The following is a 115,343-nucleotide window of genomic DNA, read 5'->3' on the forward strand; positions in this document are numbered from 1 at the left end:
GGCCGTCAGTTCGACGGACAGTGCTGCGAGGTTGTCCTCGAATTGTTCGATGCGCCGCGCGCCCACCAGGGTGCTGGCCACGCCCGGGTTGCGCAGCGTCCACGCCAGCGCCACTTGCGCGGCGGAGTAGCCGCATTCCGCTGCGATGGCGACGACGACATCCGCAATGTCGAGCGTGCGCGCGTTGAGCGACCCGTAACCGGCCGCGATCGACCTCCGCGTGCCGACCACGCTCGCCGCATCGACGGGGGCCTCCAGGTCCTCGCGCCTGTACTTGCCGGCCAGCACGCCGTTCGCGAGCGGCGACCACGGCACGACACCGAGGCCCATCTCGCGCGCCATCGGGAACAGCTCGCGTTCGGGCGTCCGTTCGGCCAGGTTGTATTCGCTCTGCAACGCGATGAAGGGCGCGCTTCCGCGCAGGTCGGCGATGGCCTGCATGCGCGCGGCCTGCCATGCCGGAATGTCGGAGACGCCGAGGTATAGCACCTTGCCTTGGCGCACGAGATCATCCATGCCGCGCAGGACCTCTTCGACCGGCGTGGTGTCGTCCCACATGTGTAGGTACAGCAGGTCGATGTAGTCGGTGCGCAGGCGCTGCAGGCTTTGTTCGACCGATCGCAGCATGCTCTTGCGGTGGTTGCCGCCCGCATTCGGATCCGCCGGATCCATGGACATCGTGAATTTGGTGGAGATCACGAGGCGATCGCGCTTGCCCTCCGCGAACTGCCCGAGCAGGCGTTCGGACGAACCGTTGGTGTAGGCGTTCGCGGTGTCTATGAAATTCCCGCCGCGGTCGACGTATGCGTCGAAGATGCGGCGGGCCTCGTCGTCCGCGGCGCCCCATCCCCAATCGCCGCCGAACGTCATCGTGCCGAGGGCGAGTGGGGAGATGCGCAGGCCGGAACGGCCGAGCAGGCGATAGGAATCGAGTTGAAGACGTGGGTGGGCCATGGGTGGCGCCTCGGTGTTGGGGGAGTCGACACGCTATCGTCCCGCCCCGCCCTTGATTAGCCACGCCACGGGGGAATAATTGTCCCCGCCCCGGACCTAATCCCCTGCCGGGCAACGGGAGTCCGGACATGGCTCGCGATCTGAATGACACGCTGATGTTCGTCCGCGTCGTCGAGCACGGGAGCTTCATCGCCGCGGCGCGTGCGCTCCAACTGCCTAAGACCAACGTCAGTCGCAAGGTGCAGGATCTCGAGGAACGCCTCGGTGCCCAACTCCTGCATCGCACGACGCGCAAACTGGGGCTGACCGAAGCCGGCAAGGTGTACTTCGAGCTCTGCCAGCGCATCGCCCAGGATCTCGATGAAGCCGAAAGCGCCGTCGGCCAGTTGCAAGGTGGACCGCGCGGATGGTTGCGCGTCACCGCTTCGTACGAAGTGGGGATCGAGTGGATCGCGCCGTTGCTGGACGACCTGCAGACGCGCCATCCCGACATGCGCATGGAGCTCGTCCTCGAAGCGTTCAACAGCGATCCGCTCGACCTGATCGACAAGGAGATCGACGTCGCGGTGCGCGCGGGCAAGTTACCCGACTCGACGCTCGCTGCGCGCAGGCTCGCCGTGTTGCACACGCACTTGTATGCGACGCACCACTACCTGGAACGCCATGGCGAGCCCGAGCATCCCGAAGACCTGCGGCACCACCGCACGCTCGCGATGGCGAAACATTTTCGCAAGGGCGTCGGATATGCCTGGCCGCTTCATGCCGACAAAGATCACCGCGATGTCTCCATCGATCCTGCGTTTGTCGCGAACGACCCGGCCGGGCTGCGCGTGGCATTGCTCGCCGACCAGGGGATCATGATGGCCGGCGACATCATGGTCCGACGCTATGCCGATGCGGGGACGTTGCGTCGCGTCCTTCCTGCGTGGAGCGGGCCCGAGTTCGAGCTCAATGCCGTGTTCCCCCGCGGGCGCGTGCAGTCCCCCAAAGTCCGTGCTTTCGTGGATTTCTTGGTCGAACGCTTGGTTCTCGACGCTCGAGGGGAGGCATTCGATTCGACGATGCCCGTTCGGAAGCGCCGGACTAAGCGGTGATGCCCATCGTGCTGGCATGCTTCCAGTGACCGCTTCCGACCCAAAGCGGACATTCCATCCCCGCTGAACCGAATGTCACACGCGCGTTATGCCCGGATGCTTCATGCGCTCAAGCTTCCACGCCTGGTACATGGGAACGCGCGACTGCTCCCACGGCGGATATCCCTTCATTTCCCGCCACAAGCTTTGCAGAATCGACTCCAGTTGTCCCCACGGCATTGTCGATAAAGCAGCAGCACTTTTTCCCATTGCCGTGGCGTAATCCCAGTCCTTGCTGGAGAAATCCGCACCATGGTTTGGATCAAACCACGGGGGATCAACAATCTCGGTTTCGTCGCTCATGTCTGCTCCGCAATAACTTGGGCCAGAGTGGTAGCCACGGTGGAGTGTCCGGCACCGGGAGGTCCCGCGGCGTGATCATCGGCGTCGATCGGCGATGTTTCGGCGCGGTTGCGCGCTATGCGCGGTGTGACAGCGAAACCTGACTCATTCATGCGCTCGTAGATTTGATCATCGCCCGCTCATCGAGTGGGTACGAACATTGTGTCGTGAACGAGCTTGATACAGGTTTGGTCGATGTGCATTTCGTGGGCGGCCCACTCCATGGAAAGCATGCCCGCCTTGACAGCCCTCCCTTCAAGATGACGGTCGAGCCCTATCCTGGCCAGCGAATCGAATACTGCCGACGCATGGTGGAGACGGTTAGGGAAGGCACGACTCCAATCGCAACCTACGCGCCTACAGGGATAAGCGACACGGAGTTCACCACGCTGGTGGTGGATGCAGCCAAGCCGCAACCGTCATGTGCGTGGCAATACAGACGAGTTCGCAGACTTGCACTTCGTGGGAGTCAGTAGCGAGTAGAGCTCCAATTTAAGGACTTGGCTGACGTCCGCTTCTGGCCGAAAGCTGACATCCAATATGGTCAAGTCAACTTAGCCTCAGCCCTAGCGCGGCGTTTGAGCAAGTGGCTCCGCGCAAACCGGCGAAGCGGCAACAATGTGCGGCGGTAAACTGCGGACATTGCGCGGCGGCGCTCAGAGACGCGCCAACCGAAGCCCTGCTCGATTGCGTACAGGCACGGGTTGCAGATGCCGCAGGGATTCCCATCGCGCGTCGGGCGATGGCAGAACCAGGTAAGGCCCAGAATGTCGAGCCAGCCATGGCGGCGCGCCACGTCGGCTGTGTCTTCCTTCGTCATGTCGAACAACGGCATGGAGAAGGCGCCAAAGAGTGCAAGCGCATCGGCGTCCTCGTATTCGGGCGGGACCCGGAACGTTTCCAGGCCGTGCGCATCGGTCACCCGGATCGCGCGGCCGTGCAGCACGCCATGCGGGCCGTGAAAGGTGCGTTCCACTGAAAGCTCGACACCATCGAGTCCGCGTTGCTTGCAATAGCGCGCGAGCCAGTCGTATTGGTCCCCGAGATGGTGGACCACGGCGAGCCGCCGAAATGCGCGCGTCAATCCGGGATCGGGAGCGATATCCCCGAGCGGCACTTCATTCACGGGCAGCAACAGTTCGCGTGTGTGCGGATGCTGTTCGAAGAGCGCCTCGCGGATCCGCGCCATCGCCTGGCGCTCCGCGCCGGCCGAGCCGCGCGTGGGGTCCACGACATACGTCGGCGCCACAGGCAGGCGGTGTTCGAGCAGTAGGAATAAGAGGCGAAAAGTGGAATCCCACCCGCTGGTCCAGAAAACACTTACCGGCGCCTTGTCCATGTGCCCTCCGGGCAACGCGCTGTGCGCCCGTTTGGTTCGTGACGCCAAGGGCGCCGCAAGGCGGCCATCGACGGATGCAAAGCATCGCCTCTCAAGGTGAAGCCGACGTTGGTGGCGGACGAGGAATCATTCATCAACCTGATCCTTCAGTCATTGGAAGATCACAATGATGAGGTGAGCATTACCCTATGGACGCAGATACCCAGCGCGCCTTGGTCGATGTTCGCTTCGTCGGCGGGCCCCTGCACGGGACGCGAGCTTTCTTGGATCGCCCGCCCTTCAAGATGCTGATTGAATCGGACACTGGGGCGCGCGTGGAGTATTGCCGCCGAATGGTTGAGACGATTCGAGCTGACGAACCCCAAGTAGCAACTTACGCCCCGACTGGTCTAACCGAGGCCGAGTTCTCGCGATTGTTCCTATGCGGCACGACATCAAAGCCGACTTGAGGGCTGCATCCTAGGAAGTGCCGACTGTCCGCTTTTGGCCGAAAGCGGACACCGACCGACGTTGCGGAGAGAGCGAATGGCGATGCTTGCGCCCGGCACAGGGCGTAACGGCCTGCTAGCCATGGTCACGTGGAGAGTATTGGGACCGAGATCCATCCCTCGGCCCAGTCCTTGACCAGCCCCCAACCGGAAGCGTAAATCCGAGTCCGGACTTTTCGAGGAGAGTGGCGATGGTCAAGCTCCGCATGCTCTTGGCCGTTGGAGTCGCGGCGTCCATCTTGGGAGCTGGGGCAATAGCGTTAGCCCATTCGGCATCGCCATCGCCAGACAGCAGCCGATTTGTCCATTGCGCAGTTCAGCCGGGACAAATCGATATCGAATTGGGGGCGACGCAGCGCACGGCTTTTGTTGCCGTGGTGACACCCTCGCAAAAGCTTCTGCACTTGGTCAACCCTGTGTTGCACGTCAACCAATTGGGCGACCGTTACAAAGGACAAAAGTTCGATCTGAGCATCGCTACGCAAGTGGGGACTATGTCGGATGGAACGCAACGTCGGGTCTTCAGCGAGCCCGGGGAGTACTCGATCGTTTTCCGAGATGCGAACACGACCGCGGGCGAAGACCTCCGTACCTTTTCATGCGAGGTCACTCTGCCTGCTGGCGCTGTGGCTGTGCCCTCGGCCGACGCGAATGCGGTGGCCCTTGATGCACAAGGGAAGATTGCGCGCTTTCCCGCGGGTTGCAATTACGTGGGTGGCGGATGTGCAGGCAAGCCTTGCTGTCATTCCGCCTCGAACGGCGGACCGTGCTATTGCAGTACGTGCTGCATCACCCGTACCGGAATCGCTGGATCCTGCGCACGCGCTCCCAACAAGAATGGTCTAGCCCGCGGCACCGGCTCTTGACTGCTTCGGGCATCAAGCCACTGCAACCTAGCAATTCATTTCAAACCGTGGCCGCAGCGCGGCTTGATTCGTGTTGTCTCGTTGAGTGTCCGCTCCTGGCCGATAGCGGACATCTCGAAATTGATACTCTGACCCTGTTGTCAGGGACTAGGAGAACTCAATGCGCTGGCTGTGGATCGTCGTTGCGGTTGGCGTGCTGGCGATGTTTGGCGACTTCACGTATCGGACATTCCTCCGTCCCATCGATCCGCCGACCGAGGGCATGCGCGCCCTGGCATCGCATTTCCACAGCGAAGGGATTGGTGGTCGCCTGTACCCGGTTCGCCACGGTTTTCGTCACTCGCGCGTTATCGCGGCCGGGGCGTTCGAAGTCGAAAACTTTCCGTTACCCATCGGGTTGATCGAGTGCGCGACGGATGCGGAGGCTTCGCGCCTCTCCGCACGTCGCCCTGATCTGCCGGAGAGCCTGCAACCCGTCCGAAATGGTCGATTGGTAATGGACTTTCCGGGATGGGGCGATGACGGGGGCGGCATGGCAGGGCGGCTTGCGCGCGCCTTCACTTCGTACCGGCGAATGTAAAAAGGCGAATGTCCGCTTTTGGCCGAAAGCGGACACTGGTTCACGCGCTTGCTGGCGATGCGGCGCCGCGTGACTGATTTCGAGCGATCGCCTGCGCGCGCACAAACATGAAGGTCCATGATCACGCCGCAGCGAGCGCGACGTGCGCCTCGTAGGCCGCCACCAGGTCCGCCAGCAACGCTTTCACGGGTGCCATACCCGACGCGTAGCGACGCCAGCCGCCGACATTGCGCGTGTGGATGGGCTGGCGCACCTGCAGCGTACTGGCGGTCGTGGTGACCTTCTTGTTCGCAAGGATGTCGGTGACGCCTTCGATTTCCGACAGGCCGAGATACGCCTGCACGCGACGCGCTTCCACGTCGGGTTTCGCGACTAGGTCTTCGTAGCGCACGTCGAGGATGCGGCCCGGCGCGATCGCATGCCAATGCCGCATCAGGCGCGAATAGTTGCGGTAGTGCGTGGCCAGTTCGGCCAACTGGTAGCTGTACGGGTAGTACTTGTGCGCGAACAGTTCCTTGAGGTTCGAGAAGCAGCTGTCGAGCGGATGGCGCCGCAGGTGGATGATCTTCGCGTGCGGCATCGCCTTGAGGATCGGGCCGCACCACTGGAAATTCATCGGGTGCTTGTCGACGTACATGCCGTTGCGCTCGGCAGCCCATTGGGTCTTGAGCAGGTAACGATTTCCGACGACATTGGCATCCATGCGCGCGATGAAGTCGCCGATGCCCGGGTCCAGCGTCAGCGACAGCCGCTGGTTGTTGGCCCACTGCATCTGCTGGCGGAAATCGTTGAGTTCGCCGCAGGTCTTGATCTGCGGATGGTTGCCTAGGATGCGCTCCAGCAGCGTGGTGCCCGTGCGCGGCATGCCGACCACGAAGATCGGCGTTGAATCCCGCGGCACGTCCCCGCACAGATCGAAGAAACAGTCTGACGTCGCCTCGATGAGCGCGTCGTACGCAGCGGTTTCCAGCGAGGCGTCGTGTTCGGTGACGCTGCGACGCACCCGTGCACCGTCCATGAGCGCGTTCCAGGCCTCGTCCGTCTCACCGAGCGTGTCGAACTCCTTGAACAGGCCGTAGTGCAAGTATGTGATGTCGTCCACATCGACATGGGGGTCCTGCAAAGCCTCACGCATGCGGGCGATGCGCGCAGGCGCACCGTCCTTGCGGCCGTACTGTGCGCACGACCAGTGCGCATGTCCGTACGCAGGCGCCTTCGCCACGCTTTCTTCGCAGGCGGCGATCGATTCGTCGATGGGGCCGAGGAAGCTCAGCACGATGCCTTCCATGTGCGCAATGAACGCGCCGTCCCGGCCCGCCGCGCGCGCCGCGCGGATGCAGCGCAGGGCGTTTACCTGGTCTTCCAGCACGCTGTAGAGGCGGCCCAGGTCGAGCAGGCTGTCGGCGTTGGCCGGATGGTCGGTGTCGATGTACCCCAGCACCGAGTGGGCCAGTTGCTGCTCGTTGACCTCCAGCAGCGTCATGGCGACGACGAGGATGTCCGCCGCGGTCTCGCCTGCGCAGTATCGGCTCGCCTGGTACGCGTTGAACGTCGCTTCGCGCACCAGCCCCACGGCGTGGCAGATGCGCGAGAGCATCGTGTAGGCGAGCGGCCGTTCCGGCGCCTGCTTGATCAACTGGATGCACAGAGATTCCGCTTCCGGCAGTTCCTCGCGCTCGAAGTGGGCGACGGCCTGCAGCCAGAGAGCCTGGAGATCGGGGTGTGACATGGAAGGGTTCCGGTGCGGGGGATCGCGCGCGTGCGCGGAAAGGCAGTGGATCACCCGCGCCGGCGCGGCTCACCCCCCGCGTTGGGGGGTGCGGACGGACCCGCATGCGCCCGAGGCTTCCGAGGTCGCGCAACGTCCGCGCGTTCGAATCCATTTGGGGGAAAAACAAATGTCGTCGCTTGCCAAGGCCCTGTCCGTGGCCATTCTCATGGGGACCGCCGGCCAGGCCGCGGCGGTGGATAACGGGGGTCCGATCGATCGCGCCCTGTCGGCCATTCGCGCCAATCCGGTCGCCACGCGCTGGTCGACCTACGACGGCTTCGCCACGCGCGGCGTGACGATTGACCGCAACGGCACCGAGCACGTGCGCTTCGCGCGCAGTTACAAGGGCCTGCCGGTGATCGGCGGCGACCTGGTGGTGCATTCGCGCGCCGGTACGTTCAAGAGCGCGAGCCTGATGCAGGCCGCGCCGCTCAACCTGGCGACCACGCCGACGATCACCGCCGACAAGGCGATCACCAACGCCGGCGCGCAGTTCGGCACGTCCTTCGACAGCGTGCCCTCCGCGCGCCTGGTCGTGTTCGCTCGCAAGACGCCGACCCTGGCCTACGACGTGCTCTACACGGGCTCGGCGAAGGACGGCACGCCCATCCGCATGCACTACTACGTCAATGCCACCAGCGGCGCCATCATCACGAAGGAAGACGCGGTGCAGACCGGCACGCCGCCGGGCACCGGCTACGGGACCGGCAATCCGCCGGCTGATCCGGTCCTCACGCCCGCCATCGGCACCGGCCGCTCGCTCTACGCCGGCGTCGTGCCGATCGACACGGCGTGGAACGCCACGCGTCGCTACTACGAGATGAAGGATCCGACCCGCGGCAACACCAACATCACCGACATGGGCAACGGGTTCCGCGGCGGCGGTGGCCTGCTTGGCCTCGGCACGCTGATGGTGGACGGCGACAACAAGTGGGGCAGCGGCGCCAACACCGACCGCGCGAGCGCGGCCGTCGACGCGGCCTACGGTTTCGCCAAGACCTGGGACTTCTACAAGAACGAGTTCGGTCGCCTCGGCATTGCCGGTGACGGCAAGGGTGCCACGGGTGCCGTGCACTACCTGACCAGCTACAACAACGCGTTCTGGAGCAACGACTGCTTCTGCATGGCCTTCGGCGACGGCGACGGCAAGAAGACGCGCGCATTCGTGGCCATCGACGTCATGGGCCACGAGATGACCCACGGCGTGACGGCTGCGACGGCGGGCTTAATCTACCAGGGCGAGTCCGGCGGCCTCAACGAAGCCACGTCCGACATCCTGGGCACGATGGTCGAACACTTCGCCAACAACCCGTCGCAGCCGCCGAACTACCTGATCGGCGAAGCGCTCTTCCTGCCGGTCGCGGGCAACCCGCCGGCACTGCGTTACATGTTCAAGCCGAGCATCGATACGATCTCCGACGACTGCTTCCCGGATGGTTCGGATCCGACGTACCTCGAGTTCTTCACGGGCACCGGCACGTATGCGGGCGGTGGCAAGGATCCTCATTACACCTCGGGCGTGGCCAACCACTTCTTCTACCTGCTCGCCGAAGGTGCGGTGGTGCCGACCGGATTCGGTGCCGGCTCGCAGTGGAACCTGACGCCGAACGACCTGGTCTGCAACGGCAACGTCTCGCTCGCCGGCGTCGGCCGCGAAGCCGCCACGCAGATCTGGTATCGCGCGCTGACGGTGTACATGACCTCTGCCACCACCTACGCCAATGCGCGCGCCGCCACGATGAGTGCGGCGGCCGATCTGTACGGCGTCGGTTCGGCGCAGCAGAACGCGGTGGCCGCGACGTGGGATGCGGTGCGCGTCCACTGACGCAAAGCGCGGAACACGTGCGTCGAGGAACCCGCCGGCAACGGCGGGTTTCTTTTTGTCACCCGAACAAAAAACCCGCCTCGAGGGCGGGTCTCTTGTCGCATCCGGCGGTGAGGCTCAGGCCGCGTTGCGGCTCGACCAGTGGATGCCGCTGATCTTCCAACCCGATGCGGTTTTCTTGAGCAGGATCGTTTCGATCACCACCATCGCGCGGAACTGGCCCGCACCTTCGCCGACCATGCGCTTTTCGCTCACCACCCAGGCGAGTTGCGCTCCGACCTCCGAATCACGATGCAGGAGGTCGCGCGAACGAACGCTCTTCATCGCGACGGCGTCGCCCTTCGCGGCACCGTCGATATAGCCATCGCGCGTGCCCAGGACCGTGCCGTTGGCGATGACCACCGCCTCGGGCGTCATCGCCTGGCGCGCGGCTTCGAGTCGACCGTCGGAGAGCGCGGCCATGAAGGCGTCGACGGCGCGCGTGGCGTCGTTCTCGCTGGACTGCATCGCCGCTGCGGGCGCGACCGGCGTGGCCTGCGCGAACACAGGACCGGCGGCCAACGTGGAGACGAACAAGGAAGTGGCAAGAACGAGAGAACGCACGCGCGTGGACCATTTTGGAGGGGAGTGCCATTGGGGGCCCTCCTGCCTCGCCATGCCCCCCCCGCCACGGGGGGGAGGCAATGAGGGCGGCGAGCGTCAATGTCGGCGGGTTGGTGCATTGACCCAACCCACGTTCGGCCATGCGCCGATCCACTTCTCCAGGGGAAATCGTTTCGTGAACACCGCTCGTCGTCATGCTCGTAACAGGACGCCCGTCCGCGCGTCCCTCACCGCTGCCGTGCTGATGGCCATGGCCGCTCCCGCCGCGTTCGCGCAGGACTGCGCGGGCGGTCTGGCCGGCCAGGTGCAGTGCTTCGGTGCCACTGCCACCGGCGTCTTCGCTTCCGCGTTCGGCGACAGCGCCATCGCGAGCGGTAACAACGCGTCGTCCTTCGGCCATCTGTCCACCGCGTCCGGCACTAACGGCACGGCGATGGGCGACGGTTCGTTGGCGTCGAACACCAACACGACCGCCGTCGGCCAGGGCGCGCAAGCCACCGGCTCGAATGCGACCGCGATCGGCCAGAACGCGCGTGCGACCGCCAACAACACGACCGCCGTCGGCCAGGGCACGCAGGCGACGTTCGTCGGCGCCTCGGCGTTCGGCTCCGGGTCGCAGGCCACCGGTGCTTACGCGTCGGCGTTCGGCATCAATTCGCGCGCCAAGAACACCAACTCGACGGCCCTCGGCAAGAATACGACCGCCGGCTCCACCGGCGCGTTGGGCACGATGCTCGCCGGCGACACCGCCGTCGGTGCCTATGCCTCGGCGACCGATCCGAACGTTGACAACTATCTCAACATCACGACCGGCCAGTCGTGCGGCAGCACCGCAGGCTGCGGCCCTAGCATGAAGCGTGGCGCGTCCACCGCGATTGGTCAGTTCGCCAACGCCAGGGACGCCAGCGTCGCGGTCGGCGACGGCTCCCGCGCATGGACCTTCTCCACCGCGGTCGGCGTGAAGACCCGCGCCACCGGTGCCTACAGCAACGCGTTCGGCTTCCAGGCCAAGGCTTACGGCATGATGTCGCAGGCGATCGGCGCCTACGCCAAGGTCGCCTCCAGCGGCAAGTTCTCCACCGCAGTCGGCGTGGTCGCCAATGCCAGCGGCTACGCGAGCAACGCGTTCGGTGGCAATGCGTGGGCCGTGGGTAGCCGTACGACCGCGATCGGCGGCGGCGCCTACGCCTATGGCGCCGGATGTACGGCCGTTGGCATCGATACGCAGTGCCTCGGCGACAAGTCGATCGGTTTTGGCGTGTATGCGAACTCCATCGGCAAGGGTTCGCAGGCGATCGGCAGCTACAGCCTCTCCCTCGGCGATTACAGCGTCGCCTCGGGCTGGCTGTCCTCCGCGCGCGGCGGTTACTCGGTCGCCGAAGGTACGCTGGCGATCTCGCAGGGCTTCGCGTCCAACGCCATCGGCACCTACAGCCACGCGGTCGGCGATTTCAGCACGTCGATGGGTGCGTATGCGCAGAGCACCGGCAACCACAGCCAGGCACTCGGTGCCTACAGCATCGCGCTCGGCGCCATGGCGACCACCAACGGTGCCTACAGCGAAGCGCGCGGCAATTACAGCGCCGCCACCGGTGCGTACAGCATCGCGGCCGGTGACTTCTCCGCGGCCATGGGCTCGATGTCGGCGGCTACGGGCCTGTCGAGTGTCGCGATCGGCGACACGAGCTCGGCCTCGGCCGATTACAGCTCGGCCCTCGGCGCGTACAGCACGGCGATCGGCATGGGTAGCACCGCGATCGGTTACGGCTCGCTCGCCGACCGCGACAACACCATCTCCGTCGGCAGCATGGGTGCCGAACGCCAGATCACGAACGTCGCCGCCGGTACGCAGGGCACGGACGCGGTGAACGTGGACCAGCTCAACAACGCGCTCGTGGGGATTGGTGCGACGAACGTCGCGCAGCTCGACACCGTCGCGGCCGCGCTCGGCGGCGGCAGCACACTCGACTACAACGGCCTGCTGCTGAACCCGACGTACAATCTGCAGGGCAGCGACTACTACAACGTGGGCGATGCCTTTGGCGCGCTCGATGGTTCGATCACCGACCTGTACTCGCGCGTGTTCTCGCTCGAAGCCACGCCGGGCATCGGCCTGCCGGTCGGCACCGGCAACGGTCTCGCGCTCGGCAGCGGCAGCAACGCCACCGACACCACCGACACCGCGTACGGTGCGGGTGCGAACGTCGGCGCCGACAGCGGCACCGCGGTGGGCGCGGGCGCAAGCATCGCGACGGTGGCGACGAACGCCGTTGCCGTCGGTGCAGGCGCCAGCGTGACCGCGGCCTCCGGCACGGCGATCGGCGCAGGCGCGTCGGCGACGGCGAACGGTGCGGTCGCGATCGGCCAAGGCTCGGTCGCGGACCAGGCGAACACCGTGTCGGTCGGCAGCAACGGCAACGAACGCCGCGTCACGCATGTCGCCGCCGGCACGGCCGCGACCGACGCTGCGAATGTCGCGCAGGTGCAGTCGGGCGACGCCGCGACGCTGACCTCGGCCAATGCGTACACCAACGCCAGCAGCGCGCAGACGCTCAATTCCGCGAACGCCTACACCGATGGCCGCATGCAGGCCGTCATGCAGTCCTTCGAAGACATCGACTCGCGCCTTCACCAGCAGGACCAGCGCATCAATCGCGAAGGCGCGATGCAGTCGGCGATGTCGATGATGACGGCGAGCGCCGCGGGCATCGACACCACCAATCGCCTCGCCACCGGTACCGGTTTTCAGGGTGGCGAAGCTGCGATCTCGATTGGCTACCAGCGTCTTGTCAGCCCGAACTCGGTGCTCACCATCGGTGCGTCGGCGACCAGCAGTGAAAGCACGTGGGGCGTGGGTTACGGCATCGGTTGGTAACCGTTCGCGCAAGCCTTGGAGGCATGCGATCTGGTTCCCCTGGAGCGCATGTCGTTTAAGTGAAAAACCCGTCGGAAACGGCGGGTTTTTTTTGGGGTGAGTCGCTTCGCTTCGGGCTGGCGGACCGTCCTGAGCTACGCAGTTTCAAGGGCGGCCTCTAAGAAAGCTGAGATCGTTGCTCTGGAGTCGTTGTTGCCAAGGGAAATCTCAGGGTAACCGGCTGAGATGCGACTTTGGCTTGCTTCCTCAATGAGTACAGGACCTGCCCTGTTGATGTCCGCTTTTGGCCGAAAGCGGACATTCTCGCTGCAATCGGCAGGCAAGGCGGTGCATATCCAGTTGCGCGCCTCGCATCAGAAAAATTCTTGGTTGCTCAGTGGTGCGCGCGCACGTGCGCAGTGCAACGCAGCGATAAGATCACCACGCTAGTTGCCTTGGGGGAGCGCGATGTCGGGAAAGCTGCGGGCGCCTGGTCGAGCGCACACGTTTGTGAGGACGGGCTGGGCGGACGCATCTCCCCGGGGAGGAGTGCGTGACGTTCTAGATCCGGGTGAGTTGCAATTCTCAGTGCGCCCCGATGTGCGACGCATCCGGTCGGCGTCCTCCAAGGTGCCATGGACTTGGCTTACGCTTGCCGCGATCGCGCTGGCGGGCTTTGCGTTGGTTATGAACGCGATACTTGAACGATCGGACGATACCGCGGGGCGTTCCGCGACGTCGCACCGCGCGCCCGCAACAGAATCGCAACTGGCGTACAACGAACGGGCGCCGGACACGGACGTGTCCGTCTCCGATCAATTCACAACGGACTCGAGGGACGACATTGGGCCACTGATCTACAAGTGCGCCAGCCCCAGCGGCGCCATTGCCTACCAGAGCGACCCGTGCGAAGACGCGCAAACCCTTCGTAAAACCATCATTGCTGTTCCGGATGATCCGGACGTGGTGGCGAGAGGGCAGGCTCAGCAAGCGCGTACGGCAGAAGCGGCCCGAACCTTGTCGCGGATGGCGGGCACCGACCAGACCGGGTACGCATCCCCCTACAACGGCACGGATGGTGTCGACCGCCAGCGGGCCAAGTGCAATGCCGCCAAGTCCGCTAGAGAGTCGACGCTACGGGCGGTCGGCCTCTCACGAACCTACGACCTTCTCCAGAAACTGGACGAACAGGTCCGCGAGGCGTGCAAGGGGACATAGCGGCGCCCTTTGCGCACCGGGCGGACGCATCTGTTTCAGGCAAGTGTCAGGCGCTGATCTAGAGCCGACGTCACAGACCTCCAAACCCCAAGTCGCTCTTGTAGCGCATAACTCTGGGCGAATCGAAATGGGTCCGCTTGAGCATAGGTGAGTGACCGATTCTGGCCGAAAGCGGACATTCGCACCCGCGCGATCACCGCAAAGTGGCGCAAGTGGCGCAAGACAGGCCAATCCGGGTTAATCCCTGACGCTCCTCTCTTACATCGACATTCGGGAAAAGGCGTCACTTCCGCCACTTCTGCCACGTGGCTGAGAGTCGAGGCGGAAACCGAGACCTACAGACCCAAGCGTATGGAGGCGGGAAGAAGTCCGCCGGAACCGTTGGGCCCCCTGTGAGTTAGCGGCGAACCACCATTCGCAATGGAATAGGCAGCGCCGCGTTTGGCGATTCCACTCTCGATCCGTCGATACGCGCGAAGCCTGGGCTCTCAACGGTCAGGGCTTCACTCCTAAGTCGACTGCTCCCAAAAGCCTCGTTGCCTTTAGCGTTTCACCGCTAGGCGTTGACAGGAAGACTTCTACGACTGCGGTTCGGCGGGCCGCCTCCTTCGGAAGAGCGACTGTCAAGACCTCAGTAGTCGAATCACCCGGCAGCAATAGCTTGTCGTTCACATGCCGCTTCTCATAAGCGATTCCGTCCTGGGGTGCCGCTGCCGTAATGCCAAGGTCAATCGTTAGCGGCATCGACGAATTGTTCTCGATTATGAAAGGGATGTCGGCTGAATCCCTTCTGACAGTCGAGATATTCGTTCCAATTCGAAGCTTGCCGTCAGCAAACGCAGCGAAGATCGCGTTGTCGCGATCTGCGTAAACAGGCAATACGGTCCATCCCTGCGTTTTCTTAGACTCGTCCGTGCCCCTTGCCGTTCCGAACTCCTTTTCAACGTAGTAATCAATGCCTTTGATGGCGCCAAACGCGAATAGCAGTCCAGCCCCGATGAACAAGATCACGCCCACTCGCTGTTGCGCCGTCACCGGGACTTCTTCAAGCTTCGTGGCGACAACCGCCTTCGTCTCTTTCGACAGGCAACTGACGATGTCGTCTTTCGAGAATCTCCCGTTCTCGACCTGTAACAGCACCGAACAGTCATCGGCGCTTCCAATCCGTGGAATCGAAAGTTTCGCACGTGAGAGTGTGGCGTCGGGATTGTTGCTGCCGACAAGTTCGAAATGAAGCAGCGGATTAAGCGAAAGCTCGACGTTCTCTTCAGTCTTGAATCCGCGATTCATTACTGAAATTTCAGCAATTTGCCCCTTGTCGGATATTGAAGAATGGGAAAAAAGGCGCGGCACGAACACAACCAACCTCGGTCGCCTAATCCAACCCAGAATACCGGCGAGTACCAGTCCCGCGATCAAGGCGAACACAATAGACAACGGTTGAACGTTCATTCCGCCCCCATGGGTCACGTGGCTTTGAAAGTGCTACTCACCCGGCTTTGGCCACGTGGATTCGTCGTCCAGCGACACCATGTACCCGAACTCGGCCGCATGCGCGGCAATAGGCTTCACTCTTCGTCGTTCCGCTGCAAGGAAGAAGAGCATCCATGAAACCGCTTCGATGAATTGCTCGCGCACCGTCGGGTATCCCCAGCGTTGAATTCGACCGGGGCTTCGCTCAAATATTCCATGGGACTTAGACAGGGCCGCAATTCGATCTTTAACGCTGGAATCGCTGAAGTCGCATCCCGCCGGCCTGTGCGCGACATCATTCCGCACCTTCCGAATTAGGTGGAGGTCACGCGCAAAGCGGTCGCTTATTAACCCAACGCGATAAGACACATCGACCTTTGAACTGAAGGAGCTCAAGGGACCATTCGCCCCATCCAACAAGGCATCAGCGGACGAAAAGTTGGGCGCCAGAAAGACGATCAAAAGCTCTCGCAGTGCCTCCTCTAGCATCGCCGACGAAACGAGGATGACTCCCCGATCGGATTCGGCGTCCAATTCCTTGTGGAGCCGTTTCACCGCGTCAAAATCTGGCCCGGGCGCCGAGACTGCAGATGTCATTCTTCCCTCCCTTCCCATTGCGTTCCATCAGTGAGTGAGCGCCGACGATCTGCTTCCTCTTGGCGACCCTCCGTCCCTGAACGAAGCTGCCGCATCTTGCCTCGCAGACAATTCGTAGGGTGTTCGATTAAACGGCAGAATTTTTCTAAGGCGGACGGATATAAGAAATATTCTGATGCGCCGGGCACCCCGGAGGGGGGGGATCCCCATGCCCGGGGCGTCGGATGCTTTGTACTACCGCCCCACCCGCGTGGCGGGGCGACGAGTGGACCAATGCAGTCCGCGCCGCCAGGAATCGTTGAATTCGACGCGGTCGACACCGTGCGCCTGTCGAAGCGCCATCTCCGTGTCCGCAACCCACTTCTTTACCCATTCCATGCCTTGGGCGCTGCCCCTTCGATGGTGGGCGGCGCGGGCAACCTTGTAACGGGCGCCGCGATCCTCGATCGCGAAGCAGACAAACGAGAAGTCGTTTTCGAGGAACTGGCGAACCGCTGCTACTGCTTGCCGCGATCCGCCAATTGCACTCCCGGTGCGGGCAAGCACGGCCGCGAATGCCTTCATCTCTTTCGGCTTCTCGACCAGAAGCAAGGCTGCTTCAGCACGTTGGTAAGCTCCGATAACCTCAGCTAGCGCGATCGACGGCATAGCAATCGTCTCGGGGAGGCATGCGCGCACCGACCGAAGAGATCCCAGTACGATCGGACGGGTTTGGCGGTCTCTCACGACTTCGTCGCCTTCGCGTTTCGCGTTGATCACGCCGGTAACGCGGACCCTCGCATCGTCCGCCCGTGCCATGCCTTCCAGCACAGTCCATGCAACGGGACCGAGGTCATCCCTCAACGCGACTAGTTCTGCCTTGACATTAGCGAGTTCTGCTCGCGCGATCAGCAGCTCGCCGAGCTTGCCCTTGCCTTCGGCAACCCGCTGCTGGATGGCCGCCCTCGTGCGCTCAACGTCGAGCGCGTTTGAAACCAAAGTCATATCGCGCCGGAGTTCATCCGAGCGAATACCAAAGTGCTCCAGGGCGCAGTCCCCGCCGATCATCGCTTTGCCACCATCCTTGGATCGCAAGACCCACCCATGCTTGTGCGGTTCGCCGCACGGCCTGCCGTTGTTCTTGCGAAGCCGGCACTTCACCTCGAATTCGAAGTGATACGGGCCTTCAACGCCGGCATACTGTTCTGGCACAACCAAGTTGTCGGCGTTGTAGCCGTCCAGCGCCTCAACCTCTTCCAGCGACTTAAACTCTCGAGTCATCGTCGTTACCTCGTCGCGCCTCACGGCGCTACAGGGCCCCACGTGGGGCGATCGGAATGGTCCGGTCATGGAACTCGCCGTTCGTCTCACGACGTGCGGCAGGCCGCGATCTCCAAAGCGGCAGGGCGATAGTATTTCTACTAACTGAGCTTTGAAAGGGTTAACTGGATAATGGGCCGCTTCTGACACCGGCATTCAGGGGTGACGGTCAGGGTGATTCTCTTAGAACTCGTCACTGCAATCTCATATCTGTTTGTTTTATAAGGCTTTTTTTAAGCAGATGCTCAAGATCGACACCCACGCCCATTTCCTGCCCCGCGACTGGCCCGACCTCGCGGCCAAGTACGGCGACGTGCGCTTCCCCGTGATCCACCACGGCGACGACGGCCGCCACCGCATCTACAAGGACGGCAAGTTCTTCCGCGAGATCTGGCCCAAGACCTGGGACCCCAAGATCCGCCTGGACGACTACGCCCGCTTCGGCGTGCAGGTGCAGGTGATCAGCACCGTGCCCGTGATGTTCAGCTACTGGGCCAAGCCGCACCACGCGCTGGAGCTGCACCAGGCGCTCAACGACCACACCGCGGAAGCCTGCCGCGCGTATCCCAAGCATTACGCGGGCATCGGCACGGTGCCGCTGCAGTCGCCCTCGCTCGCCATTCGCGAGCTGGAACGCTGCATGGATGAGCTCGACCTGCAGGGCGTGCAGATCGGCAGCCACGTCAACGATTGGAACCTCGACGCGCCCGAGCTGTTCGAGTTCTTCGAGGCGGCGAGCGAACTCGGCGCGGCGTTGCTGGTGCATCCGTGGGACATGATGGGCAGCGAGTCCATGCCGAAGTATTGGCTGCCGTGGCTCGTCGGCATGCCGGCCGAGCAATCGCGCGCGGCGTGCTGCCTCGTCTTTGGCGGTGTGCTCGAACGCCTGCCGAAGCTGAAGGTCTGCCTCGCACATGGCGGCGGCAGCTTCCCCTACACGATCGGCCGCATCGAACACGGCTTCAACATGCGGCCGGACCTGGTGGCCACCGACAACTTCCGCAATCCGCGCGAGTACATGTCGCGGCTGTATTTCGATTCGTGGGTCGCCGATCCGCGCGCGCTGCAGTATCTGCTCGACACCTGCGGTGCGGAGCGCGTGATGCTCGGCACCGACTATCCCTTCCCGCTCGGCGAGCAGGAACCCGGTGCCGGCATCGCCGCGCTGGACCTCTCGGAAGCCGACCAGGCCCGCCTCTACCACGGCACCGCGCTGGAATGGCTCGGGCTGCACGCTGCACGCTTTGCATGAACGAACAACTTTTCGATCCCGCCTGGGCGAACGCACAGGACGCAGCGGACCCGCTGCGCGACTTCCGCAACCAGTTCCACATCCCGCTCCACGACGGTGCGCCGCAGGCGTACTTCTGCGGCAACTCGCTCGGGCTGCAGCCGAAGGGTGCGCGCGCGATGGTCGAGGAAGTGCTCGACAAGTGGGCGCGCGATGCGGTGGAAGGCCACTTTCTCGAACCCGCGCCGTGGATGCCTTACCACGCGCTCGTGCGTGAAGCGCTGGCCGGCGTGGTCGGTGCGCAGCCGCTGGAAGTCGTCGCGATGAATTCGCTGACGGCGAACCTGCACTTCATGCTCGTCAGCTTCTATCGCCCCACGCGCGAGCGGCCGGCGATCCTGATGGAAGCCGGCGCGTTCCCGTCGGATCGGCAGGCGCTGGAATCGCAGGTGCGCTTCCATGGTTTCGATCCCGCCACCGACCTGATCGAACTCGCACCCGACGAAGCGGACGGCACGTTCTCGATGGCCGCGATCGAACGCGCCATCGCCGAACATGGCCCGCGTCTTGCCGCTGTCGTTTGGCCCGGCGTGCAGTACCGCACGGGCCAGGCTTTCGATCTGAAGGAAATCGCGCGCCTCGGCCATGCGGCCGGCGCAGTCGTCGGTTTCGACCTCGCGCATGCCGTGGGCAACCTGCCGCTGCAACTGCACGACAGCGACGCCGACTTCGCCGTGTGGTGCCACTACAAGTACATGAACTCCGGTCCGGGCGCCGTTGCGGGCTGTTTCGTGCACCAGCGCCACGCGAAGACGAACCGCCCGCGCTTCGCCGGTTGGTGGGGCCACGACCAGGCCTCGCGTTTCCGCATGGAAGGGAATTTCGTGCCGACGCCGGGGGCCGATGGCTGGCAGTTGAGCAATCCGCCGATCCTCGGGCTTGCGCCGTTGCGTGCGTCGCTCGATCTGTTCGCCGGCGCGGGCATGGACAAGCTGCGCGCGCGTTCGCTGGAACTCACCGGCTATCTCGAACAACTGATCCGCGCGCGCTTGTCCGACACGCTGCAGATCGTGACGCCGCGCGAACCCGAACGTCGCGGTGCGCAGTTGTCGCTCCGCGTGCTGCAAGGGCGTGGCCTGATGGGTCGCGCCGCCGGCCGCGCCTTGTTCGAATTCCTCGCCACGCGCGGCGTGCTCGGCGACTGGCGCGAACCCGACGTCATCCGCATCTCCCCCGCCCCGCTGTACAACACGCGCGCGGACATCCTGCGCTTCGCGAGCGAAGTCGCCGCGTGGCGGGACGGCGCATGAGCGCGCGCCACCTCACCATCGTCGGCGCGGGTCTCGCCGGCGGCTTGCTCGCCACCTTGCTCGCACAGCGCGGTTGGTCGGTCGATGTCTTCGAACGCCGCGGCGATCCGCGCGTGCGCGGCTATGCCGGCGGCCGTTCGATCAACCTCGCGCTCGCCGAGCGCGGCCTGCATGCCTTGCGTGCCGCGGGCGCGGACGGCGCGGTGCTGGACAAGGCCGTGATGATGCGCGGCCGCATGGTGCACGGCGCGGACGGCCAGCAGCAGTTGCTGCGCTACGGACGCGACGACTCCGAAGTCATCTGGTCGGTCAGTCGCGGCGAGCTCAACATCACCTTGCTCGATGCGGCGGAACGCGCGGGTGCGCGACTGCATTTCGATCGTCGCCTGGACTACGTGGACTTCGACGCGCGCCGCGCGGGCTTCGTGGACGACAGCAGTGGCGCACGCACCGAGCACGACTTCACCGCCCTGCTCGGCGCCGACGGCGCGGGTTCGGCCTTGCGCACGGCGATGGCCGCGCACTCCGACCTGGGCGAGCGCACCGAACCGCTCGGCCACGGCTACAAGGAACTCGAGATTCCGCCCGCACCCGATGGTGGCTTTCGCATCGAGCCCAATGCGCTGCACATCTGGCCGCGCGGCCACTACATGTGCATCGCGCTGCCGAACGACGAGCGCACGTTCACCGTCACGCTCTTCCTGCCGACGGCGGGCGACCCGAGCTTCGAAACGATTCGCACCGGCGAGGACGCGCATACGTTCTTCACGCGCGACTTCACCGACGCGGTGCCGCTGATCCCTGACCTCGAACAGGATTTCGAACGCAACCCGATCGGCACGCTGTCCACCCTCTACCTCGAACGCTGGCACCTGGACGATCGCGCCGTGCTGCTCGGTGACGCCGCGCACGCGATGGTGCCCTTCCACGGCCAGGGCATGAACTGCGCCTTCGAAGATTGCGTGGCGCTCGCCGATCATCTCGATCGCACGGAGGATCGCGCGTCGGCCTTCGCTGCCTTCGAACGCGAACGCCTGCCGAACGCGCGCGCCATCCAGGCGATGGCGCTGGAAAACTACCTGGAGATGCGTGCGCGCGTGGACGAGGAAGACTTCCTCCTGCAACGCGCGCTCGAGCGCGAGCTGGCCGAGCGCCATCCGGACCGCTTCGTCCCGCGCTACGCGATGGTCACCTTCCGCCGCCTGCCCTACGCCACCGCCTTCGAGCGCGGCCAGGTGCAACGCGCGCTGCTGGTGGAGGCCACGCGCGGGCGAGGTTCGCTCGACGGCATCGATCGCGCGTGGCTGGACGCCGAGGTCGCGCGCCGCCTCACCCCGCTCCCCGCGGGCCCCTGAGGCGCGCCCGCGTCCATGCCGGCCAGCTTCCTCTTCTACGACCTGGAAACCTTCGGCGCGGATCCGCGCAGGACACGCATCGCGCAGTTCGCCGCGATGCGCACGGACGCCGACCTCAACGTGCTCGACGAGGCGATCAGTGTCTTCGTCAAGCCCGCCGACGACCTGCTGCCCTCGCCCGGCGCCACGCTGGTCACCGGCATCACGCCGCAGCACGCGCTGCGCGAAGGCATGAACGAAGCCAAGGCCTTCTCGCGCATCTTCGAGGAGATGGCGCGGCCGGAGACCTGCACGCTTGGCTACAACTCGCTGCGCTTCGACGACGAGTTCATGCGCTGCGGTTTCTTCCGCAATTTCCACGATCCCTACGAGCGCGAGTGGAAGAACGGCAACTCGCGCTGGGACCTGCTGGACGTGCTGCGCCTGGCGCACGCGCTGCGGCCGGAGGGGATCGAATGGCCGCTGCGCGATGACGGTGTCGCGTCCTTCCGCCTCGAACACCTCGCCGCCGCAAACGGCGTGCGCGAAGGCGATGCGCATGAAGCGCTCTCCGACGTGCGTGCCTTGCTCGGTTTGGCGCGCAAGCTGCGCGCTGCGCAACCGCGCCTGTGGGACTACGCGCTGCGCCTGCGCGACAAGCGTTTCGTTGCGCAGATGCTCGACCCGGTGCGCATGATCCCGGTGCTGCACGTCTCGCAGCGCTATCCCGCGAGCCGCCTGTGCAGCGCGCCCGCGTTGCCGATCGCGCGGCATCCCCGCATCGACAGCCGCATGCTCGTCTTCGACCTGGAGCAGGATCCCGAAGCGCTGCTGACCTTGTCGCCCGAAGCGATCGCCGATCATCTCTACACGCCGACCGCCGACCTGCCCGAAGGCGCGGTGCGCGTCGCGCTGAAGGAGATCCACACCAATCGCTGTCCGTCGATCGTCGCCTGGGATCATCTGCGCGAACCGGACTTCGCACGCCTGGGCATCGATCGCGCCCGCGCCGAAGGCCATGCGCAACGCCTGCGCGATGCGGGCCCTGCACTCGCGGAGAAAGTGCGGCAGGTGTTCGCCGCAACCTCGCGCGACCACGCGCCGAGCGATCCGGATGGTGCCATCTACGACGGCTTCCTCGACGAGGGCGACAAGCGCAAGTTCTCCACCGTGCGTTCGCTCCCCCCGTCGATGCTGGGGACGCACGATTTCGCGTTCCGCGACGCGCGCCTGCCCGAACTGCTGTTCCGCTACCGCGCCCGCAACTGGCCGGACTCGCTCGACGCCGGGGAACGCGCCCGCTGGGACGACTACCGCCGCAGCCGCCTGGCGCGCGATGCCGGCCTGTCGGAATACAGCTTCGACACCTACTTCGCCGAAATCGACGCCCTGCGCGCCGTGCACACAGAGCATGGTGCGAAACTCGCCCTCCTCGATGCGCTGGAGGACTGGGGCCGGCAACGCGCGGCCGAACTGGAATGAGCATGCTGCGATGAGCACGTACTTCACCGACAAGAGCTTCAAGTTCATGCGCAGCCTGGCGCGCCACAACGAGCGCACGTGGTTCAACGACCACAAGGCCGAGTACGACGAACACGTGCGCGCGCCCTTCCAGCGCCTGCTCACCGATCTGCAGCCGATCGTCGCGGAGATCAGCGAGCACTACCGCTCCGATCCGAAGCCCGTCGGCGGTTCGCTGTTCCGCATCCACCGCGACACGCGCTTCGCCAACGACAAGACGCCGTACAAGACCTGGCAGGGCGCGCGCCTGCTGCATGCGCGCGGGCGGCAGCTGGAAGCGCCGTTGTTCTACGTGCAGCTGCAGCCGGGCAACTGCTTCATCGCCGCGGGCCTGTGGCATTCGCCGCCCGAGGTGCAGCGCCGCGTGCGCCAGTTCATCGTCGACAACCCGAGTGGCTGGAAGGCGGCGGCGCATGCGCCGGCGTTCCGCAAGCGTTTCGAACTCGACGACAGCGAGATGCTGGTGCGCGTGCCGAAGGGCTATCCGGACGACTTCCCTTACCTCGACGACCTGCGCCGCCGCAACTTCGTCGCCGAGCGCGCGATCGACGATGCGACCATGACCGGCCCGCGCCTGCGCCAGACCCTCGCCACCGACCTCGCCGCACTCGCGCCCTTCGTCGATTACCTGTGCGCCGCCCTCGACCTGGAGTTCTGACGATGCAGCCGCGCCAGTGGAAGACTTGGATCGCCCTCGTCGTCGTGCTGCTCCTGGCGCTCGGCGCCTACGTCGCCGCCGGTCCCTACATGACCATCCGCGCGATCCGCCATGCCGTGCAGGCGCAGGACACGGGCGAACTCGCCGAACAGGTCGACTTCCCTGCCCTGCGCGCGAGCCTGAAAGCGCAGCTGATCGACGAAATCGTGCGCAACGCGGGGCCCGACGTGCAGGCCAATGCCTTCGGTGCGGTGGCGCTGACGATGGCCACCGGTGTGGTGAACGGCGTCGTCGACGGCATGGTGAACCCGACGGGCTTGTCCGCGGTGATGGAAGGCCGTCGCTTGTGGCGCAACGCGGGCGAGAGCTTCTCGCGCCCACCGGTCGACGCGCAGGGCAATCCGACCCCGCAGGCCACGCCGCCCGAACCGCTGCACGATGCCGTGATGCGTTACGAATCCGCTTCGCGCTTCACCGCGACCATCCATGACGAGCATGGCAAGCCGATCGTGTTCGTGCTGCGTCGTACCGGATTGCGCTGGCGCCTGGCCGACATCCGCCTGCCGCTGCACGACGAACCCGCGCCGCGCTAGAAGTACCAGCGCACTGCCACCTGCACCTGCGTGTCGATCTGCTTCGACGGGAGCCCTGCGAACACGCGCTGCTCCGAGGAACTGTCGATGCGCAGCACCTCACCGATCACGCGCACGTGGTCGCGGGGCCGCCAATTGAGTGCCGCGGTCAGCGCGTTGCCGTGTTCCCTGAGGGAATCGGCGGTCTGGAACAGGTCGATGCGCAGCACGGGCTGCCACGCTTCGAAGGTGCGTGCGAGCAACACGTAGCCCGCGTTGAACTCGGTATCGAATTCCATCCCGCCCGGCGCAATGGTCGTCGTGCCGGACATGGCCTGCGCCGCGACTTCCCATTCGTCGAAGCGATGCGTCAGGCCGCCGCTCCAGAAGCGGGTGTGCCAGCCATATACGTCGCGCCCCGCGTAGTCGGTGTCGAGGCTGGCATCGGTGCGATTGTCGTAATACAGCAGGCGGGCGCGCCCCGCGCTCGATTCGCGCCCGACCGCGACATAGACCCCGAGCGCGTCGTCGATTTCCACGAAGGGCTTGAACAGCATCGGCACCGGCGCGCCCAACATCGCAGCGTAGGCATCGGGCTCGCGCAGCGAGGTCTCCAGGCCCGAGGTGAGATCGCCCATCGCCCAGCCGCGCGAGGAGAGCAACTCGCCCGCCGGATCGTTGCGCGTGAACAACGCCGCCCGGACGTCCCACGTCGCGTTGTCGCCGCGATGTTCGATACGCGCTTCGCCGCCGAACGTGCGCAGCTCCTCGCCGACCCAGCTGTCGATGGCCGAGGGCGTGATCGTCCATGCACTCGTCCAGCCGACGCCGTCGTTTTCCATCGAGATCGGTGCGAAGAACATGCCGGCGGTGAAGGAGGCGCGCCACGGCGTCGTCGACACGGGCCGGTAGCGCACCCAGGCATCGAGCAGATCCACGTTCTGGCGTTGGTCGGGGACGGCCTGCGCGGACGCGGACAGCAGCAGCGTCGGCGTCGCCTGCCAGTCGACGGCGATCGCGGCATTGCCGCCGAGGTCGGAATCGCCATCGCCGAAGCGCGTTTTGCCGAGGCCGCCCTCGCGCCACGCCGTTTCGTCCGCACCGGATGCCGCACGCGCTTCGAGGAATCCACGCACTTCGAACGACTGTGCCTGCGCAGCCACGCTGGCCAGCAGGAGGCAGGCACACGCGAGCGGCGTGCGCATCAAGCGTCCACCCCCGCGGCCACGCGGTGGCTTGTCGCGAAGGCGAGGAAGGCATCGGCCGAGAGCGGACGCGCCACGTGGTACCCCTGCGCGTGGTCGCAGCCCAGTTCGTGCAGGATCTCCATCGCACGCGCATCCTCCACGCCTTCGGCCGTCACGCGATAGCCGAGGTGGTGGCCGAGGTCGATGAGCGAACGCACGATCGCGCGGTCTTCGCGCGAGTCGGCCAGGTGCGCGATGAACGTGCGGTCGATCTTGAGTTCGCGCACCGGCAGGCGCCGCAGGTAGGCGAACGAGGACTGGCCCACGCCGAAGTCGTCGATCGCCAGTTCGATGCCCTGCTCCGCCAGGCGGCGCAGCACCGAGATCGCGGTGTCGGGCTTGCCCATGATCGCGCTCTCGGTGATCTCCAGCACGATGCGCTTGGGCGACACACCATGCGCCGCGAGTTCCCCGGCGACGCGGCGGGGCAGCTCCACGTCGTCGAGGTCGCGCGCGGAGACGTTCATTGCAATGCGCAGGTCCTGCCCCATCGCCTGCCAGCGCGCGGCCTGTTCGATGCCGGCACCGAGCACCCAGCGCGTGAGGCGGCGGATGTTGCCGGTTTCCTCGGCCAGCGCGATGAAGGCTTCGGGCGCGAGCGGGCCGGCGACGGGATGGCGCCAGCGCAGCAGGCCTTCCGCGCCGTCGATGCGACCGCTGGGGAGATGCAGCTTGGGTTGGTAGACGAGTTCCAGGCCACTCGCGTCCGCACCCTTCTCCAGCGCGTGGCGCAGGTCGCCCATCAAGGACAGGCGTTCGGGTCGGTGCGGGTCGGTGGCGGCGTCGTAGACGGCCACCGGTTCTTCGGTGCCGATCGCGCCGATCAACGCGACCTCCGCGCGACGCAACAGCGCACTCGCTTCCGCGCCATGCATCGGCGACAGCGCGATGCCGACGGCGGGTGCGAGGTCGAGCGTGAACTCCGCTTCGCGATACGGCTCCGACAAGGCTTCCACGAAACGCAGCGCCATGCGCACCGCTTCGCTGCGCGTGGCCGAAGGCAGGAACACGGAGAACTCGTCGTCGGTGGCGCGCGCGATGAACCCGTCGCCCGCGATCGGCGCCAGCCGCGCGGCGGCATCGCGCATCAGCCGATCGCTGACCACGTGGCCCATCGTGTTGATGATCTCCGGCAGCCGCGCCAGGCCGATCATCAGCAGCGCGGCGCGCGCGGACGCGTCGACTTCCAATGCCTGCTGCAGCGAGGCCTCGGCCGCCATGCGGTTCGGCAAGCCGGTGACGAGGTCGTGCCCGGCCTGGTGGCGGATGCGCGCTTCGCGTTCGCGCAGCGCATGCACCATGTGGGAGAACGCGCCGGCCAGTTGTCCGATTTCGTCGCGCCGTTCGCGCATCGGGGGCACTGCGTCGTCGCCCTCGGCGATGCGGCGGGCCGCATCGGCGAGCGCTTCCACCGGGCGCGAAACGCTGCGCGCGATGAACCATGCGCCGAACAGGCCCGCGAGCAGGCCGAGTCCGAGCAACGCGGCCCACGCTGCGCCGACGGCGCGATACGGCTGCAAGGCCGCATCCACCGAGTATCCGAGCACCGCCGCGACCGGCGCGCTCTGGCGCGAACGCGAGAGATCGACCGCCTGCGCCACGTATTCGCGACCGTCGACTTCAAGCAACGCGGGTTCCGCGGGCAAGCGCGTGCCGTGTCCCACCGCCAGCGCCGGCGCGAGCTGCACGCGATCGTCCGTCAGCGCCTCGCTCGCGCCCTGCGCGAGGATGCGCCACTGGCCGTCGGCCGACAGCGTGGCAAGTTCGATGCGCTTGGGCAGCGCGGACTGTTCCTGCAAGCGCGTGAGCAGGCGATCGTCGACGGGGATCGCCGCGGCGATGAAGCCGACCAGGTCCGGTGCCGACACCGGCACCACGACCACCCAGAATGCACGGCCATCCCAGGCCGCGATCGCGGAGGCGGGTTGTTCGTAGGCGCGCGCGACCAGGTCGTCGAACGGGAAGGCCGCGCCCGCACGGAAGCGCCCGGCCGTGTCGGCTTCCACCCGCCCGTCGACGTCCACCAGCAACATGCGCGTGGCCCCGACACGGCGGCCGTGGTTGCGAAGCGCGGACAACAAGGTGGCCTGGTCGTGTTGCGCGATGGCCGAACGCAACGCGTAGTCGAGCGCCAGCACCTGCACGCTTCCGGCCACGCGCGTGGACAAATCGTCGAGCTGGCGCGCGAACCCGCGCACCGCCACGTCCAGTTGCCGTTGCCCTTCGCCGATCAGTGCATGCCGCGTCACGCGATACACCATCACCGCCGTCAGCCCCTGCACCAGCACCAGGGCGGCGACGAAGAAGGAGGCGAGGCGGAGGCGGAAATTCATGCGGGCATCAGTAGTGCGTGTGCTCGCGATCGAACTGCTGGCGCGGATCGGGCCGCAGTGTGATCGGGAAGGCGAGCGTCTTCGACTCGCCCGCTGCAATCACCAGGGCCCGTTCGCGCAGGTCGGGCCGACCGGGCGGCAAGCGCGGTTGCCACACGCGCACGTCGTAACGGCCCGGCGGCAGCGCATCGAAGGACACGCGGCCGCGCGCATCGGTGCGCGCGTAGTACGGCGCATCGGTGATGTAGAGATAACTGATCATGCCGTCGTGGATGTTGCAGCCCACCGCGACGACGCCGGTCTTGTCGAGCACCAGCGGCGCCGCGCTTTCGCCGGGCGCGACGACGAACTCGAAGGCCTTCGCCGGCGAGAACGAATACACGTGGTGGCGCGTGCTGTCGCTATTGCGGAACACGACGCTGTCGCCGGGGCGGAACACCTCGACGTAGGGCATGAAGGTGAGTTGCTTCTGGTCGATCGTGCGCGACGTACTGCGCAGGTTCGCTGCACCGCTCCACGGCGCAGGCGGCACGACGGTGACGACCGCGTCGGCGACCGGTTGCCCGTTCTGGTCGGTGACTTGCACCAGCAGGCTCGCGCCCGCCGCGAAGGACGGGAGCGACAGCAGGCAAGCCACGACCACCCCCCAGCCCAAGTGCCGCATGCCTCTCCCCCGATTGGCGTGCAGTGGGTATCCCGCGCCGAGCGTAGCACCCCCGCAGGCCGGCGGCGCAAGGCCCCGGGCCGACCCGGCAACGCGGGGCCCGGCCTCAGGCTTCGTTGGACACGCCGTGCGGCACGTGCCCGGCGGCGACGTGGCGGCGGGCGGAATCGATGTTGCGCGAGGAGTCGTCGAAGAAGATGTCGGCGCCGAAGGTTTCCAGGAACGGGCCCTTGTCGCGGCCGCCGAGGAAGAGCGCCTCGTCCAGGCGCACGTCCCATTCGCGCAGCGTGCGGATGACGCGCTCGTGCGCCGGCGCGCTGCGCGCGGTGACCAGCGCGGTGCGGATCGGCGCGTTCTCGCCCACGGGGAACGCGGCCTGCAGGCGATGCAAGGCATCGAGGAAACCGCGGAACGGGCCGCCCGAGAGCGGTTCGCGCGCGCGCGTGGTCTCGTGGTCGTGGAAGGCAGCCAGGCCCTGCTCCTGCGACACGCGCTCGGATTCGTCGCCGAAGATCACGGCGTCGCCGTCGAAGGCGATGCGCAACTGATCGTGCGAGGTCTGCGCGGCACGCGCAGGCAGGATCGTCGCCGCAGCCACGCCGTGTTCGAGCGCGCGCCGCACCGATTCGGGGTTCGCCGACAGGAACAGGTGCGCGCCGAAGGGCCGGATGTAGGGCCAGGTCGGCGCGCCCGAGGTGAAGGTCGCGCGCGAGATCGCCAGCTGGTGGTGGTGGATCGAGTTGAAGATGCGCAGCCCGGTGTCGGACGAATTGCGCGACAGCAGGATGACTTCCACGCGCGGCGCATCGGCCGGCGTGCCCACGTTCAATGCGAGCAGCTTGCGTACCAGCGGGAAGGCGATGCCCGGCGCGAGCGGCGCATCTTCGTGCGCGCGCTGGTGCGCCTGGTAGGCCTCCACGCCTTCGCGTTCGTACAGCGCGTGGCTGTGCTCGAGGTCGAACAGCGCACGCGAGGTGATCGCGACGGTCAGCGGCGGTGCGGGAGCGTCGGCTTCGTCCATGTCACACCATGAACTGTTCGCTGAGCATGCGCTCTTCGAGGTTGTGTTCCGGATCGAACAGCAAGGTCACGGTGCGTTCGCTCGACTCGCGGATGGTCACTTCGACGACATCGCGCACTTCATGCGAATCGGCGGTCACGCTCACCGGTCGCTTGTAGGGATCGAGCACGCGCACGCGCACCTCGGTGTCCGCCCTGAGCAGCGCGCCGCGCCAGCGCCGCGGACGGAAGGGAGCCAGCGGGGTGAGCGCGATGATGCGCGAGCCGAGCGGCAGGATCGGCCCGTGCGCGGAATAGTTGTAGGCGGTGCTGCCCGCGGGCGTGGCGACCAGGACGCCGTCGCAGATCAATTCGTCCAGGCGCGGCTTGCCGTTGAGCTCGATGGCCAGGTGCGCGGCCTGGCGCGTTTGTCGCAGCAGCGAAACCTCGTTGTAGGCGAGCGAGCCCACGCTTGCGCCGCTCTCGGTCTGCGCCACCATTTCGAGCGGTCGCAGCACGGCGGGTTCGGCCGCGGCGATGCGCGCGAAGATCGAATCGAAGCTGGCCGGATCGTCGCGGTGGTGGTTCATCAGGAAACCGACCGTGCCGAGCTTCATACCGAACACGGGCTTGCCGAGGCCGCCGTGCCGATGCAGCGTCTGCAGCATGAAGCCGTCCCCGCCGAGGGCGACGAGGACATCGGCCTCCTGCGGTTCGTGTTGGCCGTGCAGCGCAACGAGCGCCGCGAGTGCGCGCTGCGCTTCGTCGGCGGGGCTGGCCAGGAAGGCGAGACGGGGCGTGTCGGTCATGCGGGCGAGGATAACCCGCCCAGCGCACGTTCGATGTCGGCCAGCAACGCGGCCACGCGCGCGCCCGCGCGGTCGGCCGTGGCGCCGAAGGCGGCGTCGGCGACGGAGGGGTCGGTCACCTCGTGTTCGATGGCATCCAGCAGTTGCGCGGCCTCGTCGGCGCCCAGGGTCAGGCAGGCCGAGCGCAGGCGATGGGCGAGCATCCCGAGCGTCGCGCGGTCCAGGGGCGCGCGCGCCAGGCGCCAGCGTTCGAGGTCCTGGCGCGTGTCGGTGGCGAAGGCGGCGAGGATGCGGCGCAGCTTGTCGCGGTCGTCGTGGACGATGCGCGAGAGCGCGTCGAAGCCCTGGATCGGCGGCAGCGCACGCGCGATGGCGTCGCGCAGCGGCTCCAGTTGCACGGGCTTGGCGAGGAAGGCATCCATGCCCGCGGCGAGGCAGCGCTCGCCATCGCCCGACGTCGCGCCCGCGGTGATGGCCACGATGGACAGCGGCGGCAGGTGCGCGGTGCGTTCGTGTTCACGGATGCGCGCGGCCAGGGCGAGGCCATCGAGCTTCGGCATCTGCACGTCGGTGAGCAGCAATGCGTAGCGCGTGCGTTGTTCAACGATGCGCGTCCATGCCGCTTCACCGTCCTCCACCGCTTCGCAGGCGTAACCGAGGCGTTCGAGTTGCTGGGTGATGACTTCGCGATTGGTCGCGTTGTCGTCGGCGAGCAACACGAGGCGGCCGGAGCGCGCCGCGTCTTCGATCGACAAGGCCGGATGCGTGCCCGCCACGTGCGCGATGCGCGGTGCCTGCGCACGCGCGCGTTCGGCCACGATGGCATCGGCGGACGCACGCACGAACGGTAGCGACACGCGGAAGCGCGAGCCCTCCCCTTCGCGGCTTTCGCATTCCAGCGTGCCGTCCATGAGATCGACGAGGTGGCGCACGATGCTCAGGCCCAGGCCCGTTCCGCCGAAGCGGCGCGTCGTGGAGGCATCGGCCTGGCGGAAAGGTTCGAACAACGTGGCCAGCGCCTGCGGCGGTATGCCGATGCCGGTGTCGGCCACGTCGAAGCGCAAACGCACGCGCGGGTCCGCGGGATCCTGGCGATCCGGCGACACGGACAGCGTCACGCGCCCGCGTTCGGTGAACTTCACCGCGTTGCCGCCGAGGTTCGCGAGGATCTGGCGCAGGCGCACGCGGTCGCCTTCGACCAGCGCAGGCACGGCCTCGTCGACCTCCACGTCCACGTCGATGCCCCGCTCCATCGCCTGCGCGCGGAGCACCACGCCCAGGTCTTCGACCATGCGACCGGGCGACAGCGGCAGCGTTTCGAGTTCGACCTTGCCCGCTTCGATCTTGGAGAAATCGAGCACGTCGTTGAGCAGCGCCAGCAGCACTTGCGCAGAGTCGCGGCAGGTGTCGAGCATGCGGCGTTGCTTGTCGTCGAGCGCCGTGTGCGAAAGGAGTTCGACCATGCCGATCACGCCGTTCATCGGCGTGCGGATCTCATGGCTCATGGTGGCGAGGAAACGGGCCTTCTCTTCCGCCGCCGCGCGTGCCGCTTCCTCGGAACGACGCAGCGCTTCTTCCTGGTCGCGGCGATCGGTGTCGTCGTAACACACGCCCACCATCCACGGCAGGTCGCCTTCGCCGAAGCGCGTGGCCTCGCCCACCCACCAGCGCCAGCCGCCGCGTCCGTCGGGGAGGCGGAATTCGATCGGCACGTCGTGTTCGCCGCGACGCGTGCGTTCGACGCGCTCCATCGAAGGGGCCACGTCGTCCGGATGCATCATCGCGAAGGTCTGCGCCGCCAGCGTGTGGTCGGGCGCAAGGCCGACGTAGGCACGGTCGGCCTCGCTCATTTCGAACTCGTCCGTGGCCATGTCCCAGGTCCACACGACGAGTTTCGCCGCCTGCAGGGCGAGGTCGAGCCGCACGCGATCCAGGCTGGCGCGCAACCCGACGTCCGCACTTTGCGTGCGGACGCTTCCAGAGCGTCGCGGCCCGTCTTCCACGGGCCGGACTCTACTCCCGTCAGCCGCGCGAGGCGAGCTGCGACAAGCGCTGCACCGCGACGGAGGCCGTCGGATAGTCCAGCGACTTCTGCGCGGAGAGCTCGTTGAGCATCGCGAGCGTGAAGCGCAGCGACGCATCGTCGCGCTCCAGCCAATGCTTCACCTTCGCGTCGGCGTTCGCCCCCGGCTTCGCCAGCACCTGCGCGACCAGGATGCGCTGCTGCGCGCCGAGTTCTTCACGCAGGGCACCGCGAGCGACCGCATGCCAGCGGCCTTCCACCGCCAGCGCGTCGATCTGCTGCAGCAACCACGGCACGCGCAGGGCATCGCCGAGGCGGAAGTGCACCTTGGCCACGTCGGTCGGACGCAGCTTGCGCTCCTTCGCCAGCTCGATGATGTCCGGGCACGGTTCCAGGTACGGCAGCGCGGCGAGCTGGTCGGCGAGCGCGGGCGGCAGGCCCTTCGCGTTCCAGTCGCGGATGCTCGCTTCGTACGCGGGGCGCTGCGTGTCGGGCAGGATGCGCTCGCCCGCGCGAATGTCGCGGAAGCCGTTGTGGAAGTGGTCCACAGCCGTCGCGATGTCGGGGATCACGCCCGGGCGCGAGAGCAGCCAGCGCGTGAACTGGCGCTGCAGCGTCCAGATCACCTGCAAGGCATCGATCTGCACCGCTTCGGCCACCTTGCCGTCGAGCGCGTCGATCTGCGCCCACAACTCGCGGATGTCCAGCGTTTCGCGCGTGATGGTGAAGGCCTTGGCCACTTCGCTCGGCGAGCGGCCGCTGTCTTCCTGCATGCGCATGGTGAAGGTCGCACCCATGCGGTTGACCATCGAATTGGTCACCGCGGTGGCGATGATCTCGCGCTTCAGGCGGTGCTGTTCCATCGCCTTCGCATACTTCTGCTGCAGGGGCTGCGGGAAATAGCGCACCAGTTCCTTCGACAGGTACGGATCTTCCGGAACGTCGGAGTTGAGCAGCTGCTGGAACAGCACGATCTTCGAGTACGACAGCAGCACCGAGAGTTCCGGACGCGTCAGGCCCTGGCCGCGCACCTTGCGCTCGGCGATTTCCTTGTCGCTCGGCAGGTATTCGATGCCGCGATCGAGCAGGCCCTGCGATTCCAGCGTGCGGATGAAGTGCTGCTTGGAGCCCATGCGCGACAGGCTCATGCGCTCCATCAGGCTGATCGCCTGGTTCTGGCGGTAGTTGTCGTTGAGCACCAGGTGGCCGACTTCGTCGGTCATCTCCGCCAGCAACTTGTTGCGACCGTCCAGCGTCAGCTTCTTCTTCTGCACTTCGCCATTGAGCAGGATCTTGATGTTCACCTCATGGTCCGAGGTGTCCACGCCCGCCGAGTTGTCGATGAAGTCGGTGTTGAGCAGCACGCCGTGCTGCGCCGCTTCCACGCGGCCCAGCTGGGTGAGGCCCAGGTTGCCGCCCTCGCCCACCATGCGGCAACGCAGGTCGGCGCCGTTCACGCGCAGGCCGTTGTTGGCGCGGTCGCCCACGTCGGCATGCGTTTCGCGCGAAGACTTGACGTAGGTGCCGATGCCGCCGTTCCACAGCAGGTCGACCGGCGATTTGAGGATGGCCGACATCAGTTCGGTCGGGCTCAGCGACGCGGCATCGGATTCGATGCCGAGCGCGGCGCGCACTTCCGGCGAGACCGGGATCGACTTGGCGCTGCGCGGATACACGCCGCCACCCTTGCTGATCAGCGCCTTGTCGTAGTCGTCCCAGCTCGAACGCGGGAGCTTGAACATGCGCTCGCGTTCCTTGAACGTCTTCGCGGCATCCGGATTCGGGTCCAGGAAGATGTGGCGATGGTCGAAGGCCGCCAGCAGGCGGATCTTCTTCGACAACAGCATGCCGTTGCCGAACACGTCGCCCGACATGTCGCCGATGCCCACGCAGGTGAAGTCCTGCGTCTGGCAATCGCGGCCGAGCGCGCGGAAGTGGCGCTTGACCGATTCCCACGCACCACGCGCGGTGATGCCCATGCCCTTGTGGTCGTAACCGACCGAACCGCCGGAGGCGAAGGCGTCGTCGAGCCAGAAGCCGTGCGCACGCGCGATGCCGTTGGCGATGTCGGAGAACGTCGCCGTGCCCTTGTCCGCGGCGACGACCAGGTACGGATCGTCCGCATCGTGGCGCACCACGTTGGGCGGATACAGGATCTTGCCGTCGGGCGAGAGGTTGTCGGTGATGTCCAGCAGGCCGTTGATGAAGCGCTGGTAGCAGGCCACGCCCTCGGCGAACCACGCGTCGCGGTTCGTCGCCGGGTCCGGCAACTGCTTGCAGTAGAAGCCGCCCTTCGAGCCGACCGGCACGATGACGGTGTTCTTCACCATCTGCGCCTTCACCAGGCCGAGGACTTCCGTGCGGAAGTCTTCGCGGCGATCCGACCAGCGCAGGCCGCCACGCGCGACCGGGCCGAAGCGCAGGTGCACGCCTTCCACGCGCGGGCCGTACACGAAGATTTCGCGATACGGGCGCGGCTTGGGCAGGTCGGGGACCTTCGCCGAATCGAACTTGAAGGCCACGTAGTCGGCGGGGCCGCCGTCCTTGCGCTTGCCGCCTTCGTACTGGATGTAATAGCTGGTGCGCAGCGTGGCGTCGATGACGCCGATGAAGCTGCGCAGGATGCGGTCGTCGTCCAGGCTGGACACGCGGTCCATCAGGCCGAGCAGCGTCGAACGCGTGATCTCGATCTGCTGCTCGCGCGTGCCCGCGCGGGCTTCGATCACCGGCGTCACGGCGGCCAGCGCCGCGGCATCGCCTTCCAGCAGCGCCTGCAGCTGGGCGCCGAAGCGTTCCATGCCCTGCTTGATCGCCGCCTTGGACTCGCTGCCGGTGCACGGATCGAAGCGCGCTTCGAACAGTTCGACCAGCAGGCGGACCAGCAACGGATAACGCGAGAACGTGGCTTCCACGTAGCTCTGCGAGAACGGCACGCCGGTCTGCAGCAGGTACTTGCAGTAGCCACGCAGCATCGCGACCTGGCGCCAGGACAGGCCGGCCATCAGCACGAGGCGGTTGAAGCCGTCGTTCTCCGCTTCGCCGCGCCAGATGCGGGCGAAGGCGGCTTCGAAGTTCTCGTCGATGCGGCCGATGTCGATCTCGCCCTGCGTCGCTTCCACTTCGAAGTCCTGGATGTAGGCGACGTCGCCGTTGGACTCGATGCGGTACGGATGCTCGGAGATCACGCGCAGCCCCATGTTCTCCATCATCGGGAGCGCATCGGACAGCGGGATGTCGTCGTGCAGGCGGTAGAACTTGAAGCGCAGGCCGCCGTCGCGGTGCGAACGGTACAGCGACAGGCGCAGGTCGTCGGCGCCGGACAGCGCGGCGAGGTGTTCGACGTCGGCGGCGGCCACCTGCGGGCCCACCTGTTCGATGTAGCCCATCGGCAGCGCACGGCCGTAGCGCGACGCGAGCTTCAGGCCCACTTCTTCACCGTGGCGCCGGGCGAGCTGTTCGGACAGTTCGTCCTGCCAGTCGCGCACGATCTGCGCCAGGCGCGTTTCGAGTTCGGCCTCGTTGATGTCCACCTTGGCGCCCGCGCGCGGACGCACGATCAGGTGCAGCTGCGCCAGCGGCGACTCGCCGATGTGCACGGTGGAGTCGACGTACTCGCCCTGCAGCGCGTCCTTGAGCATCGCTTCGATGCGATGGCGCATCAGCGTGTCGTGGCGATCGCGCGGCACGTAGACCAGCACCGAGAAGAAGCGCCCGTAGCGGTCGCGGCGCAGGAACAGCTTGCTGCGCACGCGTTCCTGCAGGCCGAGGATGCCCGAGGCGGTGTCGAACAGTTCCGCTTCGCTGGACTGGAACAACTCGTCGCGCGGCAGCGTTTCCATGATGTGGCGCAGCGCCTTGCCGCTGTGGCTGGCCGGGCGCAGGCCCGATTCGCGCATCACGTGCTCATAGCGCTCGCGCACCAGCGGGATGTCCCACGGGCGGCGGTTGTAGGCGCTGGAGGTGTACAGGCCGAGGAAGCGCTGTTCGCGCACCGGCTTGCCCTTCGCGTCGAAGGTGAGCACGCCGATGTAGTCCATGTAGCCGCGGCGGTGCACGGTGGCGCGCGAGTTGGTCTTGGTCAGGATCAGCGCATCGACCGCACCGGACTGCGGCATGTAATGCGCGGCCAGCGAGGTCAGCGGGCGCGGCGGGCCCGCTTCCTTGTTGCGCAGCAGGCCGAGGCCCGATTCCGGGTGCGCGATCAGGAATTCTTCCTTGCCACGCTTCTCGACCGTGTATTCGCGGTAACCGAAGAACGTGAAATGGTTGTCGGCGGCCCAACGCAGGAATTCCTGCGCTTCGGCGCGGCCCGCGTCGGACACCGGGATGTTGTGCGAAGGCAGTTCTTCGGCGACCTCGAGCATGCGCTCTCGCATCTGCTCCCAGTCGACGACGATCGCGCGCACGTCGGACAGCACGGCGCGCATGCGCGCTTCGATCTTCGCCAGCGCGGGCTGCGGCTGGCGGTCGATCTCGACGTGCAGGTAGGACTCGTTGGTGCCCTCGCCCACGCCGGTGAGCTTGCCGGCCTTGTCGCGCGCCAGCGGCACGACCGGATGGCCGAGCACGTGCACGCCGATGCCCATGTCGGCCAGCGCCATGGTCACCGAGTCGACGAGGAAGGGCATGTCGTCGTTGAGGATCTGCAGCACGGTGTGCGGCGATTCCCAACCGTGTTCCTTCATCGTAGTGTTGAACAGGCGCACGTTCGCCTTGCCGGGCTTGCGCGTCTCGGAGAACTCCAGCATGCCGGCGGCCAGCGCGGCCCAGGCATCGGCCGGATGTTCGGCGAATTCATCGCGCGTCATGCGGTGGTAGAAGCCGCGCGCGAAGGCCTCGGCCTCCGCGGCGCGCGACTTCGGCACGCGCTTGCGCAGGGCCTCGAGGACCGGGGTGAGGTCGAACCGCGCCGGGGTCGGCGCGACAGGATGGGTCATGGCTTTCGTCGAAGATTTCGCGGGGGGAGCGGCCTTCTTCGGGGCCGCCTTGATCGATTTCGGACGGGTGCTCATTTCAGTGTGTGTGCTCAGCGAAGACCGGTTTCGTGGCGGGCGATCACGAGGCGTTGGATCTCGCTCGTGCCTTCGTAGATTTCGGTGATCTTCGCGTCGCGGAAGTAACGCTCGATCGGCATTTCCTTCGAATACCCCATGCCGGCGTGGATCTGCACGGCCTGGTGGGCGATCCACATCGCCGCTTCCGACGCGGTGAGCTTGGCGATCGCCGCTTCGTTGGTGAAACGCTCGCCCTGGCCCTTGAGCCAGGCCGCGCGCAGCGTGAGCAGCGTGGCGGCCTCGAGCTTGCATTTCATGTCGGCGATCTTGGCCTGCGTCATCTGGAACGTGCCGATCGGCTGGCCGAAGGCCTTGCGTTCGCGCACGTAGGCCAGCGTGGCTTCGTACGCGGCGCGGCCGATGCCGATGGCCTGCGAGGCAATGCCGATGCGGCCGGCGTCGAGCACGCCCATCGCGATCTTGAAACCGTGGCCTTCCTGGCCGAGCACTTCGTCGGCTTCGGCGACGTAGTCGGTGAATTCGATTTCGCACGTGGCAGAAGCGCGGATGCCGAGCTTGGGCTCGGTCTTGCCGCGGTGGAAGCCGGCCTTGTCGGTGTCGATCACGAAGGCGGTGATGCCGCGCGCGCCCTTGTCCGGTTCGCTCATGGCGAACAGCACGATGTACTTGGCGACCGGGCCGGAGGTGATCCAGCTCTTCTTGCCGTTGATGATGTAGCGGCCATCGGCCTGCTTCACCGCGCGGCAGCGCATGGCGGTGGCGTCGGAGCCGGACTGCGGTTCGGTCAGCGCGAAGGCGCCGATGGCCTTGCCCTCGGCGATCGCGCGCACGTACGTCTGCTTCTGCGCTTCGGTGCCGTGGGTGAGGATGCCGTTGCAGAACAGCGAATTGTTGACCGACATGATGGTGGAGTGCGCGGCGTCGGCTGCGGCGATCTCGACCATCGCCAGCACGTAGCTGACCGGGTCCATGCCCGCGCCGCCGTATTCGCCCGGCACCTCGATGCCCATCAGGCCGTTTTCGCCCAGGGTGCGGATGTTCTCGAGGGGGAATTCGCCGCTGCGGTCGAAGTGCTCGGCGCTGGGGGCGATCTTTTCGCGCGCGATGCGTCGCGCGACGTCCTGGATCATCAACTGCTCTTCGGTGAAGCGGAAATCCACGAGACGCACTCCGGGTACGGATGAAGAAGCGGAATTGTAGCCGCCACGACGCGCCGCTTGACCCCCGTGAGCGGCGGGAACAGACTTATCTCTGTATCGCGATAGGCAGATGAACGCATGTCGCCCCACCCGGAGCCCCGCACCCGATGGACCTCGAAGGCTGGTCGACCCGCTTGAAGGTGTTCGCCGACGCCACGCGCGTGCGGCTGCTCGCCCTGCTGGAGCGTGAAGAGCTCACCGTGGCCGAGCTCTCCTCCATCACGCGCCTGGCCCAGCCGCGCGTGTCCACGCACCTGGCCAAGCTCAAGGAAGCCGGGCTCGTCCGCGACCGCCGCGCCGGCGTGAGCGCCTATTACCGCTTCGACGAAGACACCCTGGACGCGGCGCAGCGCGCCCTGTGGCAGACCCTGCGCAGCGGCAGCGACGACGCCCTGCTCCGCCAGGACGCCGAACGCGTCCCCGGCGTGCTGGCCATGCGCGCGGCCGACCAGAACTGGGCCGACTCGGTGGCCGGCGACATGGAGCGCCATTACTCGCCGGGCCGCACCTGGGAAGCGCTGGCGCGCACGGCGCTGCCGCTGCTGAGTCCGGGCGACGTGCTGGACATCGCCTCGGGCGATGGCGTCCTCGCCGAACTGCTCGCGCCGCATGCCAACCGCTACATCTGCATCGACGCGAGCGCCCGCGTGGTCGCCGCGGCGAGCGAGCGCCTGAAACCCTTCCCGAACGTCGAAGTCCGCCAGGGCGACATGCATGCGCTGCCGTTTCCCAACGGCAGCTTCGACCTGGTTGTGCTGATGCACGCGCTGACCTACGCGACCAAGCCCGCGCAGGCCGTGGCCGAGGGCGCGCGCGTGCTCAAGCGCGGCGGTCGATTGTTGCTGTCGAGCCTGGCGCGCCACGAACACCGCGCCGTGGTCGAGGCCTATGGCCACGCCAACCTCGGCTTCAGCGAAAAGGACCTGCGCAAGTTCGCCGACAAGGCGGGCCTGCAGGTGGTCGGCTGCGGCACCGTCACGCGCGAGCGCCGCCCACCGCATTTCGAAGTGATTTCCCTGCTGGGAGTGAAACCGTGAACGACAACCGCAAGCTGCCCGAGAGCAGCGACGTCCTGCCCTGGCGCAACCCGGCGCGCGTGGCCGCGCTCGAGGCCGCGCTCGCCCGGCGCATCCTCATCATCGACGGCGCGATGGGCACGATGATCCAACGCCACGACCTGCAGGAAGCCGACTATCGCGGCGAACGCTTCGCCTTCGGCTACGACGCGCTGTTCACCCCCGACAACCACGCACACGGCCCCGGCTGCGGCTGCGAAGCGCACGACCAGAAAGGCAACAACGACCTGTTGACGCTCACGCGCCCGGACATCATCCGCGCCATCCACGACGCCTACCTGGACGCCGGCGCGGACCTGATCGAAACCAACACCTTCAACTCGACGTCCGTTTCGCTCGCCGACTACCGCCTGCAGCACCTGGTGCGCGAGCTCAATTTCGAATCGGCCAAGTTGGCGCGCGCCGCCTGCGATGCCGCCGAAGCGAAGGACCCCACGCACCCGCGCTTCGTCATCGGCGTGCTCGGCCCGACCAGCCGCACGGCCTCGCTGAGCCCGGACGTGAATCGCCCCGGCTTCCGCGCGACCACCTTCGATGAGCTCGCGCAGGCTTATCGCGAATCCACCCTCGGCCTGATCGAAGGCGGCGCCGACGTGCTGATGGTCGAGACGATCTTCGACACGCTCAACGCCAAGGCCGCGGTGTTCGCGATCGAAGATGTCTTCGAGCAGACCGGTGCGCGCCTGCCCGTGATGATCTCCGGCACGATCACCGATGCCTCGGGCCGCACGCTCTCCGGCCAGACCGCCGAGGCCTTCTGGTATTCGCTGCGCCACGCGCGCCCCATCGCGATCGGCCTGAACTGCGCGCTCGGCGCGAAGGACCTGCGCGCGCACGTGGACGTGCTGGCGCAGGTCGCCGACACGTACGTGAGCACCCATCCGAACGCGGGCCTGCCCAATGCCTTCGGCGGCTACGACGAAACACCCGAGGACATGGCGGGCACGCTGCGCGAGTTCGCGCAGAGCGGGCTGCTCAACCTCGTGGGCGGGTGCTGCGGCACCACGCCCGAGCACATCCGCGCCATCGCCGAGGCCGTGCGCGACCTGCCGCCGCGCGAACGGCCCACGCTCCTCGACGCACAGGCGGAAGCCGCCTGATGAATGCACTCCCCCGCCACACGCGGCTCAGCGGCCTGGAGCCGCTGCAGATCACGCCGCAGAGCAACTTCGTCAACGTCGGCGAACGCACGAACGTCACCGGCTCGGCGCAGTTCAAGAAGCTCATCCTCGAAGGCCGCTACGACGAAGCGGTGGTGGTCGCGCGCCAGCAGGTGGAAAACGGCGCGCAGATCATCGACATCAACATGGATGAAGGCATGCTCGACGCCGAGCAGGCGATGACGACCTTCATCAACCTCATCGCCGCCGAGCCGGACATCGCGCGCGTGCCGGTGATGGTCGACAGCTCCAAGTGGACGGTGATCGAAGCGGGCCTGAAGTGCCTGCAGGGCAAGGGCATCGTCAACTCGATCTCGATGAAGGAAGGCGAAGCCGAGTTCCTGCGCCAGGCGCGGCTCGTGCGGCGCTACGGCGCGGCGGTCGTGGTGATGGCCTTCGACGAAGCGGGCCAGGCGGACACGATCGAACGCAAGGTCGAGATCTCCTCGCGCGCCTACGAGCTGCTGACGACGCGGATCGGCTTTCCGCCCGAAGACATCATCTTCGACCCGAACGTGTTCGCGATCGCCACCGGCATCGAGGAGCACGACAACTACGCGGTCAACTTCATCGAGGCCGCGCGCGAGCTGCGCCGCCGCTTCCCGCTCTCGCATATTTCCGGCGGCGTCTCCAACGTCTCCTTCTCCTTCCGCGGCAACGAGGCCGTGCGCCAGGCGATCCACGTCGTGTTCCTGTACCACGCCATCGCGGCGGGCATGGACATGGGCATCGTCAACGCCGGTGCGCTGCCCTTGTACGACGATCTCGACGCCGACCTGCGCGAGCGCGTGGAGGACGTCGTCCTCAACCGCCGCAGCGATGCCACCGAGCGACTGCTCGAGATCGCCGACCGCTACAAGGGCAAGAAGGGCGAGAAGAAAGTCGAAGACCTGCGCTGGCGCGAGAAGCCGGTGGAGGATCGCCTCGCGCACGCGCTGGTGCACGGCATCGATGCCTTCATCGACGAGGACACCGAACAGGCGCGCGCCCGCGCCACGCGCCCGCTCGACGTGATCGAGGGCCCGCTGATGTCGGGCATGAATGTGGTGGGTGATCTGTTCGGCGCCGGCAAGATGTTCCTGCCGCAGGTGGTGAAGTCCGCGCGCGTGATGAAGAAGGCGGTGGCCTACCTGCTGCCCTACATCGAAGCGGAAAAACTGCGCACCGGCGACGTCGGCCGTTCGAACGGCAAGATCGTCATGGCGACCGTCAAGGGCGACGTGCACGACATCGGCAAGAACATCGTCGGCGTGGTGCTGGCCTGCAACAACTTCGAGGTGATCGACCTCGGCGTGATGGTGCCGGCGCAGACCATCCTGGATCGGGCGAAGGCGGAGCAGGCGGACATCATCGGGCTGTCGGGCTTGATTACGCCTTCGCTGGAAGAGATGCGCCATGTCGCGGCGGAAATGCAGCGGCAGGGTTTCGTGGTGCCCTTGCTGATCGGCGGCGCGACCACCTCGCGTGCGCATACGGCGCTGAAGATCGACCCGCAATACAAGTCGCCCACGGTGTGGGTGAAGGATGCCTCGCGTGCGGTGGGCGTGGCGCAGTCGCTGGTGTCGGTGGACCTGCGCGAGGCCTTCGTCGCGGCCAACGATGCCGACTACAAGGAAATCCGCGAGCGTCATCGCCAGCGCGGCGATGCGAAGCGCCTGGTGTCGCTGGACAAGGCGCGCGCGCAGGCCTTCGACGGCGGCTGGGCCGACTACACGCCCCCTGCCCCGCGGCAACCGGGCCTGACGGTGTTCGACGACGTCGCCCTCGCCGAACTCGTGCCCTTCATCGACTGGACGCCGTTCTTCAACACATGGGAGCTCGCGGGGAAGTATCCGGCGATCTTCGACGACGCGATCGTGGGCAAGCAGGCGCGCGAGTTGTTCGACGATGCGCAGGGGATGCTGAAGAAGATCGTCGACGAAAAGTGGTTGCGGGCGAAGGCGGTCGTCGGATTGTGGCCGGCGCAGTCGGTGGGCGACGACGTGCGCGTCGATGGCACGACCACCTTCCACTTCCTGCGCCAGCAGGTGGACAAGCCGGTGGATCGTCCCGACTTCTGCCTCGCGGATTTCGTCGCGCCCGAAAGCAGCGGGAAGCAGGACTGGATGGGCGGCTTCGCGGTGACCGCGGGCCTGGGCATCGAGGAACACGTCGCGCGCTTCGAAGCCGACCACGACGACTACAACGCGATCCTGCTCAAGGCCCTGGCGGATCGCCTGGCCGAAGCGCTGGCCGAACGCATGCACCAACGCGTGCGTCGTGAGTTGTGGGGCTACATGCCCGACGAAGCCCTGGCCAACGATGCACTGATCGACGAACAGTACGTCGGCATCCGCCCTGCCCCCGGGTATCCGGCGTGCCCGGAACACACCGAGAAGGCGACGCTGTTCCAGATGCTCGATGCCGAACGCAATGCCGGCGTGCGGCTGACGGAAAGTTTTGCGATGTATCCGGCGGCGGCGGTGTCGGGCTATTACTTCAGCCATCCGCGCAGCCAGTATTTCGTGGTCGGTCGCCTCTCGCGCGAGCAGGTTGCCGACTATGCGAAGCGCAAGGGCATCACGCTCGCACAGGCCGAACGCTGGCTGGCATCGAACCTCGACTACGATCCGGAATGACGCTCAGGGCCGCCCGTGTTCGATCGGGCGGTCCCGATGCATCAGCGCCCACTCGGCGTGCTCCGCGAGAGCCGCCTCGCCCAGCGCGCGCAGGATTTCCCGCTTCTCCTGCGTGCCCGGTGCGGCATCCAGCGCCATTCGCGCATTGCGGTAGATGCGGTGCATGAAGCGGTACTGCTTCACCAACTCCTTGTCCGCCTTGCGATAGGCATACGCCTCGCGCACCGCCGCCACGAGCGACAACGCGCCCATCAGCGTCACCAGCACGTTGCGCGTGGTGTCGCCCAAGCCTTTGTGGAACAGCGCGAGCAACACGCTGATCGCGATGCCCGCCCACAGGCAGGCCGCGCCCAGGCGTTGCGTGCGCACGTGGTGCCGCGCGCGCAACACCGATTTGCGTTCGTAGTACGCCAATTGCCCCGATTGCCCGGGGCGCCCCACCCACGCGTCCACGACCTCGTCGACGATGTGCGCCGCTTCGTCCGAATCGCGCGGCGCGCTGGTCGGCGACAGGCCGACCTGCCGCATCACGTTGCGGATCCAGCCGAGCTCGACGTCCTGCTTCTGCATGAAGTTGTCGTGCGCGAATTCCGCATCGCCGGTGATCGTCAGGCCCGCGCGACGCCAGAACGTCTGCACGCGCAAGCCCTCGGCCAGGGCGCGATAGTCGATGTACTTGCGATGCCAGTCGTGGCGCGCCGCGGCCGCCGCGATCGCCAGGCCGATCGCGAACAAGGCGAGGAACGCCCACAGCATCCAGTCGGGCGCGCCGAGGTCGGAATACAGCAGCAGCGCCAGGCCCATGGCGACCGCCAGGCCGTGAATTGCGCGCATGGCCCACTGCGTGCGGCGCTGGTAGCGCACGGCGAGCGCATCCGCCTCGCGCCACGTGCGCTCGGCGACATCGTCGCTGGCGGCGGGCAGCACATGGTCGTCCAGCGTGCGCCGATCGGTTTCGAAGGCCTGCATGCGCAGGAAGATGCGGTCGTAGTCCGGCGGCATGCCGGCCGCGAACGGACGCTGCGCACCACTCGTGCACCATTGCGGCGCGCCGTTTTCGTGCACGTGGTTGCGTTCGCCGTTCATGCGGTGCGCGGGCAGCAGGAGCACGAGGCTGTCGTCGTCGCCCGCGAGCATCTGCCGCAGGTTGTCGGTGGCGCGCCGCGCGCCGGGCACCGGACCGCCGAGGTAATAACGCACCACCTGCGCCGTGCCGCCCGTGCCGCTTTCGTTGCGCCCATCCCACAGCGCGAACAGCACATGGCAATGGTTGGCGACGAACAGCCCCGCCTGCAGGTATTGGCGATCGCGCGCGGGACCGACCTGGCGCAGCGCGTCGAGTTCGCGTTCGTCGCAGGCGATGGACACCACTTCGGCGCCCGCCAGCAAGGTATCGAAGGCCACCTTGGAGGTTTGCGAGGCGAAGTCCTCGCGATACAGCGAGAGGGGCAGCGGCAAGGGCACGACGAGCCGCGCGCCAAAATCCAGCGCGACTTCCGCCACGAGCCGATCCCCGCCCTCGGCCAGCGCGGAGAGCAGGACGAGCGAGAGCTCGGGATAACGCTCGCGCAACTCGGCGAACGCGGCGCGCACCTGGTCGCGCAACACGGGCAGTTGTGTCGGGTCGAGATCGCGGTGGCTGGTGACCCCCACGATCAGTTCGGTGCGCAAGGGGCCCATATCGCTTGGAGCTACGCCGAACGAGTGCGGGAGCGGACACTGATCGCGGGGTGAAACGTCTCGGAACGGGGGCCAGGACTTGCGGCACGGCGCGCGTCGCAATCCACTGGTCGATTCCACCGTCCTCGTGGAGATTCATGAAGCGCATCGCATGCCTGGCCGCGGGCCTTTCCGTTTTCGGCGCGGACGCGCGCTTCCTGTCCGTCGACCCCGTCAAGGCGGATGCGAGCACCGGAGGCCACTTCAATCGATATGCCTACGCCAACAACAACCCCTACAAGTACGTCGATCCCGACGGGCGCGTTGCGATCGTCACCCATCACCGGAACGGGGACGTCAGCGTCCACTTTCCAACGCGTTTCCATGGTCCGGCGGCGACGCAGGAGCGCATCGACCGGATCCACGCGTTCGTCGAGGCCATGTCCGGAACCTATCGGGTCAATGGCACAGACACGCAGGTGAACTTCGCGATCACCGAAATCGACGGCAGGACGCCGCGACGCGCTCGGAACGACGTCATGCTCGTCGAGGGCGCCGAGCGCAGCAACGCGGAAATTGGCGGAAGGCGCGCAGAAATCGACGTCCTGGACCGCTTCACGGCAAATGGCGTACCGGCGCATGAGTTCTCGCACCTCGGAGGCATCGACGATCTCTATGACCCCATCACCGGCCTTCCGGATCCAGCGCACGGCGACAAGATCATGAACCAGGTCCCGGGACGGGTGGAATCGACGACGGTCGAGGGCATCATCAACGCGCGCACCAACATCCGAAGGAACGAACGGTGATTCCCGCGACGTTCCTTGCACTGACGCTCGCATCGACAACCCCGTTTCCGCCGAAGACACCCGCACCATCCAGGTGGCTCCCACCTACGGTTGCGACGCGTGGTTCACGCTCGCATGCACGCATTTGCCGTGGGAAGCGAAACTGACACAGTCCTCGCCCGCCGACTTCAGCCTGTTCGAACTGACCGACAGGACGGGTGGCGAAATCCTGCGTGTCTATGTCGGTTCAGCGCCTTCGAAGGTCACGGGGAGGCCGGCATTCGAACGCAAGACCCGCAGGCACACACTGCGGGCATTCTCGAAGCCGGATGGCGACGCCATCCGCGTCGACATCGTCGTCTCGGAGACCAAGCCGTATCCGTTGACCGTGCACGTGCTGGGCAACATGATCGCGACAACGCGTTCGTGTTCGCCAGGTTCGTCAGCGGCTTGCGGCCCTGCAAGTACGGGCGCTCATTCCAGGACTGCAAGCGTTCGCCGGAATGGGAAGAAGGCCTGACGCGTTTCATGCTCGACGTCGCCGCAGGACTTACGGCGACGCACGATCACCAGACCAGATCGTCCGGCACCTGATACTGCGGATCGCTGTACGGATCGTCCCCCGCCGGCGCATTCGGATCGACCTTCAGCGCAACCGCGGGCGCGAAGATCGCTTCGGCCTTGGCCAGCGTGTCCGCATCCACCAGCAGGTAACGCCCGTCCATCTGCACCACGCCGAGTTCGCCGGCGTTGAGCGACTTCAATTGCGCATCGGTGACGTAGATGCGCTTGATCTTGCCGCCATACTCGAAATGGCGCGCGATCTCCGCGCCCGCATCGTTGCGCCCCTTGTCCTTCAGGAATTCGGCGAGCGCGGCCTTGGCCTCGCGACGCTTGCGCGCCTCTTCCTGCTTCAGGCGTTCGGCTTCGATGCGCTCGTCCTTCTCCTTCTGCGCACGGATCGCATAGGCCTTGGCGAGGTCGATTTCTTCGCGCGACTTCGGCTTGCCCTGGGGCGGCCTGCCCTGCGGCGGCCTGCCCTGCGAAGGCTTGCCATGCGCGGGTTTCCCATGCGGCGGCTTGCCGTGCACGGGCTTTCCGTGCGCGGGCTTGCCATGCGCAGGCTTCGCGCCATGCGGCGTCTTGGGTTCGGGCTTGCGGGCGGGGGCCGGCGCCGGCTTGAAGCCGAGGCCGAGCAACTGGTCGCGCAGGGAATCGCTCATGGGGGACTGCGGTAGTGCGTGGGACGAAGGAAGGATGCCGCAACGCCATCCCCCTTGCACAGTCCCGGGGTTCAGTAATGCGGCGGCGGCGGTTCTTCGGCGGGATCGGCCAGGAAGCTGGCGCGCGAGGACTTGAGTTCCTCCATCACGCGGCGCACCAGTTCGGCATTGCGTTCGGCTTCGTGGCGCGCCTGCGCCAACGCGTCGCTCATTTCCGACAGCGCGTGTTCCTGGAAGGCCAGGCGCGTCTCGAGTTCTTCGAGGCGCGCTTCCAGCGAACTTGGATCGGGCGTCGCCATCAGTCGGGCTTGCGCACCGAGCGGCCGCGGCCGATGCCGTAGTACGCCAGGCCCGCGGCTTCGACTTCCGCCGGGTCGTACAGGTTGCGGCCGTCGAACACGACCTTGTCGGTCAGCGTGTTCGCGAGCCTGGCGAAATCCGGGCTACGGAACTGCTTCCACTCGGTGACCACGACGAGCGCATCGGCACCCTTCAGCGCTTCACCCGCGGAGGCGCACAGGTGCAGGTCGGCGCGGTCGCCGAAGATGCGGCGCGCTTCCTGCGTGGCTTCCGGGTCGTAGGCCTGCACCTTGGCACCCGCATCCCACAGTTGCGCGAGCAGTTCGCGGCTGGAGGCGGCGCGCATGTCGTCGGTGTTCGGCTTGAACGCCAGGCCCCACACGGCAACGGTCTTGCCGCGCACGTCGCCGAAGTGGCGCGTCATCAGTTCGAACAAGTGCTGCTTCTGCGCTTCGTTCACCGCTTCCACGGCGTCCAGCAGGCGCGGATTGCAGCCGTACTGCTGCGCGGTCCAGGCCAGCGCCTGCACGTCCTTCGGGAAGCACGAGCCACCGTAACCGGCGCCCGGGTAGATGAAGTGCCAGCCGATGCGCGGATCCGAGCCGATGCCCTGGCGCACCATTTCGATGTCGGCGCCCACCTGCTCTGCGATGTTCGCCATCTCGTTCATGAAGGAAATCTTCGTGGCGAGCATGGCGTTGGCGGCGTACTTGGTCAGCTCGGCCGAACGGACGTCCATCGCCACGATGCGCTCATGGTTGCGGTTGAACGGCGCGTACAGACGCTTGAGCTTTTCCAGCGCAGGCGCGCTGTCGGTGCCGACCACGATGCGATCGGGGCGCATGCAGTCGTTGACCGCATCGCCTTCCTTGAGGAATTCGGGATTGCTGACGACGTCGAACACGAGCGTCGTGCGGCGCTGCAGGAGTTCCTGCGAAATCGCCGTTCGCACCTTGTCGGCGGTGCCGACCGGCACGGTCGACTTGTTCACCACCACCGCAGCGCGCTGCAGGTGCTGGCCAATCGTGCGCGCCACGGCGAGCACGTACTTGAGGTCGGCGCTGCCGTCCTCGTCGGGCGGCGTGCCGACGGCGATGAACAACACATCGCCGTGTTCGATCGCATGCGCGGCGTCGGTGGTGAAATTCAGGCGGCCGGCGGCGTGGTTCGCCTTGACCATCGGCTCCAGGCCCGGCTCGTAGATCGGGATCACGCCACGATTGAGGCCTTCGACCTTCGCTTCGTCGATGTCGACGCAGACGACGTCGTGGCCGACCTCCGCCAGGCAGGTGCCGGTGACGAGCCCGACGTAACCGGTGCCGAAAATGGTGACGCGCATGCAGTGTCCTGAAGAGCTTGGAAGGCCGCCATGGTCGCAGCCGAAAACGTCACGCCGCGGTGAAGCCGTCAGCGTGACGGGGGGACGCGGGGCCTGGTTACTGCTTCGGCGGCTGGACGATGTCGAGCAGCTCGACGTCGAACACGAGCGTCGCGTTCGGGCCGATCGGGCCGCCCGGCGTACCCTTTTCGCCGTAACCCAGGTTGCCCGGGATCCACAGCTTGAACTTGCTGCCCACCGGCATCAGCTGCAGGCCTTCCTGCCAGCCCGGCACGACCTGGTCGAGCGGGAAGACGACCGGCTGGCCGCGATCGTAGGAGCTGTCGAAGGTCTTGCCGTCGAGCGTGGCGCCCTTGTAGTGCACGCGGACCACGTCGCCGGCCTTCGGCTTCGGGCCCTTGCCTTCGGTCACGACCTGGTACTGCAGGCCCGAGGCCGTGGTCAGCACGCCCGGCTTCTTGGCGTTGTCGGCGGCGAACTTCTGGCCTTCCTCGAGGTTCTTCTTCGCATCGGCCATCGCCTTGGCGATCTGCTTGGCCTGCATCTTCTGGCCGAAGTTCTCACCGACGGAACGCGCCTGGTCTTCGGTCATCAGCAGCTTCTCGCCGGCGAGCGAGGACTTGATGGCCTTGGTGATCATGTCGACGTCGATCTCGTCCTTGATCGGGTCCAGCTGCTTGGCCAGCGCCATGCCGACCATGTAGCTCACCTGGTCCTTCTCGGTGGGCAGGCCCGCGATCTGGGCACCCTTGGCGGTGGACGCGGCGGCCGGCGCGTTGGCCTCGGTCTTGGCGGCCTCCTGCTTGTTGCAACCGGCGGCGAAAACGGCCGCGGCGGCGGCGGACAACACAAGGGCGTGGCGCAGGGAAGACTTCATCGGTGGCGCTCCTGAAAGGTTCGAACTGGAAAGTTCGGTATTCCGAAAAGAGCCGCACTATCCGCGTGCGGCCTGAAGGGGTGGTGAGCAGTGGGTCAGGGAACGATGTCGAGCAGCTCGACATCGAACTGCAGCGTCGCGTTCGGACCGATGTCCGGGGGGCCTTGTTCCCCGTAGGCCAGCTCGCCGGGCACCCAGAAGCGGTACTTGGCGCCGACCGGCATCATCGAGACGCCTTCGGACCAGCCCGCGATGACCTGCGTGAGGGGGAATTCGGCCGGTTGGCCGTGCTCGTAGGAGCTGTCGAAGACGGTGCCGTCGAGCAGCTTGCCTTCGTAATTGACGCGCACCTTGTCGGTGGGCTTCGGACGCAGGCCCGCGCCCTGGCGCAGCACCATGTACTGCAGGCCCGACGGCGTGGTGAACACGCCCTTCTGCGTCTTGTTCTTCGCGAGGAAGGCGGCGCCTTCGGTCTTGTTCTTCTCGGCCAGGGCCGCGGTTTCCTTGCCCAGGCGTTCCTGCTGGCGCTGCGAGAACGCCACGCCCACCGCACGCGCTTCCTCGTCCGACAGCAGCAGCGTGCCCTTGGCGAAGGTGGTGCGGATGGCCTGCATCATCGTCGGCACGTCGATTTCGTCCTGGACCGGCTTGAGCGAGCGGCCGACGTCGGCGCCGATGAGCAGGCCCACGTTCGACTTCGACACTTCCGGCAGCTTCGCGTCACTGGCGCCCGGCGGCTGGCCGTTGCGCGCGGAGATGCGCGCCATCAGCTGTTCGTGGGTCTTCTTCGCGGTCGCATCGTCGATCAGCGGCTTGCCGCCTGCGAAGGCATTGCGCACGGCCTTGTCGAACGCGGCCATGTCGATGTCGCGGCCGACCGGCGCGATGGAGCTGCCGACGTCCATGCCGACCATGTAACTGACCTTGTCGCGTTCGGTATTCAACACTTTCTTCTCCTGCGCCTGCGCACCGAGGGCAGCGACCAGCAACAACAACGCGGCGGCGCCGCGCACGAAACCCTTCATCCGATGACTCCTGGTGGCAAGCATGATGGCCGCGGCGAGTGCGCGGCCGGCTATTGTCGGGGCGCACGGGGGGCGCGGGCAACGCGCCACCGTGCGAATGTTGCGCCGTCGCTCAGCCGCCCTTGCCGGCCGGACGCGGGGCCTTGAGCGCCTGTTCGATCGCCTCGACGATCTGCTTGTCGTCCGGCGTGGTCTTCGAGCCCCAGCTGGCGATCAAACGCCCGTCGCGGCCCAGCAGGTATTTGTGGAAGTTCCACTTCGGCGCATCGCCCGACACGGCGGTGAGGTCCTTGTAGAACGGCGTGGCGTCGTCGCCGACGACATGCACCTTCTCGAACATCGGGAACTTGACGCCATAGGTGAGCTTGCAGAACTCCTGGATCTGCTTCTCGTCGTCGAATTCCTGCGCCTTGAAATCGCCCGACGGGAAACCGAGCACCGCGAAGCCCTGGCCCGCGTACTTCTTGTGCAGCCCTTCCAGCGCGTCAAACTGCGGGGTGAAGCCGCACTTGCTGGCCGTGTTGACCACCAGCAGCACGTCGCCGCCGTAGGTCTTTTCCAGCGAGACCGGTGTCTTCCCGGCCAGCGGCCGGTAGCTGTGGTCCAGCAGGTCGGTCTTCGAGGCGAAGGCCGTGGCCGCCACGAGCAGCAGTCCGGCGAGGGAAATCAATGGGATGCGACGCACGGTGAGCCTCGGGTCTGCGATTGGGCGAAGGGCTGCAAGTCTGCCATGGCCCGCAAGCGGGAGCCCCACCCCCGGTCGGCCTATGCCTTTAGTTGGGGCGATTGGTCGTTGACCAGGGGAATGGTGGTGTTATAGTTGCCTACAACACCGATCACCCAGAGCAGGACGTTCACCATGAACCGCAAGCTCCACAACACGGTCACCGCGCTGTTCGCGACCACCGGGCTGTTGGTCCTTGGCCTGATGGCAGCCAACCCCGTGCGGACCGCGCCGGCGCCGCTGGAGCAGCAGGTCGCCACGACGCACGTGCAGGAAGCGAGCAAGCGCATCGAAGCGCGCGCCGCCGAGTTGCAGGCGCGACTGGCCCAGTCGAAGAACGGATCCGAAGCGATCGGCGAGATCGCCGGCTTCGCGGCGGAAGCGGCCACGCTCGCCGCCATCGCCGCCGCCTTCGACCAGGCCGATGGATTCGACGCCGCGCCGATGGAGGCCGAAGCCGCCAAGCCCCTTCCCCGCCTCCACGGCCGCCAGTCGGTCGCGATGCCCTTCTTCTCCTTTGCACCGCGAGGCTGACCCATGACCGCCATCGAATGGAGCGACGGCGCTCCCATCTACCGCCAGCTCAAGGAACGCGTCGTCGCGATGCTGCTCGACGGGCTCCTCAAGCCGGGTGACGCACTGCCCTCCGTGCGCCAGGTGGCCGCCGAATACCAGCTCAATCCCATCACCGTCTCGCGCGCCTACCAGGAGCTCGCGGACGAAGCCATTGTCGAAAAACGCAGGGGACTCGGTATGTACGTCACGGAAGGGGCATCGGAGAAACTGCTGAACAGCGAGCGCGAACGCTTCCTCCGCGAAGAGTGGCCGCTCGTGCTCGAACGCATCCAGCGCCTGGGGCTGTCGCTCGACCGCCTGCTGCGCAACGGAGAGAAGGCATGAACGCGACGACCACCTCCGCCACCACGTCCGTGGTAAGCGCCCGCGGCCTGCGCAAGGCTTACAAGAACAAGCTCGCGCTCGCCGACACCGCCTTCGAAATCCCGGCCGGCCGCATCGTCGGCCTGATCGGTCCGAACGGTGCCGGCAAGACCACCGCGCTGAAGGCGATGCTCGGTCTGATCCCCTTCGAAGGCGAGCTGCGCGTGCTCGGCCGCGATCCGCGCACGCAGCGCGATGAGCTGATGAACGACGTGTGCTTCATCGCCGACGTCGCCGTGCTGCCGCGCTGGATCCGCGTGCGCGAAGCGATCGAGTTCGTCGCCGGCGTGCACCCGCGCTTCGACCGCGCGCGCTGCGAACGCTTCCTCGCCAACACCCAGCTCAAGCCCAACATGAAGGTGCGCGAGCTGTCCAAGGGCATGATCGTGCAGCTGCACCTGGCGCTGGTGATGGCCATCGACGCCAAGCTGCTGGTGCTCGACGAACCCACGCTCGGCCTGGACATCCTGTATCGCAAGCAGTTCTACCAGCGCCTGCTGGAGGACTACTTCGACGAGAACAAGACGATCGTGATCACCACGCACCAGGTGGAGGAGATCGAACACATCCTCACCGACGTGATGTTCATCCGCGACGGCAAGATCGTGCTCGAAGCGCCGATGGAAGCCGTGGGCGAGCGTTACGTCGAAGTGCTGGTCAGCGCCGACCGCGCCGACGAAGCGCGCGGCCTGCGCCCGATCGACGAACGCAGCCTGCCGTTCGGCAAGACCGTGATGCTGTTCGACGGCATCGAACTGGGCCGCCTGGCCCACCTCGGCGAAACCCGCACGCCGGGCCTGGCCGATCTGTTCGTCGCCACCATGAAGGGAACCTACGCATGAACGCTTCCACTTTCGACGGCGACATGGCCCGCGCGCCGGTTGCCGCCCCCCACCCCACCCACAAGCTGCGCCTGTTGCTGCGACGCGAGTTCTGGGAGCACAAGGGCGGGTTCTTCTGGGCGCCGATCTGGGCCGGCGGCATTTCGCTGGTGCTGTACTTCATGGCGATCGTCGTCGGTGAAGTCGTGGCGCGCAAAGCGATCGCCGACGGCGAGATCCACGGCGACAACGGGTTCAGGATCAACCAGCTCGACATCGGCATGCTGACCAAGCACATGTCCGCCGACGACATGCGCCAAGCGGCGCAGGGCATCGACCTGAGCCTGTTCCTGTCGGGCACCTGGCCCTTCATCGTGCTGGGCTTCGTGGTGTTCTTCTACTGCCTCGGCGCGCTCTACGACGATCGCAAGGACCGCAGCGTGCTGTTCTGGAAGTCGTTGCCGGTGTCGGACCGCGACACGGTGTTGTCGAAGGCGATCAGCGCGACCATCGTCGCCCCGGTCATCGCCACCGCTGTCTCGCTGGTCACGATGTTCGGCTTCCTGATGCTCGTCAGCGTGGTCGTGGCGGTGCACGGCGGCAATCCCTTCACCCTCGTGTGGGGCCTGGGCAGCCCGCTGAAGATCGCCGCGAAGCTGATCGCCACGATTCCGGTGTATGCGCTGTGGTCGCTGCCGACCGTCGGCTGGCTGATGCTCTGCTCCGCCTGGTCGCGCAGCAAGCCCTTTCTGTGGGCCGTGATGATCCCGCTGTTCGCCGGCATCTTCGTGTTCTGGTTCGACATCATGGACCTGTTCAACCTGGACACCGCCTGGTTCTGGCAGCACATCGTGGGTCGCGCACTGACGTCGGTGTTCCCCGGCCTGTGGATGACCGCGACCAACGGCATCAGCGTCAACGGCCCCGAGGATTTCGACCGCCTGCTGAGCCTGCAACAGATGTACTCGGTGTTCGCCTCGCCGCAGATCTGGGTGGGCGCGATCGCCGGCATCGCGATGCTCTTCGGCGCGGTCCGCCTGCGCCGCTGGCGCGACGATAACTGACGCTCCCGCATCCATAAGCGCAGTTCAAAGAAAGAAGGACGCTAGCCCCCCACTGCCCCGGCCCTGCCGGGGCAATTTTTTTGGGCGGGCTTCAGCCGCCGCCGCCCGCGCCACCCGCGCGGATGCCGCCCTTCGTCAGCGCAGTCGGATCCAGCAGCGCGCGCAATTGCTTCTCCGGCAGGCCGCTCATCTCGCGCGCCACGTCCAGCACCGGCCGACGTTCCGCATACGCGCGCTTGGCGATCGCTGCAGCGCGTTCGTAACCGATCACCGGGTTCAGCGCGGTCACCAGGATCGGATTGCGCCCGAGCGCTTCGTCGACCTTGTCCTTCCGCACCTTCAATCCCGCGATCGCGGTGTCGGCGAGCAGGCGCATCACGTTCGACAACAGGCCGATCGAGTCCAGCAGGTTCGCGGCAATCAGCGGCAGCATCACGTTGAGCTGGAAGTTGCCCGAAGCACCGGCGATCGAGATCGTCGTGTGCTGCCCCATCACCTGCGCGCACACCATGCAGGTCGCTTCGGGGATCACCGGGTTCACCTTGCCGGGCATGATCGAACTGCCGGGCTGCAGCGCGGGCAGTTCGATCTCGCCCAGGCCCGCGAGCGGACCGGCGTTCATCCAGCGCAGGTCGTTGGCGATCTTCATCAGGGCGACCGCGAGCGCATTGAGCTGGCCCGACAATTCCACCGCATCGTCCTGCGCCGCGATGCCTTCGAACTTGTCGGCGGCCGAATCGAAACGCGTGCGCGCGAGCGTCGACAGGGTCTTCGCCATGCGCTTGCCGAAGCGCGGGTCGCAGTTGATGCCGGTGCCGATCGCCGTGCCGCCGATCGGCAGGCGGCGCAGGCGCTTGCCGCAGTCGACCAGGCGCTCGCGCGCGGACGCGAGCTGCGCCGCCCATGCGCCGAACTCCTGCGCGAAGGTCAGCGGCATCGCATCCATCAGGTGCGTGCGGCCGGTCTTGGTGATGCGGTCGAGCGAGCGCCCGCGGCGTGCGATCGTCAGGCGCAGGTGATCGAGCGCGGGCAGCAGCGATTCGACGACCGCGAGCTGCGCGGACACGCGGATCGCCGTCGGAATCACATCGTTCGAGCTCTGCCCGAGGTTCACGTCGTCGTTGGGATGCACCGCCTTGCCGGCGCGCGAGGCCAACGCGGCGATGACCTCGTTGGCGTTCATGTTGCTCGATGTGCCCGAGCCGGTCTGGAAGATGTCGATCGGGAAATCGGTGTCGTGCGCGCCCGCGGCCACCGACAGCGCGGCGGTGCGGATGGCGCGGGCCTGGCCCTTGGGCAGCAGGCCGAGCTCGGCGTTGACGTCGGCGGCCGCGGCCTTGATCAGCCCCAGCGCACGGATGAACCCGCGCGGCATCGGCCGGCCGGAGATCGGGAAGTTCTGCACCGCGCGCTGCGTCTGCGCGCCCCAGAGCGCCTCGGCGGGGACCCGCAATTCGCCCATGCTGTCGTGCTCCAGGCGCTCGCCGCCCTGCACCTTCCGTCGCGTCGCACGCTTCGCCATCGCCAAATCTCCGTTGGGGACGGCCGGGAGCATACGCCGCTGACCGTTTAAACTTCCGCGTCTCCCAGCACCGGCCCCGCCCGAATGACCGACGCCCCGCTCCTCGCCCTGTCCCCGCTCGACGGCCGCTACGCCGCCAAGGTCGATGCGCTGCGCCCGATCTTTTCCGAGTACGGGCTGATCAAGGCGCGCGTGACCGTCGAAGTCGAATGGTTGCTGGCGCTGGCCGACGAAAAGGGCATCGGCGAACTCCCGCCCTTCTCCCCGGGCGCACGCGATCGCCTCAAGGCCCTGGCCGCGAACCTCTCGGTCGCCGACGCCGCGCGCGTCAAGGAGATCGAGCGCACGACCAACCACGACGTCAAGGCCGTCGAATACCTGATCAAGGAACGCCTGAAGGACGACGCCGACCTCGGCCCCGCGCTGGAATTCGTCCACTTCGCCTGCACCAGCGAAGACATCAACAACCTCTCCTACGCACTGATGCTGCGCGAAGCGCGCGACACCGTGCTGCTGCCGAAGCTCGACGAACTGATCGCGAAGCTCCGCGCGATGGCGCACGAGCACGCCGCGCTGCCGATGCTCTCGCGCACGCACGGCCAGACCGCCTCGCCCACCACGGTCGGCAAGGAAATCGCGAACGTCGTCGCCCGCCTGGACCGCCAGCGCGACGTGCTCGTGCAGTTGCCGATGCCGGGCAAGATCAACGGTGCGGTCGGCAACTACAACGCGCACGTGTCCGCCTATCCGGAAGTCGACTGGGCGGCGCTGTCGAGCCGCTTCGTCGCCGGCCTCGGCCTGGACTGGCAGCCCTACACCACGCAGATCGAACCGCACGACGGCATCGCCGAACTGTGCGACGCGTGCAAGCGCATCGACACCATCGCCATCGACCTGTGCCGCGACATCTGGGGCTACATCTCGCTCGGCTACTTCAAGCAGGCGGTGAAGGCCGGCGAAGTGGGCAGCTCGACCATGCCGCACAAGGTCAACCCGATCGACTTCGAAAACGCGGAAGGCAACTTCGGCATCGCCAATGCGTTGTTCGAGCACTTCGCCGCCAAGCTGCCGATCAGCCGCTGGCAGCGCGACCTCACCGACTCCACCGTGCTGCGCGCGCTCGGCACCGCCTTCGGCCATGCGCTGATCGGCTTCGATTCGCTGCAGCGCGGCCTGGCCAAGCTCAGCGTGAATCCCGATCGCCTCGCCGCCGACCTCGACGCCGCCTGGGAAGTGCTCGCCGAAGCCGTGCAGACGGTGATGCGCCGCCACGGCCTGCCCAATCCCTATGAACAATTGAAGGCGCTCACGCGCGGCCAGGGCATCACCGCCGAATCGATGCGCACCTTCATCGCCTCGCTCGACCTGCCGGCCGATGCGCGCAAGCGTCTCGAAACGCTGACGCCCGCGACCTACGTCGGCCTCGCCGAACGCCTGGCACGCGAGATCTGAGGAGGACCGGCGCGCGATGCGACTGCTGGTCAACATCGACGTGCCGGACCTTGCGAGCGCCGAGGCGTTCTACACCGCCGCCTTCGGCCTGCGCCGCGGACGTCGCTTCGGCGACGACGCGCTGGAACTGATCGGCGGCGAAGTCCCGCTCTACCTGTTGCACAAGAACGCCGGCACGATCGGCGCAGGGGCCGCCGCGCGCGACTACCTGCGGCATTGGACGCCGGTGCACATCGATGTCGTCGTCGACGATTTCGATGAAGCCCTGATCCGCGCCGTCGCCGCCGGCGCGATCCAGGAAGGCGCGGTGCGCGAAGCCGGCTGGGGCCGCATCGTGCAGCTCGCCGATCCCTTCGGGCATGGCTGGTGCCTGCTGCAATTCCATGGCCGCGGTTACGACGAGATCGCCACGCAATGAAGCGCAAGACCACCCAATCCACGTTGCCGTTCGAGGTCGACGCCTCGCGGTTCCCGCTGCTGGGCATGCCGCCCGACGTCTTCCTGCGCGATTACTGGCAGAAGCGCCCGTTGCTGATCCGCAATGCGTTCCCGGGATTCGTTTCGCCGATCGAACCGGAGGACCTCGCGGGCCTGGCCTGCGAGGAGGCCGCGCTCTCGCGCCTGATCGCGCATGACCGCGCGGGCGATTCGTGGATGGTGCGCCACGGCCCGTTCGAGGAATCGCTGTTCCCGCAACTCGGCGACCACGACTGGACGCTGCTCGTGCAGGACGTCGACAAATGGGACGCCGACGTCGCCGCCTTGCTGCCCGCCTTCGACTTCCTGCCGCGCTGGCGCATCGACGACATCATGGTGTCGTTCGCCTCCACGGGCGGTTCGGTCGGCGCGCATGTCGACCAGTACGACGTGTTCCTGTTGCAGGCGCAGGGCCATCGTCGTTGGCAGATCGATGCATCGCCCTCGCCTTCGCTCGAATTCCGCAACGATGTCGACCTGAAGCTCCTGCGCGAATTCCACCCGACGCACGACTGGGTCCTCGGCCCCGGCGACATGCTCTACCTCCCGCCCGGCGTGCCGCACCACGGCGTGGCCGAGGATCCCTGCCTCACCTTCTCGGTGGGCATGCGCGCGCCGTCGACGGCCGAACTGCTCGGCGATTTCGTCGACACGCTGGCCGCCGATGCGGACGAATCGCTGCGCTACGCCGACCCTGACCTCGCCGTGCCCGCCGATCCCAACGAAATCGACGCGGCCGCGATGGAACGCGTCGTCGCGGCACTCAACGCCCTGCGCATGAACGACCCCGATCGCCTCGGCGATTGGTTCGCCCGTTTCGCCACGCTCTACCGCGCCGCCGGCGAAGTCGCCCCCGCCGAATCCATGCCCTCGCGCATCGAACTGGAATGGGATTTCGGCCGCGGCGCGCGCCTGGTGCGCCATCCGTGGTCGCGCGCCGCATGGCGCCGCGCTTCCAAGGGTGCGCGCCTGTTCGTCAGCGGCCTTGGCTTCACGTTGCCTGCACGCGACGCGCAGAGGTTGGCCGCCGCGGCCGAACTGAATGGCGCGCTCTACACATCTCTGTCACAGGCCGGACGCGATGCCGTTTTCGCGTTGATGGAAGCAGGCCACTACCAGATGCTCATGGACGAGGACGAATGATCGACACCAACCAGCCCTTCCGTGTCGAAGCCGTCGGCGATTACCTCCTTGCGCTGCCCGAACTGCGCACGGTGCGCGAGACCGTGTTCGTCGACGAACAGAAGGTCCCCATCGAAGAGGAATGGGACGCGCTGGATCCGCAGTGCGTCCACGTCATCGCGCGCGCCTTCGACGGCAACGCCATCGGCACCGGGCGCCTCACGCCCGAACACAAGATCGGCCGCATGGCCGTGCTGCCGCCCTGGCGCGGCAAGGGCGTGGGCGATGCCTTGCTGCTCGCGCTGATCGAAGAGGCGCAGGAGCGCGGCTGGCGCGAGGTGTGCCTCAACGCGCAGGTCTCGGCGATCGACTTCTACGTGCGCCACGGCTTCCACCCCTATGGCGAACGCTTCTGGGAAGCGGGCATCGAACACCAGGCCATGCGCCGCGACCTCACCGGCCCGAAGGCCGTGGACGACCGCGACACCGCCATCGCCACCGTGGTCTCGCTGCTCGATGCCTCGCGCCGGGGCCTGTGGCTCTACTCCCGCGACCTCGACCCGGGCCTGTTCGACGCCCCGGGCGTCGTCGATGCCTTCCGCCGCTTCGCCACCGCCGGCCGCGGCAACGAGATCCGCGTGATCCTGCAGGATGCCGAGGCCCCGCAGCGCAAGAACTCGCCGCTGCTGACCCTCGCCCAGCGCCTGCCCACCGTCTTCCAGTTCCGCGAAGTGGAAGACCCGGTCGACCGCGCCTACCCCTCGGCCTACATCACCACCGACGCCGGCGGCTATTACTTCCGCACCCTCGGCCACCGTTTCGACGGCGAAGCCGACCTGCATTCGCCGGGCCGCGCGCGCCAGTTGCGCGGGGCTTTCATGGCCGTCTGGGAGCGCGCACGCCCGGTCACCGAGTACCGGGCGTTGGGGATTTGAGCAACGTCTCGAATCCCGGGGCTATAATTTCCGTCCTTTCGCGCCCAATTCATGGGCGCGGTGCCGCTTGCCCCCATCGAGAAGCCCTCGCCCCATCGTGGACAGTCTCCTGAAGCAGTTTGCCCAGTCCTCCCAACTCGGCGCCAACGCCGCTTACCTCGAGGACCTGTACGAGCAGTACCTGGTCGCCCCGGACTCCGTGGGGCCCAAATGGAAGGCGTATTTCGACGGCCTCAAAGGTCGCGAAGCCGGTGATGTGCCGCACTCGGTCGTCATGGACCAGGTGGCCGAAGCCGGTCGCCGCGCCGCCCGCGGCCTCCTGGATGCCGCGCCCGCCGGCGCCGGCGATGCCCGCGAACGTTCGGTCGGCAAGCTGATCACGGCTTACCGGTCGCGCGGCCACCTGCAGGCCAACCTCGACCCGCTCGGCATGGCGCCGAAGCCCGACGCGCCGGACCTGGCGCTGTCCTTCCACCACCTGTCGGACGGCGACCTCAACGCCGAATTCAGCACCGGCGGCGTGGGCGGGCATTCCCACATGAAGCTGCGCGACCTCCTCGCGCTGCTGCAGGCCACCTACACCGGCACCATCGGCGCCGAGTACATGCACATCACCGACGTCGAACAACGTCGCTGGATGCAGGAGCGCCTGGAAAACGCGGGCGGCAGGTACGGCCGCACGCCCGAGCAGAAGAAGCGCATCCTCGAACGCCTCACCGCCGCCGAGGGCCTGGAGCGCTACCTGCACACCAAGTACGTCGGCCAGAAGCGTTTCTCGCTGGAAGGCGGCGACAGCCTGATCCCGATGCTCGACGTGTTCATCCGTCGCGGCGGCGAAGCAGGCGTCAAGGAAGTCGTGATGGGCATGGCCCACCGCGGCCGCCTCAACGTGCTGGTCAACACGCTCGGCAAGCCGCCGCGCAAGCTGTTCGACGAATTCGAAGGCAAGTTCGAACACGTCGACGACGGCCTGGCGCACACCGGCGACGTGAAGTACCACATGGGCTTCTCCGCCGACGTCGCCACGCCCGGCGGCCCGGTGCACCTCGCCCTCGCGTTCAATCCCTCGCACCTGGAAATCGTCGACCCGGTGGTCGCCGGCAGCGTGCGTTCGCGCCAGCTGCGCCGCGGCGACACCGAGCGCAAGACGGTGCTCCCCATCCTCATGCACGGCGACGCGGCGTTCGCGGGCCAGGGCGTGGTGATGGAGCTGTTCCAGATGTCGCAGGCGCGCGGCTTCGCCGTCGGCGGCACCGTGCACCTCGTCATCAACAACCAGGTCGGCTTCACCACGAGCGCGGCCGAAGACGCGCGCTCCACGCTGTACTGCACGGACGTGGCCAAGATGGTCGGCGCGCCGGTGCTGCACGTGAACGGCGACGACCCGGAAGCGGTGGCCTTCGTGGCCGAACTCGCGTTCGACTTCCGCCAGCGCTTCTCGAAGGACGTGGTCGTCGACCTCGTCTGCTACCGCCGCCACGGCCACAACGAAGCCGATGAGCCGGCCGCGACGCAGCCGCTGATGTACCAGAAGATCCGCGCGATGAAGACCACGCGCGAGATCTATGCCGAGCGCCTGGCCTCCGCGGGCGAGATCGCTTCGGACGACGCGCAGAAGATGGCCGACGGCTATCGCAACCTGCTCGACGCCGGCCAGGTCACCACCGAAGTCGTGCAGGTGAAGCCCGACGAACTCGCCGTGGACTGGTCGAAGTACCTGTCCGGCAAGCTCACGGACAAGACCGACACCAAGGTCGCGCGCAAGGAACTCGACAAGCTCGCCTCGCAGATCAACACGATCCCCGACACGGTGAAGCTGCATCCGCGCGTGGCGAAGATCTACGAAGACCGCCGCAAGATGGCCGCCGGCGAACTCGCGGGCGACTGGGGCTTCGCGGAAAACCTCGCCTACGCCACGCTGCTGACCGAAGGCAACCGCCTGCGCCTGGTCGGCCAGGACTGCGGCCGCGGCACGTTCTTCCACCGCCACGCGATCCTGCACGACCAGAACACCGACAGTTACTACCTGCCGCTGCGCGAACTCGTGCAGGACAAGCAGGACGTGGCCATCATCGACTCGCTGCTCAGCGAAGAAGCGGTGATGGCGTTCGAATACGGCTACGCCACCGCCGATCCCATCACGCTCGACATCTGGGAAGCGCAGTTCGGCGACTTCGCGAACGGCGCGCAGGTGGTCATCGACCAGTTCCTGTCGTCGGGCGAAGCCAAGTGGGGCCGCCTGTGCGGCCTGGCGCTGTTCCTGCCGCACGGTTACGAAGGCCAGGGTCCGGAGCACAGCTCCGCGCGCCTGGAGCGTTTCCTGCAGCTGTGCGCGCTGGACAACATGCTGGTGTGCACGCCGACCACGCCGGCGCAGGCCTTCCACATGATCCGCCGCCAGCAGCGCATGAACACGCGCAAGCCGCTGGTGGTGATGACGCCCAAGTCGCTGCTGCGCCACAAGCTCGCGGTCTCCACGCTGGACGAACTCGCCAACGGCGAATTCCAGACGCTGATCCCGGCGAGCAACGTCTCCGCCAAGGCCGCGGACCTGAAGAAGGTCAAGCGCGTCGTGGTGTGCGGCGGCAAGGTGTATTACGACCTGCTCGAGGAAGCGACCAAGCGCGAACTCAAGGACGTCGCGATCGTCCGCGTCGAACAGCTGTATCCGTTCCCGCGCGCCGCACTCGTGGCCGAACTGCAGCGCTTCCCCGCCGCCCTTGAGGTGGTGTGGTGCCAGGAAGAACCGCAGAACCAGGGCGCGTGGTACCAGATCAACCACCACCTGCGTGCCTGCCTGCAGCCCAAGCAGTCGCTCAGCTATGCCGGCCGCGCGCGTTCGCCTTCGCCCGCCGCGGGCCACCTTGCCGAACACGTCGCCGAACAGACGGCGCTCGTTGCCGATGCGCTGGTCAATCCCGCGCACGGCGATTCGAGCGCCGAATAACCAACACATCTCCAGGAAGAACCCATGACCATCGAAGTCAAAGTCCCGGTCCTCCCCGAATCCGTGTCCGACGCGACCATCGCGACGTGGCACAAGAAAGCGGGCGACGCGGTCAAGCGCGACGAAAACCTGCTGGACCTGGAGACCGACAAGGTCGTGCTCGAAGTCCCCTCGCCGGTCGACGGCGTGCTGAAGGAAATCAAGTTCGCCGAAGGCGCCACGGTGACCTCGCAGCAGGTCATCGCGGTGATCGAGGAAGGTGCCGTGGCCGCCGCCGCACCGGCGAAGGCCGAGGCGCCTGCGAAGGCTGAAGCGCCGAAGGCCGCCGCTCCGGCCGCCGCTGCGCCTGCGAAGGCCGCTGCGCCGGCTCCTGCCGCCGCAAGCGCGCAGCTCCCGCCGGGCGCCCGCTTCACCGCCGAGAAGGAAGGCATCGACGCGTCGCAGGTCGAAGGCACCGGCCGCCGCGGTGCGGTGACGAAGGAAGACCTCGTCAACTACGCCAAGTCCGGCGGCACCGTCGCTGCTTCCGCGCGCCCCGAACAGCGCGTGCCGATGACGCGCATGCGCGCGCGCATCGCCGAACGCCTGATGCAGTCCAAGAACTCCATCGCGATGCTGACCTCGTTCAACGAAGTCAACCTCGCGGCCGTCATGAAGATGCGCAAGGAGCTCGGCGAATCCTTCGAGAAGGCCAACGGCATCAAGCTCGGCTTCATGAGCTTCTTCGCCAAGGCCGCCGCCAACGCGCTCGCGCGTCATCCGGCGGTCAACGCCTCGGTCGACGGCAACGACGTGATCTACCACGGCTACGCCGACATCTCGATCGCCGTGTCCACCGACAAGGGCCTGGTCACGCCGGTGCTGCGCAACGTCGAGCGCATGGGCTTCGCCGAAATCGAAGCGGCGATCGCGGGCTACGCGAAGGCCGCGCGCGAAGGCGGCCTGAAGCTGGAAGACCTGCAGGGCGGCACCTTCACCATCACCAATGGCGGCACCTTCGGTTCGCTGATGTCCACGCCGATCGTGAACCCGCCGCAGAGCGCGATCCTCGGCATGCACGCCATCAAGGAACGCCCGATCGTCGAGAACGGCCAGGTCATCGCCGCGCCGATGATGTACATCGCGCTGAGCTACGACCACCGCATCATCGACGGCAAGGACGCGGTGCTGTTCCTGGTGGACATCAAGAACCAGCTCGAAAATCCGCACCGCATGCTGCTGGGGATGTAATCAAAATGGCTGAACAGTTCGATGTCATCGTCATCGGTGCCGGCCCCGCCGGTTACCACGCCGCCATCCGCGCCGCGCAGCTCGGCCTGAAGACCGCGTGCATCGACGCCGCGCTCGGCAAGGACGGCAAGCCCGCCCTTGGCGGCACCTGCCTGCGCGTGGGCTGCATTCCGTCCAAGGCGCTGCTCGACAGCTCGCGCCAGTACTGGAACCTCACCCACCTGTTCGGCGAGCACGGCATCTCCGCATCGAATCCCGCGATCGACATCGGCACGATGATCGGACGCAAGGACAAGATCGTGAAGCAGTTCACCGGCGGCATCGCGATGCTGTTCAAGGCGAACAAGGTCACGGCGTATTACGGCTACGGCCAGCTGCAGCCGGGCAACGTGGTGACGGTGAAGCAGCACGACGGTTCGACCGTGGAGCTGAAGGCCGCCAACGTCGTGCTCGCCGCGGGTTCGGATTCCATCGAACTGCCCTTCGCCAAGTTCGACGGCAAGACCATCGTCGACAACGTCGGCGCGCTCGATTTCACCGAAGTGCCGAAGCGCATGGGCGTGATCGGCGCGGGCGTGATCGGCCTGGAACTCGGTAGCGTGTGGAAGCGCCTGGGTTCGGAAGTCACCATCCTCGAAGCGCTGCCGGACTTCCTCGCCGCCGCCGACGCGGAAGTGGCGAAGACCGCCGCGCGCGAGTTCAAGAAGCAGGGCCTGGACATCCGCCTCGGCGCGAAGGTCTCCAAGGCCGAAGTGAAGAAGAACGAAGTCCACGTCACCTACACCGACGCGAAGGGCGAACAGACCATCGTCGTCGACAAGCTGCTCGTGTCCGTCGGCCGTCGCGCCGCGACCAAGGGCCTGCTGGCCGATGGCACCGGAGTGAAGCTGGACCCGCGCGGCATGATCGAAGTCGACGAGCACTGCCACACCGGCGTGGATGGCGTGTGGGCCATCGGCGACTGCGTGCGCGGCCCGATGCTCGCGCACAAGGGCTTCGAGGAAGGCATCGCGGTGGCCGAGCTCATCGCGGGCCTGCCGGGCCACGTCAACATGGACACGATTCCGTGGGTCATCTACACGGAACCGGAAATCGCCTGGGTCGGCAAGACCGAAGAGCAGCTCAAGGCCGAAGGCACGCCGTACAAGGCGGGCAGCTTCCCGTTCGCTGCGCTGGGCCGTGCCGTTGCCATGGCCGAACCGGCGGGCTTCGTGAAGGTGATCGCGCATGCGGAAACCGACCGCATCCTCGGCATGCACCTGGTGGGCGTGAACGTCTCCGAGCTCGTGCACGAAGGCGTGCTCGCGATGGAGTTCAGCGGCTCGGCCGACGACCTCGCCCGCATCTGCCACGCGCACCCGACGCTGTCGGAAGCGGTGCACGATGCCGCCATGGCCGTTGCGAAGCGCGCGATCCACAAGGCCAACTAAGCCTTGTCGCCAATGGCGTAAAGTGAACGGCGCGCTTCGGTGCGCCGTTCTGCTTTCCGGGAATCGAACACGATGGACACCCCCAATCCCATCCGCAACGTTTCCGACACCGCCCTGTGGGTGGCCATCTATCGCGCGATGGAAACCGAGCGCCCCGATGCGCTGTTCCGCGATCCGTATGCGCGTCGCCTCGGCGGCGAACGCGGCCAGGCCATCGTCGATGCCATCCCCGATGGCGCGCAGACCAGCTGGCCGCTGGTCGTGCGCACGAGCGTGATGGACGACATCGTCCATCGCTGCGTGCAATCGGGCGCGAAGACCGTGCTCAACCTCGCTGCCGGCCTCGACGCGCGCCCCTATCGGCTCGACCTGCCCCGCGACCTGCGCTGGCTGCACGTCGACATGCCGGAGATGGTCGATTACTTCCGCACCGGCATGGCGGGCGAAACGCCGAAGTGCCGCCTGGAATTCATCGCCGCCGACCTGCGCGAAGCGGACCAGCGCCGCGAAGTGTTCGCCAAGGCCGCCGAGGAAGGCCCGGTGCTCGCGATCACCGAAGGCCTGCTGATCTACCTGGAGGCCGAGGACGTCGCCGCCCTCGCCCGCGACCTGCACGACATCGCGCAAGCGAAGTGGTGGCTGGCCGACCTCGCCACGCCGCGCTTGCTGAAGCTCCTCGAGAAGCGCTGGTCGCCGACGCTGAAGGGCGGGAATGCGCCGTTCCGTTTCGGCCCGGCGGAAAGCACCGCGTGGTTCGCGCCTTACGGTTGGCGCGAACTCCAGTTCCATTCCACCTGGACCGATGCGATGCGGCTGAATCGCAAGCCCCGCGGCGCGGCCCTCTGGAATTTCCTGCTGAAGATCTCGCCACGCAAGCAACGCGAAGAACAACTGCGCATGTCCGGCATCGCGCTGATGGAGCGCACCTGATGCGTTCGGTGTGCGTCTACTGCGGATCGAATGCCGGTGCGCGTCCCGCGTATGCGGAGAAAGCGGCGCAGCTTGGCGACCGCCTTGCGCGCGAAGGCCTCGCGCTCGTGTATGGCGGCGGCAACGTCGGCCTGATGGGCATCGTGGCAGATGCTGCGCTCGCCGCGGGCGGTGAAGTGATCGGCGTGATCCCCGAACAACTGGTCGGCTGGGAAGTCGCGCATCGCGGCCTCACGCGGCTCGACATCGTCAGCAACATGCACGAACGCAAGGCGCGCATGTTCGACCTGAGCGACGCCTTCGTCGCCCTGCCCGGCGGCTTCGGCACGCTGGACGAAATGTTCGAGATGCTCACCTGGCGCCAGCTGGGCCTGGGCGACAAACCCTGCGCCTTCCTCGACGTCGATGGCTTCTACGCGCCGCTGATCGCGATGATGGACCGCATGGTGGAAGAGCGCTTCCTGCACGCCGACCAGCGCAACGACCTGTGGCACGGCGACGACCTCGACGCCCTGCTGGCCTGGATGCGCGCCTACGCGCCCGCACATGCGAGCAAACACCTCGACCTGAAACGCCGCAAGGACATGCGCTGATGACCGTCCCCGCCAAGTTCGACGCCTTCCGCATCCACGACGACGCCGCGGGTTACCGCAGCGGCATCGAACAAATCGCGCTCGATGCGCTCGCCCCGGGCGAAGTCGTCATCCGCACCGCGTATTCGTCGGTCAACTTCAAAGACGCGCTGGCCGGCACCGGCAAGGGCAAGATCCTGCGCCGCGCGCCGCTGGTGGGCGGGATCGATGTGGCGGGCCATGTCGTCGCCTCGACCGACCCGAAATACCGCGAAGGCGATGCGGTGCTCGCCACCGGCAGCGGCCTGAGCGAAACGCGCGACGGCGGGTATTCGCAGTACGCGCGCCTGCCTTCGCAGTGGACCATCCCGCTGCCGAAGGGCATGACGCTGCGCGAAAGCATGATCCTCGGCACCGCGGGCTTCACCGCGGCGCTGGCCTTGCTGCGCATGGTGGAGAACCGGCAGACGCCGGAGCTCGGTCCGCTTGCGGTCACCGGTGCCACCGGCGGTGTCGGTTCGCTCGCCGTCGACATCTTTACGCGCGCCGGTTTCGAAATGCATGCCATCAGCGGCAAGCCGGAAGCGGCGGCGTACCTGCTGGCCCTCGGCGCGAAGGAAGTACTCGAACGCGATGCGCTCTCGACGACGAAGCCGATGGACACGGCGAAGTTCGGCGGCGGCCTGGACAACGTGGGCGGCAAGATGCTCGCCGCGCTGCTCGCGCACACCGCGCCCTACGGCAACGTGGCGACCGCGGGGCTGGCGGCCTCGCCGGAACTCCACGCCACCGTGATGCCCTTCATCATTCGCGGCGTTTCGTTGCTGGGCGTGGCGTCGGCCGGCACCGCGCGCGACATCCGCGAGGAGGTCTGGCGCCGCCTGGCGGGCGAATGGAAACCGGCGCACCTGGACCGCATCTGCACGCGCGAAGTGCGCATGGCGGCGTTGCCGGACGTGTTCGACACGATGCTGGCCGGGGGGTCGTTCGGCCGGACGCTGGTGTCGCTGGGCGATTGAGCTTGCGGCGACCCGCCGCCCCGTTACAATCGCCGCAGTATCCCGGGGACCCCCATGGCACGCATCCTGATCGTCGACGACTCACCCTCCCAGCTGATGGGGATTCGTCGCATCGTCGAAAAGCTTGGACACGAAGCGCTGACGGCCGAAGACGGTGCCGCGGGCGTGGAAGCGGCCAAGCGCGAACTCCCCGACCTGATCCTGATGGACGTGGTGATGCCGAACCTCAACGGGTTCCAGGCCACGCGTTCGATCACGCGCGAGCCTTCGACCAAGCACATCCCGATCGTGCTGGTGACCACGAAGGACCAGGACACGGACCGCGTGTGGGGCATGCGCCAGGGCGCGAAGGCTTACATCACCAAGCCGTTCTCGGAGAGCGAGCTGGCGGACATGATCCAGCAGATGCTGGGCGGCGATGCGCCGGCGGCGCCTGAGGCCTCGGAAGAATAGTTCGCGCGAGACATAGCAATTGGAAAGGGCCGACCGAAAGGTTGGCTCTTTTTTTTTGTCCATGGAAGAAGGGCGCCTTTCGGCGCCCTTGCTTTTTCCGACGCTTGGCGTTGCTTGACAAAGCAACCCGCCGGGTCGAGCATGTTCACGCGAGACTCGGGTTGGCTGAAAGGCCACCGCGCTACCAAAGGGCCGGCTGAAAAGCCGGCCCTTTCTTTGTTCAAGGGAATGAGCCCTGGCTGTCGTAATGCGTTACGCCCTCCGCCAGTCATCCCCGAACGCATCGCGCATCTTCTCGTACGCCTCGCGCTGCTCGTCGTTGTGCACCCGCGGCGCCAGGATCTCGAGTTCGACGATCTGATCTCCGTTCGGCGTTCCCGGCAAACCGCGCTCTCGCAAACGCAGCTTCCGCCCCGACTCCGAATCGCGCGGAATCTTGAGCTCCACGGAGCCCCCCAAGGTCGGCACGCTCACCGTTGCACCCAGGGCTGCTTCCCACGGCGCCACCGGCAGCGAATAGAGAATGTTGCGTCCATCGACTTCGAACTGCGGATGCGCCGCATATTCGATTTCGAGGAACAGGTCGCCGCCGCTGCTGCCCTGCTTCGGCAGACGGATCGACTGGCCCGGTTTGATGCCTTTCGGAATCCTGATCTCCAGCGTCTTGCCGTTCACGCCGATGCGTACCGCATCGCCGCGATACACCGCTTCCAACGGCACCGCCAACTTCGCGCGCGTATCGCCGCGCGGTTGCGGCCGCGCACCGGGGCCGCCCGGACGCTGGCGGCCGAACAAGGATTCGAAGAAGTCGCTGAAGCCGCCACCCGCGCCGCCGCCCGCGAAGATTTCGTCGAAGTCGAACTCGCCCGGCGCACCGCCGTAGCCACCGAACCCTCCCGGCGGCGGCTGGATGTCGTCGCCCGGGCGATAGCCGCGCGCACGCAGCTGGTCATAGGCCGCGCGCTTCTGCGGATCGCGCAGCGCTTCGTAGGCCTCGTTGACGGCCTTGAACTTCTCTTCGGCGCCGGCTTCCTTGCTCACGTCCGGGTGGTATTTGCGCGCAAGGCGGCGGTAGGCCGTCTTGATCTCGGCGTCGCCGGCGCCGGGCTCCACGCCCAGGGTCTGGTAGTAGTCCTTGAATTCCATGGGCGGCAGGTTAACGCAGCCGTGTCGAAGGCGTGTCGCCACGCCTTCGACGGGTCCATCGTCGCCGGGCACGCTACTGGAAGCGCAGCCCCCAGCGTTCCAGCGTGCCGGTCTTGCCGGAATGGCCGTCGCGCACGCGCAGCGTCCACACGCCGCGCTGCGACTTGCCGGCCTGCTGCGGGTCGGTGAACTCCTGGATGAGGTTGGCGCCGTTGCCGCTGCGGTTGTGCAACGACAAGGTCGCGCCCCAGGGCGTGATCAGTTGCACTTCCAGGTCGTCGCGCGCGCCGTGCAGGATGCGCACGTCGACGGTCAGCAGGTTGATCGTGCCGTGCGGCTCGACCGCGATCGTGCTCGTCACCCACGCCCCATCGTCCGGGATCGCCACCGGCGATCCGTTGCTGTAGTGCGGGATGTTCGTGCCGACGACGACGCTCGCCGGCGACAGCACCGCCGTGCCGGCGACGCCGTCCTGCGCAAGCGGCACGACTTCGACGAACAGCACCTGCCCGCCGTCGGCCGCGACGAGCGCGCGCTGCGGCGTGGTGCCCGAACCGATCAAGGTGCGCGTGGTGGAGTTCGGCGCGGCGCGATACCAGCGATACGTGTGCAGGCCCGGTGCGTCCCCATCCGCGTCGCGGTAGGCGAACGTGGCCTGGACCGTGCCGCCGGGCTGGAACGTGCCCGAGAGCGCGACGTCGCTCGCCGTTGGCGCACGCCCCGTCACCGTGCCCGTGATCGATGCACCGATCGGCATGTTGGCGGCGTCGCGCGGTGATCCCGTGGCTGCGCGCAGGCGCTCGATGTTGAACCAGATCTTGCGGTTCGCGCCGCGATCCTGCGGCCGCAGGATGAAGGTGCGGTCCTTCGCGCCTGATACCACGACGGGTGCGCCGGTCTGCGGATCGCTGACGTACCACTGGTACGCGCTTTCGCCTTCCGCATCGCCGTTGGCGTCGGCGTAGTCGTAGTCGCCGCGCAACACACCGCCGGCCTGCAGCGTGCCGGTGATGCGGAGGTTGGTGGCGGTGGGCGCGACGGGTGTTCCGCTGCCCACGGTTTGCGCGCCGGGGCGCAGGCGTTCGCACCAATGGATCGGATTCCCGTAACCGGGCTCGCCCCATTGGATGCGATGCGGCGCACCGCAACGCAACGGATTCAACCGCGCCGGGTCGAGGCTGGCGATCGGCACGCTGCCGCCGAGGCAGTTGCGACCGTTGTAGGACGCGCACTCGACGTCGCCCTCATGGATGCGATACACGAAGCCGTTGGACGCGTTGTTCTCGTTGCGCCACGGACCTTCGACGTGCTTCGGGTTCTGTCGCGCCAGGCCCGTCGTGCACCACGTCGGCGGCGACGTCGCGCTGCATGCCTGCGCCTTCGCGTCGACGTCAGGATGCAGGTTGACCAGGGACAGGTTGGCGGTGGCGATGCAGTTGCCCGCGGAGGTGCCGAGGCACTCCATCGTGCGGCCGTTGAAGCGCGTGTGGAACGCGGAGGTCGGCGCGTCGTACGCCCAGTACGCGCCGCGGTCGACGAGGTCGCGCACCCATGGCAGCAGGTCGGCGTCCGTCGCCGGCGCCGGCCCGGCCCACGTCGTGTTGAAGGTGGTGCGTTTCAGGCGCGGATGCACGCCTTCGGCATCGAGGCGATGGCATGCGAATTCGACGTCGTTGGGATGCGCGCCGAGCGCGGTGATGCCGCAGTACTGCACGACACCTTCGACCGAGTAGAAACCGCGATGCCAGCGCGCATCGAACAGCGGCACGTCGGTGTCGCTGCGCGTCGGCGCGGGATCGGACAGGCTGCCGTCGGCCTTGCGCGCGTGCCATTCGATGCGGCCCAGGGTGCCATTGCGCACGACCTTCGCGAGATCGGCGATGCCGTCGCCGTCGATGTCGTGGCGATCGCTGAACGGCAATGCATCCGGTGCCGACGAATCGGGCGACACGTAGCCTTCCGGCAGTTCGAGGAAACTCACGGGCCGCAAGGTCGCAAGATCCAGCGACTGGCGCGAATCGCCGAACACCAGGCGCTTGTGCCCCCCCGTGCCACGCAGTTCCAGCGTGTGGCCGCCGTCGGCGAGGCGCCATCCGCCCGGCACGCGTTGCGGCGTGGCCCTGGACGCGTTCGCGTAAAGCAGCTCCACGGTGCGTTGCTGCCACGTGCCGAGCGGCGCAGCGCCCATGTCGACCACGATGCGCGGGTAATGCGCATTCGTGGCCGGCTCGATGCGATACGTCATCGCGCGTTCGCTGTCGGTGCCCAGGCCCAGCTCGCGCAGGCCGTCGATGAGCGGCAGTGCGCCAGGCGCGATGCCGGTGCTCGGCAGCCGCACGAACAAGCCCTGCGCCAGGACCTGCGCGTCGACCAGATGCGTCTTGCGCTTGGTCGCGCCCGTCCAGTCGGCCACGTACAGCACGGCATGGTCCGGACGGAAGTAGTAAGCCTCGCGCAGCGCATGGTTGAAGCCGAGCAGGCGATAGACCGACGCGTCCTGCAGCGCCGCGTCCTTCGGCAACGCGACGAGCTCGCCCTGCGGCGACAGCCACCCCTTGCGCGCCACGGTGGGCGTGCGGCCCGCCACCTCCGGCGACCGGCACGACAGCGCGATGTATTCGTTGTCCTTGCCGGCCAGCGCGGCGTTCGGCAACGCGCCGCCGCACCAGTTCCACTCCAGCACGCGAGGCTGCAGCGAGGTACCCACGCAGGTCACGGCGCCGTTCTCGTGCACGAGCTTCACGCCGGTGCATGCCGCGTCGCGCTGCGGCGTGGCAGAGGAGAGCTTGCCGTCGACGCCGTCGTCGATGCGGCGCACCTGCAGCGGAATGCGCAGGCGGTAGCCGTCGAACACCCTGCCCTCGGCGACATCGGGCACGGCGTCGGCCAGGCGCGCTTCGAGCAGGCTGCCGTCGACAGCACGGAGGAACGCGCGCGTGTCGTCGGCGATGCTGGCGAAGGACGCGCCCGCAGGACCGAACGCCCATTGCTTCGACGCCGGCAGGAACCACGCGGCGATCGCGTTGCCGTCGATGTCGAGGACGCCGTCCACGCGCAGTTCCGGCAATTGGGCGCTGTGCGGTTGCGCCGCGGCGAACTCGGCGACCGCAGCCGGCCAGGTCGCCGGACCACGCGCGACCAGCCACGTCGGACCGAACCCGGCCAGGCGCATGCCGCCCTCGCCATCGTAGGTCCACAGCAGGCCCGCGCTGTCGCGGCCCGCGGGCGCGGCGTCGGTGGCCAGCGTCTGCGTGATCGCGTCCCCCAACGCGAGCAACTCGGTGCGCGGAAATTGCGTGAGCGCACCGCTCGTGTCGTAGGGACGCACGCCGAACACGCCCTTCAGAGAAGGCGAATGGAAGCGGATCCAGTCGACCATCGGCGCACCCGGGCTTTCGTTCGCCGGGCCCTTGAACGTCCCGAGCCACACCGGATCGTTCGGATGGGCGATGACGCAACCCGCGCTGGGCACGGCCTGCCGGGCCTTGAAGCCTTCGATCGCGCCCTGCCCCGCGCGGCATGCCGCGTCGGGCTTGATCCACAACGGCTTGAGCACGCGACCGCTCGCGTCGTGGATCCAGTAGGGACGCGATTCGACCTTGCCATCGACGCGGATGCGGCCATGCACCGCGACCCATTCGGCGGCCCTCGGTTCGACCGGGGTAAGGTCGTTGGGCAGGCCGATCGCGATCGCGCGGCCGTCGGTCAATGTCGAGAGGAAGTTCGCGAACCCCGTGTACGCCACGCCGTTGGCGCTCGCGCGATCGGCTTCCTCCAGCCACGCGCTGAGCCAGTCGTGGTCGGAGATGCCGACGATCTCGAGCAGGCCATGGCGCAGGCGGTAGGACACCAGCAGCGTGCTCGCGCCGTCGTCGACATGGTTGTCGCTCGCCGGGGCTGCCTTCATGTAATCCGGCGTGCGCTGCACGTAGCTGACCAGCACCAGCAAGGTCTGGCCGTCCACGCGTTGCACGCGCTGCACGCTGTGCGACTTGGCCTGCGCCTCCTGCGGCGCGGTGCGGAACCCGATCTGGTAGTTCTCCGTCGGCAACACCTCGCCGCGTCGCACGCGATGCAGGCGCCCGGTCTTCGGATCATGGAACAGGCCTTCCTGCGCGTCGCCGAACACCAGGCGCGCGTCGGGGTAGCGGTCGTCGATCGCGTGCAGCAGCGTTTCGTCGGCCACGGCTTCGTAGTAGCGCTTCACCAGCGTGCCGTTGAGCGGATGCGCCGGGCCGCTGCCCGTGCTGATCTCGATGAAGCCGTCGGTGCGGAAGTTGAAACCCTGGCGCACCAGCGCCGCATGCACGTCGGGGCCGTGCACCAGGTCGCTCGGCGCGAGGAAATCCAGCGACTTGATCTCGCGCTTGGCGAAGTTCACGTGCCACGCACCGTGCGGCAGGATCACGTAGGTCTCGGCGATGCCCTCGCCCGCGGCGGCCTTGAGGCCCGCGGCGCCCTCGACCTCGACGCGCTGGCCATCGATCCACACCACGCCGGTTTCCGCAGCACCGCGCGTGGCCACTTCCACGCGCACCGCATCCGGCGTGCGCAGGTTGCGCGCGTCCAGCATCCAGATCGTGGTGGCGCCCGAAGGCGGCGCCTTGAGCGACACGTTGCCGTAATCGTTCTGCAGCGCGATGCCGACCGGTGCGCGTCGCGACGACGGCTCGATGCGATACGCCATGTGGCGCGTCATTTCCTTGTTCGCCGCGCGGTAGTCCGCCTGCTGCTCCGGCGTCCACGTCGTGTTCTTCGGGATCACGAACGTCGGCATCGCCACGACGTTCACGTGCTCGTCGAGGATCACCTCCACCGTCGTGGCGAGCCAGTCTTCCTGCACGTGGCGCAGGATCGTGGCGATCGCGTTGTGGTCGAAGTCGTACAGGAAGAAGCCCTGCGACCAGTCGATGCTCTCCATCCGGCGCAGCACCTCGTAGCCCATGAACCCGGGCTCCTGCACGTGCCGCGTGTTGGCGTCGGCCAGGTCCTGGTAATCGTAGGAATGGAAGTGCGAGGCCGGCGTTGCGGGCAGCACCAGCATCTCGACCTGGTCGTCGCTGGCGATCGGCAAGGTGCCGGTGTTGTAGATCCCCGTGCGTGCCAGGATCGGGATCCCGGGCGCGTTGGGATCGGGCGTGGGCTGGCTGCCGCCGGTCATCAGCGGGCGCGTGCCGCTGAAGCTCGGCGTGCCGATCCTGCTCTTGTCCGCACGATCGATGTAGCTCTCCGCCGTCGTGGTCTTGCGCAGGCCGATGCTGTCGCGCGTGCGCAGGTCGATGCGGTTGGTCGCGATGCCGAACACCGGCGACAAGGTGCGCGTCTTGTCGTCCCACGTGTAGGGACGACGCATGTTCGGCGAGGACGGATGGCTGATCGGCAGGTTCTGCTCGTTCCACGTCCACGACGGGCGCGGATACAGATCGGCGAACTTGTCGAACTTGGCTGCCGAGGCATCCACGTCCTGCGCCACCGCCATGTAGGCCTGCACCAGGCCCACGATGCCGATGCCCAATCCGGCCAGTGGGGTGGCGAGCGCGCCGAGCACGCTGGACGCCGTCGCCGCGCCCGCCGCTTCCGCGACGAATGCGCCCGTCATCAGGGCCGCGAACGACGTGTCCACCGCCAGTTGCGTGCCGAACACCGCGCGTTGCTCGGCCGTCTGCGCGTGCGCGAGGTTGTAGATGTCCAGGCCGACCATCGCCGCGCCCAGCACCGACGCAGCCGCCCCCATCGTGCGCGAGGCCATGCCCATCACGCGCGCGAACAAGGACGCATCCGTGCCCGCGACCGCCGACACCTGCCGCGCGACCTGCAAGCCTTCGCGCGCCAGTTGCACCGTCTGCAGCACGTCCTGCACCACGCCCACCGCCATCTGCGCCTGGCTGACGTACATCTGCACCTGCAGCGACGTCGCCAGGTTCTCCGGCAGACCCGTGCGCGCGGCGGTGCGCTCGCCTTCCAGTACGTGCATCAGGCCCATCAGCGCGAAAGCCGTGTTGAGCGTGGTCACGTGCGCACCGCTCGGGGTGCTTGCGGCCTCGGCGTGGACCTGCGCGTGCATGCGCTCCACGAACTCGCGCGTCTGCGCGAACGTCGCATCGCGCGTCGCGACCTCGCGCGTCTCGCCCGTGCCTTCGTGCATCACCTGCACGCGATATTCCCGGCCGGACGCGCCCGCTGGTTCCTCGGTGGCGCGTGCAGTGCCGAGCACCGGCATCCAGTGGTCGACGTGAAGATTGGCCTCCTGCAGGAGCCTGCGCGTCGCGGCGATGTAACGCGTGCCGAGTTGTTCGCCTTCGATGCGCTGCACCAGCGGATCGCTCGCATGCGCCTCGGCCGCGTCCACCGCGTAGGACGTCGTGTCCGGCGTCGTCAGGCCCAGCTGCACGAGCATTCCCATCACGTTCGTGCGCACCCAATCCGCCGCTTCAAAAAAGGCCTCCTTCACCTGAGACCACCAGCGGTGCAGCGGGCCGCGATCGGCCAGGCCTTCCTCGAGATGGTCCAGCACCGGGTGCGGACCATGGCGATCGCGCGCCGCCGCAACGTGCGCGCTGTCGATCACGTTGCCGTCGATGTCGGTCGATGCGCCGCAACTGCCGGTGTTGAAGGTGCAGGGACTCGTGGACGACGCGGTCGCACCCGGCAGGCCGTACAGGTCGCGCACGGCCTGCTCACCCTGGACCAGGTGCGGGAACTTGCCCGCCCGGCCCAGGCGGAGTTGCGTCTCGGGACCTGCAAGCAGTGCGTAGTTGTGGTGCAGCTGCCGGAGATAAGCCGTCGTCGAAGTCCTCACGCCGAGCTGCGCGCCCTTGGCCCGAAACGCCTCATCGCTCGGCATGGCGATCAGGCTCACCGGGTAGCGGCCGAGGCTGGCGTTGACGACTGCGCCGCCGTCGCGCGTGGCGAGGTCGGCGGCATGGAAGATGAACTGATCCAACAGCGCGCGCGTGCGCAATCGCGCGTAGGCCTGCCTGACCGGCCTCGAATCGAACAATTCGAGCTGCGTCCGCGACGCCGGCGACAGGGTCTGCAGCCACTTCAGGAGCTCCGTGGGCCCAAGGCCCAGGCCGTCCTGCCCGATGCGATGGGCCCATTCGAGCGGCGTCGCTGCATCGCGCGCGAATTGGATGACGCGCTGCACGCCGCGGATGCGCGCCGGATCGGTATCGACCACGACGACAGGACCACCCTGCGGACGCATGGCCATCGCGATCGCGTACATGTCGGCGCTCGTGACCATGATGTCGGGCGTGGACGTTGCGTCGGTGCTGCCGAACACCAGGTCCCACGCCGTCGCCCCCGGATCCCACGACGCATCCAGGCGCGGCCTGACATCGCCGGCGATGTCGACACCGACGGTCGCGCCCGAGCGCGAGGTTTGCGCGAGCCCGACGACGTGCGAACCGGAGGGCGCTTGCTCGGCCACGTCAGGGTGCACGGCGCCTTCGGAGGTCGTATCGACATCGGTATAACGCGCCGGCGGCAGCGCGGCGACGGCATCGACGGCGACCGCGTCGCCCACGCCATCGGGATCTTCGGTGAACGTATCGGTCGCGCGGTCGTAGGCCAGCGATGTCGCCAGCAGTGCGGATTCCCGAGCCGAAAACAGATGCCGACCCGTCTGGTCCCTGACGCCGAACCACGTGACCGGCGTGCCGTTCTCGGCAGGGAACACGTCGTTGACCGTGACGTTGGCGATGGTCACGCGTTCCACGTCGACATGCCGCGTGGCGAGCCAGCGCACCAAGGCCTTGGCGTATGCGATCTCGTCGGCACTGAGGCCGGGCGCCGAGCCGACCTGGTAATCGCCTTGGCAGCGCACACCGCAGGCGCGCAAGCTGAGGTGCGCGATCCGCTTCCGCGATGTGGCGCTCGCCGCGGCAAGACCGGTGTCGGGATGCTCGAGGAACGCTGTGCCCAGCTGCGCGGGGCTCATGCGCTCCACGACATATTCGCCCAGGTCCCCTTCGGTGCCACCGTGCAGGTCGACCTGCAGCTCCACGCGCCCGGTCTCCAAGGCACTCCATTGGGTCGCCGGATTCGGCAACGGCTTGCCGGCGGCGTTGGCGGCAAGGCCCAGCAGGTGGAACGTATCCGCGTACTGGGACTCCGGGAGCTGCGACGTCAGATCCCCGTAGTAATGAAACAGCGTTTTCGGCAGGGCAATCAGCGCGGCGCGCGCGGCGTTGACCTGGTACATGGACTCCGTCGTTTCGAAAAACCCGCCATCGGACAGGACGAAGAAGACCTGCACGTCGAACTGGTTCGCCGGCGCCATCGCGCCCAGGTGGGTGCGCTCCAGCGTGTCGCTGCTGCTCACGATGAAGGGGAACGGCGTGCCGTCTTCGCGGAAGACGTCAGCCCTGTTGTTCATCGGCACCTGCCCGGTCACGCCGGGGATCTGTCCGATCGGCACATAGTGGAGGAAGGGATCTTCGGCGAGGAATCCGGGAAGCGCCAGCTTCTGCGCCCCGGAATCGTTCGACACATGGTCCAGGCGTCGTGCGTATTTCGCTCCGTAGTTGGCCAGGAGATCCAGCGGCAGGTCGCTGATGTCGAGCAGCGGATTGCGGTAGACGTTGATCCCGCTCCAGGCCGCCTCGAACGTCGGCACCATCGTCTCCGAGTCGTGCCCGTCGCCGATGATCAGCAGATGCCTGGTGTTCTGCAGGTAACGATCCTGGATCGACCGCCGTGGCGTCCCCAGCTCCTTGCGCAACACCGGGGAGCTCCCGAGGAGCAGAGGCTCGGCAATGCCCGCCGCGCCGAGCACGTTCCTCATGTCGAGCGCATCCAGGAGGATGTCTGGCAACTTGTTGGCGAGCGGCACCGTGGCGGCGCCTTGTCCCAGGCGCTGGATGATCAGCACCTTCGCGCCCTTCTGCTGCGCGAACGCCAGCAACATGGCCGTGCTCGCCATGCGCGCATCGCGCCCGGCGGTGGAGGAGGTGCCGCGGCGGATGTCGTGCAACAGGATGACCGTGTCGGGGCCCGCGTTCTCCAGCAGCGCCTGGATCGTCGGATAGCGGTGCGCCTTGCCCGGATCGCGTGTCGTCGGAATTTCCGTCGGCGAATTGGGAAAGCCGAACAACATCGGCATGCCGGCGACGCAGGCGATCGTTAGCAACACCACGCACAGGCGCACGCACAGGGAGGAACGAAGGAACGCGAAGGACATTCGGAACACCCGCGCACATGCGCGCGGACGATCCGCGCGGCGAGGAGGCGATCATCCGGATCGACGCCATGCGCAAGAACGGGAAACCCCTCGAATGACCCCGTACACGTGGCCTGTGCGAACATGCGACGCTTCCCCACGAGAAGGACCCGTCCATGGCCATCCAACCCGGCGACCGCCTGCCCGAAGTCAACCTCAAGCGCATCCGCGACGGCGTCGAGACGGTCGATACGCATCAGCTGTTCGACGGCAAGAAGGTCGTGCTCTTCGCGGTGCCCGGCGCGTTCACGCCCACCTGCTCCGAGCGCCACCTGCCCGGCTTCGTCGAGCGCTTCGAGGACTTCCACAAGCGCGGCATCGAAGTGCTGTGCATGTCGGTCAACGATCCCTTCGTGATGAAGGCCTGGGGCGAGAGCCAGCACGTGCCGCAGGGCCTGCAGATGCTGGCCGACGGCAACGGCGACTTCTCCCGTGCGCTCGGCCTGGAAATGGACGCCAGCGCCTACGGCATGGGCACGCGTTCCAAGCGCTTCGCGATCTACGCCGAGGACGGCGTGGTGAAGCAGCTGCATGTCGAGGCGCCGGGCGAGTTCCGCGTGTCGTCGGCGGAGTACGTGCTCGAGCAGCTGGGCTGAGCTAGCGCAGCACCTTGAAGGCGATCGACGCCCACGCGCCCGTTTCGGCGAGCGCGGTGAGCGTGTGCGCGCCGGCCGTGCTGGCATCGAGGTCCCAGGCATCGCCGCCCTTCGATTCGCCGACGAGGCGGCCATCGAGCAACCAGCGGACCCGCGCGTCGGAGCCGATGGCGCGGACGCGTAGGCGCAGCGGTGCGGCGCTGTTGGGCGGCCGCGCGAGCGTGGCCTTGTCGACGAGGCCGTCGATGCGCAGTTCTTCGGTGGCGTCGCGGCCGTCGGGCGTGCAGTCGATTGCGCGCGGCGGCATGCGGGCTGCGGCGCGAGCGTCCGCGGAGAGCCACGGGGATGCGAGTGCGGGCCAACGCGCAATGTCTTCGCTTCTGCGCGTGTGTGCTTGCGTGCAATCGGCAGTGAGGCGTTGGCCGGTGGTGGCGTCTACGTCGATGCGTTCCCGGCCTGCGCTCCACAGGCGTGCATCGCGTTCGGCGAAGGTCGGCGGAATCACGCCGTCGAGCACCCACGCGCTGCGCTTCCTGCGGCACAGCTGTGGCGCGTTCGGATCAGGCGGCAGGCCCAACGGCCAGCAGACGTCGACGCGTTCGACGTCCGGCGGCGGCGGACGCGGCGTGGCATCGCCCGGCGAGGTCGGCAGGCTGTCGATGGTGTCGAACAACAACGGCAATGCCGTCATCGCGCCGTACTGGCCCGGCATCGGCGTGCCGTCAGGCCGGCCCACCCAGACGCCGACGGTGTAGCGCCGCGTGCTGCCCAGCGCCCAGGCGTCGCGGTAGCCGTAACTCGTGCCGGTCTTCCAGGCAACGCGCATGCGCGATTGCGGGTCGAAGGTGTCGGGCGCGGTGCCCGGGCGCGGATGCGCTTCGAGGATGTCGCGCACGATCCATGCCGCGCCGGGCGACAACAGGCGGCGTTCGATCTTCGGTGCATCCGGGGTGTAGCGCACGCGGCCCGCAACGCCATCGCGGTTCAACGCGGCGTAGGCGCCGACGAGGTCTTCCAGGCGTGCGCCGGTGCCGCCGAGGATCATCGAGAGATTGGGTGCTGCGCCGGCGGGCCATTTCAGATCGATGCCCGCGTTGGCGAGGCGTGCGGCGAAGCGTGTCGGGCCCACGCGATCGAGCAGGTCCACGGCAGGCACGTTCAACGAGAGGCGCAGGGCTTCGGACGCCGCGATCGGTCCGTTGAACGCCATGTCGAAGTTGCCCGGCCGGTAATCGCCGAAGGATTGCGGTGCGTCGACAAGCAAACTTTCCGAATGGATCAGGCCGTCGTCGAGTGCGAGGCCGTAGAGGAAAGGCTTGAGCGTCGAGCCCGGCGAGCGCCAGGCCTTCACCATGTCGACGTGGCCCAGGCGATCCTTGTCGGCGAAGGCGACGGAACCGACGTAGGCGCGCGCTTCGAGCGTGGCGTTGTCGATGACGAGCAGCGCGGCGGACGTGCGCGGCGGCAGGTCGGAAAAATAGGTGGCGACGCGGTCTTCGAGCATGCGCTGCAAGTCGATGTCGAGCGTCGAACGGATGCGCGGGGCGTTCGGTTGTTCGTCGCGCAGGCGTTGCGCGAGCAGCGCGGCGTAATGCGGCGGCTGGAGCGCGCGCGCCACGACGGGTTCGATGCGTGCTTCCTCGACATCCTGTTTCGACCAGGTGCCCTGCTCCGCCATGCGCGCAAGCACCTTGTCACGAGCAACCCGCGCGAGCTCGGGCGCACGATCCGGACGCAGGCGACTCGGTGACTGCGGCAAGACCGCGAGCAACGCCGCTTCCGCATGCGACAACTGCGACGCCGGCTTGCCGAGATACGCCCAGCTCGCCGCTTCGATGCCTTCGATGGTGCCGCCGTAGGGCGCGCGGTCGAGATACAGCGTGAGGATCTCGCGCTTGGACAGGTGCACTTCCAGTTGCACCGCGCGCGCGAGCTGCCGCACTTTGCCCCACAGGCTGCGCGAATGTGGATCGAGCAAGCGCGCGACTTGCATCGTCAGTGTCGAACCGCCCGACACCACGTGTCCGTTGCGCACCCATTGCCAACCCGCGCGCCCCAACGCGATGGGATTGATGCCCGGATGCGACCAGAACCAGCGGTCCTCGTATCCGATCAGCGCCTGCAGGTAGAGCGGCGAGACTTGTTCCGGCGTCGTCGGATGCCGCCACACGCCGCCGCGGTCTGCGAAGGCACGCAAGGGCGTGCCATCGCGCGCGACCACCACGCCCCCTGCCCCGCGCGTGTCCGGCAAGGGCAAGGGAAACGCGAGGTCCAGCAGCATCGCGACGATGAGCACCGACAGCGCCGCGAGCATCGCCCACGGCGCCCAACGTTTCCGCATTCGATCTTTCGTGTTCACTGGCCCGGCTGCACCACCGTGATCGTCTCCGGCGACGCGCGGCCCACGCCACGCAACTCCGGCCGATACATGTCTTCCACCAGCGGCGGCGGCACCGTGTACGTGCCGGGCGTCACCGCACGCACCAGGTAGAACACGCGGGCCGTGTCGCCGTTGTCGAGCTTCAGCGCGGCGACATAGCGATCGTCGCGGAACTCCTCGTGGCGCACTTCGGAAGCCTGGTCGCGGTTGGCGATCTCGATGCCGTCGATCACCACCCCCGCCCACTGCTTCGCATCGCCGAGGTTGAAGTTCTCGATCTCCAGGCCCGCGGGCAGCAGGTCGGTGACGAGCGCGTCGGGGGCTTTCTCGTCGACCTTGATCGCCAGCTGCACGATCAGGCTGTCGCCCTCCGCCAGCTTGCCGCCGCTCCAGGGCTTGCCATCCGGCGTGTAGTACGTGCGCTTCACTTCGAACACCTTCGCGTCCGGCGGCGGCGCAGTGCGCGGAATGCCGGCGACCTCGTAGCTGACGTAGTACGGCGGCTCGGACGTCGGCTCGAAGCGCAACGCACCCGTGCCATCGAAGAAGCGCCCGGTGAGCGGCACGTTGGCGACATCGGTGCCTTCGCCCGCGCCCACCCAGCGGCCCGCGATCGTCTTCGCCCCCTTGCCGAGCATCAGCGCCTTGCCCATGCGCGCGAGCGCCACTTGCTCTTGCGTGCTCAACCAGAACCAGCGTTCCTTGCGGCGCGCATCGAGCTCGCGGCCGAGGGCGATGACGCGCGCGTCGTGCTCCGGCTTCGCCAGTCCGCGTTCGTGCACCAGCGCGATCATCAAGGCATCGTCGCGCAGCCGCGTGCCGTAGTCGCCGAGGTATTCCGGACGATCCGCGTCGCCGCGCGCGAAGCCTTCGGCGATCGCCTGCTCGCCGCGGCGCTTGTCGCCCTGCAGCGTGAGCGCGAGGCCCAGGTGTACGAGCGGCAGGCCCGTGAGCGCGTTGCGACGGTCGTTCTGGAACAGGGCGCGCAGCGTGCCGAGTGGCGCGCGATTGACGCGCGCGAGCACGTAACCCGCATGCGCCTGGTAGGCGAACTTGAGGTGCGCGCGATGATCGCGGTCGTAGAACTGCGCGCCGCCCGCCAGCAGATCCTCGTTGAGCGCCTTCAGCGCCTTCTGCAACATCGCATCGGGCACGGCGAAGCCCGCATCGCGCGCATCCAGCAGGAACTCGACGACGTACGGCGTCAGCGACGGATCGACGTAGTCGGTTTCGCCCCACATCGAGAAATGCCCCGACGGGATCTGCAGCGCGGCCAGGCGCGCGAAGGCGCCTTCCATGCGCTCGCGCCGCTGCTTGTCGCCGAGCGGCGGGACGCCGAGCGTGGTCGCGGTGGCGTCGTCGAGGATGAGCGCGGCGTAAGCTTTGCTCGTGGTCTGCTCGACGCACCCGTAGGGATAACGCAGCGCGCCTTCGAGCGCGGTGGCGAACGGGATCGGCGGCACCGCACCGACCACGATGCGCGTGCGTACCGACTCGGGGATCAAACCTTCGGCCATCGCCGCGTCCATCGCGATGGGACCGCTGCCCTGCCGCACCTCGCTGCGCGTGCGCATCGCCTGCGGCCAACCCGCGCGCACCGGCAGGTCGTACTTGCGATCGACCTTGAAGCCGTTGCCTTCCACGCGCACGTGCACCTGCGCCGTGCCGAAGCCTTCACGCGCCTGCACGGGGAAGGTGAACGTGCTCTTGGCTTCGGGCGCGAGCTTCGCCGTGCGCGCGCCATCGGCGATCGCCAGCGGACCGATGCCTTCCACGCGCACGTTGAAGCTGCCCGACTTGCCCGTGAAGTTCTGCACGTCGAGCGTCACGCTGCTCTTGTCGCCCGGCGCCAGGATGCGCGGCATGCTCGCTTCGGCCAGCACGGGCGCGCGCACCAGGGTTTCCGTTGCGCGATTGCCGTAGCGCCCGCCAGACCACACCATCGCGGCGATGCGCAGCGTGCCGTTGAAGTCGGGCACGTCCAGGCGCACGCGGCCGATGCCCTTCGCGTCGAGTTTCACCGGGCCGGTGAACAGATCGACGGTCTGCACGCGCGAGGTCGGGCGCCGCGCCTGCGGCAGCGCAAGCGGGGCCATGTCGCCGCCGAAGCGGATCTTCGCGGTGCCGCCTTCGAAGCTTTCGATCACGCGGCCATAGATGTCGTACGCATCCACGCCCAGGCGCCGCTGCGCGAAGAAATGTTTGGACGCATCCGGCACCGGGAATTGGGTGATGTTGAGGATGCCGACGTCGACCGCCGACACCGTGATCCAGGCGTCCTGGCCTGCAAGCGCGGGTGCGCTCACGGTGACCGGCAGCTTCTGTTCGGGCCGCATTGACTTCGGCGCGGAGACGCCGACGGCCACCGTGCGATCGCGACGATCCATCGCCACGAACGCCACGCCCACGGCACGTGCCGGCGTGACCTTGCTCGTCGCACTGCCGCCGCGGAACACCAACGCCGTCACGTACACATCGTGGCGCTCCCATTCCTGCGTCACGGGAATCTCGAACGTGCTGCCCGCCTTCGCTTCGATCTCGTGCACGTACAGCAGATGGTCGGACTCGACGAGCAACAGGCCCGGGCCTTCGTGCGGCGGCGTGACGGTGACCTTCAGCGTGTCGCCCGCGCGGTAGGCGGTCTTGTCGAGCGCGAGCTTGACCTTGTCGGGCCGCGCGTCGAGGCCACGGTTCTCGTCGCTCCAGCTCCAGCCGGCGGTGAACGGGTAACGCGTGGTGAGCTTCGTCGTCGGGTCGAACACTTCGACGCGGTACTCGCCCCACTTCACCGGGAAGTCGATGCGGACGTTGTTCGCATCGAAGTCGATCGTCTTCGTCTCCTCGGTCTTGTACCGACGCGTGAAGTCGTAATCCCAACCCTTGCCGTCGTCGCCCCAGACCCAGCGGTAGTCGCGCGTCTCACGCACGAGGCTGACGCGCAGGCCTTTCACGGGGCGCGCCTTGCCCGACGCATCGAAGCGCCCGATCTCGAAGCCGGCATTGGCGTTCGCGTCCGCGCCATCCTTTTCGTCGAACAACGGACGCACGCCGACCAACGCATCGGCCGGCCACATCACGCGCTTGAGCGTGCGGTTGACGCTGCGGCCGCCGGTTTCGAACACGCTGCCGGTGACGATCGCGGCGATCGGACTGACGGGCTTTGCTTCGGCCGGCAGCGGGATCGATTGCGTGAGATGCCCGTTCGCGTCGAGCGTGGCGTCGACGACGTCCTTCGCTTCCTTTGGCAGCTCAAGTGTCGGGTCGCCGAAGGACCAGCCCTTCAGCGCATCGATCGGATGCGTTTCGACGGCGACGGCGAGCTTGGCGGTGAATCGATTACCCGCCGCGGGCGCGCCGTACAGATACGCGCCAGTCGCCTGCAACTGCACCGGCTGCCCGGGCTGCAACTGCGCCTGCGCATCCAGGTCGAGCTTCATCCGCTCCGGCAGGAATTCCTCCACGCGCAGCGCCATGCCCTGCACCGCTTCCTTGCTCGCGGGATCGGTGCGGAATTCGACGCGCCACTTGCCGGTGGCCGCATCGGCGGGAATCGTTTGCGCGTGGCGCACGTAGCCCTGCGCGTCGGGCTGCAGGCGCGTTTCCAGCAGCGCCTTGCCATCGGGTTGCACGTAGCGCACGAACACCGGCTGCTTCTTCGCCAGCGGTTTGCCGTCCTGGTCGCGCAGCAGCGCGGACACGTTGACGGTTTCGCCGGGCCGATACAGATCGCGCCCCGACCAGGCGAACACGTCGAACCACGCCTGCTCGCGCCCGGCGACGGCGAACTCCGAGAGGTCCAGCGCCGGTTGGTTGAACGGCAGCATCGACACATCGTTGCCGTGCTGCGCAATCAGGACCTGCGTGGCATCCAGCGTGTAGTCCAGCAATGCATTGCCGTTGGCATCGGTGCTGCCCTTCAGCACGGGCTCGCCGTCGGCGTTGAGCACGCGCAGGTCGACCATCGGGATCGCCTTGCCGGTCTGCAGCGAGGCGGCGTGGACGAACAGCTTGTCCTTGTACGCACGCGTGTGCAGGCCGAGGTCGCTGACGGTGAAGAACGCGGTGTCGAAGTCGTCCTTGAAGGTGCCCGCGCGCTTCATGACCGCGAAGTACAGGCCGGGCTTCTGCAATTCCTTGATGTCCTGCAGCGGCAGGTAGGTGAGTGCGCGTTCGTTGGGCTTGCCGCCGAGGACGAAGCGGTTCACGTACACCGGTTCGGCCAGGTGCGAGAGCGGCGTGCGCTTGTGCTCGGCGCCGGAGTCGTCGTCCCAGCTGTAATCGCGCTCCAGGTCCCACGCACCGCGGCGGCCGCCGCGCTGGAACTCGGCGAAGAAGCGCGGCAGCAGGTCGTCCTTGACGCGCAGGAACTCGACGTCGACTTCCGCCACGTTGACCGAGACCACCGGCAGGCCGCGGCTCTCGCGCGCCGGCAGCACGCTGCCCTGCGAGGCAAAGCCGACGACCGGATCGAGCTGGCCGGTGTGGATCGTCTTGCGGAGTTCTCCGGGCAGCTTGTGTCCATCGGCGGCCGTGAGCTCGGCCGCGATCGTCACCGTGTAGTCGCGATCGGATTCGACGTGCGGGAAGCGCAGCACCTTCCCTTCTTCGTCGCCGCGGTCGGACAGCACCCAGCTGCCCTGCACCGCGGCGCCGTCCTTGTCGGTCACCGCGATGAGCTTGTCGAAGTCCTGGGTCCCGACCAGCGGCCGGCTGAATTCGAGGGCGAGCGCGTGTTCGTCGCCGAGTTGGTCCGCGTAGGCGGACACCAGGCCGAAGCCGACCGGCTTCGCGCGCTGCGCGGCGATCTTCTCGCCGCTGACTTCGGGCAGTTGCCCGTCCCGGTCGGCCTTGCAGCCGGCACCGAGGAACACCACCACCAGGACGGCCATCGCCGCCCACCACCGCAACGCACCCCCGACTCCATTCGGACGCGCACACCGCTGCATGTTCATTCCCCGGGTTTTGTGTGGAGCGAATACGACGACGCCGCCCGTAGGCGGCGTCGTCGAGTTTCGATGGCGAAACTCTCCGCGATCACTCCAGAGAACGAGTCTCCGTGGTGTCGCCGGACACCTCGCCAGGCACCCCGCCGACGATCGTTGCCGCGCCTTCAGCTTCCGCCGAACCGGCCTCGTCGTCCAGCGACGCGTCGACGCGTTCGACCGCCTGCAGCGTTTCGTCGTCGGCCAGGCGCATCAGCGTGACGCCCTGGGTGTTGCGGCCGACCTGCGAGATCTCCGCCGCGCGGGTGCGCACCAGCGTGCCGCCGTCGGAGATCAGCAGCACCTCGTGGTGGTCGCTGAGCTGGATGGCACCCACGAGCTTGCCGTTGCGCGCGCTGGTCTGGATCGCGATCACGCCCTGCGTGCCGCGGCCCTTGCGCGGGTAGTCCTCCACCGGCGTGCGCTTGCCGAAGCCGCGTTCGCTGGCGGTGAGGATGTCGCCGTCGCCTTCCACCACGATCAGGCTGCGCACCTGGTCGCCCTCGGCCAGGCGCATGCCGCGCACGCCGGTGGCGGTGCGGCCCATGGCGCGCACTTCGTTCTCGGCGAAGCGCACGGCTTTACCGTTCGAGGCGAAGAGCATGACGTCGCGTTCGCCATCGGTCATCGCCACGCCGATGAGCGCATCGCCCTCGTCGAGGTTGATCGCGATCTTGCCGCGCTGCAGGCGGAAGGCGAACTCGGTCAGCGCCGTCTTCTTGACCGTGCCGTCGCGGGTGGCGAACAGCACGTAGCGGTCGTCGCGATACTCGCGCACCGGCAGCACGGCCTGGACCTGCTCGCCGGCTTCCAGCGGGATCCAGTTGACGATCGGACGGCCACGCGCGTGCGGGCCGGCGTCCGGCAACTGGTGCACGGGCAGCCAGAACACGCGGCCGGCGCTGGTGAAGGTGAGCAGCGTGTCGTGCGTGTTCACCAGCCACAGCTGGTCGATGAAATCCTCGTCCTTCGTCGCCGCCGCGTTGCGGCCGCGGCCGCCGCGACGCTGCGCGCGGTACGAGCTGGCCGGCTGGCGCTTGGCGTAACCCGAATGCGAGAGCGTGACCACCACGTCTTCCGGCGCGATGAGGTCGAGGATGTCGAGGTCTTCCTCGCTGGCGCGGATTTCGGAACGACGGGCGTCGCCGAATTCGGCCTTGAGGTTGTGCAGCTCGGTGCGGATGACGTCGAGCAGCACGTCCGGGTTTTCCAGGATGCGGATCAGGCCCTGGATGGTGTCGAGCAGCTGCTTGTATTCCTCGGTGAGCTTGTCCTGCTCCAGCCCGGTGAGGCGGTGCAGGCGCATTTCGAGGATCTGCTGCGCCTGGATTTCGGTCAGCTGGTAACCGTCGGCGAGCAGGCCGACGCCGGCCGGCAGGTCTTCCGGACGCGAGGCATCGGCGCCGGCGGCGGCCAGCAGCGAGCCGACCAGGCCGGGCTGCCAGCGACGCTCGAGCATCCGCTCGCGCGCTTCGTTCGGGTTCGCCGACGTCTTGATCAGCTCGATCATCTCGTCGATGTTCGCGAGCGCGACCGTCAGGCCTTCGAGCACGTGGGCGCGGGCGCGCGCCTTGCGCAGTTCGAAGATCGTCCGGCGGGTCACCACCTCGCGGCGGTGGCGCACGAACGCTTCGAGCATCTGCTTGAGGTTGAGCAGCTGCGGACGGCCGTCGACGAGCGCGACCATGTTGATCGCGAAGACCGATTCCATCTGGGTCTGCGCGTAGAGGTTGTTCAGCACGACCTCGGCCGACTCGCCGCGCTTGACCTCGATGAAGATGCGCATGCCGTCCTTGTCGGACTCATCGCGCAGCTCGCTGATGCCCTCGAGCTTCTTTTCCTTCACCAGCTCGGCGATCTTCTCGATCAGCCGCGCCTTGTTGACCTGGTACGGGATCTCCGACACCGCGATCGCTTCGCGACCGGTGTCCTCGTTCACTTCGATCTCGGCGCGCGCGCGCATGCGCACGCGGCCGCGGCCGGTGCGGTAGGCGAGCTGGATGCCGGCGGTGCCGTTGATGATGCCCGCGGTCGGGAAATCCGGGCCGGGGATGAACTGCATCAGGCCTTCGACGTCGATGGCCGGATCGTCGATGAGCGCGATGGTGGCGTCGACGACTTCGTTGAGGTTGTGCGGCGGGATGTTCGTCGCCATGCCGACCGCGATGCCCGCCGAGCCGTTGACCAGCAGGTTCGGCACCCGCGTCGGCATGACGGTGGGTTCGAGTTCCTTCTCGTCGTAGTTCGGCTGGAAGTCGACGGTTTCCTTGTCGATGTCCGCCATCAGCTCGTGCGCCAGGCGCGACATGCGCGCCTCGGTGTAACGCATGGCCGCCGGCGAGTCGCCGTCGATGGAGCCGAAGTTGCCCTGCCCGTCCACCAGCATGTAGCGCAGCGAGAACGGCTGCGCCATGCGCACCAGCGTGTCGTACACCGCGGTGTCGCCGTGCGGGTGGTACTTACCGATGACGTCGCCGACGATTCGGGCGGACTTGTAATAGGGTTTGTTGCTGTGCGCGCCGAGTTCGTTCATGGCGAACAGGACGCGGCGGTGGACCGGCTTCAATCCGTCCCGGACGTCGGGAAGCGCGCGCCCCACGATCACGCTCATGGCGTAATCCAGGTAGCTGCGGCGCATCTCGTCTTCGAGGTTGACCGGGATGATTTCCTTGGCGAGTTCTGCCATTCGAGGGCTTTTTCTAAGGAGAGTCCGAAGGCGTGAATTCTAGCATGGAACGCGTTTTTCACGCCTTCTGATTTTCTGGCAGAAACAACAACTTAGAGGGACTTCAGACACCAGAAAGTCCGGCACGCACCGCAGTCGTTCATCGGGCCCGTCGGAGCGCCTCCAAGCAGCATCCATGCGCCCTGCGGCCACGCTGGAGCAAAAGCCTCGGCTTGCGGAAAGTCCGGCCTGTCCCACGCTCGATGGGCACGCCTGTCGGAGCGCCTACAAGCCGCATCCATGCAACCGGAGCTCCGCCCGGGTGGCCATCCATGGCCGCCCTGCAGTCATGCCCATCGAGCGTGTGCCAGGCCTCCACCTCAAATCACTGATTGCGACCTCGGTGAAGAGCTTCGAACGCGGCGCACCTGCAAATCGCGGTGAAGGACCGACACGCACTCGGTTGTCGCGACTGCAGGTGGGCCATGGATGGCCTACCGGGCGGAGCTCCGGTTGCATGGATGCGGCTTGAAGGCGCTCCGACAGGCGCGATAACCGAGGGCGTGGCGGTCCGCCTCTCCGGAGCCGATGACGCTTTGCTCTTAGCCGAAGGCCAGGCGCATCGACGCTTCATCGGGTCGGCGGATGACGCCCCGCTCGGTCACGATGGCATCGATCAAGGTGTGGGGCGTCACGTCGAAGACCGGGTTCCAGGCACCGATGCCCTCGGCCACCGTGCGGCTCCCGCCGACCGAATGCAGCTCCGCCGGATCGCGCTCCTCGATCTCGATCAGATCGCCGCTCTGCGTGGCCATGTCGACCGTCGAGGACGGCGCGACGACCATGAAGCCGACACCGTGGTGCCGTGCCGCGATGGCGAGTTGATAGGTGCCGATCTTGTTCGCCGTGTCGCCGTTGGCACAGATGCGGTCGGCGCCCACGACCACCCATTGCACTTGGCCGGATTTCATCAGGTGCGAGGCGGCGGAGTCGGCGATCAGGGTGGCGTCGATGCCGTCCTGCTGCAGTTCCCACACCGTCAGGCGCGCGCCCTGCAGCCATGGGCGGGTTTCGCCTGCGAAGACTTTTTCGATCCGACCCTGCGCGACGCCGGCGCGGATCACGCCCAGCGCGGTGCCGAAGCCCGCAGTGGCGAGCGAGCCGGTGTTGCAGTGGGTGAGCACGCCGCTGCCGGGTTCGATCAGCGATGCGCCGAGCGCGCCCATGTGGCGGTTGGCGGCGAGGTCTTCGCGGTCGATGGTTTCGGCTTCGCGTTCGAGTGTTTGCCGCCAGTCATGGCCGGCGCGGGCGAGCGCGGCGCGCATGCGCGCGAGCGCCCAGGCGAGGTTCACTGCGGTCGGACGCGCGGCGTTGAGGCGTTGCAGGGCCGGTTCGAGCTTCGTCGCGGCATCCTGTGCATCGGTGGCTTCGATCGCGCGTTCGGCGAGCACCACGCCCCAGGCGGCGGCGATGCCGATGGCGGGCGCGCCGCGCACGGCCAACGCGTGGATCGCACGCGCGACTTCGTCGCTCGTGGCGCACACCAGGTAGTCGGTCTCGAACGGCAGCTTGCGCTGGTCGAGCAGTTCCAGGGCCGTGCCGGTCCAGCGGATCGGGCGGATGCGGTCGTAGCGTGCGTAATCGACGTCCATGGCCCAAGTTTACCGGGCCCGCACGCTCACCAGACGCGAAACTCGGCCCGGCAGCCGCGGCTCACCCACACGCCGCGCTGGTCCCAACCCCAGGTGTGGTCCTGGATGCAGGGCGACTTCGACAATTGCTTGGTCAGCTCGGCGCCGTTCCACACGCCGACATCGCAGCGGCGCTCGCGCCCGCGGTCGGATTCGCAGCGCACCGAGTGCGGCCCGACATCGGGCTCTGCGGCGTCTTCCTCGACCCCGGCCGTGAACTCCGCGCGGCATCCCTGCGAGACCCACACGCTGTTGCGGTCGAAGCCCCACGTGCTGTGCTGGATGCAATCGCTCTTGGACAACTGGCGCACCAGGCGCACGCCGCCGCGCGTGGACACCGGGCAGTGCTGTCGGCCCAGGCCGGTGGCTTCGCACTTGAAGTAGATCGGGCCGGCAATCACCGCGCCGAGATCCGCCAGGCCGAAGTCCGCACGACAACCCGCCTTCACCCAGATCTCGCCAGGGCGCACGCCCCAGGTCTGCCCTTCGACGCAGGGACTGCGCGAGAGCTGGCGCGTGACGCGCACGCCGCCGCGCGTGTCGGCCTGGCACGTGCGCTCCCTGCCCTTCGGCGATTCGCAGCGCACGGTGTTCTGGATGTTGCCGCGCGCCGGTTCGACCGGCGTGGCTTCCTGCGCCGACACGGGGGCCGTCGCGGCGGCAAGGCCGGCGAGCAGGACTCCGTTGGCAGCTGAACGCATGGCACATCCTCGAAGCGCGTCACGGCTTCGTGCGCGCACAGTCCCAGATCGCTGAATGCGCGGTCAAGTCCAACGATGAGCTACCCGTCGTCACGCCCGTGCGAAATCGAAGGCCAGCACATCGGCAATGCGATCGGTGCCGCGCATCGCCATCAGCAGGCGGTCCACGCCCAGCGCCACGCCGGCGCATTCGGGTAGGCCGTGCGCGAGTGCGGCGAGCAAGGCGTCGTCGACCGGAGGCGCCGGCAGGCCGCGTTCCGAGCGCACCTGGCGGTCTTTCTCGAAGCGCGCGCGCTGTTCGGCGGCGTCGCGCAATTCGTGGTACCCGTTGGCGAGTTCGAGCGGCCCCAGGAACACTTCGAAGCGTTCTGCGACCGGCGGCGTGCCCGGGCGGATGCGCGCGAGGGCGCATTGCGAGGCGGGATAGTCGTGCACCACGTGGATCTCGTCGCTCGCGAACGCGGGCTGGATCCGATGCGTGACGAGCAAATCCAACCAGTCGTCGCGGACCAATCCTTCCGGATCGATAACCACATCGCCCAGTGCATTGCGCAACGCCTCATCGGAGGCGAGAAACGGGTCCACGTCGATGCTCGTGCGGAACAAGTCCCGGTAAGTGGATTCCACCACCCGGACGTCCCGGTTCACGAGGGCCAGCGCGGCGCGCACGACGTCGACGGTCTCGTGCGCGAGCCAGCGATGGTCGCGGCCGACGCGGTACCACTCGAGCATCGTGAACTCGGGGTTGTGGCGGCCGCCGGCCTCGCCGTCGCGGAACACCCGGCCCAGTTCGTAGCAATCGCCGAAGCCTTCGGCGAGCAGGCGCTTGAGCGGGAATTCCGGCGAGGTGCGCAACCAGCGCGTGCGGGGTGCGCCGTCGGTGCGGCCGGAGAATTCGAGCGAGAACGAGGCGATGTTGGGGTCGGTGTTGCCGGCGCGCGAAAGCACCGGCGTTTCCACTTCCTGCACGTGTCGCTCGGCGAAGAACAGGCGGAGCGTCGCGTACAGCGAGGCGCGCAGGCGGAGGGCGTCGAAGCGGTCGCTCATGTCAGGTCGGATCGGCGAGATAGGACAACAGCTTCGCTTCGTCCCAGATCTCGACGCCGAGTTCCTGCGCCTTGGCGAGCTTGCTGCCCGCGGCTTCGCCAGCGACGACGAAGCTGGTCTTCTTCGAGACGCTTCCGGAGACCTTCGCACCGAGGGCTTCGAGCTTCGCACCGGCTTCGTCGCGCGACATGGAGGACAGGCCACCGGTCAGGACCACCGTCTTGCCCGCGAGCGGGCCTTCCGCGGAGCGCTGCGGCGCGCCTTCCGGCCAACGCACGCCGTTCGCGCGCAGGGCCGCGATGACCTCGCGGTTGTGCGACTCGGCGAAGAAGTGCGCGATCCGCGCGGCGACGATCGGACCGATGTCGGGGACCTGGCGCAGAGTTTCTTCGTCGGCCTGCAGCAAGGGATCGAGGGCACCGAAGTGGCGCGCCAGCGTGCGGGCGGTGCTCTCGCCGACATCACGGATGCCGAGCGCATACAGCACGCGCTCCAGCGTGGTGCTGCGGCTGGCGTCGATGGCGCCGACCAGGTTCTCCGCCCACTTCGTCGCGACCTTGCCGGACTTCACCGTCTCCGGCACCGTGTCGGCGAGTTCGTCGGCGCGCTGCTTCATCGAAACGAAATCGTCGACCGAGAGGCGATACAGGTCGGCCACGCTGCGCACCATGTCGAACTCGACGAGCGCCGTGATGAAGCGCTCGCCCAGGCCTTCGATGTCCATCGCGCGGCGCGAGGCGAAGTGGAACAGCGCCTGCACACGTTGCGCCGGGCAGAACAGGCCGCCGGTGCAGCGCGCGACGACCTCGCCTTCCTCGCGCTCCACCGCCGAGCCGCAGACGGGGCACGCGGTGGGCAGCTGATAGGCGGCGAACTTCGGATGCCCCTTCGCGTCGAGCGGGCGCTTGTCTTCGATCACGCGCACGACTTCGGGGATCACGTCGCCCGCGCGGCGCACGATGATCGTGTCGCCGACGCGCACATCGAGGCGCGCGATCTGGTCCGCGTTGTGCAGCGTCGCACGCGTGACGGTGACGCCGCCGACCTGCACGGGCGTCATCAGCACCCACGGCGTGACGGCGCCGGTGCGGCCGACGTTCACTTCGATCGATTCGACCGTCGTCGCCTGCTCCTGCGCCGGGTATTTGTGCGCGATGGCCCAGCGCGGCGCACGCGAAACGAAGCCCATCGCGCGTTGCTGGTCGTAGCGGTCGAGCTTGTAGACGACGCCGTCGATGTCGTACGGCAGCGCGTTGCGCTTCTCGCCGATGCGGCGGTAGTAGGCGAGCAGGCCTTCGGCGCCCGTGGCGACGTCGACTTCGGCGCTGACCGGGAAGCCGAGCTCGCGCAACCAGGCCAGGGTGTTCGAATGCGTGGCGGGCAGCTTCGCACCGTCGACCTCGCCGAGCGCGTAGGCGTAGAACGCCAGGGGGCGCTGCGCCGTCACGCGCGGATCGAGCTGGCGCAGCGAACCGGCCGCGCCGTTGCGCGGATTGGCCAGCGTCTTCTCGCCGTGCTCGCGCGCCCATGCGTTGTACTTCTCGAACGCGGCCTTGGGCATGAACACCTCGCCGCGCACCTCGAGCACCGCCGGTGCCTCACCGCGCAGGCGCAGCGGCACCGTGCGAATGGTGCGCAGGTTGGCGCTGACGTCTTCGCCCGTCGCGCCGTCGCCGCGCGTGGCGCCGCGCACGAACATGCCGTGCTCGTAGCGCAGGCTGATCGCCAGCCCATCGAGTTTCGGCTCGACCGAAAACGCAGGCGCCGCATCGCCGGTTTCCTTGGTGATGCGCGTAACGAACTCCTCGACTTCCCCGTCTTCGAACGCGTTCGCCAGCGACAGCATCGGCACCCCGTGCTTGACCTCGGCGAACTTGCCCGAGGGCGCGTTGCCCACGCGTGCGGTCGGCGAGTTGGGGTCGGCGAATTCGGGGTGTTCGCGCTCCAGGGCTTCGAGTTCGCGCAGCCATTTGTCGTAGTCGGCGTCCGTGGTATCCGGGTCGTCGAGGACGTAATAGCGATAGTTGGCGTCGTCGAGCAGGCGACGGAGTTCTTCGACGCGGGCCTGGAGGGTGGCGGCTTTCAAGGTTGGCTTTGTCGGTCTTGAGCTCGGATTCGAAGTCTAACCTCACGGGTGCGAAGAGCTCTCTCGGCTCCGGAGGGACGGACCGCCACGCCCTCGGTTATCGCGCCTGTCGGAGCGCCTACAAGCCGCATCCATGCAACCGGAGCTCCGCCCGGTAGGCCATCCATGGCCCACCTGCAGTCGCGACAACCGAGTGCGTGTCGGTCCTTCACCGCGATTTGCGAGAACAACGCATTAGACGCCTTGAAGCTTTGAAGCTTTGTACCGAAGCCGCAGAAGGTGAACTGCGGTGGAGGCCTGGCACACGCTCGATGGGCATGACTGCAGGGCGGCCATGGATGGCCACCCGGGCGGAGCTCCGGTTGCATGGATGCGGCTTGGAGGCGCTCCGACAGGCGTGCCCATCGAGCGTGGGACAGGCCGGGCCTTCCGCAGCCGAGGCTGTTGCTTGTTGTTTACCAGCGAGCCGGCTTGGTCAGCGGCGGAGCTTCGTGCTGACGATCATACGCACGGAGCTCATCGCGAATGTGTGCGATGCGCTGGCGGCCCAACGCATTGCGCTGCTCATCGAGCACCACGCCCTCGAGCAATTCCGCCATCCGCTGCGCCGTCGGCAGCATCTTTTCCCACGCATCCAACGCCGTCATCGGCGCCGGCAGCGTCAGGAAGAACGCGATGGCGGGCGTTTCCAGCTCCTGGATCGTCGCCATGTCGAAGCTTCCCGGCTTCTTGATGCTGGCGACCGAAAACACCGGGCCACGCTCCGGATGGCCTTCGACCAGGCGATGGAAGATCTGCATGTGGCCGTAGGTCAGGCCCGCCTTCTCGGCGGCCACAACGATGTCGCTGCCGCGCAGCTGTGTGCCCGCGCGCGCGGCCACGTAGAGCGTGACGATCTTTTCGAAGGAGGCGTCGCCGCGTTTGCCGAGGTCGTTGCCTTCGCCGCGCTCGCCGAGGTCGAACTCGGATTGCGTGGTCGGCTCGCCGCCGGCGAGTTCCTGTTCAAGCTGCGCGCCCAGCGTGGGCTCGATGCGCTCGCCCGGTTCCGTGCGCTCGGCGACGCGACGCCCCTGCCCCGGCTTGCGCGGGCGTCCGAAGAAGTAGATCGCCGCGATGAGCAGCACGCCCGCGATGGCGATGCCGATGCGCAATACCGTCGAATCCATCGTCGGGCTCCTTGAAGTCGTTGCGTCAGGCGGCCCCTGCCAGGCGCGCGGCCTCGGCGAGGTCGACCGACACCAGGCGGCTCACGCCGGGCTCGCGCATGGTCACGCCCGAGAGCTGCTGGGCGGCTTCCATGGTGGCCTTGTTGTGCGTCACGAACAGGAACTGTACCTGTTCGCTCATCTCGCTGACCATCGCCGTGAAACGACCGACGTTGGCTTCGTCGAGCGGTGCGTCCACTTCGTCCAGCAGGCAGAACGGCGCCGGGTTGAGGCGGAAGATCGCAAACACCAGCGCCACCGCGGTCATCGCCTTCTCGCCGCCGGACAGCAACGAGATGTTCGACACGCGCTTGCCGGGCGGGCGCGCCATGATCGCAACGCCGGTGTCGAGCAGGTCTTCGCCGGTGAGTTCCAGGTAGGCGTGGCCGCCGCCGAACAGGCGCGGATACAGCTCCTGCACGCCGGAGTTCACGCGGTCGAAGGTGTCCTTGAAACGGCCGCGGGTCTCGCGGTCGATCTTGCGGATCGCTTCTTCCAGGGTCTCCAGCGCCGTCGACAGGTCGGTGTCCTGCGCGTCGAGGTATTCCTTGCGCTGCGCGGCCTCGGCGTGTTCGGCGATGGCCGCGAGGTTGACCGGCTCCAGGCGACGCAGCTTGGCGTCGAACTCGGTGACGGTCTTCTCCCACAGCGATACATCGGCGTCGGCTTCCAGCGTGGCCATGACCTCGTCGAGGACGAAGCCCGCTTCGACCACCGCAGCCGAAAGCTGGTCGGCCTTGATGACGAGCGCCTGTTGGTCGAGCTTGCGCTGCGAGATTTTCTCGCGCTGCGTGACGGCCTGTTCGTCGCGCTGGTGGCGGGTCTGTTCGTAACCGCGCAGTTCGTTGTCGATGCCGTCGAGCACGGAACGCGCTTCGGTGAGCGCGCGATCGCTGCGGACGCGTTCGTCCAGCGCGGACTGGCGTTCGGCTTCCAGCGAATGCACCGGCGCGTCGCCTTCGGCGAGCTGCGAGGCGAGTTCGCCCAGGCGCGAGTCGAGCTGGCCGCGCTGGCTGCCCATGCGTTCGAGCGCCTGCGCGAGCGCGACGATCTGCGCGCGCTGCGATTCCACCGTGAGCGCGAGGGCGTGCGCGGTGTCGCGCGATTCGCGGGCGGCGTTGCGGGCGGCGTCGCGGGTGTCGGAGAGCTGGCGGCGCTCGTTGTCGAGCTGTTGGCGCACCTGCTCCAGTTCGCCCATGCGGCCGACGGCGTCTTCCTGCCTGCCACGCGCTTCGCGGGCCTGGTCGCGGTTGGCGTCCAGGGTGGCGATGAGCTGCGAGAGTTCCGCGTCGATGCGTTCGATGCGGTTGCGCGCCGATTCGAGCTTGCCCTGCTGGCTCTGCAACTGGCCGGCGAGTTCGGAGACGCCGCGGTGCGCCATGTACAAGGCGCGCTGCGCGTCTTCGCGCTGCTGTTCGGAGGCCAGGGCCTGGTCGCGCAGGTGGGTCAGCGTTTCATTGAGCGCCTGTTCGCGCTGCTGGAGCGACTCGATCTCCGCGCGCAGCGACTGGATTTCCTTTTCGCGCAGCAGCGCACCCTGCTTGGCCGCGCCGGAGCGCACCACGCGCACCCAGCCGGCGCCGAGGCGTTCGCCCGCGCGCGTGATCACCGATTCGCCGTCGCCCAGGCGCGGCAGCAAGGCGCGCGCGTCGGCCAGCGTTTCGGCGCCGTGGAGCTTGGCGAGGATGCGGCGGATCGCCGCGGGGCCGCGCACCTTGGCGGCGAGCGAGGTCGGCGCGACGGGGAAGTCTTCCGCGCCCGGGTCGACCAGCACCAGACGGCCTTCGCCGAGTTCGCCGAGCGCATCGACCAGCGCTTCCGGGGCTTCGACCAGCACGCCTTCGATGAGCTGGCCGAGCGCGCCTTCGACGGCGTTTTCCCAGCCGGATTCGACCTGCAGCTTTTCGCCGACGCGCGAGGCGCTGTCGAGGCCGCGCGACTTCAGCCACGCGGTGGCCGCGCCCTGCTCCTGGCCCAGCGCCGCGTGCTGCAGCGTTTCGAGCGAGGACAGGCGACCGCGCGAGGCCTGCGCGTTCTTGCGCACGTCGGCGAGTTCGTTCTGCGCACTGCGCTGGTTGTCCTGCAGCGCGGTGACGGCGGCCTTGCGGGCTTCGACCTGTTCGGTGAGGCCGTCGAGCGACGCCTTCTGCGTCTCGTGGTGTTCCTGCAGGCCGGCGAAGGCATCCGACAGCGCGGCCAGGTCCAGGCCCGTGCGTTCGTTGGTGAGCTGTTCGCGGCGGCGCTCGGCGTCGAGGGTCTGGCGATCGAGCTGTTCGATGCGCGTGCGTTCGACGTCGCCGGTGCGCGCGGCTTCGGACTGCGCGCGGGTGTGCGTGTCCCAGCGCTGCTGCCAGTCGGCGAGCGCGGTGTCGGCGTCGCGCAGGGCGTCCTGGCGCGCGATGTCTTCGGCGCGCAGGTGTTCGAGTTCGGGTTCGGCCTGCGCGATGGACTCGCGCAGCGTGTTCAGGCGCGCTTCGTCGCCGCTGATGTGCGAGCCCAGTTCGCTCAGCGCCGTCTGGGCTTCGTCGCGGGCACGCTGCAGGCGCTGCGCCATTTCGCGCTGGTGCGCGATCTGCTGTTCGATGCGGGCCAGCGTGCCGCCCACCTGGTAGACCTGCGCCTGCGCCTTGTTGAGCGCGTCGCTGGCTTCTTCGCGGCGCACGCGATCGGTTTCGATCTTGCGCTCGGCTTCGCGCTGCTCGGCGATGAGCTGCTGCAGGCGGGTTTCTTCGTGATCGAGCTTTTCCTTCAGCGCCTGCACGCGTGCGTCGAGGCCGCGGTATTCCAACGCCTTCCACTCCGCGTCCTTGACGCGGCGCTCGGCCTGGATGGACTGGTACTGCTCGGCCTGGCGGGCCTGGCGGCGCAGGTGTTCGAGCTGCTTGCCGACTTCTTCGCGCAAGTCGTTGAGGCGGTCGAGGTTTTCGCGCGTGTGGCGGATGCGCGTTTCGGTTTCCTTGCGGCGTTCCTTGTACTTGGAGATGCCGGCGGCCTCTTCCAGGAACACGCGCAGGTCCTCGGGGCGCGCTTCGATGATCTGGCTGATCATGCCCTGCTCGATGATCGAGTAGCTGCGCGGGCCGAGGCCCGTGCCCAGGAACAGATCGGTGATGTCGCGGCGGCGGCACTTGGTGCCGTTGAGCGAATACGTGCTCACGCCGTCGCGGCTGACCGTGCGCTTGACCGAGATCTCGTTGAACGCGGCGAATTCGCCGGTGATCGTGTGGTCGCTGTTGTCGAAGATCAGCTCCACCGTCGCCTGCGACACGGGCTTGCGCGAGGTGCTGCCGGAGAAGATCACGTCGGTGAGCGAGTCGCCGCGCAAGCGGCTGGCCGAACTCTCGCCCATCACCCAGCGCACGGCGTCGATGATGTTCGACTTGCCGCAGCCGTTCGGGCCCACCACGCCGGTCATGTTGGTCGGCAGGTGGAGCGTGGTCGGATCGACGAAGGATTTGAAGCCGGAAAGCTTGATCGTGGACAGGCGCATGCGGCGGTCGTTCGGCCCCTGCGGCACCGGGGCTTAAGCCGATGGCGCACTTGAGTGAAGTGATCGATTCAAAAAACGGCGCAAGCCATTGATTCGACAAGCGACGCGCGGACTTATCGCCGCGCTTGCACGCGAGTATAGCGAGGCCTTCGCGGCTGCGTGCGCCTCAGGCGACGTGGGCGAGGCGTTCGCCGCTTTCCGCATCGAAGGCATGCCACCGGCCGGGGGCGACGGCGAGCGGCAGGGGCGTCCCCGGCGAGGGCAGCACGCCGGGCGGCATGCGCGCGACCAGCGCATGCGGGCCGAGGCGCAGGTTGACCAGGGTTTCGTTGCCCAGGGCTTCGATCATTTCGGTGGTGGGCGCGAAGGCGGTGGCGCCCTCGCCCGGGAGCAACTGTTCCGGGCGCACGCCGATCGCGAGGTCGCGACCGAGCCAGGCTTCCGGCACCTCGCTCGCACCCAGCGGCACGCGCAGGCCTTCGCCCAGGTCGAGCGCCAGGCCGTCGGCGCGCACCAGCCGGCCGCGCAGCACGTTCATCGCCGGGCTGCCGAGGAAGGTGGCGACGAACAGGTTCGCCGGCCGCTCGTAGAGATTCATCGGCGTGTCGATCTGCTGCACCACGCCGTCCTTCAGCACGACGATGCGCTGGCCCAGGGTCATCGCTTCGACCTGGTCGTGCGTCACGTAGACCATGGTCGCGCCGATCTGCCGGTGCAGGCGGGCGATTTCGACGCGCATGCCGGCGCGCAGCTTGGCGTCGAGGTTGGACAGCGGCTCGTCGAGCAGGAACACCTGCGGGTGCCGCACCAGCGCACGGCCGAGCGCGACGCGCTGCCGCTGGCCGCCCGAGAGCGCACCGGGTTTGCGGTCGAGCAGCTTGCCGAGTTCGAGCATGCGCGCCGCTTCTTCGACGCGCGCGCCGATGTCGGCCTTCGTCGCGCCGCGGAGCTTCAGGCCGAAGCCGAGGTTCTCGCGCACCGTCATGTGCGGGTACAGCGCGTAGCTCTGGAAGACCATCGCGATGTCGCGATCCTTCGGCGCCACCTCGTTCACCACGCGCTCGCCGATCGTCAGCGTGCCCGAGGTGATGTCCTCCAGGCCCGCGATCATGCGCAGCAGCGTGGATTTGCCGCAGCCGGAGGGGCCCACCAGCACCAGCAGTTCGCCGTCGGCGATGTCGAAGGTGGCGCCGGCGACGGCCACCTGGCCCTCGCCCGCCCCCTTGGACGGCGGGTACACCTTGCGAACCTGCTCGAGCGAGACCCGGGCCATGCGCTTCCTTCAGGCGAGTGTCGAAGTTATCCTGCCATGTAACCGTTTACACAACCATCCGCCTTGGCTTGGAGGCCGATCGCGATGCCCGCCAATTCCTTCGTGTTTCCCGAGGGCTTCCTCTGGGGCGCCGCCACCGCCGCGCACCAGATCGAAGGCTCCCCGCTCGCCGACGGTGCCGGCCCCAGCATCTGGACGCGATTCGCGCACACGCCGGGCATGACGGTCAACGGCGACACCGGCGACGTGGCCTGCGACCACTACAACCGCTGGAAGTCCGACGTGGCGTTGATGAAGTCGCTGGGCCTGAAGGCCTACCGCTTCAGCACCTCGTGGTCGCGCATCCTGCCGGACGGCACGGGCCGCGTGAACCAGAAGGGCGTGGACTTCTATTCGCGCCTGGTCGACGAGTTGCTCGCCAACGACATCGAGCCGTTGCTCACCCTCTACCACTGGGACCTGCCCGCGGCGCTCGACGATCGCGGCGGTTGGTTGAACCGCGACATCGCGGAGTGGTTCGCCGAATACGGCAGCGTGCTGTATCGCGCGCTCGACGGCCGGGTGAAGAAGTGGGTGACGCTCAACGAGCCGTGGGTGGTCACCGATGGCGGTTACCTGCATGGCGCGCTCGCACCGGGCCACCGCAGCAAGTACGAAACGCCGATCGCCACGCACAACCTCATGCGCGCGCACGGCGCGGCGGTGAAGGCCTATCGCGAGATCGGCAAGCACGAGATCGGCCTGGTGGTGAACATCGAGCCGAAGTACGCGGCGAGCGATTCGAAGGCCGACGCGGCCGCGGTCGAACGCGCGCATGCGTACATGAACGAGCAGTACCTCGACGTCGCCCTGCTCGGCCAGTACCCGCCCGAGCTGAAGGAAATCTTCGGCGACGCGTGGCCGGAGTGGTCGGCGGAGGACTACGCGCTGATCAAGCAGAAGCTCGATTTCATCGGCATCAACTACTACACGCGCAGCGTGACGCAGGCCAGCGACAGCTATCCGCTGAAGGCCAGCGCCGTGCGCCAGCCGCTGGGCACGTATACGGAAACGGGCTGGGAAGTGTTCCCGCAGGGCTTGATCGACCTGCTCGTCTGGTCGAAGGACCGCTACGGCAACATCCCGACCTACATCACCGAGAACGGCGCCGCATTCTTCGACCCCGCCGTGGCCGAAGGCGGCCGCGTGCGCGATCCGCTGCGCATGGATTACCTGCAGAAGCATTTGAAGGCGATCCGCAGCGCCATCGACCAGGGCTGCGACATCCGCGGTTACATGGTGTGGTCGCTGCTGGACAACCTGGAGTGGTCGCTGGGCTACTCCAAGCGCTTCGGCATCGTGCACGTGAACTACGGTACGCAGGAGCGCACGCCGAAGGACAGCGCGAAGCTGTACTCGCAGGTGATCGCGACGAACGGCGGCAGCCTGGCCGACCCGCTGCCTTACTGACGCGGCCTGCTGCTAACGAGGCAACGCCAGCGTGGCGGGAACGTGCGTGATGCGCGTTTCCTTGCCGCCCCATTCGAAGATGAAGCCCCCCGGAGGCGGTGTGCCTTGCGTGATCGCAAGGTGCACCGTCTTCGCATCCGCGCGCAGCGTGTAGGCGAGCGGACCGCTTGTCGTGCGCAGGCCGTCGATGGCGACGCCCTCGCCTTCTAGCCAACGCTCGGGAATGCCCGCGGCCAGCACGATGGCATCGCCGCGCTCGTAGGCGAACAGGTCGAGCGCGGAGCGCACGTAATCCGACGCGACCCAGGCATGCGGCAGGTCGCCGACGAAGAAGGGCTTGCGCGGCGTGTGCGAGACCACTTCCGCCCATTGGTTCCAGCCGCGCGGTTGCTGGTCGGCGAAGAAGAAATCGAGCGCCGAATGCGCGCGGTCGCGCCAGCCCAGGCGCACTAACGTCCCGATGGTGCGCAGTTCGTACGGCGTGTAGTCCTTCCACGCGCGCTGGCCCCTGGCGCGTTGGTCGAACTCGCGCCAGTAGCGTTCGAAGGTCGCGAGCAGCGCGTCCTTCGGGAGGTGTTGCTGTTCGCCACCGGGGGCGAGTGCGATGGTCGTTGACGTGGCGTCGAAGTCACCGAGTTCCGCGGAGCCCGGGAGGAAGTCGATCTTCTTCTGTTCCATCGCGGTGCGCAGCGAGGCGTAGAGGTCGTCGCGGAACTGGTCGCGCGAGGCGGCGAAGCGTTTCGCATCGTCGTCGTGACCCAGCCACTGCGCGATTTCGACGGCGTCCTTGTAGCCGCGCAAGGCCCAGAAATCGTCCCAGTACGAGTGCATGGGTTTCGCGGAGTAGCCCTCGTGGCTGATCGACGCGGGCATGAGGCCGTAGAACGCGGGGTTCTTTGCGCGATTCTCTTCGGTACGTTCGCTTGCGCGCAATGCGTCCATGTACTTCACGGCGCCTTGCACGTGCGGCCACATCGCTTCGAGCAACGCGCGATCACGCGTGTAGCGATAGACCTCCGCCACCAGGTAGATCAACTCGCCCTGGCTGTCGTTTTCCGGCACCGGATCCGCGCCGCGGTCGTCCACGCAGCACGGCACCTTGCCGCTGTCGAACTGGTAGGGCGCGTACCAGCGCAGGAAATCCTTCGCGATGTCCTCGCGGCCCAGGCGCAACAGGCCCTCGCCGATCATCGCGCCGTCGCGGATCCATGCACGCGAATACGAACGCGTGCCAGGCTGCAGGCGCGGGCCGACGCGGCTGATCGCCATGTTGGCGAGTGCGGTGCGCAGGGTGTCGACGAGGTGTTGGCCGTCCTTCGGTACGGTGATGCGCACGCGATCGAGTTTGTCGTGCCACTGCGCGGCGACTTGTGCCTGCAGGCGTTCGGCTTCTTCGTTGGAGATCGGCGTCGGCACGCCCCCGCCCAGCGGCGCACTCAGCGACAACTCGAATGACGCGCCCGGTGCGAGATCGGCGACGACGAAGGTGAGATCCGCCATCGCCATGCCGCTCGCATCCTCGACCTCGCGCGCATGGCTCGGGTGTCGACCCGCCCAATGGCGGGAGACGAACGGATACACCGTCGTGAGGCGCTCGTGCGGCGCCTGCGACAGCGCCACGCTCGGCTCGCCGTTGACGTGCAGCAGTTGCGGTTCAAGGAGCAGCGAATGGATCGGGCTGAAGCCACCGGCGGTGTTGAGGAACTGGCTCGGCGGATTCACCTGCCAGGGACGCACCTCCAGCACCAGGAAGGTGCTGCCCGCCTTGGCGCCGATATTCGTCAGGCGATAACGCACGATCATCCGCGCCTGCTCGTGCGTGCCCTCGGCGAAGGCCGTGACATCGAGCTTGAAGCCCTCTTTCGAGAGGTGCACCGACGGGATGGGCAGATAGCCATCCTGCAGCGATTGCGTGGCCGACATGTCGGCCCAGTTGCTGCCGCCTACGCGCGGCGCGATGCTGAAGCCGCCGCGTGCGAATTCGACCGCGCCGTCTTCGCCCAACAGGCCTTGTTCGCGTCCGCCATCGATGCCCACGATGGTCCAGTACGGCTGTTCGCCGACGAAGCCGCGCGGGAAGTCGCCGCGTGGTGCGCGTGCGGCGATGGCTTTCAGCAGATCGTTGGGCGTGGCGGAGAACGCGAGCGGTTGCACCTCGACCGCTTCGAGCGTCATCGTCGGTGCGAGGTTCGACGCCCCGGTGGCATCCACGCGCAAGTAACGCGCTTCTTCTTCGGGCAGCGCGATGAAGTCTTCGCCGCCGTCGCCCATGTGGACGTCGTACACGCGACGCCATGTCTTGCCGTCGTCAGACAAGGAGACCGCGTACTCCGAAGCGCCCTCGCCTTCCTTCCACCGCAGGATCGCGCCACCAAGTTCGCGCGGCTTGCCGAGGTCGTAGGTCCAGGTGTCGGCACCGCCGCGCAGCGTGCCGACGAGCGGGGAATCATCCTGCGGTGGCAGCGGCTCGAAACTCAGCGCATCAAAGCACGCGCTGCCCTTCCCGCCTTCGCCACTGGCGAGCGTGAACTCAAGCTTCGCGCTCTTGCGCAGTTCGGTCTCCGGCGACGGGCCCCACGCTTTCGCGATGTGTCGCTTCTTGAAGCGCATCGCGGCCCACTCGGTGGGCAATGCAAACTTCGACCTCACCACCCACCACACGTTGTCCCCGCTCGCATCCACGAGCTTGAACTGGAAGTCGTTCTTCGGGCCGTCGCCTCGCAGCCTGAAGTCGAAGGCGTAGTTGCCCGGGTACTCCAGCGGGATCGCCTTCTGCAGGCCGACGTACCCCGACACGCCGTGGAAGTCGTAGTCCAGGCACGTGGCCTGGCCATCGCTGCGCAACGTGCCCGTCACCTGGTCGGAGGCGATGACCTTCCAGCCCTGGGTGGAATCGAACGCGTCCAGCACCCGGGCCTGCGCGCACGCCAGCAACGGCAGCGCGCACAACACCCCCGCGATCCATCGCCTCATCCCTTCACGCTCCCGACCAGCAAACCCTGCAGGTAGTAGCGCTGCAGCATCAGGAACAGCACCAGCACCGGCACGATCGTCACCACCGAACCGGCCATCATCAGTTCGTTGTCCTGCACGTGCTCGCGCGAGAGCGTGGCGAGCGCAACGGGCAGCGTCTGCATGCTTTGGTCGCCCAGCACGATCAGCGGCCACATGAAGTCGTTCCATGCGCCGAGGAAGGCGAAGACCGCCAGCGTCACCAGGATCGGGCGCAAGGCCGGCAACACCACCTGGAAGAAGATGCGCAGCTCGCCGGCACCGTCGATGCGCGCGGCCTCCAGCAGTTCATCGGGCAACGAGCGTGCGTATTGCCGGACGAGGAAGATGCCGAAGATGCCCGCCAGCCCCGGCACCATCGCACCGAAGTAGGTGTTCACGAGCCCCATCTGCTTGAGCAGCAGGAACAGCGGCATCATCGCGACCTGCGCGGGGATCACCAGCGCGGCGAGCAGCGCGCGGAACGTACGCTCGCGGCCGCGGAACTTCAGTTTCGCGAACGCGTAGCCCGCCAGCGTGTTGAGCAGCACCGAAATCAGCGTCACGCCCGTGGCGATGAGCGTGCTGTTCAACAGGTAGGTGCCCATGCCGGCACGCAGGAACAACTCGCGGTAGTTGTGCAACGTCGGGTTCGACGGCCACCACGGCGGCGGGAAGTGGCTCGCTTCGCCGGGCTGCATGATGGACACCGCGAGCATCCAGAACAAGGGCGCGAGACTGATCGCCGCCAGGCCGATCAGCGCGCCGTTGACCATCGCCAGCGCGAGCGGATTGCGCTTCATTCCACGCCCCGCTTGCGTGCGAACCACAACAGTCCGCTCGTCGCCGCCGTCATCAGCAGGAACAGCAGAAACGCCACTGCGGACGCGTTGCCGAGGTTCCACCACTTGAAGCCCTCCTCGTACATCATGTACAGCACGCTCACCGTGCTTTGCAGCGGGCCGCCGAGCGTCATGACGTAGGGTTCGGCGAAGAGCTGGAAGTAGCCCGCCATCGTGAGGATGCCGACCAACAGCATCACCGGCCCGAGCATCGGCAGCGTGACGTGCACGAACTGCTTCCACCACGAGGCGCCATCGATGCGCGCGGCTTCGTACAGGTCTTCCGGGATCGCCTGCAGCCCCGCGAGGAAGATGATCATGTTGTAGCCGAAGTTCTTCCACACGGCGAACAGGATGATCGAGGGCATCGCCCAGTGCGGATCGCCGAACCAGTCGATCGGGTCGATGCCGAGCAGCGACAGACCCCAGTTCATCGCGCCGTAGCGCGTGTGGAACAGATAACGCCAGATCACCGCCACCGCGACCACGGTGGTCACCACCGGCGCGAACAGTGCGGTGCGGAAGAACGGGCGGAAGCGCGCGAGCTTCGAATGCAGGAGCAAGGCCGCACCGAGCGAGACGAAGATCGAGAACGGCACGCCGACCACCACGAAGTACAGCGTGTTGCCCAATGCCTTCCAGAACAACGGATTGCCCAGCAGGCCGATGTAGTTGTCCAGGCCGACGAAGCGCAGGTTGTGCGGGTCGGCGAGCGCGTAGATGTCGAAGTCGGTCAGGCTCAGCGCGAGCGCGGCGACGACCGGCAGCACGAAGAACAGCGCGATCACCAGCAAGGCCGGCGCCGCGAAGGCCCACCCTGCGAGCGAGCGCTTCATCGCGCCCCCTTCGGCATCGTGCCGTGGTCCAGCATCCAGCGGCGCTTCTCGAGGATCTTGTCGGCGCGCCGATCCATCTCGGCCGCGGCTTCGTCGACGTTCAGGCGATCGTTGGCGACGAGTTCGCCGACCAGGCGCATTTCCTCGGAAATGCGTTCCCACTCCGGCACCTTGGGCGTCGGCACCGCACGTTCAAGCTGGTCGCGGAACGCGCGTGCATACGGGTCCTTCGCCAGCGCGGGCGTGGACCAGGGCGAACGGCGCGGCGGCAGGTCGCCGGTGAGCGCGTGGATGCGGATCTGCTGCGCGGGCTCGGAAAGCCAGGCGACGAGTTGCCACGCCGCGTCCTTGTGTTCGGACGAACGGAATACGACGAAGCTTGTCCCGCCCGCGATCGACGCATCCGGGCCGTCGGGCCCCGGGAGCGGCATCGTCATCCATGCGCCCGACAACTCGGGCGGCAGGCGCTTGCGGAATTCGGCGATGTTCCAGGGCCCGCTGATGTAGTAGCCGAAGTAGCCGCGCCCGAATTCCTGCCAGACGTTGGAGATGCGGGTGTTGTCCACGCGTGGCGCAAGGCCGGCATCGAACAGGCTCTTGTAGAAGGCGAGCGCACGTTTGAATCCGGGGCTGCGGAAGTTGCCGTAGCGCCCGTCGTCGCGCAGCAGCGGCTCGCGTTGCTGCACGGCGAGGTTGAGCAGCGGTTCGAATTCGTTGAGCGGCAGCAGGATGGCGTAGTTGGTGTCACCGACTTCGCGCTTGAGCGCCTGCATCGATGCGCGCCATTCCGTCCAGTTCACCGGCGGCTTGGTGAAGCCGGCCTTCGCCAGCAGGTCGCGACGGTAATACGGCACGCGCGTTTCGACATACCACGGCACCGCATAGGTCGTGGTGCCCACCACGCCGCTGTCGTAGGCGCCCGGGAAGTAATCGGCGACATCGAAGCCCGGCGTGCGCGCGATGAAGGGATCGAGCGGCTCCAACGCGCCGAGCGCGGCGAATTCGGGAATCCACGTGTTGCCCAGCGGCACGACATCGGGCAACGCGTCGCCGGCGAAGGCCGTCAGCAGTTTTTCATGCGCCGCGGTCCAGGGCAGTTGCTGCAGGCGCACCTTGATGCCCGGGTGCGTGCGTTCGAACTCGGGCAGAAGCTGCGCGACCACTTCGCCTTCGTAGCCCATGGCCCAGAAGCGTAAAGTCGTCGTGCCCTGCGCTTCCGGCGCGCGCGTGCACGAGGCGAGCACGCACACCAGCGCGGCGCAGGCCAGCACCCACCTGCGCGCATGCGCCTTCATTTGCCCTCGTCGAGCCACCCGCCGGTGAAGCCGGCGCGTTCGAGTCCCTTGCGGATATACGGATTCCGGCGCATCACCGACCACACGAAATCGCTGCGATGGTTTTCGATCATCAGCACGATCGGGCCCTGGTCGATGCCGATGTAGTCGCCGTCGACCCAACCCATGCCCGGCACGAGCTTGCCGTGGTGCAGCTTGACGTCGGTGTACGTGAAGCTCGGGTTGAAGGCGTCGAGGAAGCCATATTGCTGGTAGATCGCCTTGCCGTAGCGGTCGTGCATCGCCTGGATGGCGGCGATGGATTCCTCCGGCGTGAAGGCGATGGAGGACGCGGCTGCGGTCGGCACCAGCGTGCCGTCGTCGACCGTGTACTGCGTGCCGACGCCGCGCGCGGTGTAGGTCTGGAATTTGTGCGGCTTGCCCTTGAAGTCGAGTACCGCGTCGACGGGACCGTCGGAGGCGGTGAGGCCCCACACGTCCTTGTCGTAGCCCGCCCAGCCTTGCGGATTGTCGATCGCGTACTGGCGCTGCGAGAGCGTCGCGCGACGGCTGTTCTCGAAGTAATCGAGGCCGCGCTGCTTCATGTAGTCGTCGGTGATGCCGCGGAAGTCCACCCAGATGTGCGAGTACTGGTGGCCGAACAGCGGCGGGAACGTCAGGTGCTCCGGGCCACCGTTGAACGAACCCCAGCCGTGGTCGTAGGTGGACACCCACGCATCGTAGGCATCGCGCCCGACCGGATGCGTCGGCGAACCCAGCGCAAGCAGGTACACGAGGATCGCTTCGTTGTAGCCGTTCCAGTCGTAGGCGATGAAGCCGTCTTCCGGCTTCCAGCCCATCGAGATGCGCGGCGAACGCCTCTGCGCCCACGTCCAGTCGATGCCGCGATAGAGCTGGTCGGCGAGCTGGCGGATTTCCGCTTCGCGCGGATCGTCGCGATCGTAGAAGGTCTGCGCGAACAGCACGCCGCCCATCAGCAGCGTCGTGTCCACGGTGGACAGCTCGTTCGTCTCGTAACGCGTCCCCGTGTCCATGTCGAGGAAGTGATAGAAGAAACCCTTGTAGCCCGCCGTGCCCGCGGCCTCGGGCCCCTGCTTCGCATTGGCGAAGAAGCGCAGCGTGGCGAGCGTGCGCTCGATGGCCTGGTCGCGCGTGATGTAGCCGCGCTCCACGCCCACGCCGTATGCGGTGAGCCCGAAGCCCACCGCCGCGATGCTCGAGAACGACGGCGTGGGCCAGCGATCCGGCACCAGTCCGTTCTTCGGGTTCGCGCGTTCCCAGAAATAATCGAAGGTGCGCCGCTCGAGGTCTTGCACGAGCGGCGGCACCGGTCGGTCCACGCGCGCCGACGTCACCGTCGGCGCGTGCGCGTGCATCGGTTCGGTCGTCGCCACCGGGCGCTGGCAGGACGCCAGCGCCACGGTCACGCAGGTTGCCGCGACGATGCGGCCGAGCATTTCCTTCATCACCTACCTCAGAAGTCGAAGCCCATGGAGAGCTTGAAGAAGCGCGGATCCTGCTGCAGGCCAGTCCCGTTCACGTTGCCGAAGGTCGGATTGGGTTCGCCAGGGCCACCGCGCCAGGTGTCGTAGTCCGTCCAGCTGCGCCAGTTGAACAGGTTGAACGCGTCCACGCGCATCCACAGCTTCAGGTCCGTGCCCGTGTCCCAGGTCTTGCGCAGGGCCACATCGAACTGCTTGTAACCGAAGGTCACGTCGGGCTGGAACGAATCGAAGAAGCAGTTGTTGAAGCTGGCGGCGTTGAAGCAGTTCACCGAGTCCTTCGGATATTCGCTCGCAAGCGTCAGCTTGGCCGACACCTGCATGTTCCAGACGATGTCGCCGTAGCCGCTCACCACGAGTCGATGCTTCGGCACCCCCACGGACGTGAGGAACGGCTGGCCATCCAGGTTCGGGTAGTCGAACAGGTAGTGCTCGTCGGAGTTCGCTGCATTGAAGCGGTTTTCCGACGCGTCGCTGTACGTATAGGCGACGGTGACGCTCCAGGGCGAATCGGTCGTGTACAGCTTGTCGATGCCGACCAGGAACTGGTTGAGCTTGGTCTCGATGCCGTTGTCGGCCTTGATGAGCGTGCCGAAGCCCGGAATGGAGAAGCCGAAGGGCTGGTTGCCCCACGTGGCACCGGGGACGTCCGGGTTGCGGAAGCTGCCGTCCGGCCAACGGTTGCCGAGCGAGAACACGATGCCGTCCTTGCTCACGATGTGCGCGTAGGTCGTCGACAGCGTCCATTCCTGCGTGCCGAAGGTGAACGCATTGCGCATGCCCAGGCTGAACTGGTCGGAATAAGGCGTCTTCAGATCGTTGTTGATCACGTTCACTTCAGCGCCGAGGTTCGGGTTCGCCGCCACGAGCGCAGCCAGGTTCGCCGGGTTGTAGTAGGCCGGATCCCATTCGAAGCAGCGGTTGTCGGTCGCCGGGTCGCAGGCGAAGCCCGGTACGTTGAAGTGCAGCTGGTAGGTCGGGAACGAGTACTTCGACTGCTCCAACTGCAGGTAGTCCCACAGGTTGCGGTCGTAGGTGCGGCCCACGCCGCCGAAGACCACGTGGCGTTCGTCGGCACCAATGTCGTAGGAGAAGCCCAGGCGCGGCTGCCACTGGTCCTTCGGCGAGGAGCGGTTGCTGCCGTTGCTGATGTAGTTCTCGATGTTGTAGTCGACGTTCGGCCCGTGGATGTTGGGCCACGCACGCAGCGCATCGGCGATGTTCTGCGGGGTCACCCAGTTTTCCCAGCCCTCGTTCTTCTCGTAATCCCAGCGCAGGCCGAGGTTGAGCATCAGGTGCTCGGTGACCTGCCAGTCGTCCTGCGCATAGAGGCCGAACTGCTTGGCGTCGGTGGTGATGTCGCGCGTGGCCGCGCCCGGCACCAGCGCACCGAACTCCACCTGGAACGGCACGAACTCACCGAAGGTGTCGTTGCCGACCGCCAGGTTGGTCGGCAGGTTGACGAAGTACTGCGGGTTGTAGGGCTGCTGTTCGAACGCGTTGATCTTGACGGCCTTGAACTTCGCGCCGACCTTGATCGTGTGGCCTTCGAAGCCGAGCCAGGTGAAGTCGTCCTGCACGGACCAACCCTTCTGGCCCTTGTCCTGGAAGTCGCGGCCGGCGCCGACGTTCAGCACCGTGCCGCGGAACGGATCGTCGTTGGTGCCGGTGAAGCGGAAGCCGATGCCCGTGTTCTGCGCATGCGGGCTCCAGGATTCGTCTTCGAACGTCAGGTGCGCATCGTTGATCCAGTCGTCGGCGTTGTACTGCCAACGCAGGTCGCCGCGCGTGCTGTCGTTCGTCTTCGAGGTGCCGTACTGGAACGAATCCTGACCGCCGATGCCGGTGATCTCCTCTTCGTTGCGGTCCTTCAGGGACAACTCGACGAGGTTGTTGCCATCCGGCTGCCAGGTCAGCTTGCCGAACCACAGGCCTTCGGTGAACGGCGACGCCGTCGGGCCGGTCTGCGCGTACAGGTCGGAGGGCAACCCGAAACCGCCGAAGATGGGATTCGCGCTGACGGTGCGCGGATTGGTGATGTCCTTGCCTTCGTAGGTCACGAAGTAGAACAGGCGATCCTTGAGGATCGGGCCGCCCACCGACATGCCGTACTGTTCCGTCGAGGTGTGTGACTTGGAACCTGCGTTCTCTTCGGCCTTCGTGGGATCTCGCCACAGGGTGTTGGTGTAATCCCAGAAGAACGAGCCCTGCAGGTCGTTCGTGCCCGAGCGCGTCACCGCGGTCACCGCAGCACTGCTGATCTGGTCGTACTCGGCCTTGTAGTTCGAGGTGATGACCTTGTACTCGCCGATCGCCAACTGCGGGAACGGGTTGCCGCGCGAGGAATCCTGGCCGCTGATGCCGCCCTTGAGCACGTAGTTCTTCTGGCCGACGCCATCGATGAAGACGTTCACGCCGTTGGAGTTCTGCGCGCCGGAACGGAGCTTGGTGGTGTTGTCGTTCGTGCTCTGGTCGAAGATCACGCCCGGCACGGTGTCGGCGAAGGACAGGAAGTTGCGGCTGTTCTGCGGCAGTGCTTCGATCTTCTGCGTGGAGACGTAGGTCGCCACTTCCGACGTGCGCACGTCCTGCGGCGTGCCGACCACTTCGATGGTGTTGAGTTCGTTCGTCGGCGCGGCGATGTTGACCGTCAGGTTCTGGCTGACGCCCACCTGCACGGTGCGCGAGCCGCCGCCTTCGACGTCGATGCGGTAGTTGCCCGGCGGCAGGCCGGCGACGGCGTAGTTGCCTTTCGCATCGGACTGCACGGTGCGCACGAGGCCGGTGGCCGTATTGGTCGCGGTGACGCGTGCGGAGGCTGCGACCTGGCCGCGGACGGTGGCCGACGTGCTCTGCGCGAGGACGACGGGCGCGCCCATCGCGAGCGCGGCGGCCATGGCGCAGGCGAGCAGCCGCGGCGTGGGACGGGTGTTATGGCGTGGCTTCATGGCATATCTCCCAAACGTTCTCGTTTTGCGATTCGGTAGTGACTGCGGTGCGGATCGGTGACGTCTTTGCGGGGGATGTGTGCGTGGATCAGGAACTGTCGCGGCGGGTGCCGCGGGTGGAATCGCGTGCGACCAGGTGGGGTGCGATCAGTCGCACTTCGCGGGACATGTCGGCTTCGCGGCCGGCCAGCAGCGCGCGCAGCGCGAGGCCACCGAGTTCGGCGATGTCCACGGCGATCGTGGTGAGCGAGGGATGGACGTAGCGCGCGAGGGGAATGTCGTCGAAGCCGGCGACGGCGATGTCGTCGGGGACGCGCAGCCCGGCGTGGTGGAAGGCGAACAGGCAACCGAGCGCCATCATGTCGTTGGCGGCGAACACGGCATCGGGACGCTGTTCCATCGCGAGGATCGCGTGCCCCGCGGCGTTACCGGAGGATTCGTCGAAGGCACCTTCGAGCACGATGGGTTCGGCGTCCGGCAGGAATTCGGCGAGCGCGTCGCGATATCCGCGCAGGCGCTGGTCCGCGTCGAAGTTGTCCGCAGGGCCGGCGACGAACGCGATGCGGCGGAAGCCCTGCTGCACGAGGTGCTCCACCATCGCGCGCGCGCCGCCGTGGTTGTCGATGGCCAGCGTGCCCAGGCCGACGCCGGTGAGGTGCGTGTTGATCAGCACCGCGACCTGCCCGTCGCCGAGGTCCTGCGCGAGCGAAGAGCTGTCGACGAAGGGCGACATCACCAGCATGCCGTCCACGCGGCCGCGCAGCGCGCGCAGGGCGCCGCCGAGTTCGTCCGGGTGGCCGTGGTAGCTGGAGACCAGCAGGTGCTGGTCGTGCTCGCGCGCGACCAGGTCGATGCCGCGCATGAGTTCGGAGAAGAATTCGCCGTGCAGGTCGGGCAGGACGACCCCGATGGTGCGAGTGCGCCGGCTGCTCAGGCTGCGCGCGGCATGGTGCGGGACGTACCGGAGTTCGCGGGCGGCATCCAGCACGCGTTCCCGGACGCCGGGGGCCACGTTCTGCTGGCCGTTGAGGGCGCGCGACACGGTCGCCACCGACACCTGTGCCAGTCGCGCCACGTCCCGGATCGTTACAACGTCTCCCATCGCTGCCCCACGACCGATCGCTGTGGTTCGAATGTAAACGTTTTCACAACCACATGTAAACGGGTTGTAAAAAACAAGTTTCGACAGCGATTTGTTGTGCAGTGCAGCGAAAATCGCCGAAGCGCGGCGATCAGGCCTGCGCTTCGGCCGGGGTGCGCGCGCGGATCGCGAGCGCGTGGATGTCGGTGGTCATCATCTCGCCCAGCGCGGCGTAGACCGCGCGGTGCCGGGCGATCGGCGACATCCCGGCGAATGCGTCGCTCACGATGTCGACATTGAAGTGCCCTCGCCCGTCGCGCGCACCGGCGTGGCCGGCATGGCGCGCGCTGTCGTCGACGACGTCCAGCGATTGCGGAGCGAGGGCGGCCTCGAGCGCCGAGCGGATGCGCTCGACCCTTGTCACGGGAGCACCGGCTTGAAGGGACGCACGTCCACGCGCACGTACACGCCGGCCTCGATGTAGGGATCGGCGTCGGCCCAGGCGCGGGCGGCTTCGATCGATTCGAATTCGGCGATCACGATGCTGCCGCTGAAACCGGCCGGGCCCGGGTCCTCGGCGTCGATCGCAGGGCACGGGCCGGCCAGCAGCAGTCGGCCCTCGTCGCGCAGCGCGGTCAGGCGCGCAAGGTGGGCGGTGCGTGCGCCCAGGCGGCGTTCCAGGACGCCGGGGCCGTCGTGTCCTTCGATGGCGTACCACATGGGGTGGTCCTTCCTTCTTGTATGAAGCCAAGCATTCTAGGTGGTGGACAGGCTCCGCCGCGCCCCTTACCCTTGCCTGCAATGGTTCGTGGCCAGCACTGATGTGCGGCCCGTCGCGACCCTCCAACGGGTCCCCCCTAAGCGACTTACCCCGGCATTAGCCGACAATTCCGGCCGCGCCGTTGTGCGCCGCCTTGCTCCATCCAGTGGCCCGAGAGGGGGCCGCGAAACGCATGTCCGACGAACCGAGCGTGCCCGCGCCTGAAGGCGCAACACCGCAAAACCACAATCCGACGACCCCGCAGCAGCAGGAAATGCCGCTGGCGATGGTGCTCGGCCAGCCGGTGCTGCAGATCCCCCAGGACCTGTACATCCCGCCGGACGCGCTCGAGGTCATCCTCGATGCGTTCGAAGGCCCGCTGGACCTGCTGCTCTACCTGATCCGCCGCCAGAACCTGGACATCCTCGACATCCCGGTCGCCTCGATCACGCGCCAGTACGTCGACTACATCCAGGCGATGCACGAGATGCGCTTCGAGCTCGCCGCCGAGTACCTGGTGATGGCCGCGATCCTGGCCGAGATCAAGTCGCGCATGCTGTTGCCGCGGCCGCCGTCGGACGAGGGCCTGGAAGAAGACCCGCGCGCGGACCTGGTCCGCCGCCTGCAGGAATACGAACGCTTCAAGCAGGCCGCCGAAGACATCGACGCCCTGCCCCGCCAGGATCGCGACACCACGCCGGTCTCGGCCTTCGTGCCGGACCGCGCGTCGGTGAAGCTGCCGCCGCCGGTGGACCTGCGCGAGATGCTGCTGGCCTTGTCGGACGTGCTCAAGCGCGCCGAGCTGTTCACCCAGCACGCGATCAAGCGCGATGCCCTCAGCGTCCGCCAGCGCATGGGCGAATTGCTGGAGCGCATGGGCGACGGCGCCTTCCATCGTTTCGAATCGCTGTTCACCGTGCAGGAAGGCAAGCTCGGCGTGGTTGTCACCTTCCTTGCGCTGCTCACGTTGGCGAAGGAACAACTGGTCGAAATCGTCCAGGAACAGCCGAGCGATGCGCATGGCGAAGCGCGCACGCTGGCCCCGATCTACGTGAAATCCCTGGCGACCGGCGACGAAGCGCCGGACGCGCTGCAACTGTCGAGCGAGTTCGACGAAGAACCCGCCGCCGCGAACGATTCCAACGGATGACCATGGAACAAAGCCTCATCACCCGCATCGTCGAAGCCGCCCTGA

Annotated in this window: 79 protein-coding genes and 1 pseudogene (2 of these 80 only partly in view); 35 read left to right on the forward strand and 45 right to left on the reverse strand. The window is 67.1% G+C overall.

Annotation, left to right across the window (positions count from 1 at the left end; genetic code table 11):
- A protein-coding gene (locus tag LVB87_RS12970; RefSeq protein ID WP_232898373.1) for an aldo/keto reductase crosses the window boundary here: on the reverse strand, nt 1-954 show its 5' portion. It extends 126 nt beyond the left edge of the window; only the first 954 of its 1,080 coding nucleotides appear in the window; it begins with the start codon at nt 952-954; its stop codon lies beyond the left edge, outside the window.
- A gap of 128 nt (nt 955-1,082) precedes the next feature.
- Between LVB87_RS12970 and LVB87_RS12975 the strand changes: the two genes are divergently transcribed.
- A complete protein-coding gene (locus LVB87_RS12975; protein WP_232898374.1) occupies nt 1,083-2,048 on the forward strand; it encodes a LysR family transcriptional regulator in 966 nt (321 codons plus the stop codon).
- Between the two features lie 75 nt (nt 2,049-2,123).
- Here the strand turns inward: LVB87_RS12975 and LVB87_RS12980 are convergent, their stop codons facing one another.
- The gene (locus tag LVB87_RS12980) at nt 2,124-2,390 is read right to left on the reverse strand and encodes a hypothetical protein (RefSeq protein ID WP_232898375.1); all 267 of its coding nucleotides are present in this window, start codon (nt 2,388-2,390) and stop codon (nt 2,124-2,126) included.
- Between the two features lie 583 nt (nt 2,391-2,973).
- The gene (locus LVB87_RS12985; RefSeq protein ID WP_232898376.1) at nt 2,974-3,768 is read right to left on the reverse strand and encodes a 7-cyano-7-deazaguanine synthase; all 795 of its coding nucleotides are present in this window, start codon (nt 3,766-3,768) and stop codon (nt 2,974-2,976) included.
- Between the two features lie 1,514 nt (nt 3,769-5,282).
- On the opposite strand from LVB87_RS12985, the gene LVB87_RS12990 reads away from it, so the two are divergent.
- Nucleotides 5,283-5,702, forward strand: coding sequence for a hypothetical protein (locus LVB87_RS12990; protein WP_232898377.1), 420 nt, complete (start codon nt 5,283-5,285; stop codon nt 5,700-5,702).
- Nucleotides 5,703-5,823: 121 nt separating this feature from the next.
- On the opposite strand, the gene LVB87_RS12995 is transcribed toward LVB87_RS12990, so the two are convergent.
- Entirely contained in the window at nt 5,824-7,431 is a 1,608-nt protein-coding gene (locus tag LVB87_RS12995) for a sulfotransferase (protein WP_232898378.1), read from the reverse strand.
- Nucleotides 7,432-7,600: 169 nt separating this feature from the next.
- On the opposite strand from LVB87_RS12995, the gene LVB87_RS13000 reads away from it, so the two are divergent.
- On the forward strand, nt 7,601-9,298 hold the full coding sequence (locus LVB87_RS13000) for a M4 family metallopeptidase (protein ID WP_232898379.1): 1,698 nt from the start codon (nt 7,601-7,603) through the stop codon (nt 9,296-9,298).
- Between the two features lie 117 nt (nt 9,299-9,415).
- On the opposite strand, the gene LVB87_RS13005 is transcribed toward LVB87_RS13000, so the two are convergent.
- Nucleotides 9,416-9,901, reverse strand: coding sequence for a nuclear transport factor 2 family protein (locus LVB87_RS13005; protein WP_232898380.1), 486 nt, complete (start codon nt 9,899-9,901; stop codon nt 9,416-9,418).
- Nucleotides 9,902-10,151: 250 nt separating this feature from the next.
- Here LVB87_RS13005 and LVB87_RS13010 point away from each other — a divergent pair, with 250 nt between their 5' ends.
- Together LVB87_RS13010 and LVB87_RS13015 are read left to right on the forward strand one after the other, a co-directional pair.
- Complete coding sequence (locus tag LVB87_RS13010; protein WP_232898381.1) at nt 10,152-12,776, forward strand: hypothetical protein; 2,625 nt, start codon at nt 10,152-10,154, stop codon at nt 12,774-12,776.
- A gap of 567 nt (nt 12,777-13,343) precedes the next feature.
- Entirely contained in the window at nt 13,344-13,973 is a 630-nt protein-coding gene (locus LVB87_RS13015; protein ID WP_232898382.1) for a hypothetical protein, read from the forward strand.
- Between the two features lie 495 nt (nt 13,974-14,468).
- Here the strand turns inward: LVB87_RS13015 and LVB87_RS13020 are convergent, their stop codons facing one another.
- From LVB87_RS13020 to LVB87_RS13030, 3 genes are all read right to left on the reverse strand, one after another.
- Entirely contained in the window at nt 14,469-15,425 is a 957-nt protein-coding gene (locus tag LVB87_RS13020) for a hypothetical protein (RefSeq protein ID WP_232898383.1), read from the reverse strand.
- Between the two features lie 33 nt (nt 15,426-15,458).
- Nucleotides 15,459-16,043: an MltR family transcriptional regulator gene (locus LVB87_RS13025; protein ID WP_232898384.1), complete on the reverse strand. Its 585-nt coding sequence runs from the start codon at nt 16,041-16,043 to the stop codon at nt 15,459-15,461.
- Nucleotides 16,044-16,277: 234 nt separating this feature from the next.
- Nucleotides 16,278-17,303: a hypothetical protein gene (locus LVB87_RS13030; protein WP_232898385.1), complete on the reverse strand. Its 1,026-nt coding sequence runs from the start codon at nt 17,301-17,303 to the stop codon at nt 16,278-16,280.
- Between the two features lie 280 nt (nt 17,304-17,583).
- Between LVB87_RS13030 and LVB87_RS13035 the strand changes: the two genes are divergently transcribed.
- Genes LVB87_RS13035 through LVB87_RS13060 form a run of 6 tightly spaced genes read left to right on the forward strand, consistent with a single transcriptional unit; the run spans nt 17,584 to nt 23,989 of the window.
- Complete coding sequence (locus tag LVB87_RS13035) at nt 17,584-18,594, forward strand: amidohydrolase family protein (RefSeq protein WP_232898386.1); 1,011 nt, start codon at nt 17,584-17,586, stop codon at nt 18,592-18,594.
- On the forward strand, nt 18,591-19,883 hold the full coding sequence (gene kynU, locus LVB87_RS13040; RefSeq protein ID WP_232898387.1) for a kynureninase: 1,293 nt from the start codon (nt 18,591-18,593) through the stop codon (nt 19,881-19,883). Before LVB87_RS13035 ends, kynU begins: the two co-directional genes overlap by 4 nt.
- Nucleotides 19,880-21,238 (forward strand): NAD(P)/FAD-dependent oxidoreductase, encoded by a 1,359-nt coding sequence (locus tag LVB87_RS13045; RefSeq protein ID WP_232898388.1) that lies wholly within the window; start codon nt 19,880-19,882, stop codon nt 21,236-21,238. The genes kynU and LVB87_RS13045 overlap by 4 nt, the downstream gene beginning before the upstream one ends.
- A 15-nt stretch (nt 21,239-21,253) precedes the next feature.
- Nucleotides 21,254-22,699 (forward strand): exodeoxyribonuclease I, encoded by a 1,446-nt coding sequence (gene sbcB / locus LVB87_RS13050; protein ID WP_232898389.1) that lies wholly within the window; start codon nt 21,254-21,256, stop codon nt 22,697-22,699.
- A gap of 10 nt (nt 22,700-22,709) precedes the next feature.
- Complete coding sequence (locus tag LVB87_RS13055; RefSeq protein ID WP_232898390.1) at nt 22,710-23,396, forward strand: DUF2461 domain-containing protein; 687 nt, start codon at nt 22,710-22,712, stop codon at nt 23,394-23,396.
- Nucleotides 23,397-23,398: 2 nt separating this feature from the next.
- Nucleotides 23,399-23,989 carry a DUF2939 domain-containing protein gene (locus LVB87_RS13060; RefSeq protein WP_232898391.1) on the forward strand — a complete coding sequence of 197 codons (591 nt, stop codon included), beginning with the start codon at nt 23,399-23,401 and terminating at the stop codon, nt 23,987-23,989.
- Here the strand turns inward: LVB87_RS13060 and LVB87_RS13065 are convergent.
- The 8 genes from LVB87_RS13065 to LVB87_RS13100 all read right to left on the reverse strand — a co-directional run bounded on the left by LVB87_RS13065 (nt 23,986) and on the right by LVB87_RS13100 (nt 38,218).
- Nucleotides 23,986-25,173 (reverse strand): hypothetical protein, encoded by a 1,188-nt coding sequence (locus LVB87_RS13065; protein ID WP_232898392.1) that lies wholly within the window; start codon nt 25,171-25,173, stop codon nt 23,986-23,988. The two genes, LVB87_RS13060 and LVB87_RS13065, sit on opposite strands and share 4 nt — an antisense overlap.
- Entirely contained in the window at nt 25,173-27,548 is a 2,376-nt protein-coding gene (locus LVB87_RS13070; RefSeq protein ID WP_232898393.1) for an EAL domain-containing protein, read from the reverse strand. Before LVB87_RS13070 ends, LVB87_RS13065 begins: the two co-directional genes overlap by 1 nt.
- A gap of 7 nt (nt 27,549-27,555) precedes the next feature.
- Nucleotides 27,556-28,212, reverse strand: coding sequence for a carboxypeptidase regulatory-like domain-containing protein (locus LVB87_RS13075; RefSeq protein ID WP_232898394.1), 657 nt, complete (start codon nt 28,210-28,212; stop codon nt 27,556-27,558).
- Between the two features lie 106 nt (nt 28,213-28,318).
- On the reverse strand, nt 28,319-29,233 hold the full coding sequence (locus tag LVB87_RS13080) for a 5'-nucleotidase (protein ID WP_232898395.1): 915 nt from the start codon (nt 29,231-29,233) through the stop codon (nt 28,319-28,321).
- A gap of 1 nt (nt 29,234) precedes the next feature.
- Nucleotides 29,235-30,020 (reverse strand): NAD kinase, encoded by a 786-nt coding sequence (locus tag LVB87_RS13085; RefSeq protein WP_232898396.1) that lies wholly within the window; start codon nt 30,018-30,020, stop codon nt 29,235-29,237.
- Nucleotides 30,017-31,966 (reverse strand): ATP-binding protein, encoded by a 1,950-nt coding sequence (locus LVB87_RS13090; protein ID WP_232898397.1) that lies wholly within the window; start codon nt 31,964-31,966, stop codon nt 30,017-30,019. Before LVB87_RS13090 ends, LVB87_RS13085 begins: the two co-directional genes overlap by 4 nt.
- A 76-nt stretch (nt 31,967-32,042) precedes the next feature.
- Entirely contained in the window at nt 32,043-36,980 is a 4,938-nt protein-coding gene (locus tag LVB87_RS13095) for an NAD-glutamate dehydrogenase domain-containing protein (protein ID WP_343223396.1), read from the reverse strand.
- 89 nt (nt 36,981-37,069) lie between these two features.
- Nucleotides 37,070-38,218, reverse strand: coding sequence for an acyl-CoA dehydrogenase family protein (locus LVB87_RS13100; protein ID WP_232898399.1), 1,149 nt, complete (start codon nt 38,216-38,218; stop codon nt 37,070-37,072).
- A 146-nt stretch (nt 38,219-38,364) separates the two neighbouring features.
- On the opposite strand from LVB87_RS13100, the gene LVB87_RS13105 reads away from it, so the two are divergent.
- From LVB87_RS13105 to metH, 3 genes are read left to right on the forward strand one after another with little or no spacing between them, the layout of a single operon-like run.
- Nucleotides 38,365-39,294: a metalloregulator ArsR/SmtB family transcription factor gene (locus LVB87_RS13105; RefSeq protein WP_232898400.1), complete on the forward strand. Its 930-nt coding sequence runs from the start codon at nt 38,365-38,367 to the stop codon at nt 39,292-39,294.
- Complete coding sequence (locus LVB87_RS13110; protein ID WP_232898401.1) at nt 39,291-40,433, forward strand: homocysteine S-methyltransferase family protein; 1,143 nt, start codon at nt 39,291-39,293, stop codon at nt 40,431-40,433. The genes LVB87_RS13105 and LVB87_RS13110 overlap by 4 nt, the downstream gene beginning before the upstream one ends.
- Nucleotides 40,433-43,111 (forward strand): methionine synthase, encoded by a 2,679-nt coding sequence (gene metH, locus LVB87_RS13115; protein WP_232898402.1) that lies wholly within the window; start codon nt 40,433-40,435, stop codon nt 43,109-43,111. The genes LVB87_RS13110 and metH overlap by 1 nt, the downstream gene beginning before the upstream one ends.
- 3 nt (nt 43,112-43,114) lie before the next feature.
- Here metH and LVB87_RS13120 read toward each other — a convergent pair whose 3' ends face one another.
- Nucleotides 43,115-44,782, reverse strand: a complete 1,668-nt coding sequence (locus LVB87_RS13120) for a hypothetical protein (RefSeq protein ID WP_232898403.1) — start codon at nt 44,780-44,782, stop codon at nt 43,115-43,117.
- A gap of 146 nt (nt 44,783-44,928) precedes the next feature.
- Here LVB87_RS13120 and LVB87_RS13125 point away from each other — a divergent pair, with 146 nt between their 5' ends.
- Complete coding sequence (locus tag LVB87_RS13125; protein ID WP_232898404.1) at nt 44,929-45,579, forward strand: RHS repeat-associated core domain-containing protein; 651 nt, start codon at nt 44,929-44,931, stop codon at nt 45,577-45,579.
- 73 nt (nt 45,580-45,652) lie between these two features.
- Nucleotides 45,653-46,078 (forward strand): hypothetical protein, encoded by a 426-nt coding sequence (locus tag LVB87_RS13130; protein ID WP_232898405.1) that lies wholly within the window; start codon nt 45,653-45,655, stop codon nt 46,076-46,078.
- 46 nt (nt 46,079-46,124) lie between these two features.
- Here the strand turns inward: LVB87_RS13130 and LVB87_RS13135 are convergent, their stop codons facing one another.
- The 6 genes from LVB87_RS13135 to LVB87_RS13160 form a co-directional block, all read right to left on the reverse strand.
- Nucleotides 46,125-46,781, reverse strand: coding sequence for a DUF2058 family protein (locus LVB87_RS13135; protein WP_232898406.1), 657 nt, complete (start codon nt 46,779-46,781; stop codon nt 46,125-46,127).
- Between the two features lie 71 nt (nt 46,782-46,852).
- The gene (locus tag LVB87_RS13140) at nt 46,853-47,080 is read right to left on the reverse strand and encodes a SlyX family protein (RefSeq protein WP_232898407.1); all 228 of its coding nucleotides are present in this window, start codon (nt 47,078-47,080) and stop codon (nt 46,853-46,855) included.
- Nucleotides 47,080-48,420 carry a UDP-glucose/GDP-mannose dehydrogenase family protein gene (locus tag LVB87_RS13145; RefSeq protein WP_232898408.1) on the reverse strand — a complete coding sequence of 447 codons (1,341 nt, stop codon included), beginning with the start codon at nt 48,418-48,420 and terminating at the stop codon, nt 47,080-47,082. The genes LVB87_RS13140 and LVB87_RS13145 overlap by 1 nt, the downstream gene beginning before the upstream one ends.
- Nucleotides 48,421-48,517: 97 nt before the next feature.
- Entirely contained in the window at nt 48,518-49,297 is a 780-nt protein-coding gene (locus tag LVB87_RS13150) for an FKBP-type peptidyl-prolyl cis-trans isomerase (protein WP_232898409.1), read from the reverse strand.
- 95 nt (nt 49,298-49,392) lie between these two features.
- Nucleotides 49,393-50,322 carry an FKBP-type peptidyl-prolyl cis-trans isomerase gene (locus LVB87_RS13155; protein WP_232898410.1) on the reverse strand — a complete coding sequence of 310 codons (930 nt, stop codon included), beginning with the start codon at nt 50,320-50,322 and terminating at the stop codon, nt 49,393-49,395.
- Between the two features lie 112 nt (nt 50,323-50,434).
- Nucleotides 50,435-51,007, reverse strand: a complete 573-nt coding sequence (locus LVB87_RS13160) for a glutathione peroxidase (protein WP_343223397.1) — start codon at nt 51,005-51,007, stop codon at nt 50,435-50,437.
- A 174-nt stretch (nt 51,008-51,181) separates the two neighbouring features.
- On the opposite strand from LVB87_RS13160, the gene LVB87_RS13165 reads away from it, so the two are divergent.
- From LVB87_RS13165 to LVB87_RS13180, 4 genes are read left to right on the forward strand one after another with little or no spacing between them, the layout of a single operon-like run.
- Nucleotides 51,182-51,580, forward strand: coding sequence for a hypothetical protein (locus LVB87_RS13165; protein WP_232898411.1), 399 nt, complete (start codon nt 51,182-51,184; stop codon nt 51,578-51,580).
- Between the two features lie 3 nt (nt 51,581-51,583).
- Nucleotides 51,584-51,946, forward strand: coding sequence for a GntR family transcriptional regulator (locus LVB87_RS13170; protein WP_232898412.1), 363 nt, complete (start codon nt 51,584-51,586; stop codon nt 51,944-51,946).
- Nucleotides 51,943-52,827 carry an ABC transporter ATP-binding protein gene (locus LVB87_RS13175; protein WP_232898413.1) on the forward strand — a complete coding sequence of 295 codons (885 nt, stop codon included), beginning with the start codon at nt 51,943-51,945 and terminating at the stop codon, nt 52,825-52,827. The genes LVB87_RS13170 and LVB87_RS13175 overlap by 4 nt, the downstream gene beginning before the upstream one ends.
- Before the next feature lie 23 nt (nt 52,828-52,850).
- Nucleotides 52,851-53,870: a hypothetical protein gene (locus LVB87_RS13180; protein ID WP_232900560.1), complete on the forward strand. Its 1,020-nt coding sequence runs from the start codon at nt 52,851-52,853 to the stop codon at nt 53,868-53,870.
- Nucleotides 53,871-53,961: 91 nt separating this feature from the next.
- Here LVB87_RS13180 and LVB87_RS13185 read toward each other — a convergent pair whose 3' ends face one another.
- Nucleotides 53,962-55,392, reverse strand: a complete 1,431-nt coding sequence (locus LVB87_RS13185; RefSeq protein ID WP_232898414.1) for a class II fumarate hydratase — start codon at nt 55,390-55,392, stop codon at nt 53,962-53,964.
- Between the two features lie 84 nt (nt 55,393-55,476).
- Here LVB87_RS13185 and purB point away from each other — a divergent pair, with 84 nt between their 5' ends.
- From purB to pilH, 11 genes are all read left to right on the forward strand, one after another.
- Nucleotides 55,477-56,844: an adenylosuccinate lyase gene (gene purB / locus LVB87_RS13190; protein ID WP_232898415.1), complete on the forward strand. Its 1,368-nt coding sequence runs from the start codon at nt 55,477-55,479 to the stop codon at nt 56,842-56,844.
- Nucleotides 56,845-56,860: 16 nt separating this feature from the next.
- Nucleotides 56,861-57,262 (forward strand): VOC family protein, encoded by a 402-nt coding sequence (locus LVB87_RS13195; protein ID WP_232898416.1) that lies wholly within the window; start codon nt 56,861-56,863, stop codon nt 57,260-57,262.
- Nucleotides 57,259-58,464, forward strand: coding sequence for a cupin domain-containing protein (locus LVB87_RS13200; protein WP_232898417.1), 1,206 nt, complete (start codon nt 57,259-57,261; stop codon nt 58,462-58,464). Before LVB87_RS13195 ends, LVB87_RS13200 begins: the two co-directional genes overlap by 4 nt.
- Entirely contained in the window at nt 58,461-59,378 is a 918-nt protein-coding gene (locus LVB87_RS13205) for a GNAT family N-acetyltransferase (protein WP_232898418.1), read from the forward strand. Before LVB87_RS13200 ends, LVB87_RS13205 begins: the two co-directional genes overlap by 4 nt.
- A gap of 97 nt (nt 59,379-59,475) precedes the next feature.
- Nucleotides 59,476-62,325: a 2-oxoglutarate dehydrogenase E1 component gene (locus LVB87_RS13210; protein WP_232898419.1), complete on the forward strand. Its 2,850-nt coding sequence runs from the start codon at nt 59,476-59,478 to the stop codon at nt 62,323-62,325.
- A gap of 24 nt (nt 62,326-62,349) precedes the next feature.
- On the forward strand, nt 62,350-63,555 hold the full coding sequence (gene sucB / locus LVB87_RS13215) for a dihydrolipoyllysine-residue succinyltransferase (RefSeq protein ID WP_232898420.1): 1,206 nt from the start codon (nt 62,350-62,352) through the stop codon (nt 63,553-63,555).
- A gap of 5 nt (nt 63,556-63,560) precedes the next feature.
- Complete coding sequence (gene lpdA / locus LVB87_RS13220) at nt 63,561-64,985, forward strand: dihydrolipoyl dehydrogenase (protein WP_232898421.1); 1,425 nt, start codon at nt 63,561-63,563, stop codon at nt 64,983-64,985.
- Nucleotides 64,986-65,057: 72 nt separating this feature from the next.
- Nucleotides 65,058-65,915, forward strand: coding sequence for an SAM-dependent methyltransferase (locus tag LVB87_RS13225; RefSeq protein ID WP_232898422.1), 858 nt, complete (start codon nt 65,058-65,060; stop codon nt 65,913-65,915).
- The gene (locus tag LVB87_RS13230) at nt 65,915-66,508 is read left to right on the forward strand and encodes a TIGR00730 family Rossman fold protein (RefSeq protein ID WP_232898423.1); all 594 of its coding nucleotides are present in this window, start codon (nt 65,915-65,917) and stop codon (nt 66,506-66,508) included. Before LVB87_RS13225 ends, LVB87_RS13230 begins: the two co-directional genes overlap by 1 nt.
- Entirely contained in the window at nt 66,508-67,506 is a 999-nt protein-coding gene (locus LVB87_RS13235; protein ID WP_232898424.1) for an acryloyl-CoA reductase, read from the forward strand. Before LVB87_RS13230 ends, LVB87_RS13235 begins: the two co-directional genes overlap by 1 nt.
- 54 nt (nt 67,507-67,560) lie before the next feature.
- Nucleotides 67,561-67,959 carry a twitching motility response regulator PilH gene (gene pilH, locus LVB87_RS13240; protein WP_232898425.1) on the forward strand — a complete coding sequence of 133 codons (399 nt, stop codon included), beginning with the start codon at nt 67,561-67,563 and terminating at the stop codon, nt 67,957-67,959.
- 252 nt (nt 67,960-68,211) lie between these two features.
- Here pilH and LVB87_RS13245 read toward each other — a convergent pair whose 3' ends face one another.
- Together LVB87_RS13245 and LVB87_RS13250 are read right to left on the reverse strand one after the other, a co-directional pair.
- Nucleotides 68,212-69,105, reverse strand: coding sequence for a DnaJ C-terminal domain-containing protein (locus tag LVB87_RS13245; RefSeq protein ID WP_232898426.1), 894 nt, complete (start codon nt 69,103-69,105; stop codon nt 68,212-68,214).
- 73 nt (nt 69,106-69,178) lie between these two features.
- Nucleotides 69,179-78,289 carry a TcdA/TcdB pore-forming domain-containing protein gene (locus tag LVB87_RS13250; RefSeq protein WP_232898427.1) on the reverse strand — a complete coding sequence of 3,037 codons (9,111 nt, stop codon included), beginning with the start codon at nt 78,287-78,289 and terminating at the stop codon, nt 69,179-69,181.
- Between the two features lie 155 nt (nt 78,290-78,444).
- On the opposite strand from LVB87_RS13250, the gene LVB87_RS13255 reads away from it, so the two are divergent.
- Nucleotides 78,445-78,924, forward strand: coding sequence for a peroxiredoxin (locus tag LVB87_RS13255; protein ID WP_232898428.1), 480 nt, complete (start codon nt 78,445-78,447; stop codon nt 78,922-78,924).
- A 1-nt stretch (nt 78,925) separates the two neighbouring features.
- On the opposite strand, the gene pbpC is transcribed toward LVB87_RS13255, so the two are convergent.
- From pbpC to ugpC, 10 genes are all read right to left on the reverse strand, one after another.
- Entirely contained in the window at nt 78,926-81,265 is a 2,340-nt protein-coding gene (gene pbpC / locus LVB87_RS13260; protein WP_232898429.1) for a penicillin-binding protein 1C, read from the reverse strand.
- Nucleotides 81,266-81,279: 14 nt separating this feature from the next.
- Nucleotides 81,280-86,193, reverse strand: a complete 4,914-nt coding sequence (locus LVB87_RS13265) for an alpha-2-macroglobulin (protein WP_232898430.1) — start codon at nt 86,191-86,193, stop codon at nt 81,280-81,282.
- Between the two features lie 145 nt (nt 86,194-86,338).
- The gene (gene gyrA, locus LVB87_RS13270; RefSeq protein ID WP_232898431.1) at nt 86,339-88,972 is read right to left on the reverse strand and encodes a DNA gyrase subunit A; all 2,634 of its coding nucleotides are present in this window, start codon (nt 88,970-88,972) and stop codon (nt 86,339-86,341) included.
- A gap of 581 nt (nt 88,973-89,553) precedes the next feature.
- Nucleotides 89,554-90,603 carry an S-methyl-5-thioribose-1-phosphate isomerase gene (gene mtnA, locus LVB87_RS13275; RefSeq protein WP_232898432.1) on the reverse strand — a complete coding sequence of 350 codons (1,050 nt, stop codon included), beginning with the start codon at nt 90,601-90,603 and terminating at the stop codon, nt 89,554-89,556.
- 26 nt (nt 90,604-90,629) lie between these two features.
- The gene (locus LVB87_RS13280; protein ID WP_232898433.1) at nt 90,630-91,343 is read right to left on the reverse strand and encodes a DUF3011 domain-containing protein; all 714 of its coding nucleotides are present in this window, start codon (nt 91,341-91,343) and stop codon (nt 90,630-90,632) included.
- Between the two features lie 90 nt (nt 91,344-91,433).
- Entirely contained in the window at nt 91,434-92,390 is a 957-nt protein-coding gene (gene epmA, locus LVB87_RS13285) for an EF-P lysine aminoacylase EpmA (RefSeq protein WP_232898434.1), read from the reverse strand.
- A 1-nt stretch (nt 92,391) separates the two neighbouring features.
- Complete coding sequence (gene ligA, locus LVB87_RS13290) at nt 92,392-94,476, reverse strand: NAD-dependent DNA ligase LigA (RefSeq protein WP_232898435.1); 2,085 nt, start codon at nt 94,474-94,476, stop codon at nt 92,392-92,394.
- Between the two features lie 455 nt (nt 94,477-94,931).
- Complete coding sequence (gene zipA, locus LVB87_RS13295) at nt 94,932-95,642, reverse strand: cell division protein ZipA (protein ID WP_232898436.1); 711 nt, start codon at nt 95,640-95,642, stop codon at nt 94,932-94,934.
- Nucleotides 95,643-95,667: 25 nt separating this feature from the next.
- Nucleotides 95,668-99,171 (reverse strand): chromosome segregation protein SMC, encoded by a 3,504-nt coding sequence (gene smc / locus LVB87_RS13300; RefSeq protein ID WP_232898437.1) that lies wholly within the window; start codon nt 99,169-99,171, stop codon nt 95,668-95,670.
- Nucleotides 99,172-99,337: 166 nt separating this feature from the next.
- Complete coding sequence (gene ugpC, locus LVB87_RS13305; RefSeq protein WP_232898438.1) at nt 99,338-100,444, reverse strand: sn-glycerol-3-phosphate ABC transporter ATP-binding protein UgpC; 1,107 nt, start codon at nt 100,442-100,444, stop codon at nt 99,338-99,340.
- An 84-nt stretch (nt 100,445-100,528) separates the two neighbouring features.
- Between ugpC and LVB87_RS13310 the strand changes: the two genes are divergently transcribed.
- Complete coding sequence (locus LVB87_RS13310; RefSeq protein WP_232898439.1) at nt 100,529-101,893, forward strand: GH1 family beta-glucosidase; 1,365 nt, start codon at nt 100,529-100,531, stop codon at nt 101,891-101,893.
- A gap of 12 nt (nt 101,894-101,905) precedes the next feature.
- On the opposite strand, the gene LVB87_RS13315 is transcribed toward LVB87_RS13310, so the two are convergent.
- From LVB87_RS13315 to LVB87_RS13355, 9 genes are all read right to left on the reverse strand, one after another.
- Entirely contained in the window at nt 101,906-104,866 is a 2,961-nt protein-coding gene (locus tag LVB87_RS13315) for a discoidin domain-containing protein (protein ID WP_232898440.1), read from the reverse strand.
- Nucleotides 104,863-105,687 carry a carbohydrate ABC transporter permease gene (locus tag LVB87_RS13320; RefSeq protein WP_232898441.1) on the reverse strand — a complete coding sequence of 275 codons (825 nt, stop codon included), beginning with the start codon at nt 105,685-105,687 and terminating at the stop codon, nt 104,863-104,865. The genes LVB87_RS13315 and LVB87_RS13320 overlap by 4 nt, the downstream gene beginning before the upstream one ends.
- The gene (locus LVB87_RS13325; protein ID WP_232898442.1) at nt 105,684-106,562 is read right to left on the reverse strand and encodes a sugar ABC transporter permease; all 879 of its coding nucleotides are present in this window, start codon (nt 106,560-106,562) and stop codon (nt 105,684-105,686) included. Before LVB87_RS13325 ends, LVB87_RS13320 begins: the two co-directional genes overlap by 4 nt.
- Nucleotides 106,559-107,857 (reverse strand): sugar ABC transporter substrate-binding protein, encoded by a 1,299-nt coding sequence (locus LVB87_RS13330; protein WP_232898443.1) that lies wholly within the window; start codon nt 107,855-107,857, stop codon nt 106,559-106,561. The genes LVB87_RS13325 and LVB87_RS13330 overlap by 4 nt, the downstream gene beginning before the upstream one ends.
- The gene (locus tag LVB87_RS13335; RefSeq protein ID WP_232898444.1) at nt 107,854-109,323 is read right to left on the reverse strand and encodes a glucoamylase family protein; all 1,470 of its coding nucleotides are present in this window, start codon (nt 109,321-109,323) and stop codon (nt 107,854-107,856) included. Before LVB87_RS13335 ends, LVB87_RS13330 begins: the two co-directional genes overlap by 4 nt.
- A gap of 8 nt (nt 109,324-109,331) precedes the next feature.
- Complete coding sequence (locus LVB87_RS13340; protein ID WP_232898445.1) at nt 109,332-112,307, reverse strand: TonB-dependent receptor; 2,976 nt, start codon at nt 112,305-112,307, stop codon at nt 109,332-109,334.
- A gap of 88 nt (nt 112,308-112,395) precedes the next feature.
- Nucleotides 112,396-113,409 (reverse strand): LacI family DNA-binding transcriptional regulator, encoded by a 1,014-nt coding sequence (locus LVB87_RS13345; protein WP_232898446.1) that lies wholly within the window; start codon nt 113,407-113,409, stop codon nt 112,396-112,398.
- A gap of 130 nt (nt 113,410-113,539) precedes the next feature.
- Entirely contained in the window at nt 113,540-113,812 is a 273-nt protein-coding gene (locus LVB87_RS13350; protein WP_232898447.1) for a BolA family protein, read from the reverse strand.
- Nucleotides 113,809-114,108, reverse strand: coding sequence for a YciI family protein (locus tag LVB87_RS13355; protein ID WP_232898448.1), 300 nt, complete (start codon nt 114,106-114,108; stop codon nt 113,809-113,811). The genes LVB87_RS13350 and LVB87_RS13355 overlap by 4 nt, the downstream gene beginning before the upstream one ends.
- Nucleotides 114,109-114,341: 233 nt before the next feature.
- On the opposite strand from LVB87_RS13355, the gene LVB87_RS13360 reads away from it, so the two are divergent.
- Together LVB87_RS13360 and scpB are read left to right on the forward strand one after the other, a co-directional pair.
- Nucleotides 114,342-115,298 carry a ScpA family protein gene (locus LVB87_RS13360; RefSeq protein WP_232898449.1) on the forward strand — a complete coding sequence of 319 codons (957 nt, stop codon included), beginning with the start codon at nt 114,342-114,344 and terminating at the stop codon, nt 115,296-115,298.
- 2 nt (nt 115,299-115,300) lie between these two features.
- Nucleotides 115,301-115,343 (forward strand): annotated as a pseudogene (scpB, locus tag LVB87_RS13365) (SMC-Scp complex subunit ScpB) (its annotated part continues 503 nt past the right edge of the window); the annotation flags it as partial.

Source organism: Lysobacter sp. KIS68-7 (assembly GCF_021284745.1).
GTDB lineage: Bacteria > Pseudomonadota > Gammaproteobacteria > Xanthomonadales > Xanthomonadaceae > Noviluteimonas.

Excerpts from the sequence above, each read along its gene's own strand:
- LVB87_RS12975 (WP_232898374.1), top strand. The coding sequence starts at position 1,083 with ATGGCTCGCGATCTGAATGACACGCTGATGTTCGTCCGCGTCGTCGAG.
- LVB87_RS12980 (WP_232898375.1), bottom strand. The coding sequence starts at position 2,390 with ATGAGCGACGAAACCGAGATTGTTGATCCCCCGTGGTTTGATCCAAAC.
- LVB87_RS12985 (WP_232898376.1), bottom strand. The coding sequence starts at position 3,768 with ATGGACAAGGCGCCGGTAAGTGTTTTCTGGACCAGCGGGTGGGATTCC.
- LVB87_RS12990 (WP_232898377.1), top strand. The coding sequence starts at position 5,283 with ATGCGCTGGCTGTGGATCGTCGTTGCGGTTGGCGTGCTGGCGATGTTT.
- LVB87_RS12995 (WP_232898378.1), bottom strand. The coding sequence starts at position 7,431 with ATGTCACACCCCGATCTCCAGGCTCTCTGGCTGCAGGCCGTCGCCCAC.
- LVB87_RS13000 (WP_232898379.1), top strand. The coding sequence starts at position 7,601 with ATGTCGTCGCTTGCCAAGGCCCTGTCCGTGGCCATTCTCATGGGGACC.
- LVB87_RS13010 (WP_232898381.1), top strand. The coding sequence starts at position 10,152 with ATGGCCGCTCCCGCCGCGTTCGCGCAGGACTGCGCGGGCGGTCTGGCC.
- LVB87_RS13020 (WP_232898383.1), bottom strand. The coding sequence starts at position 15,425 with ATGAACGTTCAACCGTTGTCTATTGTGTTCGCCTTGATCGCGGGACTG.
- LVB87_RS13025 (WP_232898384.1), bottom strand. The coding sequence starts at position 16,043 with ATGACATCTGCAGTCTCGGCGCCCGGGCCAGATTTTGACGCGGTGAAA.
- LVB87_RS13030 (WP_232898385.1), bottom strand. The coding sequence starts at position 17,303 with ATGACTCGAGAGTTTAAGTCGCTGGAAGAGGTTGAGGCGCTGGACGGC.
- LVB87_RS13035 (WP_232898386.1), top strand. The coding sequence starts at position 17,584 with ATGCTCAAGATCGACACCCACGCCCATTTCCTGCCCCGCGACTGGCCC.
- kynU (WP_232898387.1), top strand. The coding sequence starts at position 18,591 with ATGAACGAACAACTTTTCGATCCCGCCTGGGCGAACGCACAGGACGCA.
- LVB87_RS13045 (WP_232898388.1), top strand. The coding sequence starts at position 19,880 with ATGAGCGCGCGCCACCTCACCATCGTCGGCGCGGGTCTCGCCGGCGGC.
- sbcB (WP_232898389.1), top strand. The coding sequence starts at position 21,254 with ATGCCGGCCAGCTTCCTCTTCTACGACCTGGAAACCTTCGGCGCGGAT.
- LVB87_RS13055 (WP_232898390.1), top strand. The coding sequence starts at position 22,710 with ATGAGCACGTACTTCACCGACAAGAGCTTCAAGTTCATGCGCAGCCTG.
- LVB87_RS13060 (WP_232898391.1), top strand. The coding sequence starts at position 23,399 with ATGCAGCCGCGCCAGTGGAAGACTTGGATCGCCCTCGTCGTCGTGCTG.
- LVB87_RS13065 (WP_232898392.1), bottom strand. The coding sequence starts at position 25,173 with ATGCGCACGCCGCTCGCGTGTGCCTGCCTCCTGCTGGCCAGCGTGGCT.
- LVB87_RS13070 (WP_232898393.1), bottom strand. The coding sequence starts at position 27,548 with ATGAATTTCCGCCTCCGCCTCGCCTCCTTCTTCGTCGCCGCCCTGGTG.
- LVB87_RS13075 (WP_232898394.1), bottom strand. The coding sequence starts at position 28,212 with ATGCGGCACTTGGGCTGGGGGGTGGTCGTGGCTTGCCTGCTGTCGCTC.
- LVB87_RS13080 (WP_232898395.1), bottom strand. The coding sequence starts at position 29,233 with ATGGACGAAGCCGACGCTCCCGCACCGCCGCTGACCGTCGCGATCACC.
- LVB87_RS13085 (WP_232898396.1), bottom strand. The coding sequence starts at position 30,020 with ATGACCGACACGCCCCGTCTCGCCTTCCTGGCCAGCCCCGCCGACGAA.
- LVB87_RS13095 (WP_343223396.1), bottom strand. The coding sequence starts at position 36,980 with ATGACCCATCCTGTCGCGCCGACCCCGGCGCGGTTCGACCTCACCCCG.
- LVB87_RS13105 (WP_232898400.1), top strand. The coding sequence starts at position 38,365 with ATGGACCTCGAAGGCTGGTCGACCCGCTTGAAGGTGTTCGCCGACGCC.
- metH (WP_232898402.1), top strand. The coding sequence starts at position 40,433 with ATGAATGCACTCCCCCGCCACACGCGGCTCAGCGGCCTGGAGCCGCTG.
- LVB87_RS13125 (WP_232898404.1), top strand. The coding sequence starts at position 44,929 with ATGAAGCGCATCGCATGCCTGGCCGCGGGCCTTTCCGTTTTCGGCGCG.
- LVB87_RS13135 (WP_232898406.1), bottom strand. The coding sequence starts at position 46,781 with ATGAGCGATTCCCTGCGCGACCAGTTGCTCGGCCTCGGCTTCAAGCCG.
- LVB87_RS13140 (WP_232898407.1), bottom strand. The coding sequence starts at position 47,080 with ATGGCGACGCCCGATCCAAGTTCGCTGGAAGCGCGCCTCGAAGAACTC.
- LVB87_RS13145 (WP_232898408.1), bottom strand. The coding sequence starts at position 48,420 with ATGCGCGTCACCATTTTCGGCACCGGTTACGTCGGGCTCGTCACCGGC.
- LVB87_RS13150 (WP_232898409.1), bottom strand. The coding sequence starts at position 49,297 with ATGAAGTCTTCCCTGCGCCACGCCCTTGTGTTGTCCGCCGCCGCCGCG.
- LVB87_RS13155 (WP_232898410.1), bottom strand. The coding sequence starts at position 50,322 with ATGAAGGGTTTCGTGCGCGGCGCCGCCGCGTTGTTGTTGCTGGTCGCT.
- LVB87_RS13165 (WP_232898411.1), top strand. The coding sequence starts at position 51,182 with ATGAACCGCAAGCTCCACAACACGGTCACCGCGCTGTTCGCGACCACC.
- LVB87_RS13170 (WP_232898412.1), top strand. The coding sequence starts at position 51,584 with ATGACCGCCATCGAATGGAGCGACGGCGCTCCCATCTACCGCCAGCTC.
- LVB87_RS13175 (WP_232898413.1), top strand. The coding sequence starts at position 51,943 with ATGAACGCGACGACCACCTCCGCCACCACGTCCGTGGTAAGCGCCCGC.
- LVB87_RS13180 (WP_232900560.1), top strand. The coding sequence starts at position 52,851 with ATGGCCCGCGCGCCGGTTGCCGCCCCCCACCCCACCCACAAGCTGCGC.
- LVB87_RS13185 (WP_232898414.1), bottom strand. The coding sequence starts at position 55,392 with ATGGCGAAGCGTGCGACGCGACGGAAGGTGCAGGGCGGCGAGCGCCTG.
- purB (WP_232898415.1), top strand. The coding sequence starts at position 55,477 with ATGACCGACGCCCCGCTCCTCGCCCTGTCCCCGCTCGACGGCCGCTAC.
- LVB87_RS13195 (WP_232898416.1), top strand. The coding sequence starts at position 56,861 with ATGCGACTGCTGGTCAACATCGACGTGCCGGACCTTGCGAGCGCCGAG.
- LVB87_RS13200 (WP_232898417.1), top strand. The coding sequence starts at position 57,259 with ATGAAGCGCAAGACCACCCAATCCACGTTGCCGTTCGAGGTCGACGCC.
- LVB87_RS13205 (WP_232898418.1), top strand. The coding sequence starts at position 58,461 with ATGATCGACACCAACCAGCCCTTCCGTGTCGAAGCCGTCGGCGATTAC.
- sucB (WP_232898420.1), top strand. The coding sequence starts at position 62,350 with ATGACCATCGAAGTCAAAGTCCCGGTCCTCCCCGAATCCGTGTCCGAC.
- lpdA (WP_232898421.1), top strand. The coding sequence starts at position 63,561 with ATGGCTGAACAGTTCGATGTCATCGTCATCGGTGCCGGCCCCGCCGGT.
- LVB87_RS13225 (WP_232898422.1), top strand. The coding sequence starts at position 65,058 with ATGGACACCCCCAATCCCATCCGCAACGTTTCCGACACCGCCCTGTGG.
- LVB87_RS13230 (WP_232898423.1), top strand. The coding sequence starts at position 65,915 with ATGCGTTCGGTGTGCGTCTACTGCGGATCGAATGCCGGTGCGCGTCCC.
- LVB87_RS13235 (WP_232898424.1), top strand. The coding sequence starts at position 66,508 with ATGACCGTCCCCGCCAAGTTCGACGCCTTCCGCATCCACGACGACGCC.
- pilH (WP_232898425.1), top strand. The coding sequence starts at position 67,561 with ATGGCACGCATCCTGATCGTCGACGACTCACCCTCCCAGCTGATGGGG.
- LVB87_RS13245 (WP_232898426.1), bottom strand. The coding sequence starts at position 69,105 with ATGGAATTCAAGGACTACTACCAGACCCTGGGCGTGGAGCCCGGCGCC.
- LVB87_RS13250 (WP_232898427.1), bottom strand. The coding sequence starts at position 78,289 with ATGTCCTTCGCGTTCCTTCGTTCCTCCCTGTGCGTGCGCCTGTGCGTG.
- LVB87_RS13255 (WP_232898428.1), top strand. The coding sequence starts at position 78,445 with ATGGCCATCCAACCCGGCGACCGCCTGCCCGAAGTCAACCTCAAGCGC.
- pbpC (WP_232898429.1), bottom strand. The coding sequence starts at position 81,265 with ATGCGGAAACGTTGGGCGCCGTGGGCGATGCTCGCGGCGCTGTCGGTG.
- LVB87_RS13265 (WP_232898430.1), bottom strand. The coding sequence starts at position 86,193 with ATGGCCGTCCTGGTGGTGGTGTTCCTCGGTGCCGGCTGCAAGGCCGAC.
- gyrA (WP_232898431.1), bottom strand. The coding sequence starts at position 88,972 with ATGGCAGAACTCGCCAAGGAAATCATCCCGGTCAACCTCGAAGACGAG.
- mtnA (WP_232898432.1), bottom strand. The coding sequence starts at position 90,603 with ATGGACGTCGATTACGCACGCTACGACCGCATCCGCCCGATCCGCTGG.
- LVB87_RS13280 (WP_232898433.1), bottom strand. The coding sequence starts at position 91,343 with ATGCGTTCAGCTGCCAACGGAGTCCTGCTCGCCGGCCTTGCCGCCGCG.
- epmA (WP_232898434.1), bottom strand. The coding sequence starts at position 92,390 with ATGAGCGACCGCTTCGACGCCCTCCGCCTGCGCGCCTCGCTGTACGCG.
- zipA (WP_232898436.1), bottom strand. The coding sequence starts at position 95,642 with ATGGATTCGACGGTATTGCGCATCGGCATCGCCATCGCGGGCGTGCTG.
- smc (WP_232898437.1), bottom strand. The coding sequence starts at position 99,171 with ATGCGCCTGTCCACGATCAAGCTTTCCGGCTTCAAATCCTTCGTCGAT.
- ugpC (WP_232898438.1), bottom strand. The coding sequence starts at position 100,444 with ATGGCCCGGGTCTCGCTCGAGCAGGTTCGCAAGGTGTACCCGCCGTCC.
- LVB87_RS13310 (WP_232898439.1), top strand. The coding sequence starts at position 100,529 with ATGCCCGCCAATTCCTTCGTGTTTCCCGAGGGCTTCCTCTGGGGCGCC.
- LVB87_RS13315 (WP_232898440.1), bottom strand. The coding sequence starts at position 104,866 with ATGAGGCGATGGATCGCGGGGGTGTTGTGCGCGCTGCCGTTGCTGGCG.
- LVB87_RS13320 (WP_232898441.1), bottom strand. The coding sequence starts at position 105,687 with ATGAAGCGCAATCCGCTCGCGCTGGCGATGGTCAACGGCGCGCTGATC.
- LVB87_RS13325 (WP_232898442.1), bottom strand. The coding sequence starts at position 106,562 with ATGAAGCGCTCGCTCGCAGGGTGGGCCTTCGCGGCGCCGGCCTTGCTG.
- LVB87_RS13330 (WP_232898443.1), bottom strand. The coding sequence starts at position 107,857 with ATGAAGGCGCATGCGCGCAGGTGGGTGCTGGCCTGCGCCGCGCTGGTG.
- LVB87_RS13335 (WP_232898444.1), bottom strand. The coding sequence starts at position 109,323 with ATGAAGGAAATGCTCGGCCGCATCGTCGCGGCAACCTGCGTGACCGTG.
- LVB87_RS13340 (WP_232898445.1), bottom strand. The coding sequence starts at position 112,307 with ATGAAGCCACGCCATAACACCCGTCCCACGCCGCGGCTGCTCGCCTGC.
- LVB87_RS13345 (WP_232898446.1), bottom strand. The coding sequence starts at position 113,409 with ATGGGAGACGTTGTAACGATCCGGGACGTGGCGCGACTGGCACAGGTG.
- LVB87_RS13355 (WP_232898448.1), bottom strand. The coding sequence starts at position 114,108 with ATGTGGTACGCCATCGAAGGACACGACGGCCCCGGCGTCCTGGAACGC.
- LVB87_RS13360 (WP_232898449.1), top strand. The coding sequence starts at position 114,342 with ATGTCCGACGAACCGAGCGTGCCCGCGCCTGAAGGCGCAACACCGCAA.